97 protein-coding genes, 2 tRNA genes and 1 pseudogene (1 of these 100 running past the window's edge) are annotated in these 115,343 nt (G+C 43.7%); 52 read left to right on the top strand and 48 right to left on the bottom strand.

From position 1 onward, the window contains the following. The 3 genes in view from mfd to V7R35_RS12125 are tightly spaced (at most 14 nt apart) and all read left to right on the top strand, a layout consistent with a single transcriptional unit that may run on beyond the window. On the top strand, window positions 1-3,192 hold the 3' portion of the coding sequence (gene mfd / locus V7R35_RS12135) for a transcription-repair coupling factor (protein ID WP_334015122.1). The gene continues 312 nt to the left of window position 1, outside the view; only the last 3,192 of its 3,504 coding nucleotides appear in the window; its start codon lies beyond the left edge, outside the window; it ends in the stop codon at window positions 3,190-3,192. A 1-nt stretch (window position 3,193) separates the two neighbouring features. Beyond that, window positions 3,194-4,972 (top strand): CsiV family protein, encoded by a 1,779-nt coding sequence (locus V7R35_RS12130; RefSeq protein ID WP_334015121.1) that lies wholly within the window; start codon window positions 3,194-3,196, stop codon window positions 4,970-4,972. 14 nt (window positions 4,973-4,986) lie between these two features. Continuing rightward, entirely contained in the window at window positions 4,987-5,502 is a 516-nt protein-coding gene (locus V7R35_RS12125) for a cob(I)yrinic acid a,c-diamide adenosyltransferase (RefSeq protein ID WP_334015120.1), read from the top strand. Between the two features lie 103 nt (window positions 5,503-5,605). Here the strand turns inward: V7R35_RS12125 and nagZ are convergent, their stop codons facing one another. Beyond that, the gene (gene nagZ, locus V7R35_RS12120; RefSeq protein ID WP_438823474.1) at window positions 5,606-6,619 is read right to left on the bottom strand and encodes a beta-N-acetylhexosaminidase; all 1,014 of its coding nucleotides are present in this window, start codon (window positions 6,617-6,619) and stop codon (window positions 5,606-5,608) included. 98 nt (window positions 6,620-6,717) lie between these two features. On the opposite strand from nagZ, the gene V7R35_RS12115 reads away from it, so the two are divergent. Both V7R35_RS12115 and ybaK read left to right on the top strand, forming a co-directional pair. Continuing rightward, window positions 6,718-9,030: a penicillin acylase family protein gene (locus tag V7R35_RS12115; RefSeq protein ID WP_334015117.1), complete on the top strand. Its 2,313-nt coding sequence runs from the start codon at window positions 6,718-6,720 to the stop codon at window positions 9,028-9,030. Continuing rightward, window positions 9,027-9,494 carry a Cys-tRNA(Pro) deacylase gene (gene ybaK / locus V7R35_RS12110; protein ID WP_334015116.1) on the top strand — a complete coding sequence of 156 codons (468 nt, stop codon included), beginning with the start codon at window positions 9,027-9,029 and terminating at the stop codon, window positions 9,492-9,494. Before V7R35_RS12115 ends, ybaK begins: the two co-directional genes overlap by 4 nt. A 7-nt stretch (window positions 9,495-9,501) precedes the next feature. Here ybaK and V7R35_RS12105 read toward each other — a convergent pair whose 3' ends face one another. The 8 genes from V7R35_RS12105 to thrS form a co-directional block, all read right to left on the bottom strand. Then, the gene (locus tag V7R35_RS12105) at window positions 9,502-10,056 is read right to left on the bottom strand and encodes a hypothetical protein (RefSeq protein WP_334015115.1); all 555 of its coding nucleotides are present in this window, start codon (window positions 10,054-10,056) and stop codon (window positions 9,502-9,504) included. Window positions 10,057-10,164: 108 nt separating this feature from the next. Continuing rightward, window positions 10,165-10,464 (bottom strand): integration host factor subunit alpha, encoded by a 300-nt coding sequence (ihfA, locus tag V7R35_RS12100; protein WP_131094149.1) that lies wholly within the window; start codon window positions 10,462-10,464, stop codon window positions 10,165-10,167. 3 nt (window positions 10,465-10,467) lie between these two features. Further along, on the bottom strand, window positions 10,468-12,855 hold the full coding sequence (pheT, locus tag V7R35_RS12095) for a phenylalanine--tRNA ligase subunit beta (RefSeq protein ID WP_334015114.1): 2,388 nt from the start codon (window positions 12,853-12,855) through the stop codon (window positions 10,468-10,470). Window positions 12,856-12,869: 14 nt separating this feature from the next. Continuing rightward, window positions 12,870-13,850 carry a phenylalanine--tRNA ligase subunit alpha gene (pheS, locus tag V7R35_RS12090; protein WP_334015266.1) on the bottom strand — a complete coding sequence of 327 codons (981 nt, stop codon included), beginning with the start codon at window positions 13,848-13,850 and terminating at the stop codon, window positions 12,870-12,872. 270 nt (window positions 13,851-14,120) lie between these two features. Then, window positions 14,121-14,477 carry a 50S ribosomal protein L20 gene (gene rplT / locus V7R35_RS12085; RefSeq protein ID WP_070174515.1) on the bottom strand — a complete coding sequence of 119 codons (357 nt, stop codon included), beginning with the start codon at window positions 14,475-14,477 and terminating at the stop codon, window positions 14,121-14,123. 18 nt (window positions 14,478-14,495) lie between these two features. Beyond that, the gene (gene rpmI / locus V7R35_RS12080; protein ID WP_012518091.1) at window positions 14,496-14,693 is read right to left on the bottom strand and encodes a 50S ribosomal protein L35; all 198 of its coding nucleotides are present in this window, start codon (window positions 14,691-14,693) and stop codon (window positions 14,496-14,498) included. A gap of 118 nt (window positions 14,694-14,811) precedes the next feature. Further along, on the bottom strand, window positions 14,812-15,351 hold the full coding sequence (gene infC / locus V7R35_RS12075; protein ID WP_071814473.1) for a translation initiation factor IF-3: 540 nt from the start codon (window positions 15,349-15,351) through the stop codon (window positions 14,812-14,814). Between the two features lie 120 nt (window positions 15,352-15,471). Then, on the bottom strand, window positions 15,472-17,388 hold the full coding sequence (gene thrS / locus V7R35_RS12070) for a threonine--tRNA ligase (protein ID WP_334015113.1): 1,917 nt from the start codon (window positions 17,386-17,388) through the stop codon (window positions 15,472-15,474). Between the two features lie 501 nt (window positions 17,389-17,889). Here thrS and V7R35_RS12065 point away from each other — a divergent pair. The 3 genes from V7R35_RS12065 to V7R35_RS12055 all read left to right on the top strand — a co-directional run bounded on the left by V7R35_RS12065 (window position 17,890) and on the right by V7R35_RS12055 (window position 20,698). Then, window positions 17,890-18,777, top strand: a complete 888-nt coding sequence (locus V7R35_RS12065) for a fructosamine kinase family protein (RefSeq protein ID WP_334015112.1) — start codon at window positions 17,890-17,892, stop codon at window positions 18,775-18,777. Between the two features lie 77 nt (window positions 18,778-18,854). After that, window positions 18,855-19,604 (top strand): pteridine reductase, encoded by a 750-nt coding sequence (locus V7R35_RS12060; RefSeq protein WP_334015111.1) that lies wholly within the window; start codon window positions 18,855-18,857, stop codon window positions 19,602-19,604. A 32-nt stretch (window positions 19,605-19,636) separates the two neighbouring features. Next, window positions 19,637-20,698 carry a DUF3080 family protein gene (locus tag V7R35_RS12055; protein ID WP_334015110.1) on the top strand — a complete coding sequence of 354 codons (1,062 nt, stop codon included), beginning with the start codon at window positions 19,637-19,639 and terminating at the stop codon, window positions 20,696-20,698. Here the strand turns inward: V7R35_RS12055 and V7R35_RS12050 are convergent. Both V7R35_RS12050 and V7R35_RS12045 read right to left on the bottom strand, forming a co-directional pair. After that, window positions 20,695-21,878, bottom strand: a pseudogene (locus V7R35_RS12050) (mechanosensitive ion channel family protein). The gene V7R35_RS12055 and the pseudogene V7R35_RS12050 overlap by 4 nt on opposite strands. A gap of 143 nt (window positions 21,879-22,021) precedes the next feature. Beyond that, complete coding sequence (locus V7R35_RS12045; RefSeq protein WP_334015108.1) at window positions 22,022-22,648, bottom strand: CPBP family intramembrane glutamic endopeptidase; 627 nt, start codon at window positions 22,646-22,648, stop codon at window positions 22,022-22,024. Window positions 22,649-23,000: 352 nt separating this feature from the next. Here V7R35_RS12045 and V7R35_RS12040 point away from each other — a divergent pair, with 352 nt between their 5' ends. From V7R35_RS12040 to V7R35_RS12005, 8 genes are all read left to right on the top strand, one after another. Beyond that, window positions 23,001-23,834, top strand: coding sequence for a MurR/RpiR family transcriptional regulator (locus V7R35_RS12040; RefSeq protein WP_334015107.1), 834 nt, complete (start codon window positions 23,001-23,003; stop codon window positions 23,832-23,834). 163 nt (window positions 23,835-23,997) lie between these two features. Next, window positions 23,998-25,218, top strand: coding sequence for an amidase (locus V7R35_RS12035; RefSeq protein WP_334015106.1), 1,221 nt, complete (start codon window positions 23,998-24,000; stop codon window positions 25,216-25,218). Window positions 25,219-25,341: 123 nt separating this feature from the next. Further along, window positions 25,342-26,919 carry a gamma-glutamyltransferase family protein gene (locus V7R35_RS12030; RefSeq protein ID WP_334015104.1) on the top strand — a complete coding sequence of 526 codons (1,578 nt, stop codon included), beginning with the start codon at window positions 25,342-25,344 and terminating at the stop codon, window positions 26,917-26,919. Between the two features lie 48 nt (window positions 26,920-26,967). Beyond that, window positions 26,968-27,786 carry a sulfite exporter TauE/SafE family protein gene (locus V7R35_RS12025; protein WP_334015102.1) on the top strand — a complete coding sequence of 273 codons (819 nt, stop codon included), beginning with the start codon at window positions 26,968-26,970 and terminating at the stop codon, window positions 27,784-27,786. Between the two features lie 9 nt (window positions 27,787-27,795). Then, window positions 27,796-29,046 (top strand): pyridoxal-phosphate-dependent aminotransferase family protein, encoded by a 1,251-nt coding sequence (locus tag V7R35_RS12020; protein ID WP_334015101.1) that lies wholly within the window; start codon window positions 27,796-27,798, stop codon window positions 29,044-29,046. After that, on the top strand, window positions 29,039-30,274 hold the full coding sequence (locus tag V7R35_RS12015; protein WP_334015100.1) for an allantoate amidohydrolase: 1,236 nt from the start codon (window positions 29,039-29,041) through the stop codon (window positions 30,272-30,274). The genes V7R35_RS12020 and V7R35_RS12015 overlap by 8 nt, the downstream gene beginning before the upstream one ends. 111 nt (window positions 30,275-30,385) lie before the next feature. Continuing rightward, window positions 30,386-30,751, top strand: a complete 366-nt coding sequence (locus tag V7R35_RS12010; RefSeq protein WP_334015099.1) for a cupin domain-containing protein — start codon at window positions 30,386-30,388, stop codon at window positions 30,749-30,751. 553 nt (window positions 30,752-31,304) lie between these two features. After that, the gene (locus V7R35_RS12005) at window positions 31,305-33,728 is read left to right on the top strand and encodes a TonB-dependent siderophore receptor (protein WP_334015098.1); all 2,424 of its coding nucleotides are present in this window, start codon (window positions 31,305-31,307) and stop codon (window positions 33,726-33,728) included. A gap of 113 nt (window positions 33,729-33,841) precedes the next feature. Here V7R35_RS12005 and V7R35_RS12000 read toward each other — a convergent pair whose 3' ends face one another. From V7R35_RS12000 to V7R35_RS11990, 3 genes are all read right to left on the bottom strand, one after another. Beyond that, the gene (locus V7R35_RS12000; protein ID WP_334015097.1) at window positions 33,842-35,470 is read right to left on the bottom strand and encodes an ATP-binding protein; all 1,629 of its coding nucleotides are present in this window, start codon (window positions 35,468-35,470) and stop codon (window positions 33,842-33,844) included. A 122-nt stretch (window positions 35,471-35,592) separates the two neighbouring features. Further along, window positions 35,593-36,513: a diguanylate cyclase gene (locus V7R35_RS11995; RefSeq protein WP_334015096.1), complete on the bottom strand. Its 921-nt coding sequence runs from the start codon at window positions 36,511-36,513 to the stop codon at window positions 35,593-35,595. 301 nt (window positions 36,514-36,814) lie between these two features. Continuing rightward, the gene (locus tag V7R35_RS11990; protein ID WP_334015094.1) at window positions 36,815-38,920 is read right to left on the bottom strand and encodes a putative bifunctional diguanylate cyclase/phosphodiesterase; all 2,106 of its coding nucleotides are present in this window, start codon (window positions 38,918-38,920) and stop codon (window positions 36,815-36,817) included. Window positions 38,921-39,098: 178 nt separating this feature from the next. Between V7R35_RS11990 and V7R35_RS11985 the strand changes: the two genes are divergently transcribed. Further along, window positions 39,099-39,476, top strand: coding sequence for an Hpt domain-containing protein (locus tag V7R35_RS11985; protein WP_334015093.1), 378 nt, complete (start codon window positions 39,099-39,101; stop codon window positions 39,474-39,476). A gap of 49 nt (window positions 39,477-39,525) precedes the next feature. Here V7R35_RS11985 and V7R35_RS11980 read toward each other — a convergent pair whose 3' ends face one another. After that, window positions 39,526-40,524, bottom strand: coding sequence for an adenosine deaminase (locus tag V7R35_RS11980; RefSeq protein ID WP_334015092.1), 999 nt, complete (start codon window positions 40,522-40,524; stop codon window positions 39,526-39,528). A 315-nt stretch (window positions 40,525-40,839) separates the two neighbouring features. Here V7R35_RS11980 and V7R35_RS11975 point away from each other — a divergent pair, with 315 nt between their 5' ends. Beyond that, window positions 40,840-42,171, top strand: coding sequence for an NCS2 family permease (locus V7R35_RS11975; RefSeq protein WP_334015091.1), 1,332 nt, complete (start codon window positions 40,840-40,842; stop codon window positions 42,169-42,171). 80 nt (window positions 42,172-42,251) lie between these two features. Here V7R35_RS11975 and V7R35_RS11970 read toward each other — a convergent pair whose 3' ends face one another. The 3 genes from V7R35_RS11970 to V7R35_RS11960 are packed head-to-tail and all read right to left on the bottom strand — an operon-like array spanning window position 42,252 to window position 44,107. Then, window positions 42,252-42,509, bottom strand: coding sequence for a DUF3862 domain-containing protein (locus V7R35_RS11970; RefSeq protein ID WP_334015090.1), 258 nt, complete (start codon window positions 42,507-42,509; stop codon window positions 42,252-42,254). A gap of 34 nt (window positions 42,510-42,543) precedes the next feature. Then, complete coding sequence (puuE, locus tag V7R35_RS11965; protein ID WP_334015089.1) at window positions 42,544-43,461, bottom strand: allantoinase PuuE; 918 nt, start codon at window positions 43,459-43,461, stop codon at window positions 42,544-42,546. Then, window positions 43,451-44,107: a TetR/AcrR family transcriptional regulator gene (locus V7R35_RS11960; protein ID WP_334015087.1), complete on the bottom strand. Its 657-nt coding sequence runs from the start codon at window positions 44,105-44,107 to the stop codon at window positions 43,451-43,453. Before V7R35_RS11960 ends, puuE begins: the two co-directional genes overlap by 11 nt. Window positions 44,108-44,700: 593 nt before the next feature. Between V7R35_RS11960 and xdhA the strand changes: the two genes are divergently transcribed. From xdhA to V7R35_RS11920, 8 genes are all read left to right on the top strand, one after another. Then, a complete protein-coding gene (gene xdhA / locus V7R35_RS11955) occupies window positions 44,701-46,182 on the top strand; it encodes a xanthine dehydrogenase small subunit (RefSeq protein WP_334015086.1) in 1,482 nt (493 codons plus the stop codon). Beyond that, window positions 46,175-48,571, top strand: coding sequence for a xanthine dehydrogenase molybdopterin binding subunit (gene xdhB / locus V7R35_RS11950; protein WP_334015085.1), 2,397 nt, complete (start codon window positions 46,175-46,177; stop codon window positions 48,569-48,571). The genes xdhA and xdhB overlap by 8 nt, the downstream gene beginning before the upstream one ends. Before the next feature lie 9 nt (window positions 48,572-48,580). Beyond that, window positions 48,581-49,510, top strand: a complete 930-nt coding sequence (gene xdhC / locus V7R35_RS11945) for a xanthine dehydrogenase accessory protein XdhC (protein WP_334015084.1) — start codon at window positions 48,581-48,583, stop codon at window positions 49,508-49,510. Next, window positions 49,497-50,006 carry a 2-oxo-4-hydroxy-4-carboxy-5-ureidoimidazoline decarboxylase gene (gene uraD, locus V7R35_RS11940; protein ID WP_334015083.1) on the top strand — a complete coding sequence of 170 codons (510 nt, stop codon included), beginning with the start codon at window positions 49,497-49,499 and terminating at the stop codon, window positions 50,004-50,006. The genes xdhC and uraD overlap by 14 nt, the downstream gene beginning before the upstream one ends. A gap of 38 nt (window positions 50,007-50,044) precedes the next feature. Beyond that, window positions 50,045-50,377 carry a hydroxyisourate hydrolase gene (gene uraH / locus V7R35_RS11935; protein WP_334015082.1) on the top strand — a complete coding sequence of 111 codons (333 nt, stop codon included), beginning with the start codon at window positions 50,045-50,047 and terminating at the stop codon, window positions 50,375-50,377. A gap of 5 nt (window positions 50,378-50,382) precedes the next feature. Beyond that, entirely contained in the window at window positions 50,383-51,672 is a 1,290-nt protein-coding gene (guaD, locus tag V7R35_RS11930) for a guanine deaminase (protein ID WP_334015081.1), read from the top strand. Window positions 51,673-51,719: 47 nt separating this feature from the next. Continuing rightward, on the top strand, window positions 51,720-52,955 hold the full coding sequence (locus V7R35_RS11925; RefSeq protein ID WP_334015079.1) for a urate hydroxylase PuuD: 1,236 nt from the start codon (window positions 51,720-51,722) through the stop codon (window positions 52,953-52,955). 175 nt (window positions 52,956-53,130) lie between these two features. Beyond that, window positions 53,131-53,715 (top strand): NAD(P)H-dependent oxidoreductase, encoded by a 585-nt coding sequence (locus V7R35_RS11920; protein ID WP_334015078.1) that lies wholly within the window; start codon window positions 53,131-53,133, stop codon window positions 53,713-53,715. 101 nt (window positions 53,716-53,816) lie between these two features. On the opposite strand, the gene V7R35_RS11915 is transcribed toward V7R35_RS11920, so the two are convergent. Together V7R35_RS11915 and V7R35_RS11910 are read right to left on the bottom strand one after the other, a co-directional pair. Continuing rightward, window positions 53,817-54,173, bottom strand: a complete 357-nt coding sequence (locus tag V7R35_RS11915) for a winged helix-turn-helix transcriptional regulator (RefSeq protein WP_334015077.1) — start codon at window positions 54,171-54,173, stop codon at window positions 53,817-53,819. A 169-nt stretch (window positions 54,174-54,342) separates the two neighbouring features. Further along, a complete protein-coding gene (locus V7R35_RS11910; protein WP_334015075.1) occupies window positions 54,343-54,837 on the bottom strand; it encodes an acyloxyacyl hydrolase in 495 nt (164 codons plus the stop codon). A gap of 189 nt (window positions 54,838-55,026) precedes the next feature. Here V7R35_RS11910 and V7R35_RS11905 point away from each other — a divergent pair, with 189 nt between their 5' ends. The 4 genes from V7R35_RS11905 to V7R35_RS11890 all read left to right on the top strand — a co-directional run bounded on the left by V7R35_RS11905 (window position 55,027) and on the right by V7R35_RS11890 (window position 61,970). After that, window positions 55,027-55,653 (top strand): NAD(P)H-dependent oxidoreductase, encoded by a 627-nt coding sequence (locus tag V7R35_RS11905; RefSeq protein ID WP_334015074.1) that lies wholly within the window; start codon window positions 55,027-55,029, stop codon window positions 55,651-55,653. A gap of 1 nt (window position 55,654) precedes the next feature. Continuing rightward, window positions 55,655-57,592: a monovalent cation:proton antiporter-2 (CPA2) family protein gene (locus V7R35_RS11900; RefSeq protein WP_334015073.1), complete on the top strand. Its 1,938-nt coding sequence runs from the start codon at window positions 55,655-55,657 to the stop codon at window positions 57,590-57,592. A 194-nt stretch (window positions 57,593-57,786) separates the two neighbouring features. After that, window positions 57,787-58,914, top strand: coding sequence for an efflux RND transporter periplasmic adaptor subunit (locus tag V7R35_RS11895; protein ID WP_334015072.1), 1,128 nt, complete (start codon window positions 57,787-57,789; stop codon window positions 58,912-58,914). Window positions 58,915-58,916: 2 nt separating this feature from the next. Further along, complete coding sequence (locus V7R35_RS11890; RefSeq protein WP_334015071.1) at window positions 58,917-61,970, top strand: efflux RND transporter permease subunit; 3,054 nt, start codon at window positions 58,917-58,919, stop codon at window positions 61,968-61,970. A gap of 88 nt (window positions 61,971-62,058) precedes the next feature. Here V7R35_RS11890 and V7R35_RS11885 read toward each other — a convergent pair whose 3' ends face one another. Continuing rightward, window positions 62,059-62,592: a peroxiredoxin family protein gene (locus tag V7R35_RS11885; RefSeq protein ID WP_334015070.1), complete on the bottom strand. Its 534-nt coding sequence runs from the start codon at window positions 62,590-62,592 to the stop codon at window positions 62,059-62,061. A 378-nt stretch (window positions 62,593-62,970) separates the two neighbouring features. On the opposite strand from V7R35_RS11885, the gene V7R35_RS11880 reads away from it, so the two are divergent. Beyond that, window positions 62,971-64,062 (top strand): MBL fold metallo-hydrolase, encoded by a 1,092-nt coding sequence (locus V7R35_RS11880; RefSeq protein ID WP_334015069.1) that lies wholly within the window; start codon window positions 62,971-62,973, stop codon window positions 64,060-64,062. A gap of 91 nt (window positions 64,063-64,153) precedes the next feature. Here V7R35_RS11880 and V7R35_RS11875 read toward each other — a convergent pair. The 3 genes from V7R35_RS11875 to V7R35_RS11865 all read right to left on the bottom strand — a co-directional run bounded on the left by V7R35_RS11875 (window position 64,154) and on the right by V7R35_RS11865 (window position 66,026). Then, window positions 64,154-64,230, bottom strand: a tRNA-Val gene (locus V7R35_RS11875). Window positions 64,231-64,383: 153 nt separating this feature from the next. Next, on the bottom strand, window positions 64,384-65,460 hold the full coding sequence (locus tag V7R35_RS11870) for a patatin-like phospholipase family protein (RefSeq protein ID WP_334015068.1): 1,077 nt from the start codon (window positions 65,458-65,460) through the stop codon (window positions 64,384-64,386). Window positions 65,461-65,603: 143 nt separating this feature from the next. Next, a complete protein-coding gene (locus V7R35_RS11865) occupies window positions 65,604-66,026 on the bottom strand; it encodes a MarR family winged helix-turn-helix transcriptional regulator (RefSeq protein ID WP_334015067.1) in 423 nt (140 codons plus the stop codon). Between the two features lie 322 nt (window positions 66,027-66,348). Here V7R35_RS11865 and hmgA point away from each other — a divergent pair, with 322 nt between their 5' ends. Together hmgA and hppD are read left to right on the top strand one after the other, a co-directional pair. After that, complete coding sequence (gene hmgA, locus V7R35_RS11860; RefSeq protein ID WP_334015066.1) at window positions 66,349-67,644, top strand: homogentisate 1,2-dioxygenase; 1,296 nt, start codon at window positions 66,349-66,351, stop codon at window positions 67,642-67,644. 404 nt (window positions 67,645-68,048) lie between these two features. Further along, window positions 68,049-69,122, top strand: a complete 1,074-nt coding sequence (hppD, locus tag V7R35_RS11855; RefSeq protein WP_334015065.1) for a 4-hydroxyphenylpyruvate dioxygenase — start codon at window positions 68,049-68,051, stop codon at window positions 69,120-69,122. 24 nt (window positions 69,123-69,146) lie between these two features. Here hppD and V7R35_RS11850 read toward each other — a convergent pair whose 3' ends face one another. Continuing rightward, window positions 69,147-69,512, bottom strand: a complete 366-nt coding sequence (locus V7R35_RS11850; RefSeq protein WP_334015063.1) for a VOC family protein — start codon at window positions 69,510-69,512, stop codon at window positions 69,147-69,149. 402 nt (window positions 69,513-69,914) lie between these two features. On the opposite strand from V7R35_RS11850, the gene V7R35_RS11845 reads away from it, so the two are divergent. From V7R35_RS11845 to V7R35_RS11820, 6 genes are all read left to right on the top strand, one after another. Then, window positions 69,915-70,304, top strand: coding sequence for an ACT domain-containing protein (locus tag V7R35_RS11845; RefSeq protein ID WP_334015062.1), 390 nt, complete (start codon window positions 69,915-69,917; stop codon window positions 70,302-70,304). A gap of 5 nt (window positions 70,305-70,309) precedes the next feature. After that, window positions 70,310-70,807 (top strand): PTS sugar transporter subunit IIA, encoded by a 498-nt coding sequence (locus V7R35_RS11840; protein ID WP_334015061.1) that lies wholly within the window; start codon window positions 70,310-70,312, stop codon window positions 70,805-70,807. Between the two features lie 69 nt (window positions 70,808-70,876). Beyond that, complete coding sequence (locus V7R35_RS11835) at window positions 70,877-71,224, top strand: ArsC family reductase (protein ID WP_334015060.1); 348 nt, start codon at window positions 70,877-70,879, stop codon at window positions 71,222-71,224. Continuing rightward, window positions 71,218-72,354: a succinyl-diaminopimelate desuccinylase gene (gene dapE, locus V7R35_RS11830; RefSeq protein ID WP_334015059.1), complete on the top strand. Its 1,137-nt coding sequence runs from the start codon at window positions 71,218-71,220 to the stop codon at window positions 72,352-72,354. The genes V7R35_RS11835 and dapE overlap by 7 nt, the downstream gene beginning before the upstream one ends. Further along, window positions 72,354-73,040 (top strand): M15 family metallopeptidase, encoded by a 687-nt coding sequence (locus V7R35_RS11825; protein WP_334015057.1) that lies wholly within the window; start codon window positions 72,354-72,356, stop codon window positions 73,038-73,040. Before dapE ends, V7R35_RS11825 begins: the two co-directional genes overlap by 1 nt. Window positions 73,041-73,080: 40 nt before the next feature. Continuing rightward, window positions 73,081-73,311: a DUF2897 family protein gene (locus V7R35_RS11820; RefSeq protein WP_334015056.1), complete on the top strand. Its 231-nt coding sequence runs from the start codon at window positions 73,081-73,083 to the stop codon at window positions 73,309-73,311. A gap of 21 nt (window positions 73,312-73,332) precedes the next feature. On the opposite strand, the gene V7R35_RS11815 is transcribed toward V7R35_RS11820, so the two are convergent. The 9 genes from V7R35_RS11815 to seqA form a co-directional block, all read right to left on the bottom strand. Further along, window positions 73,333-73,779: a hypothetical protein gene (locus V7R35_RS11815; RefSeq protein WP_334015055.1), complete on the bottom strand. Its 447-nt coding sequence runs from the start codon at window positions 73,777-73,779 to the stop codon at window positions 73,333-73,335. Between the two features lie 134 nt (window positions 73,780-73,913). Beyond that, the gene (locus V7R35_RS11810) at window positions 73,914-76,328 is read right to left on the bottom strand and encodes a S9 family peptidase (protein ID WP_334015054.1); all 2,415 of its coding nucleotides are present in this window, start codon (window positions 76,326-76,328) and stop codon (window positions 73,914-73,916) included. 56 nt (window positions 76,329-76,384) lie between these two features. Beyond that, the gene (locus V7R35_RS11805; RefSeq protein ID WP_334015053.1) at window positions 76,385-76,711 is read right to left on the bottom strand and encodes a heavy metal-binding domain-containing protein; all 327 of its coding nucleotides are present in this window, start codon (window positions 76,709-76,711) and stop codon (window positions 76,385-76,387) included. A gap of 86 nt (window positions 76,712-76,797) precedes the next feature. After that, on the bottom strand, window positions 76,798-77,199 hold the full coding sequence (locus tag V7R35_RS11800; RefSeq protein ID WP_334015052.1) for an HIT family protein: 402 nt from the start codon (window positions 77,197-77,199) through the stop codon (window positions 76,798-76,800). Next, the gene (gene astE / locus V7R35_RS11795) at window positions 77,192-78,223 is read right to left on the bottom strand and encodes a succinylglutamate desuccinylase (protein WP_334015051.1); all 1,032 of its coding nucleotides are present in this window, start codon (window positions 78,221-78,223) and stop codon (window positions 77,192-77,194) included. The genes V7R35_RS11800 and astE overlap by 8 nt, the downstream gene beginning before the upstream one ends. 147 nt (window positions 78,224-78,370) lie before the next feature. Beyond that, on the bottom strand, window positions 78,371-79,678 hold the full coding sequence (locus V7R35_RS11790; protein ID WP_334015050.1) for a putative bifunctional diguanylate cyclase/phosphodiesterase: 1,308 nt from the start codon (window positions 79,676-79,678) through the stop codon (window positions 78,371-78,373). A 317-nt stretch (window positions 79,679-79,995) separates the two neighbouring features. Then, on the bottom strand, window positions 79,996-82,473 hold the full coding sequence (locus V7R35_RS11785) for a glycogen/starch/alpha-glucan phosphorylase (protein WP_334015049.1): 2,478 nt from the start codon (window positions 82,471-82,473) through the stop codon (window positions 79,996-79,998). A 221-nt stretch (window positions 82,474-82,694) separates the two neighbouring features. Then, window positions 82,695-84,347 carry a phosphoglucomutase (alpha-D-glucose-1,6-bisphosphate-dependent) gene (pgm, locus tag V7R35_RS11780; protein ID WP_334015048.1) on the bottom strand — a complete coding sequence of 551 codons (1,653 nt, stop codon included), beginning with the start codon at window positions 84,345-84,347 and terminating at the stop codon, window positions 82,695-82,697. Window positions 84,348-84,372: 25 nt separating this feature from the next. Then, the gene (gene seqA / locus V7R35_RS11775; RefSeq protein ID WP_334015046.1) at window positions 84,373-85,179 is read right to left on the bottom strand and encodes a replication initiation negative regulator SeqA; all 807 of its coding nucleotides are present in this window, start codon (window positions 85,177-85,179) and stop codon (window positions 84,373-84,375) included. A gap of 321 nt (window positions 85,180-85,500) precedes the next feature. Here seqA and V7R35_RS11770 point away from each other — a divergent pair, with 321 nt between their 5' ends. From V7R35_RS11770 to V7R35_RS11760, 3 genes are read left to right on the top strand one after another with little or no spacing between them, the layout of a single operon-like run. After that, window positions 85,501-86,448: an AAA family ATPase gene (locus tag V7R35_RS11770; protein WP_334015045.1), complete on the top strand. Its 948-nt coding sequence runs from the start codon at window positions 85,501-85,503 to the stop codon at window positions 86,446-86,448. A 25-nt stretch (window positions 86,449-86,473) separates the two neighbouring features. Beyond that, window positions 86,474-87,646, top strand: coding sequence for a hypothetical protein (locus V7R35_RS11765; protein WP_334015044.1), 1,173 nt, complete (start codon window positions 86,474-86,476; stop codon window positions 87,644-87,646). Continuing rightward, window positions 87,643-89,730 (top strand): transglutaminase family protein, encoded by a 2,088-nt coding sequence (locus V7R35_RS11760; protein ID WP_334015042.1) that lies wholly within the window; start codon window positions 87,643-87,645, stop codon window positions 89,728-89,730. Before V7R35_RS11765 ends, V7R35_RS11760 begins: the two co-directional genes overlap by 4 nt. A 45-nt stretch (window positions 89,731-89,775) precedes the next feature. On the opposite strand, the gene V7R35_RS11755 is transcribed toward V7R35_RS11760, so the two are convergent. The 6 genes from V7R35_RS11755 to V7R35_RS11730 form a co-directional block, all read right to left on the bottom strand. Next, entirely contained in the window at window positions 89,776-90,549 is a 774-nt protein-coding gene (locus V7R35_RS11755; RefSeq protein WP_334015041.1) for a transporter, read from the bottom strand. Between the two features lie 259 nt (window positions 90,550-90,808). Then, on the bottom strand, window positions 90,809-92,896 hold the full coding sequence (gene fusA, locus V7R35_RS11750) for an elongation factor G (protein ID WP_334015040.1): 2,088 nt from the start codon (window positions 92,894-92,896) through the stop codon (window positions 90,809-90,811). A 183-nt stretch (window positions 92,897-93,079) separates the two neighbouring features. Continuing rightward, window positions 93,080-94,174: a 23S rRNA (cytidine(2498)-2'-O)-methyltransferase RlmM gene (gene rlmM / locus V7R35_RS11745; RefSeq protein ID WP_334015039.1), complete on the bottom strand. Its 1,095-nt coding sequence runs from the start codon at window positions 94,172-94,174 to the stop codon at window positions 93,080-93,082. Continuing rightward, entirely contained in the window at window positions 94,164-94,580 is a 417-nt protein-coding gene (locus V7R35_RS11740) for a DUF423 domain-containing protein (protein ID WP_334015038.1), read from the bottom strand. Before V7R35_RS11740 ends, rlmM begins: the two co-directional genes overlap by 11 nt. A gap of 108 nt (window positions 94,581-94,688) precedes the next feature. Beyond that, the gene (locus V7R35_RS11735; protein WP_334015037.1) at window positions 94,689-95,321 is read right to left on the bottom strand and encodes an alpha/beta fold hydrolase; all 633 of its coding nucleotides are present in this window, start codon (window positions 95,319-95,321) and stop codon (window positions 94,689-94,691) included. Then, the gene (locus tag V7R35_RS11730; protein ID WP_334015036.1) at window positions 95,314-96,213 is read right to left on the bottom strand and encodes a transcriptional regulator GcvA; all 900 of its coding nucleotides are present in this window, start codon (window positions 96,211-96,213) and stop codon (window positions 95,314-95,316) included. Before V7R35_RS11730 ends, V7R35_RS11735 begins: the two co-directional genes overlap by 8 nt. A 540-nt stretch (window positions 96,214-96,753) precedes the next feature. On the opposite strand from V7R35_RS11730, the gene V7R35_RS11725 reads away from it, so the two are divergent. Beyond that, window positions 96,754-97,035, top strand: a complete 282-nt coding sequence (locus tag V7R35_RS11725; RefSeq protein ID WP_334015035.1) for a hypothetical protein — start codon at window positions 96,754-96,756, stop codon at window positions 97,033-97,035. A 95-nt stretch (window positions 97,036-97,130) separates the two neighbouring features. Here V7R35_RS11725 and kdsA read toward each other — a convergent pair whose 3' ends face one another. The 6 genes from kdsA to hemA form a co-directional block, all read right to left on the bottom strand. Beyond that, window positions 97,131-97,985 carry a 3-deoxy-8-phosphooctulonate synthase gene (gene kdsA / locus V7R35_RS11720; protein ID WP_334015034.1) on the bottom strand — a complete coding sequence of 285 codons (855 nt, stop codon included), beginning with the start codon at window positions 97,983-97,985 and terminating at the stop codon, window positions 97,131-97,133. A 19-nt stretch (window positions 97,986-98,004) separates the two neighbouring features. Next, window positions 98,005-98,376, bottom strand: coding sequence for a SirB2 family protein (locus V7R35_RS11715; RefSeq protein WP_334015033.1), 372 nt, complete (start codon window positions 98,374-98,376; stop codon window positions 98,005-98,007). Window positions 98,377-98,480: 104 nt separating this feature from the next. Then, the gene (locus V7R35_RS11710) at window positions 98,481-100,046 is read right to left on the bottom strand and encodes a DUF3369 domain-containing protein (protein ID WP_334015032.1); all 1,566 of its coding nucleotides are present in this window, start codon (window positions 100,044-100,046) and stop codon (window positions 98,481-98,483) included. 94 nt (window positions 100,047-100,140) lie between these two features. Then, the gene (gene prmC, locus V7R35_RS11705) at window positions 100,141-100,986 is read right to left on the bottom strand and encodes a peptide chain release factor N(5)-glutamine methyltransferase (RefSeq protein WP_334015031.1); all 846 of its coding nucleotides are present in this window, start codon (window positions 100,984-100,986) and stop codon (window positions 100,141-100,143) included. Between the two features lie 30 nt (window positions 100,987-101,016). Continuing rightward, on the bottom strand, window positions 101,017-102,102 hold the full coding sequence (gene prfA, locus V7R35_RS11700) for a peptide chain release factor 1 (protein ID WP_334015030.1): 1,086 nt from the start codon (window positions 102,100-102,102) through the stop codon (window positions 101,017-101,019). 15 nt (window positions 102,103-102,117) lie between these two features. After that, window positions 102,118-103,392, bottom strand: a complete 1,275-nt coding sequence (gene hemA / locus V7R35_RS11695) for a glutamyl-tRNA reductase (protein WP_334015029.1) — start codon at window positions 103,390-103,392, stop codon at window positions 102,118-102,120. A gap of 132 nt (window positions 103,393-103,524) precedes the next feature. On the opposite strand from hemA, the gene lolB reads away from it, so the two are divergent. From lolB to V7R35_RS11675, 4 genes are all read left to right on the top strand, one after another. Further along, complete coding sequence (gene lolB / locus V7R35_RS11690) at window positions 103,525-104,154, top strand: lipoprotein insertase outer membrane protein LolB (protein ID WP_334015028.1); 630 nt, start codon at window positions 103,525-103,527, stop codon at window positions 104,152-104,154. After that, window positions 104,139-105,014, top strand: a complete 876-nt coding sequence (ispE, locus tag V7R35_RS11685) for a 4-(cytidine 5'-diphospho)-2-C-methyl-D-erythritol kinase (RefSeq protein WP_438823471.1) — start codon at window positions 104,139-104,141, stop codon at window positions 105,012-105,014. Before lolB ends, ispE begins: the two co-directional genes overlap by 16 nt. Window positions 105,015-105,047: 33 nt before the next feature. Next, a tRNA-Gln gene (locus V7R35_RS11680) sits at window positions 105,048-105,123 on the top strand. Window positions 105,124-105,156: 33 nt separating this feature from the next. Continuing rightward, entirely contained in the window at window positions 105,157-106,104 is a 948-nt protein-coding gene (locus V7R35_RS11675) for a ribose-phosphate pyrophosphokinase (RefSeq protein ID WP_334015027.1), read from the top strand. Between the two features lie 70 nt (window positions 106,105-106,174). Here V7R35_RS11675 and V7R35_RS11670 read toward each other — a convergent pair whose 3' ends face one another. Continuing rightward, the gene (locus V7R35_RS11670) at window positions 106,175-107,188 is read right to left on the bottom strand and encodes a response regulator (RefSeq protein ID WP_334015026.1); all 1,014 of its coding nucleotides are present in this window, start codon (window positions 107,186-107,188) and stop codon (window positions 106,175-106,177) included. Further along, the gene (locus V7R35_RS11665; RefSeq protein WP_334015025.1) at window positions 107,185-110,187 is read right to left on the bottom strand and encodes an ATP-binding protein; all 3,003 of its coding nucleotides are present in this window, start codon (window positions 110,185-110,187) and stop codon (window positions 107,185-107,187) included. The genes V7R35_RS11670 and V7R35_RS11665 overlap by 4 nt, the downstream gene beginning before the upstream one ends. A gap of 235 nt (window positions 110,188-110,422) precedes the next feature. On the opposite strand from V7R35_RS11665, the gene V7R35_RS11660 reads away from it, so the two are divergent. The 5 genes from V7R35_RS11660 to ychF all read left to right on the top strand — a co-directional run bounded on the left by V7R35_RS11660 (window position 110,423) and on the right by ychF (window position 114,826). After that, complete coding sequence (locus V7R35_RS11660) at window positions 110,423-111,673, top strand: response regulator (protein ID WP_334015024.1); 1,251 nt, start codon at window positions 110,423-110,425, stop codon at window positions 111,671-111,673. 105 nt (window positions 111,674-111,778) lie between these two features. Then, window positions 111,779-112,252 carry a ribose-phosphate pyrophosphokinase gene (locus V7R35_RS11655; RefSeq protein ID WP_334015023.1) on the top strand — a complete coding sequence of 158 codons (474 nt, stop codon included), beginning with the start codon at window positions 111,779-111,781 and terminating at the stop codon, window positions 112,250-112,252. 222 nt (window positions 112,253-112,474) lie between these two features. After that, window positions 112,475-113,107: a 50S ribosomal protein L25/general stress protein Ctc gene (locus V7R35_RS11650; RefSeq protein WP_334015021.1), complete on the top strand. Its 633-nt coding sequence runs from the start codon at window positions 112,475-112,477 to the stop codon at window positions 113,105-113,107. Window positions 113,108-113,112: 5 nt separating this feature from the next. Beyond that, window positions 113,113-113,694: an aminoacyl-tRNA hydrolase gene (gene pth / locus V7R35_RS11645; protein WP_334015019.1), complete on the top strand. Its 582-nt coding sequence runs from the start codon at window positions 113,113-113,115 to the stop codon at window positions 113,692-113,694. A 40-nt stretch (window positions 113,695-113,734) separates the two neighbouring features. Next, window positions 113,735-114,826: a redox-regulated ATPase YchF gene (gene ychF / locus V7R35_RS11640; protein WP_071814375.1), complete on the top strand. Its 1,092-nt coding sequence runs from the start codon at window positions 113,735-113,737 to the stop codon at window positions 114,824-114,826. The last annotated feature ends 517 nt before the right edge of the window (window positions 114,827-115,343 follow it).

Below are 115,343 nucleotides of genomic sequence, written 5' to 3'. Positions count from 1 at the left end.
TTGGAAACGCTGTTCAGGTTTACGCAACAAGGCGAAGGCATTTTTATCGTGCCGGTCAATACGCTTATGCAGCGCCTTGCACCAACCGACTATCTAGCAAAATATTTGCTGATGCTAAACAAAGGCGACACATTAGACAGAGACCAGTTTCGTCGCAATTTAGAGCAGGCGGGCTATTTACATGTTAGCCAAGTAATGAGTCACAGCGAGTTTTCTGTACGCGGAAGTATTATCGATCTGTTTCCCATGGGCAGCGAGCAACCATTTCGTATCGATTTGTTCGATGATGAGATTGACTCTATTCGCTATTTCGATACCGAAACACAGCGCTCTGGTGAGGCCGTTAATGAAATTCGACTGCTACCCGCACGAGAGTTCCCCACCGATAAAGAGGCAATAACGCTATTTCGTCAGCAATTTCTTGCAAAGTTTGACGCTAATAACGCGTCTGAGAGCGTATTTTCACAGGTAAGCAAGGGTACGATGCCCAGCGGCGTAGAGTATTACTTACCACTTTTCTTTGAAAAAACCGCAACGCTGTTTGACTACCTTCATCCAAAAAGTCTGTTGTTGCTTCACGGCGACGTACAAGATGCCAGTGAGTTCTTTTGGGCCGATGTACAAGAACGTTATGAACAGTATCGCTACAATCTTGCGCGACCTTTACTTGCGCCTGACGAACTCTTTCTTCCCATTAATGAACTGTTCGGCGCCATAAAACAATGGCCTCGCGCTACGCTTACAGGCCGTGTTTTAGAAGATAAAGCGGGCTCGGTTAATTTACAGTGCGCCCTGCTTGACGACATTGCTATTAATGCGCAAAAAAAAGTCCCAGCAGAACGTCTTATTGCGACGGTCAAAGAAGCCACCGACAGAGGTGCGAAAATACTGTTTTGCTCTGAGACACAAGGGCGCAGAGAAGGCCTACTTACGGTTTTAGCCAAAGCGGGAATTAAGCCGACGTTAGCAGATTCATTTAACGGGTTTCTTTCAAGCCATGACAGCATTGGTATTACCGTGGGCATGGTGGAACACAGCTTCCGCTGGCACACAGATGAAGGCGAGCTGCTGTTTATTACTGAAACTGAGTTACTTGGTCATAAGGTAAGTCAGCGACGCCTGCGAGATAAACGCAGTGCAACAGACGAAAGCGCGATAATTCGCAACCTTGCCGAACTGTCTATTGGACAACCTGTTGTACATCTTGACCACGGTGTAGGTCGTTACCTAGGGCTGCAAACTCTAGACGCTGGCGGCGTAGCAACTGAATACCTTTGTATTGAATATGCAAAACAGTCGAAGCTGTATGTTCCCGTAGCGTCACTGCATCTAATATCACGCTATACAGGCGGCGATGCTGACAATGCGCCGGTTAATGCCCTTGGCTCTGATGCGTGGAGCAGAGCCAAACAGAAAGCCGCCGAAAAAGTACGCGATGTGGCGGCTGAATTATTAGACGTTTATGCGCGACGTGCGGCAAAGCCCGGTTTTGCTTACAAAATCAATTGGGACGACTACCAGTCATTCTCAGACAGTTTCCCTTTCGAGGAAACTCCCGACCAAGCACAGGCAATTGCTGCCGTTATGCATGATATGGGCAATCCGTCTGCAATGGATCGCCTGGTGTGCGGTGACGTTGGTTTTGGTAAAACTGAAGTAGCCATGCGAGCCGCGTTCCTGGCTGCCAATGCAGGTAAACAAGTGGCCATATTGGTGCCCACTACCCTGCTTGCTCAACAGCACTATGAAAACTTCAAAGACCGCTTTGCCGCATGGCCATTTGAAATAGAAGTAATGAGCCGTTTTGTTAGCGGAAAAGCGCAAAAAGCCGTGGTTGAACGCATTGGTGAAGGAAAAGTAGATATTGTAGTGGGCACCCACAAGCTACTTTCCAGCGATATTAAATACAAAGACTTAGGGCTTGTGATTATTGACGAAGAACACCGCTTTGGTGTGCGTCAAAAGGAAAAGCTTAAATCGTTACGTGCAGATGTAGACATTCTAACGCTTACCGCTACGCCAATTCCTAGAACGCTGAATATGGCACTATCAGGCATGCGCGATTTATCAATTATCGCAACCGCACCGGCCAGACGTTTATCAATAAAAACGTTCGTTCAACAACGCAACAAAGCCATTATTCGTGAAGCTATTATGCGTGAAATATTGCGTGGCGGCCAAGTGTACTTCCTGCATAACGAAGTAGACAGCATTGCGCGCACCGCAGAAGAAATAGCCGAAATTGTTCCTGAGGCACGTATTGCAGTGGGACACGGCCAAATGCGTGAGCGTGAACTTGAAGGCGTAATGAGCGACTTCTACCATCAGCGCTACAACGTGCTGGTATGTACCACCATTATTGAAACCGGTATTGATGTTCCAAGTGCAAATACCATTATTATGGACCGCGCCGACCATCTAGGTTTGGCGCAATTGCACCAGCTTCGTGGTCGTGTTGGACGTTCGCACCATCAAGCCTATGCCTATTTGCTAACGCCACACCCCAAGCGTATGACAAAAGATGCCGTTAAACGTCTTGATGCTATTTCACAATTAGAAGATTTAGGTGCAGGCTTTGCACTTGCTACTCACGATTTAGAAATTCGCGGTGCAGGCGAACTGTTAGGCGACGACCAATCGGGCCAAATTGCGAGTATTGGCTTTAGTCTATACATGGATATGCTTGATAAAGCCGTAAACGCTTTGAAAGAAGGTAGAGAGCCGTCACTCGATGATGCCATGTCAGGTCATACCGAAGTTGAACTGCGTATACCTGCGCTTCTACCTGAAGATTACATTGCCGACGTAAACACACGGCTTTCCCTTTATAAGCGATTAGCAAGCTGTGCTACCCAAGACGATATTGACGAGTTCCAGGTAGAGTGTATAGACCGCTTCGGACTGTTACCTGAGCCAGCCAAAAACTTAGTAGAAGTTGCTGAAATAAAAATAAAAGCCCAAGAAATAGGTGTGCTTAAAGTAGACTTGTCTGCACAAGGCGGTACCATAGAATTTAAAGAAACAACCAAGGTCGACCCTGGCTATATTATTAAGCTAGTTCAAACCAAGCCGAATACCTTCAAGTTTGAAGGTAGCCAGAAGCTGCGTTTAGTTAAGAAGACCGACACCGCTAAAGAGCGCATTGCGTTTATTAGCGATATCATTGCCGATTTTGCAAAGGAGTCGCGGTAGCATGAAGTTTTTTCGCTGGTGTTTTTTGCTTGCACCAATTTGTGCAGTGTTTACCAGCCATACTTACGCCAATGAGGACTGGTGGTTTGACGTTGAGGTTATTGCGTTTAAACGCAATGTATCGTTAAGCGAGCTTGAAGAGCAGTTTACGCTTGCATCAACACTTGAAGCACCAAGAGCGCAAGCTAATCTTATTGGCGCTATTATTACGCCCGATATTAGCTATTTAAAGCAAGGTTTGCCACTTTGTGACATTGATACCACTATTCCACTTCCCGTTAGTGAACTGCTTTATGTTCCCTCTAGCGACGTTGATTTTCTTGCTTTGCCTCCTCTTGAAGAGGCCAACAGCGAAGGTTCGGCGCTATTTACAGATGAGCATAATGCAATAGCGACTGGTGAAACTGGGTCATTGGGCGCTACTGAAGTCGAAACTACAGAAGTCGAATCTGATGCGGATATCGCTGTGTCTCTTGCAGACGAGGCAGAAGAAAATGTACCTGACGGTGAAGCCCTTAGCGAGCTAGAAACCCTGTCACTTGCGGATACCGAATTGGCAACACCGAATGACGTTATACAGGGTCCTTCGGCAACTGAAATAGCAAAATTATGGTTATCTTTCTTTGGTGTATCGAAGCCGTCAGATGAATTCTCAGATAGTGTTGAAAGTAATAGTCATTCATCACAAAACGCCAATATCACTGTGCCAGCATTCCGCTATTGCGAACAGGTTAAGCCATGGATGGAAGTCTCGGTTTTGAACGGGCAAAAGATAGTAAAAGTAAATAAGCCGGACAACCGCTTACCCTCACCTTCTCAACTTCCAATTATTGTAGAGGGGCATGACTGGCCGCGCGCATCCAAAGCACATTTACTGACGAGTAATGAACACGCCCTTACTTCAATTTCTAAACAAATCCGCAGCAATAGAGAGCTAGAACGCCTATTTCATGTTGCTTGGCGACAACCTGTTATGTTTGGTAAAGACAATGCGTTTGACGTGCGTTTATTTGGCGGTAAAAATTATGCTTCCTCATTTGCAATGTCAGGACAGCCCATTAAGCGCCCAGCTCACGAAAGTGCTGATGATACTGATACCAGCGTAATAGAGACGAATCCCCTGCTTGTAACACAAGGTGAAGACACCACTTCAGCAATGGCGCCAAATAAAGGCGAGCAAACGACGTCTGATTCAACAGGCGAATACGCAAGTAACGAATATGCAACTGGCGAAAACGATATCGGCGCATTAAATGATGGTGACGATACGAGTATTACTGCTGTTCGCGATATATTTGCCGATTTGGAAGACAAGCTAGCAACGCCAACGCCCATTGCGCTAAGTGCGTTTTCAGACCTTGATGCCTTGACTATGATCGACGCAGACAACGAGGAAAATGCAAACGCGCTTCGTAAGCCTATTTGGGAAATTGACGGCACAATGAAGGTATTTTTGAAGTACATTAATCGCGTGCCTTACCTTCATATTGATAGCGAGCTTTTGTATAGGCAGCCTGTTTCAGAGCGCTACTTTGCTGTAGAGCCATCCATACTAAACGCTGATGATTCGGTTAATGCCGCCATAGCAGAATCTGACCTTGTAAATAACAATAGTGACACATTAGCGTACACACCAATGCGACTGGTCGCCGTGCCACTTAAAGAGCAACGACGGGTAATTAGTACACAGTTGCACTATTTCGACCATCCATTATTTGGATTTGTTGTACAGATTCGCCGCTACAACAGGCCTGCCGTTGAAGTAAGTGAAGAAAATTAGCAAAGGGCTTTTCTATGAAAATTTACACGCGTACCGGCGATAAAGGCAGTACACAGATTTATGCCGATAAGGCAGTAAGGGTAGAAAAAGACGACTTGGTGGTAAAGAGCTACGGTGATATTGATGAGCTAAACAGCCATATCGGTTTATTAGCTGCCACAGTGGCAACACAGCATCGCCCCATGTTGCACGATATTCAACGAAATTTATTTCAGGCTGGTTTTGCTATTTCAGCAAGCTCTACCCTGACTGAAAAAAATATCGATGATTTAGAGTCGCTGATAGATAGCTTTACGGCAAAAATGCCGCCTAACACGTCTTTTGTTTTACCTGGCGGAAGCAAAGCGGCGGCGCAAGCCCATGTTTGCCGTGCAGTGTGCCGCAGAGCAGAACGTGCGGTCATCAGCTTGTCAAAACACTATGACGTGCCTGAAGTGGTGCACGCCTATTTGAATAGACTCAGCGATTTTCTATTTACGCTTGCGCGTTTTCTTAATGTTGAAGCAGGTTTCGAAGAGGTACCGGTATAACCGGCGCCTCCTTCTCACTTTTGTTCACAACACCAAGCCGACCTCACTGTTACACCTTTTTGTATTCAGTATCACTATTAACCCGTAGGGCTATAGATTAACGTTAGGCAGAAACATTTAGGCGCTGGATAAGTGCTACTGCGTCTTTGTACTGCTGTTGTAGCCCCAACGGCATGTTGCGACCATATAGCGCCATTACTCGCGCTTGCTTTTGCTTATCTTTTTCAGAGTTCAGCGCTACGCGAGACTCAAGCCCATCGAGAATAGACTCTGCACCTTTAACATTATTACACGCCAATACCATGTCACAGCCTGCGTTCAGCGCAAGTGTTGCGCGGTCAATATAATCTCCCGCCACGCTGGCGCCGTGCATCGACAAATCATCTGAAAAAACCGCGCCGTTGAAAGACAAGTTTTTTCTAAGTATCTGTTGTAACCAGTGTTCAGAGAAACCAGCGGGTTGAGAGCATACTTGTTTATAAATTACGTGAGCAGGCATTACACCGTCTAACAAACTCTGCCCAATCAGCTTTGCAAAGGCCACCATATCGGTTTGTTCAATATCACTGAAATCTCGTTCATCCACAGGAAGTGCAATATGTGAATCAGGGGCCACGCTGCCGTGTCCAGGAAAATGCTTTCCAATTGCTGGCATATTCACTAGCCTAAGGCCAGAAATGAGGGCGCTGGCAAGTTTAGCAACCTGAACAGCAGACTCTGAAAAAGCACGATCACCAATAACTTGCGACACGCCGTTGATATCAAGTACTGGCGCAAAGCTAAAATCGATATCGAGCGTTTTAAGCTCATAAGCAAGTGCTAGCCCACACGCTTTTGCATATGCTTCACTTTGCGCTGTGGTTGCAGACTGTTTCACTATTTTGCCCATAGCAGGAATGGCGGTAAAACCTTCTCTAAAGCGTTGTACTCTGCCGCCTTCGTGATCCACCGCAATCAGTAAGGGTTTATTTGCGTAACGACGAATGTCTTCAATCAACGCTTTCAGTTGGCGTTTATCGTAATAGTTTCGAGAGAATAAAATCACACCGCCGGTAACCGGATGTGCAAGTTTTTCTTTTTCTTCCGCTGTGAGCATCTCGGCTTCACAATCTAACATTAACGGGCCCACAACACCGCCTTTGCAACTGTCATAAATCATCACTTTTCATTTACAAATTCTGTGGTTAGGATAGAGAAAAAACAGGAGTATTACACGTGATAAATTGGATAAAGTGGTTACTTGTTGGCGTCACTGTACTTACAACAATTATTGCCTCAGGTTTGTATTTAACACTTTACTTAAGCCTGCCGTCATTGGACGCAAACAATTCAACTTATCATGTTAACTCGCCAACCGAGTTACAGCGCGATGCCCTAGGGCACGCAGTAATCCAAGCTGATGATATTTATGATGCTGCTTATGCGCTTGGCTTCGCACATGCACAAGACCGCTTTTTTCAAATGGACTTGCAGCGCAGAAGTGCATCGGGCAACCTTTCACAGTGGGTCGGCGACATTGCAATAGAGCGCGATAAATCTGCGCGATTCCATCAATTTAGTAAACGGGCACAAGCCGTATTTGACGCCCTACCTCAAAATCAAAAAACGCTACTTGTACAATATGCACACGGCGTAAATGAGGCATTGAAAGAATCAACGGTTGCGCCTTTTGAATACCTTGCTGCGGGTGTAGATATTCAACAGTGGAAACCAACCGACAGTATTCTTGTTGTGTATAGCATGTATTTAGATTTGCAGAGTAGTCAGGTTGATTTTGATCTGGCGCGTACAGCGTTGCTAAATACGTTTGGTGATGATCTTTACCAATTCATTACTCAGCCAAGTACCTTTCAGGCTGCCCTAGATGGCAGTGAAATTCCCTTGCTAGAAGCAGATATTCCGCCATTCCCTACAGAGCAAACGGAAATAGACAGCAACGAAGTTGCCTATACTGGCGTTGAGCTTCCAGACATCGGCAGTAACAACTGGGCTGTTACCGGTAATCTAACCGCTACAGGCGCAGGAATGTTAGCTAACGACATGCACCTAGGCCTTCGTGTACCGGTTATTTGGTACAGAGCGCAGCTTAACTATATGGTATCGGGTGAAGACGTTTCGGTAACAGGCGTATCACTGCCTGGCCTTCCTGGCATTGTGGTTGGTACAAACAATCACGTTGCTTGGGGTTTTACCAATTCCAATTTAGACAATGTGGACTGGGTAGAATTACAGCCCGGTACGCCAACCACCATGGTTACACAGTCAATTCCCTTACCACATGGCAAGCATGAGTTTGAACTAGAGGTAAGTGAATTCGGCCCAGTTAAACACATTAACGGTAAAAAGTTTGCGCTGAATTGGGTTGCCCATCATCCGTTTGCGGTGAACTTAAACATTGTTGACCTTGGCCCTACTAAAACACTTAACCAAGCAATGCGCGTAATAAAGCAAATTGCTATTCCCACGCAAAATGTGGTGTTAGTAGATGAAAATGGCGGCGCAGCGTGGCTTCCTGGCGGTGCAGTATTAGAACGTGAAAAAGCGTCTTTCACAGCTATTTCCGAAGCACAATATCGCGATAACCCGCCTAAGCGTATGGCGACCTTACCTAGTGTTGTTAATCCTGAGGCGAATAGGATATGGACAGCCAATGCTCGTGTAATTGGCGCATCAGATTTTGAGCAGCTTGGCGATGGTGGCTACGCCCTAGGCGCACGTGGCCAGCAAATTCGAGATAGAATGTTTGAAAAAGACCGCTTTAATGAAACAGATTTTTACGCCATTCAGCTTGATAATCACGCCCGGTTCTTAATGCCATGGCACGATTTATTGTATGGTTTACTGTCTACGCAAGACGTTGAATTTAAGCCTGACCTTGCATACCTCAACACGTGGGGCGCTTGTGCATGTGAAGACTCTGTTGGTTACACGTTAGTAAAGCATTTCAGACAAGAAGTGGTTCAAACATTGTTTGGCCGTATTTTAACGCAGCTTGATGCTCAAGACGTAAATAGTCGCACGTTATTACGAGGTATTGAGCCCGCCACATGGCAGCTTATTCACCAACAACCTGATAGCTGGCTTACGCAGGATACCAGTTCCTATGATGAATTATTGGTAGATGCGTATCGACGTGCTAAACACAAGCTTCTCGATAGATTCTCACCGGTGGAAGCTGATATGGAGCAATTACGTTGGGGCAACGTAAACATGCTTGCCGTCAATCACCCTTTTGCCTCGCAAATTCCAGTTGTAGGTAGCCTACTTAATATGGACGCCGTTGAAGGCTTTGGCGACACGTACATGCCTGCTGTGCAAGCTCCCCGCTTTGGCGCGTCAGAACGTTTCTTCGTTAGTCCAGGACATCTAGAAGATGCCATACTAACCTTACCTGGCGGTCAGTCTGGTCATCCGCTGTCAGACTTCTTTAACGCAGGCTTTGAAGACTATGCTACCCATGCAGCAACACCTTTGTTGCCAGGTGAAATTGTCCACAGCCGCACGTTTTACAAAAAAGACGAGCAATGACGCCAGCAATAACACTGCTTAAAAAGAAAAAAGTACATCATGAGGTGCTGAAGTATGCGCATGACGCAGACTCAGCATCTTATGGTCTTGAAGCTGTAGAAAAATTAGGACTAGACGCCCAATGCGTGTTTAAAACGCTTGTTGTAAGCACAGATTCAGACAAGCTAGCTGTAGCCATTGTTCCAGTGGCTACAAAGCTAAGTGAAAAGAAAATGGCTAAAGCACTTCGGGCAAAAAAAGTATCAATGGCGGCTAGTCAGCTTGTTGAGACATCAACCGGCTATGTGCTTGGTGGCGTTAGCCCTTTGGGCCAGCGAAAAAGCTTACCCACTGTTATACATGCGTCGGCGCAGCACTTCGAAACGGTTTATGTAAGTGCGGGAAAACGTGGTTTAGAAGTAGCACTTTCCCCTAAAGACCTAGCGACACTAACCCGGGCACACTATGAAGACATAGCGATGTAACCACCGCTTATGCTTCAGGTTTCTGCGCCCGCATTAACCACTGTTGACGAGCTTGTTCTAGCGCGTCTTCGCTTGGCGAGTCCTCGTTAGAAAGCGCAATAGCAATCTGCTTTATAATGGCATCTCGCTTTTCAATCAAGGCATCGGTTCGCGGGAACAAGTCCTTTGCTTCTGGGTATTGTGATTTCAAGCTTTCAACTTCTTTAAGCGAATAATAGCGCGCTTCAAACGCATCGTTATACAACTGGCGCTTTGCGTTGAACACAACATAATCTCGGGCGGCATCAGACGCTAAATAGTCCAAATCTTCTTTCGCTAAATTGGCTGCATTTCCAACTTGAAGTGCTTGATTAAGCCAATTATCAATAGCATCGGCGTCGTCGACTTTTACCGCAGCCTTAACGCCTTTCTGTAAATCACTGGCGTGCAGTATTTCCATAACGGTAACAAGAGGAACTTTTGAAGCTTCCACATCACGTTGGTCGGCATCATAAGACAAATAACCAAGCCATAATGCGACTACTACAATTATTGAAACCAAGGCAACGAGTGCTTTTTTCACACTGTCCTCCAACAACTCAAATAAAGAAACTTATGCGAATGCACAAAGATAAAGAAATACAAAAGAGCGAGTAAACTCGCTCTTTTAAGTATTGTAACGACCTAATGATTATTGGTCGATAGGTGCAGAGTTTTCAACTCGGCTTTTTAGTTTTTGACCTGGGCGGAATGTTACCACTCGGCGTGCTTTAATCGGAATGTCCTCACCCGTTTTAGGGTTACGACCAGGACGTTCATTCTTGTCACGCAGGTCAAAGTTGCCAAAACCTGACAGTTTTACTTGCTCACCAGATTCCAGAGCACTTTTAATTTCTTCAAAAAAAAGTTCTACCAGATCTTTAGCATCACGCTTGTTGATGCCCAATTTCTCGAATAGGTGTTCAGCCATCTCGGCTTTGGTCAATGCCATAGTTTACTCTCTTAACGCGGCCCCAAACTCAGATTCCAGACCTTTAACCACAGTATCTACAGCTTGCTGAATCTCAGCTTCTTCCAAGGTTTTATCTGGATCTTGCAAATGAAGTGACAAAGCAAGGCTCTTGTAACCAGGTTCAATTCCCTTGCCTTTGTACTCATCGAACAAGTTTAGAGCAACTAGTTGATTTACGCCAATTTTTTCTATGTAAGAAAGTACATTTCCTACACGCACTTCATCTTTAACCGTAATTGCGATGTCGCGACGGTTAGACGGGAAGCGCGATACCGGCACAGCCGACGGTAGTTTACGCTGAATAATTGCATCTACAATTAATTCGAAAACAAATACACGACCGTTAACACCAAGCAATTTTGTAAACTGCGGGTGTATAGCACCAATATAGCCAACTTCTTCATCATTAAGCAAAATTTTTGCAGTCATACCAGGGTGCAGTGCACTGTGCTCGGCAGTAACGAACTGGAATTCTCCAGAACGCCCTGTTAATGCAAGCAATGCTTCCACATCCGCTTTAGCATCGAAGAAATCTACTGGGCTGTCGCCCAAGTCCCAATGTTCTTCGTTACGACGCCCTGCTACTACACCACCAATTACTTGCTGTTGCAATACACCATTTGGCGCATCTTGTTGAGGAATAAAGCGTAATCCGGTTTCAAACATGCGGACGCGCTGCTGCTGACGCTTCTGATTGTACGCAGTAGCACCCACTAAACCTGGCCATAAGCTAACACGCATCACCGACATATCAGATGAGATTGGGTGTGGTAACACCATACCTTTTACGTCTGGGAATAACGCATTTTGAATTTTAGGGTCGACAAACGAATAAGTAATCGCTTCGTTATAACCACGACTTAACAACAATGACTTCATTGTATTAAGCGGAAGCTTCGCCTCTTGTGAAGGTAGCATCGCCAACGTTGCTTTCGGTGCAACATTTGGAATGTTGTTATAGCCGTAAACACGAGCAATTTCTTCAATCAAATCTTCTTCAATTGAAATATCGAAACGATAGCTTGGTGCAACCGCTTCCCAGCCTGCTTCAGTTTGCGTAACGTCTAAACCTAAGCGGTTAAGCATTTCTGTTACTTTTGCATCGTCGATGCTAATGCCCAGTACGCGTGTTAAACGCTCGCGACGAAGTGTAACAGTAGCCTGCTTTGGAAGCTTGTCTTCAGCAACGGCTTCTACAATCGGACCTGCCTCACCACCACAAATTTCAAGCACTAGTGCAGTAGCACGCTCCATTGCTTTACACTGAAGCTGCGGGTCTACGCCACGCTCGTAACGGTGCGATGCATCGGTATGTAAACCATACTGACGTGCACGGCCCATAATCGCATCACGGCTGAAGAAGGCACTCTCAAGCAAAATGTCTTGGGTATCAGTAGTAACGCCTGAATGTAGGCCACCAAAGATACCAGCCATTGCCAGCGCTTTGTTGTCATCTGCAATAACTAGCGTGTTGCTTTGCAATTTAGCTTCGGTTTCGTCAAGCAGCGTTAGCGTCTCACCTTCGTTCGCCATACGCACGTTAATGTGGCCTTCAATGCTGGCAAGGTTAAACGCGTGCATCGGTTGACCTAGTTCAAGCAATACAAAGTTTGTTACATCAACAATAGGGTCGATGCTGCGAATCCCGCAACGACGTAGCTTTTCAACTAACCACAGTGGCGATGCAGCTTTAACGTTAACGCCCTTAACCACACGGCCCAGATAACGTGGGCATGCGTCGTCAGCGCTTAACGTAATTGATAATTTATCATCAATAGTTGCGTCTACCGCAGCTACTTCAGGCTCGCATACGTCAAGATTATTTAGCACACCAACTTCACGGGCGATACCGCGAATGCCCAAGCAGTCTGCACGGTTAGGCGTTAAGTCTACTTCAATGGCGTTGTCATCAAGGCCAAGGTAATCGCGAATATCCGCGCCGATAGGTGCATCAGCTGGAAGCTCGATAATTCCATCGTGATCATCGCTAATGCCTAGCTCAGAAAAACTGCAAAGCATACCGAATGACGGCTCGCCGCGAAGTTTTGCCTTCTTAATTTTAAAATCGCCTGGCAGAACGGCACCAACAACAGCCACCGCTACCTTAATGCCCTGACGGCAGTTAGGCGCACCACAAACTATGTCTAATAGTTCGTCTTCACCCACATTAATTTTCGTTACGCGCAGTTTGTCGGCATTAGGGTGCTGACCGCACTCAACCACTTCCCCTACGAGCACGCCTTTGAAATCGCCTGCTACGGGTTCTACACCATCTACTTCCAGGCCAGCCATGCTCAACTGTTCAGACAACTCATGTGCCGACAGCGACGGGTTAACCCACTCTCTTAACCATTTTTCACTGAATTTCATGTGTACTTTCTGCCTTAGTTGAACTGCTTAAGGAAACGAAGATCGTTTTCAAAGAACGCGCGTAAATCGTTAACACCGTAACGAAGCATAGTTAAGCGTTCTACACCCATACCAAAGGCAAAACCAGTGTACTCTTCAGGGTCGATACCCACAGCTTTTAGTACATTTGGATGTACCATTCCACAGCCCAGTACTTCCAGCCACTGACCGTTTTTACCCATCACGTCAACCTCAGCTGAAGGCTCTGTGAATGGGAAATAAGAGGGACGGAAGCGAATCTCTAATGATTCTTCAAAGAAGTGGTGTAAGAAGTCGTGCAAAATACCTTTTAGATCGGTAAAGCTGACGTCTTTATCAACCATCAAACCTTCCACTTGGTGGAACATTGGCGTGTGGGTTTGGTCGTAATCGTTACGGTATACACGACCCGGAGAGATAATACGCAATGGTGGTTTCTCTGCTTCCATGGTACGAATTTGAACGCCAGAGGTTTGCGTGCGAAGCATCATATCTGGGTTGAAGTAAAACGTATCGTGGTCTGCTCGTGCAGGGTGATTTGCCGGAATATTCAGCGCATCAAAATTGTGGAAACCATCTTCAATTTCAGGGCCGGTTTTAACCGAAAACCCAAGTTCACCAAAGAACGATTCTATGCGAGCAATAGTGCGGCTAACCGGGTGCAGATTGCCTGGCTTTTCAGTACGCCCAGGCAACGTTACATCAACTGCTTCTTCAGCTAGCTTTTTATTAAGCTCGGCAGTGCGTAGAAGCTCGCCTTTTGCTGAGATAGCTTGTTGAATAACCTGCTTGGCCTGATTAATTTTTTGGCCTGCAGCTGGACGTTCTTCGTTAGATAACTTTCCAAGCCCTTTAAGTAAGTCGGTAAGTTTACCTTTCTTACCCATGAATTCGACCCTAACTTGGTCAAGTGTGGCTGCATCTTCAGCAGCGTCAATCTGGCTTTGTGCCTGATTGATAATAGCGTCAAGCTCCATGTTTTCCTCAATATACATGATGACTGCATGGCCAAAGCATTATCAGAGTTATTCTATGCGCAATGGCTTGCCTGAAATAAAAGCGATAGTTTACACGAGTGACAGATATAAGGGCTAGCCTAGATGGCTGATATTGACAAATTTTCTAGTAAAAATTGCGTTTTTGAGGTGAGTTTGTGTTTGCAATCTGGTTTTGAAGAAATAGAAAAGAAAAAGGCGAGCATCCTGCTCGCCTTTTCCCGAAAGAACTTAAACTTAATTAGTTAATAATTAAGCTAATGCGCCTTTAGCCGCGTCGACTAATGCGCTGAAAGCTGCTTTGTCATGTACTGCGATGTCGGCAAGGATCTTACGATCGATTTCAACAGACGCTTTCTTCAAACCGTTAATGAAACGGCTGTATGACATACCATTTTGACGTGCAGCAGCGTTAATACGTGCAATCCATAGTTGACGGAATTGACGCTTGCGCTGACGACGGTCACGGTAAGCATATTGACCAGCTTTAGTTACAGCTTGTACCGCTACGCGATATACACGTGAACGTGCGCCGTAATAACCTTTTGCCTGCTTGAGGACTTTTTTGTGACGAGCACGTGCGATAGTGCCGCGTTTTACTCTAGCCATTTATCAGTCTCCTAAGTCTTATACGTAAGGCAGCATGCGCTGAACCAATTTGGTATCAGAGTCATGAACCAGTTTTTTGCCACGAAGGTGACGTTTACGCTTAGAGCTCTTCTTAGTCAAAATGTGACGTAAGTGAGACTGTTTGCTTTTAAAGCGGCCAGAACCCGTTTTCTTAAAACGCTTGGCGGCACCGCTTACAGTTTTCATTTTAGGCATTGCTAAAACTCCGCATTGTTTAATATCGGTATTTGTTGTGTTGCAGTCACGTCATACCGGTTAATGTTTAGCAGCAAGGTGTTTAAGGGTGCAGATTCCTTAAAACTTTAGACCGTTACTACTTCTTATTTGGGGCTAGCACCATGATCATCTGACGGCCTTCCACACGACGTGGGAAAGACTCGCATGTAGCGATATCTTCTAAATCGGTTTTAACACGGTTTAGTAGATCGATACCGATGTCTTGGTGCGCCATTTCACGACCGCGGAAGCGGATCGTAACTTTGGCTTTATCACCACCTTCAAGAAAGCGACGCAGGTTGCGCAGTTTGACCTGGTAATCGCCTTCATCAGTGCCAGGGCGAAATTTAATCTCCTTGACCTGAATTTGCTTCTGTTTTTTCTTCTGCTCTTTCTGAGCTTTACTTTTTTCGAAGAGGAATTTGCCATAGTCCATAACTTTACAGACTGGCGGCTCGGCATTCGGACTGATTTCTACAAGATCTAGGCCCGCTTCTTCCGCGTTACGAGTAGCTTCTGCTAGAGAAACCACACCAACCTGTTCACCGTCTTTGCCAATTAATCTTACTTCTCTGGCTTTAATCTCATCGTTAATGCGGGCTTTATCGCCCTGAGCCTTGTTGTTAGCGCCTTTAATGTGCTATTCCTCCAAACATTTAATTCTTTTGTCTGCTTTTGGGAAGCAACCTATGTTAGTTGCCAGAAAGTAAAACCAAAAGCAGACACCTTAATTGTGCATTATACACAATTTGCTCAACTACTTAATTGTCTTTTCAGAAACTTCTTGTTGAGCCATGGCAATAAAGTCTTCCAGGCGCATTTTGCCTAGGTCGTCACCGCGTCGAGAGCGCACTGCTACTTCGCCAGCTTCCATTTCTTTATCACCCACCACCAGCATATATGGAATACGCTTTAATGTGTGCTCGCGGATTTTAAAGCCGATCTTCTCATTTCGCAAGTCAGACTTTGCTCTAAACCCTAAATTTTGCAGTTTTTTTACACAATCAGATGCGTAATCGGCTTGTTTGTCAGTAATGTTCATTACAACAACCTGCTGAGGTGCTAACCAAAGCGGGAAGAAACCTGCAAATTCTTCGGTCAATATACCAATAAAGCGTTCAAGCGACCCCAAAATAGCACGGTGGATCATAACCGGTACTTTGCGCTCACCATCTTCCGCTACATACGTAGAACCCAAACGGCCGGGCATTGAGAAGTCAAGCTGAACGGTACCGCACTGCCACGCTCGGTCTAGGCAATCGTGAAGCGTAAATTCAATTTTAGGTCCGTAGAACGCGCCTTCACCAGGCTGATAATCGAATTCGATGTTATTTGCTTTAAGCGCTTCTGCAAGCGCAGCTTCTGATTTGTCCCAAATCTCATCGGCTCCAACACGCTTTTCAGGGCGAGTAGACAGCTTCACTTTGATATCTTCAAAGCCAAACGCAGCGTATGTCTCATACACCATCTTGATACAGTTACTCACCTCTTCTAGGATCTGTTCTTCTGTACAGAAAATATGAGCATCGTCCTGCGTAAAGCCACGAACTCGCATTAAGCCGTGTAGTGCGCCCGATGGTTCGTTACGATGACAACAACCAAACTCCGCCATTTTTAGCGGTAGGTCGCGATACGATTTCAAACCTTGGTTGAAAATTTGAACGTGACCTGGACAGTTCATTGGCTTAACCGCGTACTCACGCTTTTCAGATTCCGTGGTAAACATGTTGTCAGCATACTTGTCCCAGTGACCTGACTTTTCCCACAAAGTGCGGTCCATCATTAATGGACCTTTTACTTCATCGTAGCCATATTCACGCAGCTTCTTACGAACAAAGCTTTCAAGCTCGGTGTATATTGACCAACCATCGTTGTGCCAAAACACCATGCCCGGCGCTTCTTCTTGCCAATGGAATAAGTTTAGCGCTTTACCAATTTTACGGTGATCGCGTTTTTCTGCTTCTTCTAAGCGCTGTAGGTAAGACTTAAGCTGTTTTTTGTCGGCCCAAGCAGTACCGTAAATACGTTGAAGCATTTTGTTGTCACTGTCACCGCGCCAGTAAGCACCTGCTACTTTCATTAGTTTGAAGTGGTGGCAGAACTTCATGTTTGGCACGTGAGGTCCACGACACATATCTGTGTATTCTTCATGGTGATAAAGTGCCGGGCGGTCGTCCTTGCTGATGTTCTCATCAAGGATTTCCATTTTGTAGCTTTCACCGCGTGCTTCAAAGGCATCACGGGCTTCTTGCCAGCTAACTTTGTTCTTAACCACGTTGTAATTCGTTTTCGCTAACTCAAGCATGCGCTTTTCTAGCTTGGCTAAATCTTCCTGAGTCAGGCTTTCTTCCATATCAACGTCGTAGTAAAAACCGTTGTCGATAACGGGGCCGATTGCCATTTTAGTGTTAGGCCAAAGTTGTTTGATAGCGTGGCCTAGTAAGTGCGCGCAGCTGTGACGAAGAATTTCTAAACCGTCATCATCTTTTGCGGTTATGATTTGAAGTTGCGCGTCCGCGTCAATCATATCAACGGCATCAACTAACTCACCGTTTACTTTTCCTGCAATAGTTGCTTTGGCTAAACCAGGGCCAATGTCGTTTGCAACGTCTAGTACAGAAACAGGATTATCGAAAGCGCGCTGGCTTCCATCAGGAAGGGTAATAACTGGCATTTTATGTCCTTTACAGTGGTGACGCCTACTCTGCGCCACTTGCATATTAAAAAATTAGCGTACGTTTTAAGAATAACTTAAAAGAACACGCGGTGTGTAACCTTCGGCATACACAAAACCGAATGCCGATGAATGCGTTACACGGCTAAATGAGCCAAGAATTATAACTACTCGAAGTACAACTGCAATGGGCAAAACATGATTGTTTACTTATTCCTTTACCTCATTGGTGTTTGCGGCCACTGAAACGCTAAATGTGACTATAAAATAAGCAGTTATATATGAGTTGCCCATGAAGTGTGCAAAACGCCAAATTTGCTCCATAATTTTATAGATAAACTTTTTTAACCAAAAGCCTGCCTTTGGCGAAGTGTAAGAATTCGCGTCTTGCTTTGCTAATTAAGGGAATGCGGTTTTATTTGGTTCTGTATATACAACTTTTTCGTTAGTTTTGCTTTGCTTTGCTTTCATTAAATGTGAAGCAACAACGGAGCACGTATTATGTGGCACTTTATAAGCGAACATATCTCCGATACCACAAACACGCTCTTTATTTGTCAGCGCGCTGATCCTGTAAGCGGCGGCGATACGCATGAGAGTTTTATCATTCGTGATAGCCAAAAGCGTTACTTTGTGAAAACGCGTTTGTACGACGACACACAACAATTGTCGTTAGAAGCGGAAGGCCTTCAGGCTATCATTGATACGAAAACCGTTATGACACCCAGCGTTATTTGTCATGGTATAACTCGTAACGAAAGTCCCAACACCGAATATTTAGTGCTCTCTCACATTCGTTTTAAAGAACCAACCACAAACGACTATTTTACCTTAGGGGAACAGCTTGCAGCGCTTCACGCTAGCGGTGAACATACAAGCTACGGCTGGCCTCACGATAACTACATAGGTGCAAACGTACAAACTAATGGTAGGTTAGCGTCGTGGGCTGACTTTTTCGCAGAGAAACGCATAGGAAGTATGCTTGAGCGTCTTTCAGCTCAAGGCCAGTGGCACAAAAGCGACGGCGATATAGACCACATTATTATGCTAACTCGGCAAATACTGAGCCTTCACCAACCTGCGCCGTCTTTACTGCATGGCGACCTGTGGGCTGGTAATGCGGGGTTTAATTCGAAGGGCCCTATATTATTCGACCCAGCAGTTTATATTGGCGATCGCGAGACTGATTTAGCGATGGCTGAACTGTTCGGTGGATTTCCAAATACTTTCTATGAAGGTTATCAGAGCGCTTACCCCATAGATAAAAGTTACGTTCAAAGAAAACCAATCTATCAGCTTTACCATATTTTAAATCACGGGTTATTATTCGGCGCTCATTACATTGCGCAAGCAAAAGCGATTATCGACGACATTGAAGTGGCAGTGTAACGTGTTAAAAACGGTGTAACGCACTAAAAACAATGCAACGCATTAAAAACTAAAATTAAAAAGAGATTGGCAAAACTATGGGAACAGCAGCTCCTGTTGCACTAATTACCGGTGCAGCAAAGCGTATTGGCGCGACAATCGCAACACAGTTACACCTTCAAGGGTATCGAGTAATTGTACATTACGGCAGTTCAGCCGACGAGGCACAAGCGTTGGTAGATAAATTAAATAGCCAACGTCCCTCTTCAGCGCAGTGTTTACAAGCCAACCTTTGCGAACCTGAAGACATAGACGCACTTGCCAAGAACGCAGCTGACATTTGGGGCCGCGTGGACGTTTTGGTAAATAATGCATCGAGTTTTTATCCAACGCCATTTGGAGAAATAAAAGAAAGTGACTGGTTATCACTTGTAGGCAGTAATGTAAAAGGCCCTTTATTTCTTACTCAAGCTCTAGCGCCTGAGCTTGCAAAAACGAAGGGGGTTGTCATCAATATGGTTGATATGCATATCGATAGACCGCTTCCACAGCACAGCGTTTATATTCTCGCAAAGTCTGGGCTTGCCTCATTAACCCGCAGTTTGGCCACTGAACTTGCACCTAACGTAAGAGTAAATGGTATTGGCCCTGGGGCAATATTATGGCCAGAACGCGCCATGGAAACAGCAGAAAAACAAAAGCTCATCGACACCATTCCACTTGGTGCGCTCGGCAGTCCACAAGACATCGCTAACGCGGTATTATTTTTAATTGATGCTTCTTACATCACTGGGCAGATCCTTTATGTAGATGGTGGCCGTAGTTTATATACAAGCGCTTCGGTATAGCGTTTATATCAACAAGGCTTAAAGGATAATTGATGCTGCAACCAACGCTCTATGAATATCGAACTCTCATTCTGTTGATGCTAAGTGCGTTAGTACTCGCAGGGTGTTTCAGCGAGCGTACAGTACAAGACAGTCTAGAAGACTACAGCGAACGGTTAGCTTACGTACTCGATACCGAGCTACCAGAGACATTACCACCGTCGCTGCCTCCTTTGGCGGCATCATCAGTGATTAAAAATGACATTCAAGAGCTCAATATTAACCTACGAGACTTTTATGCCTTGCAAGATTGCGAGCTTGGGCGCGTAGTGGCAGAGCGCAATACCTCACTGGGAAAGAGCCAACTCCCCTCTCAACGCTTGATATATGAAAGCAAGCTTTTATCGGTATTAGAAACATGCAAAAGAGCGCTTCAAGAGAGCAATGAAAACTTGGCAGCGATGATGGATGAATGGCAACACCAAAAGCGCATCGACTTTGTGAAAAGTTGGGCAAACTTAATCCAAACAAGTAAAGAAATCAGATTAGCACTGAATAACCCTGAACAGCTGCTATCAATGTCATCTGCCACTAATGCAAACACCAGTATTAACAGCTTTTTCTTTATCGACAGCGTTAAATACACAGCAGGAATTAATGAAGTACGCCCTATCGACAGCGCCGAGTTTGAAGCGCAACTGCAAATGATAACCTCAGTTAGACTACCCGCGTCTATGTGGCGAACCCAACTGCTATTGGCCGAACACTTAGATGCGCTGACCTTGTCACTAACGCCGAAGCTACAGGCCATTTCATGTCCTGATGGACGCCCTACTGATAAAGCGAAAATATTAAGAAATGTGTTTTATCTTTTTTTTATTGAAGAAGTTCAGCCTGTAGGAAGCCTTATCAATCAATACCACTACAAGCTTCAGCCGTTGTGGCAGGCATGGTTAGCCCACCCTGCCTTTCACGATGACTTTAAGCATTACATAGCTACCCAAAGCGACACCAATTTTAAGCGTTACAGTAAAGCAATACAAAGTCATGTGAGCCTATGGCAAGGTTTTTTGAAACGCTGCAATCTGTCGCCGGTGGCACCAACACGAGCTTAAAGAATATTCGTTCCAGCTTCAGGATCGCGTGAGCGGCGTGCCTGCTCTCGAATTTCATGCGCATCGGTGGCAACGTCATCGTCGCTGTGTTTATTTGTTTCAACTGTGTGAGCTTGACGGCGGTTGCTTGTACCTTCACTGGTTTCTGGCCTATCACTTTTTTGCTTATGACCATTTTGCCGAGCACTATCTGGTGTAGCTACAAAGCTACCGTCTTGCGTTGTAAGTGCAAGCCCTTGCGGAAAATACGTTCCCTTGCGTCGTCAGGCATACTTATATCCGCGGCTTCAAATGCAGCTATGATGTTTTTCATCAGCAACGACGCCATTTTTATTACACTGGTTTGCTCTACGTTTACCCAAAAATACACTTTAACGTTATAAGTTGACGCCCCCAAGTTATCAATAAGCACTTGAGGCTCAGGGTCATCTAATACCTGTTTTTGTTGTACAATAACGTGCCTGGCCACCTGCTGTGCGTTGTGAATATCAGCGTCATACCCAACGCCTACAACAAAGCTTCCACGCATTAACGGGTTAGCCGTTAAGTTTTTAATCACACCCTTGTAAATGGTCGCATTAGGAATTTGGATGTGGTTCCCGTCAAAATCAACAAGTGTTGTTGCCCTCGCCGTCACCTTTTGAATTATGCCGGTGAATTCATTGACTTGCACAATATCGCCTATTCGAAAAGGTCGCTGCACCGTAAGTAATAAGCTGGATATAAAGTTTTCAGCAATATCTCTAAAAGCGAAACCTAGAATAAGCCCTACAACGCCTGTTCCGCTAACAACGGCAATAGCAAAGCCGGTTAACCCTGCAAGAAAAAGAAATAGATAAATACCAAAAATAATAAATACAAGACTGATACTTCGCTGGATAACAGAGCGAATTAACGGTGATGTTGATGTTCTTAAAAGCGGCTTTACGAGTACATTCGATAACGGCTTTGCTAGAAATATAAATATCGCCATAGCGGCAATACCCACCGCAATTCCTGGCAGTCTATACATAAATGCTTGCCACAACTCAAAGAGAAGTGAATGGGCCTGATTTAAGCTACCAAACTCCCCTGCGTTATTCTGTGTTTGAACAAAAACGTTAAAAGGTATTGATGAAACGGCATTAACAGCGGCGTTATCTGCCAAAAGCCTCCAAACAGCGGTTACATAGTGGTTCATGCTCTCATTCCTTCAAAATAGCCAAGCTATCATTCCTTTAAATTCGCCAAGATAGCACCCAAAACGCTTGGCAAAGTATTAACTCAATTACCCCTTTCTCGTCACTGGTGCTGGGTACTTCTATATGGGTAATGAATTGATGGTTATTGAGTAACGACTAAGTACGAGCCAAGCCCAATAGTAAATAGAAAACTGCCCCAAATCGCATGTTCGATAACTACCACCGGAGTTGAGTTTGTTTGCATATAGCGGTAGCCGAATATCGCACCACCGAACCACGAGATAACAACAGCAATCCAATTGCCGTAAACCAGGTGAGCAAGCCCAAAAACGAACGTGCTAAGTGCCCAACGGGCATATTTAGATGGCAATATCTTTTTATATCGATGGAAGAAATATGTGCGGAATATTATTTCTTGAGGTATGACCGAAACCACAGGATAGATGAGCAGTGTGGCAACCCACATCCATGGTTCATTCAATGGCCAGTGTAAAAAAAGGGCTGGTTTTATCAAATACACAACAAGTGCTAATAAACTTGCCCATGGCAAAAAGAACCTTAGGGTACTTTTTAAATGTACTTTGTAGTCTGCCCAATGCCACAACTTAATGCGTTTAAATTGCTTATCTGCTAACAAGATGGCTAAACAGCACAAACCTGTTACACCCAATATCGGCATAAGATAGTCTGCAAAGTGTTTGATCCAGTAAAGCACTGCTATGGGAAGTGCAACAAAAAGTACGATCAGTTCAGACCATAACTTTGCCACGGCACACCTCATTTTTACTTGTTAATGACACTTTTATGAAAGTGTAGTGCCATTAATGAAAAATTGAGAACTTGTACGTATGCTACTTTCGCCTACTTTTTAAAAGTATCTTAAATTTCTAAAAAACGTCGCAACCAAAAAGTTACTTACAATATTGAATTAGTTAGCGTTTTTTATTTCACGCCCACGTTTATTTGAACTTGCAATTAGAAACACACGGCATTCAAATTAGTGTTTTTCTGAACATTTTCGCTCTTTGAAAACCATCAACGCTTGCTGTAAAGATTGTCGCGATTTGTATAATCAACAAAAGTCGTGAAATAATTGCACTACAACAACATAGGCAGTGTGTATGTCAGAAAATACTCCGAACGACGTTATCGAGCAGATTGAAAAGTATTATGATCATCTTTCGCCATCAAGCAAAAGCATTGCCCATTACCTTCAAAAAAATCCCATTGCAGTAATTAGCCAATCTACGTCTACCATTGCAGAGAAAACGAATACTTCTAAGGCTACAGTCAGTCGATTTTTCAGGCAGTTGGGGTTTGAATCTCACCAACAAGCTAAAGATGCAATTATCACACTACGCGAACAAGGCGTACCTGTGGTGCCGCCTTCAAGTAATGTTCAACAAGTTGAGAGTGAAATTAGTAACTTACGCCATACGTTTGATGGTACGTCACTTGAAAGTCTTAATGCAGTAGCAAAACTGCTTGCTAGTGCGAAACAGGTAACGCTAATCGGCTTTAGGAATGCGTATCCCATCGCCCTACATTTTAGACAACAGCTAAAACAAATAAGGTCGTCTGTAAGAGTACTTCCACAACCTGGACAAACATTAAGCGAAGACATCATTGATTTCACAGAAGACGATGTAGTGGTGTTGTTTGGTTTTCGAAGACGCACGCGACAATTTAAGTACATCTTAGAAAATATTAAACATTGCAAAATTGTATTAATTACCGATCCCACAGGCCAAATATATCGGCAGCACGTGGCGCATTTGCTGGTATCGCATATTGGCAGTGACGCACCCTTTGACAGTTATGCTGCCCCCATGAGCCTAGTAGCAACGCTGTGTAATCTTACCTACAACGAATTAGGTAGCAGTGCCGCACAGCGAGTAGACGCCATTACCGATATTTATCTGAAAATGGACGAGTTAGAAAGCAGTAATAAGTGAATCTCGCCTGCTGTAACTCCAAGCACGCCGCTAACAAGCAAGCGGCAGAATCAATGCGTAAGGGCAACTCACCAAAACGCAACAAACGTTTCCACTTGACTTTGTCATGAAACAGTTGTTTCATGATAAGACATATAGGGAAAATACAAGTCAATAACGCGCTTTGAGTAATCCATTTACACTACTTGCCAACAATGAAACACCGTTTGATACACATTTAAGCAGTAAATTTAACAGCAATCAGGCTTTAAACGGCTTACGACTTGCGGTGAAAGATTTGTTTCATGTGCGGGGCTTACCAACGTCTGCAGGAAATCCTGATTGGTTACGCACGCACAAAGTGCCCGACGACACTAACAGTACAGTAGAGGCTTTACTTAATGCTGGTGCAATGTTCGTAGGTAAAACCATTACCGATGAACTTGCCTACAGCTTACATGGGCAAAATAAGCACTATGACGCCCTTTTAAATCCTGCAGCGCCAGAACATATTCCAGGGGGGTCGTCTTCAGGTTCAGCGGTGGCAGTAACTGCAAACCTTGCGGATATTGGTTTAGGTACTGATACAGGTGGCTCAATTCGCGTTCCGGCAAGTTACCAAGGGCTTTGGGGGCTTCGCACCAGCCATGGGGCAGTACATTGCGACAATATGGTATCGCTTGCACCATCGTTTGATACCGTGGGTTGGATGACCCGCGATATCGATACCATGATAGCAGTGAGTGATATTGTCTTGGCAGCTACGGTAAATAGCAATGAAGTGCACGCTGCACAAAGAACGTTAGAAAACACAACTTTTGGTATAGCAAGTCAGTTATTTTGCAATGTTGCCCACAACGTGCAGTGTGAAACATGGCTTTCAAAACTTCACGCTACATTTCAGTGTAACGATATTGCTAATAACCAGCTTAGCGTAGATGCGATAGATAACGCTTCGGTTTTTCGCATATTGCAGGGTAGCGAAATTTGGCAAACACACGGCGCGTGGATTGAAGAAACTTCACCTGACATTGCCAATGACATTATGCTTCGTCTTAATTGGTGTAAAAGCATTACACAGCAAGATGTGATTGACGCAAAAGCAAAACAACAGCAGGTAACACAACACATAAACGCATTATTTAACAGTAATGATGTGCTTGTTATCCCTACTACACCTGGCATTGCCCCACGGATTGACGCCAGTGAAACAACATTGGCAAATGATAGAAACAGCCTGCTTACGCTTACATCCCTAGCTGGGTTAACGGGCTTACCGCAGCTACATTTGCCATTATTTACTCTACACAATGCCCCATGCGGTTTATCGCTAGTGGGCAGAAAAGGCAGCGATTTGGCCCTGCTTTCCATTGCGAAAGCACTTGTTACAACGCTCAACGAATAATCGTTTTATTAATAAAGCGCGTTTTTCAACAAAAGGCTTTAATTGGCAATTTTGCAAAAGCGTAACGGCCGTGAATTTACAATGGCCTGTGAGCATTGCTGCTAAAAACTATAAGGATTAAACATGACCGACAAACCTAATATCGCTTTTACCGCACCGCACTTTGCGGCATCTCAAGTGGGCTTGAACATACTTGAGAAAGGCGGTACCGCTATAGAAGCCATGGTAGCAGCGGCTGCATCTATTGCAGTTGAATACCCACATATGAACGGTCTAGGTGGCGATGGCTTTTGGCTTATCAGTGAACCAGGAAAAGCCCCTGTAGGTATTGATGCCTCTGGTGTTGCGGCCAATGGCGCAACACCAGATTTCTATAAAAATGCCGATGCCATTCCAAGTCGTGGGGGCAAGTCGGCGTTAACTATGGCAGGCGCCGTCGCGGGCTGGCAAAAGGCACTTGATATTAGCCATACATGGCAGCAAGGGCTTCCACTTCAAACCTTGCTTGATACCGCAATCAGTCAAGCCAATTGGGGTATAGAAGTAACGCAAAGCCTAGTTGATGCTAGTAATAAAACGTTTGATGAGCTTTCAAAAGACGATAATTTTTCGCAGTTCTTAATTAAAGGTAACGCGCTTAAAAAAGGTAAAATATTAAAACTCACCACGTTATCAAAAACGCTTCAACATTTAGCAGATAAAGGGCTAAACGACTTCTACAAAGGCGAACTGGCTGAAATGCTTGCTGCAGATTTAGAAGCGGCAGGCTCTCCAATACGTATTCAAGATTTTCACAACTATGAAGCAAAAACGGTTGAGCCGTTAACGGTAACCACCAGCAAAGGAAAGTTATACAACTTACCTGCCCCAACACAAGGTGTGGCTTCGCTAATTATTCTCGCGCTGTACGACAAGGTTCAACACCTTGGCAAAACTGATGCTGACATGGTTCACCTGCTTATAGAGTGCACAAAGCAAGCATTTATTGCGCGCAATAAAAACGTGACTGATCCGTCTCGAACACCTACGAATCTACAAGCCCTGCTTAGTGATGAAGTGCTTGACGAAATGGTGTCGCACATAAAAGTAGAGTCAGCGCAACCATGGCCTCATGTCGCTAAACCTGGCGACACCATTTGGATGGGCTGTTGTGACAGCGAAGGTCGTATGGTGAGCTACATTCAGTCGCTTTATTGGGAGTTTGGCTCTGGTGTAGTAAGTCCACAAACCGGCATTGTATGGAACAACCGCGGTACGTCATTCTCACTCGACCCACAGAGTAATCAATTCCTCGCACCGGGGTTAAAACCGTTTCATACCTTAAACCCGGCGTTTGTTGAACTTAGTGATGGTAGACGAATGAGTTACGGCACCATGGGCGGTGAGGGGCAGCCACAAACGCAAGCCGCTTTATTTGCTCGTCATGTTTACCATCAACAACCCATAGCAAAAGCTATTTCACTAGGTCGCTGGTTACTAGGTCGAACCTGGGGCGATGAAAGTCATAATTTAAAGGCAGAACGTGACCTTGTTGATTACGTTGGTGACAGCTTGTTGGCGCGAGGACACGATATGGTAACCGTTGCGCCGTGTAATGAATTAATGGGCCATGCTGGCGCTATTATTCGCGATACCGACGGTGTAGTTAGTGGCGCAAGCGACCCTAGAAGCGACGGCAAAGCATTCACTGGTCGCGTTTAACGGCGCATTCGCTTTTCAAAGCTACTAGATAAAGTTAAGAGATAAAACATGCAGTTTTTACTAGATAACGTTTCGACAATTGCTTCCTTAGTAGGTACCGGCATTTTCGCTGGGCTGCTAGCTGGCATGCTAGGAGTAGGTGGCGGCATAGTTATTGTGCCTGTACTTTTCTTTTTATTTCAAGCACTCGGCGTAAGTGCAGAGAGCGCAATGGTAATTGCTACCGCAACGTCACTTGCCACGATAGTGCCTACATCGGTCAGCTCTATCCGCGCTCACCATGCAAAAGGAAACGTAGATTTCACACTTTTAAAAGCATGGGCAGTGTTTATTCTTGCTGGCGTGCTACTCGGCAGCTATGCGGTAACCATAGTTAATCCCACATACCTCACACTGTTGTTTGGAGCTATCGCAACGCTTTCTGCGCTAAACATGTTGATTGGCCGTAAAGAAGCCTTGTTCAATGGACTACCTGGAAAAGGTGGTCAATCGGTTATGGCAACATGCATTGGTCTTTTCAGCTCAATGGTAGGTATAGGTGGAGGTACATTAACGGTACCTACCCTTACGTTCTGTAATTACCCTGCGCACAAAGCGGTTGGCACTGCGGCTGCCGTCGGACTTATCATTTCTTTACCAGCCGCTGTCACGTTACTTACGGTAGGCGAAACGCCAGCAGATGCACCGTTTGCCACTTATGGCTACGTAAATTTACTCGGGTTTGCGTGCATCGTACCTTTAACCGTTTTATTTGCGCCAGTGGGTGCCAATATCGCAAATAAACTCGATGCCGGTTTACTAAAGAAAATCTTTGCCGTCGTTCTTATCATCACCGGCCTGCGCATGCTTGCGCAAGTCATGCTTTAGGAGGTCAATATGCAATACTTTTCAGAGCTTTCTCCACCGCCTCGTTTGCTAATGGGCCCAGGCCCAATTAACTGCTACCCTCGCGTGTTATCTGCTATGGCAACGCAGCTGGTGGGCCAGTACGACCCTGTAATGACCACCTACATGAATGAAACCATGGCGCTGTATCGCGATGTTTTTAATACAAAAAATAAACAAACATTTTTGGTAAATGGTACTTCTCGCGCGGGTATTGAGGCCGTACTAGTTTCAGTCATAGAGCCTGGCGATAAAGTGCTTGTACCTATTTTTGGCCGCTTTGGTCATTTGCTAGCAGAAATAGCCGAACGTGCAGATGCTGAAGTACATACCATAGAGGTGCCATGGGGCGAAGTATTTACGCCCGAGCAAATTGAAAGTGCGGTTGAAAAAATCAAACCCAAACTGCTTGCAATAGTACAAGGTGATACCTCGACTACCATGCTTCAACCACTTGCTGGTATTGGTGAGATTTGCGAAAGGCATAACGTGCTTTTTTATTGCGATGCTACTGCATCTATTGGCGGTAACCCGCTTGAAGTCGATGCATGGAAACTGGATGCTGTATCAGTAGGGTTGCAGAAGTGTCTAGGTGGTCCCTCTGGCAGTGCACCAGTTACCTTAAGCGATAAATTTGTTAGCGTAGTGCGCCAGCGACAGCACGTAGAAGCAGGTATTCGCGATGCGCATCACGAGAATGCGCAAGGCCCAAAAATACGCTCAAACTACTTTGATCTTCCTATGATCATGGATTATTGGGGCGAAGAGCGTCTAAATCATCACACTGAAGCTGCCAGCATGCTTTACTGCGCCAGAGAATGCGCTCGAGTGCACCTTGAAGAAGGTCAAAAGCAGGTTATTGCTCGTCACAAAGCTGCAGGTGACGCTATGCTCGCTGGAATACAAGCCATGGGCCTAGAGCCATTTGGTAACCTTAAGCACAAAATGTATAACGTCGTTGGAGTACATATTCCTGATGGTGTTGAGGGAGAGGTGGTTCGCGAAACCCTGCTTCATCGCTTCAATATTGAAATTGGTACCAGCTTCGGGCCGCTGAAGGGAAAGATTTGGCGAATAGGTACCATGGGGTATAACGCTCGTGAGGATGCCGTTTTACATACGCTTCAGTCACTTGAAACTGTGCTAAGAATGCAAGGCTTTTCGGTACCCACAGGCAGTGGCGTTGATGCAGCAATTTCTGTTTACGATAAAGTAAGAAACACAGGCAGTGTTAATGAGTGAGTTCAAAGAGCTTGCTACGCAGGTGATGGCACGCTGTGAAACGTTAGGGGCATTAAGTCAGGATAAACATTGTTTAGATAGAAGATACCTTACCGAGCAACATAAGCTAGCAAATCAATTAGCCTCTGGATGGATGATAGAGGCAGGCATGACAACATGGCAAGATGCCGTGGGTAATGTATGGGGGCGCTATACATCTAGTGTACCAAACGCACCACGTCTTATTTTAGGAAGCCACTTAGACACAGTGCCAAATGGCGGAAAATATGATGGAATGTTGGGCGTGGTAAGTGCAATTTCCATTGTTACCATGTTTGACGGGCTAAACATTAAGTTTCCATTTCATATAGATATTGTTGGATTCTGTGATGAGGAAGGTACACGATTTGGCACCACACTGCTTGGCAGTCGCGCACTAACAGGTAAATGGCAAGAAAACTGGCGATATCTGAAAGACGAAAAAGGCATTAGCCTTGAACAAGCTTTGCAAAACTTCGGTTTGAATTTTGATGCCATAGCAAGTGCCAGCATTTCTCGCACAGATATTTTAGGCTACCTTGAGCTTCACATAGAGCAAGGTCCAGTGCTTGAACAACACAACCTTCCAGTGGGAGTGGTTAGTGCAATTGCAGGCGCACGGCGCTTTAACTTTAAGGTAGAAGGTATGGCAGGCCACGCAGGCACGGTGCCAATGTCTATGCGTCACGATGCGCTATGCGCTGCCGCCGAAATGATTTTAGCGGTTGAAAATGTGAGCGCCCAGAGCCACGGCGTGGTAGCTACTGTAGGTAAAATCGACAATGCGCCTAATGGTGTGAATGTAATTTCAGGTAGAACGCACTTCTCACTTGATATTCGTAGTGAAGACGATGATTTAAGAGACAATGCGCTACACGCAATAACAACACACCTAAACAACATCGCCAGAAATAGAAATGTGAAGTTAAGTATGGAACAAACGCATATTGCACCTGCTGTGCACTGTGATAAACAGCTAAAAGCTGCGTTAATTAAAGGCGTAGAAGAAAGCGGTTTACATACCCACATTCTTGCATCTGGTGCAGGACATGATGCCATGGCAATGGCAGAAATATGCCCAGTTGGAATGCTTTTCACACGCTGTAAAGGCGGCATTAGCCATCACCCTGCCGAGTCTGTTACTGAGGATGACGTAGAAGCCAGTCTGTCAGTGCTATTCAACACTATTAAGCATTTAACCCATAGCTAATACGGTATAGCCTTTTCGCCAAGGTCTTTTCGCCATAGCCTTGCCTTACACTTGCACCAGGCTAAATTTTTAAACATTTAGGTGCCTAGCACTAAACAACATGGAGCGATAATGAACGTAACCCGAATTTACAACGATGAGCATGGAAAGAGCCACTTTGGTGAAATTACCATTCCACTTAAAGACGGCGGCCCTATTGGTTTATTGTCTGAAAAGTTTGACGCAGATAAGATTATTTTTCGCGAAACCCCTGCCCATTATGATTTCAAATGGCATACCGCTCCGGCCAGGCAGCTTTTGTTCATTATAAAAGGTCGCGCGGAATTTACCGTATCAAACGGTGAACAGCGTGAGTTTGGTGCAGGAGATGTTCTGCTACTTGAAGATACTGAAGGCCAAGGCCATTGCTCGAAAGCGCTAAATAATGAAGTACGCCATTCTATTTTTGTTACCCTACCCGACGAGACAATTTTTTAGTGCTTTCACTTTGTGATAGCACGTCCTGATAGCATCACATATACATTAACCCCTTTCCTGTTTGCCGCTATTTCCCGCGATATCTACCAGCTATTCCTAGCCAGCCATGCCAAAAGAAGAACTAACCCCTTCGCATGGTGTTTTCACTTTTAATTTTGCATTGTGTTTACGTTTTTCAATAACTACAAACAATCTTGCACGTGGTTGATATTCCTAAGCACCTGAGGGTCTCTTCGTTTACCAATAAAAGTTATTCACCAGTAAACGTTGTTCACCAATAACTATTGCACACGCCGTTTTAACATCACCAAAGTAGTGCATTGCTGTCTTGAAAAATAGCGTAAAAGCAGCAAACAAAAGTCGTTCACATAAAAATAACAATATTAGAACAACATAATATTTTAAAATCCATATAATTCAGCCACTTAGAAGTAGGTTAAAAGCTGACCAGCTGGACAAGAAGTTGGCATCCATTCTGCTTCTAGCAAGGCGTAAGCGCGTATTGCACAAAAAAAGCTCACACATAATGAGCACTAAAAATAACGAGGAAACAATGAAAAACACTACATTCACACTTTCTCCCTTGGCTAAAGCTATAGCAATTAGCTCGGTATTTGCCCTGTCGGCAAACGTTTTAGCACAAGAGGAAAAAACAAAAGACGCTGACGTTGAGAAAATTGAAGTTAAAGGCTCTTTAGGAAGCCTACCTGGCCAAGACGTTGAGTCTGTATTTGGTTTTGGTAAATCAATTCTTGAAACACCGCGTTCGGCATCAACCATTTCACAAGCACAGATGGAACGTTTTAATGTTACTGATATCGACGAGCTAGTTGCGTTTGCACCGGGTACGTTTACGCAGTCTTTCTTTGGCGTAGCGGGCTCGCTAGATGTGCGTGGTACGCCTGGCGAAACCTACTTTAGAGGTGTAAGACGACTAGATAACCCGGGTAACTACCCTACTCCTATCGGCGCTTCAAGCCGAATTGACATTGTACGTGGTCCAGCATCTCCTATTTATGGCCCTTCAAAAATTGGCGGCTATCTAAACTTTAACCCTAAATCGGCACGTGCTTCATCGGGTCAATATTTAGAGACAGCAACCGGTGCCCTTTCTTATACAGCAGGCTCGTGGGACAAAAGCATCCTTACCGCGGAAGTTGGTGGTCCGGCTGAAATGGGTGGTAAAGAAATGGGTTACTACTTGTATGGTGAACTAGAGAACTCTGATAGCTATTACGAGAACACACAAACCGACCAAACGGTTTTACAAGCATCTTTCAACATTGATATTACCGATAACCTACGCTTCGAGTTTGGCGGTATGTATCACGACTACGATGGAAACCAGGTTGCAGGTTGGAACCGCTTAACACAGGAACTTGTTGACAACGGTACCTATATTACAGGTACAGCACTACCTTTAGATACCGACGGTGACGGACAGATCAGCCATGAAGAATATGGTGCAGTAAACATAGCGGGTAATAGCTTCTTTTACGTACCTGCATCTGCATTCACCGACGATGAAGCCACTGAGCTAATGCAGCTTCAGAATGTTGGTACAACTACACTTCGAGGCGATCAAGTATTGGTTGCGCCAGACGACCAGCTTGGCAATGAAGCCATTACATTGTACTTCGACACTATTTACTATTCTGATAATTGGGAAATTCGTAACCAATTCTTCTACGACGCTTATGAAAACATTAATGAAAACGCCTATGGTTTTTCACAGTTTCACGATAGCTGGGTAATAGAAGATAAAGTTATTTTTGCTACGGAATATGAGAACGATAGCTTGCTAGCGCAATTTCAATTCTCGCCTTCTTTACGTTATACCGACTTTAAACACGGCGATGATTTCACTTACGAATATTTTAACCGCCGTGACCTAACTATGCCTTCATCAGCATTAGACCGTCGTTTGCTGTCTACTCGTTCAGGAAAGAACTTTGACAACTACGACGTGGGTAACTATCTGAATTTAGGTGTGGCAGCAATGACTGACCTAACGTGGGACTGGGGCCTAAACCTAGTATTGGGTCTTCGCTACGACACCATTGATATAGAAAGTACTTCTCGCACAGATTTATTGCTTGGCGCAACCGGTGACGAAACACCAGAATATGCAGAAGAAACCGTTAACGGCTGGTCTTGGAATACCAGTATTTCCTACGAGTTTGAAAATGGTCTAATTCCTTACATCACACTTGCCGAACAAGCTACATTGGTTGCCGGTCAAGGTGCTGAAATTGGTGTTGGCCAGCTAAATCAAGAAGGCGGCTCTGGTGCTTTTGATACGTCGGATCTTATTGAATACGGTATTAAAGGCTCTTTGTTAGATGACACGCTATATTTCGCGCTATCGTCATTTGAACAAGAACGAACCGACTTTAACACGCAAAATACAGTAACAAACAATACAACGAACAACAAAGGTACTGAGTTTGAGCTTCGTTGGGTTGTGAACGACAACCTTGTTGTGTCGGCCGGTTACACCAACATAAAGGTTATCAACTTAACAGCCAGAGAAAACGGCAATCAATTTGGTTTCTTGGGCGCTGAAGACCTTGTAAACCTTACCGATCCATCATTGGTATTCGGCGGAAACGTTATTGGGCTCAACCTAATTGGTGAAGGCTTCGCTAACACTGATGGTAGAAAGGCAGGTATACCTGAAAACATTTATACGCTAACTGCAACCTATGATTTCCAAAATGGTTATGCGGCGAACGTCAGTGTAATTGATGTAGAGGAAGTAGCATCAGGCTTCTCAGCGTCGGTGATGCTACCTGCTTACACCTTGGTGAATGCTGGTGTATCTTACCAAGCAGAAGACTGGACATTTAACTTAACCGTTAAGAACTTAACTGATGAACGTTATTTCCGTTCAAACTTCCCTGACCTGTTTGGTAGTCAAATTGTACTGCCTGAACTTCCTCGTCACTGGAACGCAAGGTTCACATACAAGTTCTAATTCAGCTTGTGGTTAACGCTCTTTACTATAAAGAGCGTTAACGCTTTATTGTACTTTATTTGTTTTTTAACTTAAGGCTTAGTGCGCAGCATCTGTCCTTTTGCTGCCAAGTACTAGGCTATTGTCGACTTCTTAAGCAACATATTTTTGAGTTGTTGCGCCACATCTTTACCGGTAATAGGTTTTGCAAGAAAATCTAACATACCAGCATTCAAACAGATTGTTTTGTCGTCTTCACTTGTATTGGCGGTAACCGCAATTATGGCGCCATTACGCCCTAGAAGCTGCTCTTGCAGTATTACGTGCGTTGCGCCAACACCATCAAGTAGAGGCATGGCATAGTCCATAAACACAAGGTCATACTGCTTTTCCCTTGCCCGTTGTACCGCAACCTCGCCATTTTCTGCCTCATCGGGTACATAACCATATTTTTCAAGCATCGACCCAAGCACTAAGCGATTAATGTCGTTGTCGTCTACTACTAAAATATTTAACGGTAGACCAAGTAAATCAGAAGAGATAGAAACAGCGTTATCTTGCTCTACTTCAGCGTCAGCAACCTCTACCGGCAAGGTAACATCAAAGCAGCTTCCTTTCCCAGGCGTTGAGCGTACGTCTAATTCACCGTTCATTCGCTCAACCAACTGATTAATAATAGAAAGGCCTAAACCATTACCGTTTAAGTCTTCAGACGCATTTAGCCTGTCATTCTCAAACGGTCTAAACATATTTGTTAATTCTGATTCCCCCATTCCAACACCGGAGTCTTCAACCGATACTAACAGTACATGGTTACCGCTTCGCTGTTTAAGTGATACATGTATCGACACAAACCCTGTGTCGGTAAATTTGACGGCATTCGATAACAAATGAGTAATAACCTGGCTTATGCGCGCAGCATCACCGTGGATGTAGGTAAGGTCGTCAAAAGAGAGCGCTGCGAATAAACGAATGCCTTTGTCTTTACACGTACTTTTGTGTGCGTCAACGATATCTTCAACAAGCGAGCGAATACAAAAATCACTGTACTTCAACGTAAGTTCACCGTTGATAATAGCGGTATAGTCCAGTACGTCATTTATAAGCGAGAGCAAACGGTCGGCACTGTGCAGCGCGAGATCTGCTTTTTTTTGCCTTATACCATCTCTAGCTTCAAATTTAATGGCTTGAAGCATGCCAGTTATCCCGTTTAGAGGCGTTTTGAGTTCATGGCTAATGCGAGAAAGCAACATACCACGCTGGCGCGAAGCCCGTTGTGCTTCCCTTTTTTCATGCTCTAGTTCAAGGCGCAGTTTTACCGAGTTGTCTACATTTTGAAATGTACCAAACAACCTAACGCACTTGCCATTACGCATTTCCACCATGCCATGGGTTTCAATCCAAACCGAATTTCCCTTGGCAGTTACCAGTTGAAGTGTGGCATTCCAGGGCTCTCCCGTTTTTATTGCATGTGAAACGATACGAGTGATCTCGTTGCGATCGTAGCCTTCTTTGTAAAAACTGATAGCAGTTTCCAAGGATGGCACGTAATTAGAGGGAACTTCGTGAATTGCTTTTGTTTGTGAGGACCAGCTAATTTCACTGTTTTCGAGGTCTACTGCCCAAGTACCAATATTGGCAACGCTCTGTAGCTTCTCATACAGCGTATTATGCGAGCAGTCTTTTGTTATACCCTCTAAATCGTCGGAAATCGAACGCTCAGGCGTATTATGTCTACTCGACTGTTCATCAAAATTATCCATATTTGACGTCCACACGCTTAAAGAGGTTGAAGGAAAAAGAGTACGGTACTCCTTTTTTAACTATAAGCCTCTAGGTGGCGTGAGGATATTAAACAATAGGCTAGTTTTTATATCCGTTACCACTAACCTCGAGCTTGATTTCGACCACATTCCTTTGCCTCAAACAGTAAAACGTCAGCCTTTTCAAGCAATGGCGCTATGTTGCCGTTTTCAAGGTCTTTAGCAGCTGTAACACTATAACCTACACTTATTGACGCAGTACCTTCAATACCTTTTTCGTGCGTAATCTCGGCAGCTCTTACCGCGTCAACAAGTTGCTCGGCTACATACTTTACGCCGCATCTATCAGTGTATGGCAGTAACACAAGAAACTCCTCACCACCAAAACGAATAATTGTATCTTTAGGGCGCTTAACTGTTTGTCGAATGATATTAGCAACCCGTTTTAGACAGGTATCACCTTCGAGATGCCCATAAGTGTCGTTAAAGCGTTTGAAATAATCGATATCGATCATTAATGTACCAATTTCAGCGTCGTCTCTGGCGATTTGCTTCACCGTTAACGGTACTTCATTGGTGAGGTACATTCTGTTGTAAAGACCCGTTAACTGATCGTGAAATGTCATTCTTTCCAGGAAATCAGTGCGAAGCTTATTCTGAACATGGGTTTTTATTCTGTGAATAAGCGTTGTCGCATTCACTGGCTTTACAACGAAGTCAGACGCCCCTACTTCCCAACATGTGTTTTCACTACTTTCATCTAATGTCGCTGTTACAAAAATAACGGGAATGTGTTGAGTTCTCGAGTCGTTGCGCAGTGCTGTGCACACTGCGGGGCCGTCGAAATCAGGCATATTCATGTCAAGCAACACTAAATCCACATCGTGCTGTTGGCAATGTGCTAGTGCCTCGTAGCCAGAAGTCACAGAATCACACAGAAAATAGGGCTCAAGGATGGTTTCCAACACGGCACAACTCATTTGCTCATCATCAACAATAAGCACGTTGCACTGTGAAAAAGGCTTTATTTCATTTTGATTCATGTAAAGAAAAACTTCGATGGCTAAGAAACGAACAATTACCATCGACGCCTAATAAAGCGCAGGGGCTCTACGGAGGCGACTAGGCACTGGTGTTACGATGAGGCTTTTATGAAGCCATAAGGCGAAAATACAGCGTCTTGACTTTCGGTATACATTACAAGCGTAATCACGCTATGTCTACAACTTTAGTCTAGTAAGCAGCAAGTTTCAGAAGAAGTAGTGTAAATGTTTATTAAACCCTATATCTAGGTGTGTGATGCTGTGATAAATACAGAACGTTTGTTAGAGGCTAAATATAAGTTCAAGCTACTGCGCTTTTTACTATATATTTTTCAAAAAAAGAATCTAACGTAATGGGTTTACACATATAGTACCCTTGCCCATAATGACAACCCAACTCTTGCAGTGAGTCATAGTGAGCCTTCGTTTCTATCCCTTCAGCAACAATTGAAAGGTCTAAGCTCAACGCCAGTTGTACAATAGCGGTTACGATATCGTACGCTTGCTGCTCTTTATCCATATCAATAACAAACGAGCGGTCAATTTTCAGAACATTGAGAGGAAACTGTCTGAGGTATGAAAGACTAGAGTAGCCTGTACCAAAATCGTCCAGCGCTATTGTAACTCCCAACGATGCAAGTGAATTTAAAATAGTGCGTGTTTGTTCAAAGTCGTGCATTAAAGCCGATTCTGTTACTTCTAACTCTATCGACGACGGAAAAATACCTGCCTCATCAATTATTTGCTTAACTTCTGTTGCAAAACCAGGATCGGCTAGTTGTTTAGCAGCTACATTCACCGCCACTTTCAAATCGACACCTTTTGTATTGCATTTAGCAACAAACTCACAACTTTTCCGTAATACTTGTTTACCCAACAAATGAATTAAGCCGGTTTCCTCAGCAAGAGGTATAAATGCATCTGGCCCAATTACATTTCCGTTTTCATCAAATAGTCTTACCAAAGCTTCAGCGCTTATTACGTCGTTACAACTAAACTTGTATTTTGGCTGTAAGTACACCGCTAGCAAGTCATTGTCGAGCGCATTACGCAAACAAATCTCTGTCTCAACTCTATGGTGCATGGCGTGCTGTAAGTCGTGTGAAAAAAAGCTAAATGTATCTTTACCCTTCGACTTCGAACGATACATCGCGGTGTCTGCATGACGCATCATTTCTTCGGCATTAGCAGCGTCTTGTGGGTACAGGCTTATGCCAATACTAAGACTAAGTTGATGTGACTTACCGTCAATTTCAATGGGTTCACGACCTTTTTGCAGGCACTTCATCGCAATACTGTCCGCACTAAAACCCATACCGTTATCTGTTAAGAGGCAGGCAAACTCGTCACCACCTACTCTGGCAAGTGTTGCATTATCACCCATCGCTGCACTTAAACGCTTCGCCACGGAAGCTATAATAAAGTCGCCTACTTGATGCCCAAGACTGTCATTTAAATACTTAAAATTATCAATATCAATCAGCATCAGTGCCACGCTTTGTTTCGCGTTGAAACTACGTGTAATAGCCTGCATCACACGGTCGTGAAGCAACACGCGATTCGGTAAACCGGTTAGCTGATCGTGATTGGTAAGGTGGGTCATTTTAACAGCCATTTCTACTGCCTCAGACACATCTTGGAAAACAATAACAGCACCCAACAAGTTGCCTTGATCATCTATTATTGGTGATGCGGTATCTTCTACTCGAAATATCTGATTATGCCTGCTTACTAAAGTAGCGTTGTATGCCATTGCTACAGGCCGACGGACCTCAAGTGCATAAATTGCGGGGTTCAGCATTACGCTATTCGTTGTCGCATCCCTCAAGTTCATAACTACGTTGATAGGTTGCCCTAGTGCTTCGGCCTCAGAATACCCACTAAGGCGCTGTGCAACTGGGTTTATAAAAGTTATATCACCAGAAGCATCGGTTGAAATTACGCCATCAGCAATAGACCGAAGCGTAACATCAAGCTGCTTTTTTTCTGCTTCCAACTTGCCATTCATAGTAGAAAGCATGTCGCTTTGCGCCTGAATAGTTAGATGATTTTTAACCCGCATACGGCAAAGCGTGACATCAATCGGTTTTGAAATGAAATCTATGGCACCTAATGCAAGGGCTGTTGTTTCGTGCTCAGAGTCACTGTGCGAGGTGATAAAAATGACAGGAATTGACGCAGTGTTGGCATAGGACTTAAGCTGTTCGCATACATCGAAACCTGATAGTCCAGGCATACTGACATCTAAAAGAACAAGTGCAGGCTGCGTTTTCGCTACTACAGAGAATGCTTCAGCACTATCAGAAACAGTAATAACATGCGCCAGCGCTTCAATAGCACTTTCTAACATAAGTAGCGTTGTTGGCTCGTCATCAATGACGACGACAGTTTGTTTCTCAAAATCCATGAGCGCTATCTTAAAAACAATACTTCATTTAAGTATTAGCGATGATCTTCGAAAGCGAATTATACTTTAGTATAAAATAATTTATAAATTATTAAAGAAGGCTAAACTTATGGTGTTCAAAGTATCTATCGTGTTTACTAAAAGAATGAACGACTAATTTCAGTAAGGGAAGCGTTGAATGAGTTTAAGCGAACTGACAGAAGAATATAGTAAAGACAAGCTATGGAACAAAAAAGCAGCTCTCGCACGACTGGCGGGAAACGAAACGCTACTAAATCGTATCGTGGGTATGTTTTTAGAACAAATAAACAGTAAGCAGGATGCACTTAACGACGCTATCGCGAGCAAAGATATTGAAGCTATTCGATTTACTAGCCACGCGATGAAAGGCGTATCGGGCGATGTTGGGGCAGACTTAGTAAGAGAACAAGCGGCGTTTATCGAACAGAAAGCAAAGCAAGGCGACATTGATAACGCAACTGAAGACAACAAAAAACTCGCTGAGCTCATAGATGAAACCACGTCACTGATGCGCGCTGAAACCAACATCGGCTAAATCAAATACCTGACTCGAAAACCACGTAGCTTGTGGTTTTCTTCAGACTTCATATATCGTCTATCTGCGCAATAAACGTTTGTTTCACTTCTTCGGGTAGAAAGCTTGCCGTAAAGCTGTTTTTCGCTAATGTTTTAATGTCTTCGCCTGTGATTGGCAGTGCCTCACAAAGCGCGTGATAATTGTCATTTAAGAAACCGCCAAAATAAGTGGGGTCATCTGAATTTACTGTAACCAAAAGCCCATAGCGCAGAAGCGTGAGAATATTATGCTGCTTCATGTTATCTATAACGCATAGCTTAAGGTTACTTAGCGGGCATACGGTAAGCGGAACTTGTTTGTCTTTCAAATAACGCATTAGCGATTCGTCTTCCTGACATCTCACGCCATGGTCAATGCGGTCCACTTCAAGTAGTTTTATTGCTTCCCATATGTATTCGGCAGGCCCCTCTTCTCCAGCATGCGCAACAATTTTAAAGCCCATCGATTTCGCTTTTTTAAATACACGCTCGAATTTAGAAGGAGGATGACCCAGTTCAGAGCTGTCCAAGCCCACCGCTTGAATGTTTGCATAATATGGCGCCGCAGCTTCAAGCGTTTCAAAGGCGTTTTCTTCAGAAAGATGGCGCAGAAATGACATGATTAAATAGCTTGATGTGCCAAACTCATCTTGGGCCTTTTTCATTGCACGTAAAAAACCGGGCATAAAAATGTCGAAGCCAATGCCTCGCTCTGTATGCGTTTGCGGGTCGAACATAATTTCGGTATGAACTATGTTTTCCTCGTGGCATTTAACCAAATACGCCCACATTAGCGAGAAAAAGTCATCTTCGTCTTTAAGCACGCCTGCACCCGCGTAATAAAGGTCGAGAAAACTCTGTAAGTCTTTGAAGTTATACGCTGCTGCTATTTCTTCCACGCTTGCGTAAGGTAGTGTTACACTGTGCTTTTCTGCTAGGCGCCACATTAATTCAGGCGTTAAGCTGCCTTCAATATGAAGGTGCAGTTCAGTCTTCGGTATGTTTTTAATTATTGAAGAAAGTGACATGGTTCCCCGCATTTTTTATGCACCACGTTAATGCACGTGTTCGTTCTTGGTGCTAAGTAGTTTATCTTTATTGCGCGCCGTTGACGAGTATTCAAAGTTTGTTAACAGTATTTACTGCGTTACTGGCGCAGCTTGTCACACCGCACGTATTATTGTGTGTTGTCTAGCTAAGTAAAGTTATTTTAAGTTAGCACAAAACAAGCCAAAAAGCTGACTACATGGTCAATTTCTTGCTACAAAAAATATAACCAACTAAAAAGCTAGAAAACTAGCTAAAAACAAAACGCACATAACCATTACAAAAGAGACTTTTCGATGTCCACAACTATTCTTGAACGAGTTTTTAAGCTCGAACGGCACGGCACAACAATAAAAACAGAAGTGTTGGCAGGCCTTACTACCTTTGCTGCAATGTCTTACATCCTTGTTGTTAACCCCGGCATTCTTGGGCTTAGCGGCATGCCAACTGAAGGCCTTATAACCGTTACTGCTATTGCCGCTTGTTTGGGTACATTGGTTATGGCGCTTATGACAAATTACCCGGTTGCACTTGCCCCAGGTATGGGTTTAAACGCCTTCTTTGCTTTCACCATATGTTTAGGAAGAGAAGTACCTTGGGAAGCGGCCCTAGGCATTGTATTTTGGAACGGTATTTTATTTTTAATTCTTTCATTAACGGGTGTAAGAACCAAAATTGCTGAATCTATCCCTGCATCACTCAAAATTGGCGTGCAATGTGGTATAGGGTTGTTTATTGCGTTTATTGGCTTAAAAAATGCCGAGCTCATTGTTGATAACCCGGCTACATTTGTTCAATTAGGCGACCTATCGAACCCTGCCGTATTACTCGCGCTTGCCGGAATTATTTTCACTGTAGTGCTTATGGTTAAACAGGTTGCGGGGGCAATTCTAATTTCTATTGTAGCGCTGACAGTGATTGGCGCTTTTATTCCAACAGAAAACGGCATGCTGACTGCTGCGCCAAACGCCGTTGTAGGAATGCCTGAATCAATCTCCAATACGTTTATGGCCATGGACTTTTGGTATCCAATCGATCACTTCGCTGAAACCTGGGATTTAATTTTCGCACTTATGTTCGTAAACATGTTTGACACTATCGGTACGCTAATTGGGGTTTCTAGAAAGGCAAACCTTTTAGACGAAACAGGGAAACTACCTAAAATGGGCGCCGCTATGACTGCAGATGCATCTGCAAGTGTTGTAGGTGCTGTAGTAGGCACATCACCTGTTACAAGTTACGTCGAATCGGCAACGGGTGTCTCTACTGGCGGACGCACAGGCTTAACCGCGCTTGTTGTTTCGGCCTGCTTTTTACTGTCGTTGTTTCTCACCCCGCTTATGAAAGTTATTCCGCTTATGGCAACCACGCCTGCGCTGGTAATGGTGGGCATTTTAATGATGGAGTCTATAAGGCAAGTAGACTTTGATGACTTGGGCGCGCTTGCCACTGCATCCGTTGCACTTCTTGCTATGCCACTTACGTTCAGTATCAGCGAGGGCATTGCACTTGGTTTTATTACTTATGTAGGTGTAAAGGTAGGTACAGGTAAATTTAAAGAGGTTACTCCATTAACTTATATTCTTGCCGCCGTGTTCTTGGCACGCTATATACTTGATTTGAAGTAACACGTATATCGCTGTTCAAATGAAAAAGGTGGCCTGTATGGACCACCTTTTTTTGTGTTTAAACTTATGCACTACAGCGATTATTTTAACCCGTCGTAGGTAAAGGTAACCGCCTTATCAGCCATGAAAACGACTTTCACGTGCTTTGCTTCTTCATTACCCCATACACAGGCCAATGTACCAAGGGTTTTGCCGCAATTGTCAGCTGAACCCAATATCGATTCCACCTCTTCCTGTGTCATACCCATTTCAAGCATGTCGTAGTTTTCTTTAGTTAGCTTTGAACAGCCTGTAAGTGCTAGTGCACCTAATAAAACCATGGCTAAATTACGTTTCATAACTATTTCCTTTATTGCAATGCCTACTAAAAGGCTACGTATTTTTATTAATTGGATGGTGCACCAGCCAATGTTTTGCAATGTCTTCGCGCGTTGCAATCCATACTTTGTCGTGTGATTTAATATACTCAATAAAACGCTTTAACGCAGCTATACGTGCGGGTCGACCGATAATGCGGTTATGCAGTCCAATAGACAGCATTTTAGGTGCATTTTCGCCTTCTTCATAAAGCACATCGAAAGCGTCTTTAAGATAAGTAAAAAACTGTTCACCACTATTAAACCCTTGCGCAGTAGCAAAGCGCATATCATTGGTATCAAGCGTATACGGCACCATTAAAAGTGGTTTAGCATAATGACAATCGTAATAAGGCAAATCGTCGGCGTAGGAATCGGCACAATATAAAATATCGTCTCGCTCCGCTATGAGCTTCAACGTGTTAGGGCTTGTTCTACCCGTGTACCAACCGCGCGGCTTTTGCCCTGTAAGTTGTTCGTGCAAAAGAATTGCATCGTCAATTTGTTTGCGCTCTTCATCCTCTTGCATGTCTTGATAGTGTATCCAGCGCATGGCATGGCTAGCAATTTCCCATTTGGCATCAAGCATTGCCTGTATCGCTTCAGGGTGGCGCTGCATTGCCATTGTTACGCCAAACACCGTAACAGGAATTTCATAGTCACACAGCAACCTATGAAGACGCCAAAAGCCTGCTCGGCTGCCGTATTCATAAATTGACTCCATACTTAAATGGCGGTCTTTAAAAGCTTGTGCACCTATTATTTCAGACAAAAACACTTCGGAGGTGTCATCGCCATGCAAAACGCAGTTTTCACCACCCTCTTCGTAATTTAATACGAATTGCACGGCGATTTGCGCGTTATTAGGCCATTTTGCATGAGGAACATGCTGCCCATAGCCCTTTAAATCTCTTGGATAAATTTTATCCACCATGTTTGCCACGGTAAGCTTCTGGCACAGTTAGGCCGCAGCCGCCTAGTATAATTTGTACGACTTGGTTGGTCGCTTGTTCAAAGTCGGCCTTTGTCATCTTTTTGCCTCGAAGGCGCGTGATTTGAGCTGAGAAATCAGCGTAGTGCTGGGTACTAGCCCAAATGGTATAAAGCAGGTACTCCCCTTCCACTGAAGGCAGTTTACCGGCGCGAACCCAAGCATCGATTACGGCTAAACGGCCTTTCATCCATAAGCCGTGCTCTTCATCGAAATAACCACTTAAATTCTGTGCGCCATTAATAATTTCCATCGCAAAAATCTTTGATGCCAATGGATGAGTTCGCGACACTTCCATTTTCTCAGCAATGTAGGTTGCAAGCACCTCTGCTGGGTCGTCATCTACCGTTGCCTTATCGAAATGTGAATTCCATAGCGACAGTGTCTCTTCAAGTACTGCTACGTATAACTCTTGTTTGGTTTTAAAATAATACAGTACATTGGTTTTAGGTAAGCCTGCTTCATCTGCAATTTTTTGCACAGCAGTGCCTTTGAACCCAAATTGAGCAAAACATTTTTCAGCAGCTTGCAGTATTTTTCTTCTATTCATAGCGCCGACGCCAGCGTCGGTACTCTTTACCTTTATCATTCTGTTTTTAATTCCTTTGCAACGCTTTTAGTACCCAAGCAAGGCAGCTTAATGTTATATCAATAACTCATCATTTAAAAAGTATACATGTCTTGTGGGTTCAAGCCTATTGCTACAATAGTTTGAAACGTTACTAGAGCGTTTTGGCCTTTTCGGTACACTTTGTGTTCATTTCAAGCGAGTTTCAGTCAATGAACGAGTTGCGTGGTTTGGTTATTCCAAATTAACAACGTGAAAAGCAGCATGAGGCTCGCTTGGATGAACCTTTAGCAACATGCAAGTTTGCATATTCCTATTCAAACTCTGTGTTTCCGAACTCTTTCTACGCTTGCCCTCTGCTCACATTCTCTGCGCTATTCTTTTTCGCTATTGCGACACTGTCTGTACTTCAAGGCTAAATATACTTTTTTAAAATGAGCGAATAAGTAGCACGATAATTGCTTGACCAAATGGTCAATAAAACTATATATCAAAGTTGGCCATCACCATGCTAACTGTTTTAAAGCAATTATTTGACCATATGGTCTACTTTTATGGTAAAAATACCGCTATATTTATGAGAATACAAATTACAATAACAGGAAGGTGTGAGCATGATTCGCTTTCTTATTAATCAAGACATTGTTGAAATTGATGAAGCAAGAGCCGATCTCACTCTTCTACAGTTTATCAGAGAACATCGCAGTCAAACCGGTACAAAAGAAGGATGTGCTGCAGGAGACTGCGGTGCATGCACAGTGGTACTTGCCGAACCAGCGCCAAACAAAAATGGAGCACTGCACTATCGAACAGTGAATAGCTGTATTACGTTAATGAGCGCCGTTCATGGCAAGCAGCTTTTGTTCGTTGAACATCTCAGTGACAAGAGCGCTAGAGGAGAAATAGGTCAGCTTCACCCTGTACAGCAAGCACTCGTCGACCATCATGGGTCTCAATGCGGGTTTTGCACGCCTGGCTTTATCATGTCTATGTTTGCACTTTACCACAACGGTGCACAGCCTGATTCAAACGAACATGTAGCGCCTACCAGAGACGATGTGTTAAACGCATTGTCGGGAAATTTGTGCAGATGCACAGGCTACAGACCTATTATCGACGCAGCACTCTCTGCATGCCAGCAGGCACCAAACGACAAGTTCTCTAGCGCGACAACACAAACCCTCGCTACGCTTTCGTCTTTGAAATCTACTGCGCTGGGTACAGGCAATATTCTTATGCCCACCTGTAGGGAAACGCTACGAAACGCTATAGAAATCCACCCCACAGCACAGCTTGTTGCTGGCAGCACCGATTTAAGTCTTCAGTTTACGCAACAGCTTAAAAACGTTGAAACACTGATCAGTGTGTCAAACGTTGATTCATTGCTCCATTGCACCAAAACAGAACATTCTTTGCTTATTGGTGCAGCAATGCCCATAAATGATGTTGTTTCGCCGTTACTTAACCATTTTCCACAAGCAGCAGAACTTATTACCCGTTTTGCCTCGCTGCCAATACGAAATCAGGCCACTATCGGTGGAAATGTGGCCAACGCGTCACCTATTGGTGATTTACCGCCATTGCTTTTGGCATTAGGTGCGGTAATACACATAGACGATGGAGAAAACGAAAGAACCGTACCTATTTCTGCGTTTTTTACTGGTTACCGCCAAACAACACTTGAGCAAGGTGAATGGATAAGCGCCATTGAACTGCCTTTGCCAAACCATAACCAGCATTTAGCAGCATACAAAATATCGAAGCGGTTTGAGGATGATATCTCAGCAGTATGCGCCGTTTTTAATGTGACATTAGACAACGACATTATTGTTGCGTTAGAAGCCGGTTTTGGTGGTGTGGCAGCAACACCAATGCAGTGTGAAGCACTGTCGAATACATTAAAAGGAAGACGCTTTTCAAGTAGCGAGTGCTTGAGTTTAGGAAAACAGATCCTTGAAACTGCGTTTGCTCCAATAGACGACGTGCGCGCTAGTGCCAATTATCGCAAAACCATACTATCCAACTTATGGCATCGTTTTTGGCTAGAAAACCAGGCAAACAATGAGATAGCAACTCGGGTGGTGCAGCATGCGTAAGTTAATTGAAGCGACTACTTCTGAACACTCATCAACAATCGTGGTTCACGTAACAAAGAAGCATGAAAGTGCAGTTAGACAGGTGCAAGGCACGGCTAATTATGTGGATGATTTAACCGAGCCTCAGGGCACGCTATATGCCGCTGTTGGGCTTAGTCATGTTGCCAAAGGCACACTTGTATCGGTAGCACTTGATGATGTGCGCAACAGTGAAGGTGTTGTTGATGTGATCACCATAGATGACGTTCCAGGTCACAAAGACATCGGCCCTGTTTTTGAAGGCGACCCTTTGCTGGCGAACAAAGAAATTAAGTTTTACGGGCAGCCTGTTTTTGCCGTTTTGGCAACTTCTGTACAACTAGCGCGCAAAGCCGCGATGAAAGGCAAGGTTGAAGTACAAGAAGCAATACCTAACCTTACAGCGCACCAAGCGCACCAAGCTAAAACCTTTGTGCGCCCCATGCACCGTTTCGGACTAAATGCTGACAAAGTAAAGCAAACGCTAGCGTCTTGCAGTAATTCAGTTTCTGGTTCGCTTAGTATTGGCGGGCAAGAGCATATGTACCTTGAAGGACAAGTTAGCTTAGCAGTGCCGGATGAAGAAGACAGGATGAAAATCTATACGTCTAGCCAACATCCCAGCGAAGTACAAAAGCTGGTTGCTGAAGTACTAGATGTAAAACTTCACCGTGTAATGGTTGATATGCGACGCATGGGCGGCGGTTTTGGAGGAAAAGAAACACAGGCAGCACAATGGGCCTGTATTGCCGCTTTGCTTGCGAAAAGAAATCGACGTGCAGTAAAGCTGCGACTCCCTCGCTTCACCGACATGCACGTTACCGGCAAACGCCATCCTTTCGAAAACGCGTTCAATGTTGCATTCGATAACACGGGCAAAATAGAAGCCGCTCAAATAGATATCAACGGCATATGTGGTCATAGCCCTGATTTATCTGATGCAATCGTCGATAGAGCGATGTTCCATGCTGATAACGCCTACTTTTATGGCTGCAGCGATATTGTAGGTCATCGCTTGCAAACCAATATGGTTTCTCATACCGCCTATCGAGGATTTGGCGGACCGCAAGGCATGATCATGGCCGAGGCAATAGTAGATAAAATAGCGCGCAAGCTTGGCGTCGACCCACTGTCGGTGAGAAAACGTAATTTGTATGGCTCTGCCACAGGTACCACTACACCCTACGGTATGGATGTAGATGTGCAAAGCAATCTGTTACCTGAAATGATCTCGAAATTAGAACATGACGGTGATTACTGGGCGCGAAGAGAAGCCATAAACGAATTTAATAGAACAAGCCCTGTTATTAAAAAAGGGTTAGCGCTTACGCCAGTTAAATTCGGAATATCTTTTACTGCAAAGCACCTTAATCAAGCTGGCGCACTTGTGCACATATACACCGACGGCAGCATACAAGTTAATCACGGCGGCACTGAAATGGGCCAAGGTCTACATACCAAGATAGCGCAAATTGCGGCAAACGAGTTTGGTGTAGGTTTGGATATGATTGAGGTTACCTCTACACGCACCGACAAAGTGCCAAATACGTCGCCTACTGCCGCCTCAAGTGGCACCGATTTGAATGGTAAAGCAGTACAAAATGCCTGCCAAACGATAAAAACGCGCTTAGCGGATTGTTACGCTTCGTCTTTCGGATGTCCCGATGAAGCAGCCAATGTCTGTTTTGAAAATGGTGATGTGACGTTAAACGGGCAATCTTTGGCGTTTTCAGACCTTGTACAGAAAGCGTATTTTGAGCGCGTTTCACTATCATCAAGTGGCTTCTATCAAACACCAAAATTGCAATATAACCGAGAAAAAGGTGAAGGACGGCCGTTCTTTTATTTCGCCTACGGCGTTTCCATGAGCGAAGTTTCAATTGATACCTTAACTGGTGAGTATTGTGTTGACCGTGTAGACGTTATTCACGATGTTGGAAACAGCTTAAACCCTGCTATAGATATTGGCCAAATAGAGGGCGCTTTTATTCAAGGAATGGGCTGGCTAACAACAGAAGACCTAAAGTGGAATAAGGACGGTAAGTTGATAAGCGAAAACATGGCAACCTATAAAATCCCTGCCATTGGAGACACGCCCAAGATTTTTAACGTATCACTGTTTTGTAAAGAAAACACTGAGGATAGCATTTACCATTCTAAAGCGGTGGGTGAACCACCGTTTATGCTGGCTATCTCAGTATGGTGTGCCATTAAAGACGCCATTTCAAGCTTATCTGGCTACACCTGCGATCCGCAGCTTGACACACCTGCCACACCTGAACGCGTGCTTGATGCTGTACTTAAAACGCAATTAGCCATGTCTGCCACGGCCGCTGTTGGTCAAACAGATAGGTGTGAGGAAAGCGAGTGAGTTTTTCATATGAGTAACAATAACATGCGCCCTCAACGTTGGTATGAGGGCATTGAGCAATGTCAGCAGTGTAATGAAGCGTACGTGCTAGTTACGGTGGTAGGTGCTGCAGGCTCCACGCCAAGAGAAACCGGAAGCAAAATGGTGGTTACGGCTGGCGACTGCATTGATACCATTGGCGGTGGGCATTTAGAATTCGATGCGATAAAACGCGCAAGAGCGCTTCTTGCTGAGGGAAAACCTTGTACGTTACTTCACAGCTACCCGCTAAGTAGCTCACTGGGTCAGTGTTGTGGCGGCGCTATGAAAGTACTTTTTGACGTGTGTAATGTTCATCAACAACATATTGCGATTTTCGGCGCAGGTCACGTAGCCAAAGCACTGGTTCCTATTTTAGCCCAGTTGCCGTTACGGATATCTTGGATTGATAACCGCGAAGCTATATTTCCCGAAAATATACCAAGCAATGTTACGGTTATTGTTGAAGATGAACCAGAGAGTGAAGTGGCCCACCTTGATGACAATAGCTGGCTGATAATTCTTACTCACGACCATCAGCTTGATTATCGCATAGCCGAAAAGGCGCTGTCTTACCCATCCCTTCCATTTGTTGGCCTTATCGGCTCTCAAACCAAGGCAAAGCGTTTTGTGACTAAGTTACAGCAACGTGGGTTTGATACTGAAGCACTCTCTCGGCTGCATTCTCCCATTGGAGATACAAACATTCCGGGCAAGCGCCCTATTGAAGTAGCTGTATCAATCGCTGCACAAATTATTACGCGGCTTCATGCTTCGGTAAACGAATTGGTGGAAGAAGCGGTTGGAAATGCGGTTGAAAGAAAGGTAGACAGCACTTCTGAAAACCACCGAGTGAACACCAACGTAACAAATCAGCTACCCGCAGCCGCAAATAAGGATGAATCTGTTGACACTAAATGAGTTAAACACATTAGATAATACAAGTGCTTACGCGTGGTTTGAGCAATGCTGCGCAGCGCCACTATGGATACAACAAATGGTAGCAGCGAGGCCGTATTATACGCTTGTTGAACTTCGCGCTGCGGCAGAACTGGCATGGAGCAAGTGTTCTGAAGGTGACTTCATAGAGGCGTTCAAGGCGCATCCAATGATTGGCGATGTAGACTCATTGCGAGAAAAGTTCGCAAATACTAAAACCATTGCAGCAGGTGAACAATCGGGCACTGCCGCAGCCTCAGAAGAGGTTTTACAGCAATTAAAAAGCGCTAATCACGCGTATTTAAATAAGCACGGATTCATTTTTATTATCTGTGCTAGTGGATTAAGCGCTGAACAAATGCTTACTGAGCTGGAAAAGCGACTACCTAACACCACTGAGCAAGAGATCCAAAATGCTGGTGCAGAACAAATAAAAATTACGCTTTTGCGCCTGAATAAGGCTCTGGCAATTAACTAATGCGAACTATTAACTAATTAGGGCGTTAAGAGATAATCATGAATACACTTTCAAGCCATGTACTAGATACTACCTTGGGCAAACCTGCACAAGGCATTGCACTTACACTTACTTGTCCTGACGGTAATCAACTAAAAGGTATTACCAATGCAGATGGCCGTTTTAACGACTGGTTTTCAGGCGAGAAAGCAACATTTCCTGCCGGTGTTTATACGCTGCGCTTCCACTGTACCCCCTATTTAGAAGCGCGACATGGAAAGTGTTTTTACCCGCATATCGATATTACTTTTGAGCTAGAAGAAAACGGTGGTCACTATCACGTACCATTGCTCATTTCACCATTTGGCTTTAGTAGCTACAGAGGCAGCTAATAAACATGCAGCTATTTCGCGCAAGCATTGCGCACTTTCCTACACAAACCAGCAATTTTGAAAAAGACATTGTTATCTTCAAAGACGGCGGGTTATTAGTAGACAATAAACATATTGTGGATATTGGCGAATTCAGCCAACTTTCATCGCGTTATCCAGCCGTAGAGGTTGTTGATTTCTCTGGTAAGTGGATTTTACCCGGACTTATCGACAGCCATTTGCATTATCCACAAACACAAAGCATTGCGCATTATGGTGAGCAGCTTCTAAGTTGGCTAGAGAATTACACGTTTCCCACTGAAATGCAGTTTGCCGATGAAGCCCACGCTAATACCATTGCAGGCATATTCTTAAACCAGCTTCTGAAAAACGGTACGACAACAGGTTTGGTATTTACCACCGTACACAAAGAAAGCTGCAATGCCTTATTTAGCGCCGCAAGTCAACTAGATATGGCAATGATTGCTGGCAAAGTGTGCATGGACAGAAATTGCCCTTCTCCTTTACAAGACACTGCACAAAGCGCTCAGCAAGACTGTGCAAACCTGATTAAAACATGGCACAACAAAGGCAGAAACCGATATGCCTTAACACCGCGGTTTGCACCAACCAGTACCCCAGAACAGTTGGCAGCGCTTGGTGAGCTTGCACAACAATATAAAGATGTCTTTATTCAAACGCACTTGTCAGAAAACCTTGATGAAATAGCCTGGGTTAAACAACTGTTTCCCAACGCTGCCGGTTATCTTGATGTATATGACCAGTTTAACCTTGTGCGCGAGCGAGCAGTCTTTGGCCACGGTATTCATTTAAATGAAGATGAATGGGCCCGCCTGGGTGAATCTAATGCAAGCATTGCGTTTTGTCCTACTTCAAATTTGTTTTTAGGCAGTGGCCTATTTGATATGGCATCGGCTAAAGCCAATGACGTTCATGTTGCACTAGCAACCGATGTTGGTGCAGGCACTACGTTTAATATGTTTAAAACCTATGGTGACGCATACAAAGTAAGCCAGCTTCGTCACGCGCCTATTTGCCCATTAGAAGGTTTCTATTTAATGACGCAAGGCGCGGCCAAGGCTCACGCGCTTGACCACGAAATTGGTAACTTAAATGCAGGCACCGTTGCCGACTTCATCGTTGTTGAACCGCGATTTGACGAGCTTACAGCGCTTCGTATAGATCAAAACGCTGAGTTTGATGACGTATTTTTTGCACTTAGCATTTTGGGTGATGACCGTGCAATAGCACAAACTTGGGTAAGTGGACGATGCAGTTATAAGAAACCGGTGTAACAACTGTGTTGATGGTTAGACTGCTGCTGTAAATAAGGAGAATAATAATGCCGTGGCTAGATTGGTTGAATTTGTTTGTTCGTTGGTTCCATGTAATAGCTGGTGTGGCATGGATTGGGGCGTCTTTTTATTTTATCTGGTTAGACAATAACTTACGTACACCACCAAAATGGAAGCAAGACAAAGGCATTAAAGGCGATTTGTGGGCCATTCACGGCGGTGGTTTTTACGAAGTAGCCAAATATGCTTATGGCCCTGAAAAAATGCCTGAAACCCTTCACTGGTTTAAATGGGAAGCTTATACAACATGGCTGTCGGGCTTTGCACTACTTATTATTGTGTACTACTTTGGCGCATCGGCGTATTTAATAGACCCATCAGTGAACGCAATATCGCCATCTACTGCCATTATTCTAGGGCTTGGGCTTATTTTTGGAGGCTTAGCGCTATATGAGGTAGCCTGTCGCAGTCCTCTAGCAAAGTTTCCCATAGCATTTGGAATAGGTTTAGTCGCGCTAATCTGTGCTGCGAGTTACTTTTCAACACAGTGGTTTAGCGGAAGAGGTGCCTACATTCACGTTGGTGCACTTATCGGCACTATTATGGCTGGGAATGTATTTTTCAACATCATGCCGAATCAACGTAAGATGGTAGCGGCAGTAGCGCAAAAAAAAGATATCGCCCCTTCTTGGGGAGCCAGTGCAAAGTTGCGCTCTGTGCACAATAACTATTTCACGCTTCCACTGCTGTTCATCATGATTTCCAATCATTACCCGATGACGTATCAGCATGAGCAAAGCTGGCTTGTACTTATTGCCATAATGGCCGCAGCGGCATGGATTAGGCACTTTTTTAATCTTAAGCACACAGGTAAAACCAAGCCCAGCATTTTAGTGTCTGGTGCAGTTGCTATGCTAGCCATTACCTTTTGGGTTTCAATGCCTCAAGGTGAAAACATCACTGAACCCATGCAGACAGAAGCATTGCCAAGCGAGGGCACTTCACAAACTGCTAGCCTACAACAAACGGTCTCTCAAGAAATCATAACAAGTACTATAAATACGCATTGCGTTAGTTGCCACTCTAGAACCCCTACCGATGATATTTTCAAAGTAGCCCCCATGGGCGTTGTGTTAGATTCTTGGGGCGACATTGAGCGTTTTGCGCCACAGATTGTGCGCAGAACAGCGATTACCAAAGATATGCCGTTTATGAATAAAACCAAAATGACTGAAGAAGAAAGGCAGTTAATTGCGCTTTGGTTTAGGCAGAACTATGAGTAACCGTTTGAACAGCGATACTCACTAAATTCAAAATTAAGTATTAATGCATCTTATTGTTTTGGGGGCATAAAATAAGAATTGCATTATTCTTTTTGGGTAGTTACTTTTTTTCCACTAATTGATAATAAAAACTAAGTTACTAAAATATACCCACTATTAAGTTGAGGAGAATTTTATGTCTAACGTTTTAATTATAAACGCCCACCAATATTACGCGTTTTCAAAAGGAGAATTGAACCGAACGCTAACCAACAATGCAGCAGCAATGCTTAAAGAAAAAGGCTATGACACGCGTATTGTTACTATGGAAGACAATATTGATGTTGAAGAGCAGCTTGGTTTACATCAATGGGCTGATATAGTGTTGTTGCAAACGCCTATTAATTGGATGGGCGTGCCATGGTCATTCAAGAAATACATGGATGAAGTTTACACTGCCGGCATGGGTGGCGCGCTGTGTAATGGTGACGGTAGAAGCGCAGATGCACCAGAGAAAAACTACGGAACCGGCGGCACGTTAAAGGGCAAAAAATATATGATGTCGGTCACCTTTAATGCGCCCAAAGGGTCTTTTAATGATGAAAGTGAATACCTGTTCAAAGGTAAAAGCGTGGATGATTTACTTTTCCCGATGCACGCAAACTTCAGATTTTTTGGCTTAGAAGCATTACCTACTTTTGCTGCGTTTGATGTAATGAAAAATGCTGACATTGAAAATGATTTGACGCGCTTTGCAGATCACATTAATACACATTTCTAAGATTTTGTGCGTACTTTAATCTTCAAACATGTTTAAAACAAAAAGAAGTGGGGCAAAAATGCCCCACTTCTTTTACATCACTTAAAACTGACCCATTCACATTAGCCACTGTGACTTTCAGACCAGACCCTTAATCGCTCAAGTATATCAAGTGCAGAGCGGCCAAATTCAGTTAAGCTATACTCAACCGCAATGGGGCGAGTATCGATGACTTCTCGGTGCACCATGCCATTATTCTCAAGCTCTTTCAGTCGTTGGTCGACCATTTTTCGACTAGCTCCGCCAAGCATACGGCACAAATCGTTGAATCGCACCGGATCATCTTTCAAATGATAGATAATAGAACCTGTCCATTTACCGCCAATTAAGCGCATGCCGCGTTCAATAGCACATGGCTCAGTACACGTATTTAGCACTGTTTTTCTGCCACTTGCGTCGGTATTTATTTCACTGTTCATTTTGGCCTCATGGAACGCTGCGAGTTGTTTAAAGGAAAGTAGTCACTAAAAGTATACTAATTGCTTTGTTAAACAAGGTAACTAAAATATATCACACATTGAAATACAGCTAAAAGCCTGTCGCATCTTATGCAGCTATATTATATGGCTATACTCCATTGGTGTTTGATTAAAAGTGATAATGAATACTGGTAACAAACGATTCCGAGCCAGGATTAATATCACCTAAGCCGCCGTTGGAAATGTGCCCTACCTCGGCTTCGAGAGACACCCGTTGGTTCAGTCGATACATTGCAGACAATGAAGAGTAAAACTCAATGGAATCACCTAAGTCTTCAGACTCATCAACGATACCAGCGTGAAACGCCACGCGTACGGAGAAATCGCCATACGCATAAACATCTTTTGCTGCGCCAACAGCAAAATAATGCTGGCCTTCATCGGCAGTAATTAACATTACGGTTGGACGTATGCCGTAGTAGTCTTCTAAAGGTTTATGAATGTAGGCGGTATGTAAGGCATGGCGGTCTGCATTGTCAAAGAGATTCCACACGGCTGCACCTACTTTTAGTTCACTGCCGCTAGGTAGAGCGAAGGCTGAAAAAGAGAGAAGCGAAGAAAGAGCAATAAATACAGTAGCAAGTGTTTTAAGGTATGTTTTCATGGTAATAATGTTCTTAATAAAAGCGTTAAATAACGGTCCGTTTGATCTGTGTTTTTGTCCTTGAAAGAAAAATAGTTATTAAGTTACTTTTTTCAACCTGATAAACTTTAGTAACCTTATAACGATGAAGAAATAGAAATTCGAAATTGATTTAAATGGCTGTAAGTGAAGCAAGGAATAAAAGTAGCTATGACGATTGAAGAAAATAAAAATGCGGCAAAAGTGCTGGTTCTGTTTGCTCATCCAGCACAAGCGCGCTCAGAAGTTAATATTCCTCTATTTGCTGACGCAAAGAAAAATAAACACGTTACTGCTGTAGATTTGTATGCAGAATATCCCGACTTCAATATAGATATTGAGCGAGAACAGCAACGGCTAATAGACCACGATGTTATCGTTTTTTTATACCCTTTGTACTGGTACTCAACGCCATCTATTTTGAAAGAATGGCAAGATTTGGTGCTTGAATATGGTTTCGCCTATGGGCAAGGTGGCACAGCATTAAAAAACAAAGTTTTTTTATGTGCCATAACAGCAGGCGGAAAAGAAGAAGCGTATCAGTCAGATGGCTTTAATCACTTCACCATTCGCCAGTTATTGCAACCCCTTGAACAAATGGCCAGCATAACCAACATGACCTATCTTGCCCCCTTTGCCCTGTTTGGTTCTCGCACCGCACAAGAAGAACATCGCATTAATACGCACCGCCAGAAGTGGAGAACGCTTCTAGAGAAACTGGTCACCAGCTCGCTCGATATGGACAAAGCAACCACCATCGAAAACCTTGCCGATTTGTGCACACAAAAAGGAGAATAGAATGACCGGCTACTTTTTATATGCATTTATCTATTTAGTGGCAGCGGTCATAGCCGTGCCTGTGGCAAAGCGTTTGGGTCTTGGCTCTGTATTGGGCTACTTAATTGCGGGCCTAATAATTGGCCCTGTTTTCGGACTTGTTGGCGATGAAACTACCACCATTCAGCATTTTGCTGAATTTGGTGTAGTGATGATGTTGTTTTTGGTTGGGCTCGAATTAGAGCCTAGGTCGCTATGGGCTATGAAATCAAAATTACTGGGCCTTGGTGGGTTGCAGTTGGGCTTAACCACTGCCCTTATCACCGGTGCCGCCATTGCGTTTGGTCAGCCGTTTAGCATATCACTTACCATTGGATTAATATTCGCATTATCATCTACCGCCATTGTGCTTCAAACATTTCAAGAAAAGGGATTACAACAAACTGAAGGGGGCAAAAGCGCGTTTTCTGTTTTGCTTTTTCAAGACATTGCCGTCATCCCAATGCTTGCGCTTATCCCGCTTCTTGCTATTCCAGAGCTTGTTTCAAGCGTTGCTGAACACGGTGGACAGGAGCATGGCGGAGGGCATGACAGCTTAAGTTTAGTAGATGGTTTACCACCATGGGCGTATGCCTTAGTCATTATTGCGTCTGTTGCGTTTGTTACCGCAGGCGGTCATTTCTTAAGCCGCCCTTTGTTTAAATTTGTTGCCGCGTCCAACTTAAGGGAAATATTCACCGCTACTGCGCTTATGCTTATTATCGGTATAGCAGCACTTATGGGGTTGGTTGGACTATCACCTGCACTTGGTGCCTTTTTGGCCGGCGTAGTGCTTGCTAACAGTGAATTCAGGCATGAACTTGAAGCGAATATAGAACCGTTTAAAGGGTTATTGCTAGGGCTGTTTTTCATTACCGTAGGCGCGGGCATTAATTTTAGCGTTCTGTCAGAAAATGTTGGCCTGATTACTGGGCTCACCTTAGCCGTTATGCTGGTTAAGGCAATAGTGCTTTACGTGATTGCTGTAGTTTTCAAACTACGTAATAGCAATAAATGGCTATTTACACTTAGCCTCGCGCAAGCCGGCGAATTCGGTTTCGTTTTACTCAGTTTCGCTTCACAAAACTATGTATTACCCAGCGATATTATTGCCGTGCTGTCTTTGGTTGTCGCTATTTCTATGTTCTTAACACCAGGGCTGTTTATTCTATTTGATAAAGCCATAATGCCGCGCTACCAGGGCGGCCAGAACCAACGTGAAGAAGATACAATTGAAGAGCAAGGCTCAGTGGTTATTGCAGGCATTGGCCGTTTTGGTCAAATTATTAACCGTTTACTGGTTGCCAATGACGTAAAAACCGTGGTGCTTGATATTCGTTCTGAGCAAATTGACTTAATTAGACGAATTGGTACAAAAGCGTACTTTGGTGACGCGTCTAAACCCGATATTTTGCATACCGCAGGGGCTCATGAGGCTTCGCTACTAATCATTGCGATAGATGATAGAGACACCGCCGCAGAAATGGTGAAATACGCAAAGCATGCCTACCCCAATGTTAAAGTGTTAGCGCGGGCTTTTGACCGTGGTCATGGCTATCGCCTTCGACAGCTTGGCGCCGATTATGTGGTGTCAGAAACCTACCATTCAGCACTCGAGATGGGAGCTGAAGCCTTAAGGTCGTTGAACACGCATCCATTTCATGTTGAGCGCCAAAAAATGGCCTACAAGAACATTGAAGATCAGCAAAACGACGTGCTTTATCACGCATGGATTGACGATGCCAGCGGCGAACGCGTTGATAACAACTATTTAAAACTGTTTGTTGAGCTTGAGTCACTCATTGAAAAAGCGTTAAAAACCGATTTACATGATAAACACTCAAAAATGCGCGGATGGACGCCACCGCCTAAGGGCTACGCTGAAAAGCTGGCGCACGATGAAAAACCTGATGAAGAGTAAACTTATCTTTTAATTACTGTTTTATCGCTAAAAAGCTGATCGAAACCTACAATAAACCCTATAACAGATAACACAGCTCGTTTTTTGCAACGTTTTGGACACTTTTTGCGACGTTATGGACATTTTTTACAGCGTCATAGACATCACGTTTACCTGAAGCAAAAAACACCTACGCATTAATACGGAGAGTTACCATGTTCTTTTTAAAGGGTATTCGTAAAAACAACGCCATAGTTGTTGTGATTGTCGCGCTTCTCGGTTTATCCGCTTGTGAAGACAAGCCTAATGCCCCCAAAGCCGTAGATTACACGCCCGTTACCCTCTACGAAGTGCAGCACTCAGACGAGACCATTGCTAAGTTTCCAGGCCAAGTAGAAGCCGCCGAGTACTCTAACTTATCGTTTCGCGTGGGCGGAAAGTTACAAGAATTGTTAGTTAAAGCCGGTGAAGAGGTGTCTGAAAACCAGTTGATTGCGCGCCTTGACGACAGAGATGCCAAGGCACAACTTGCCAATGCACAGTCACAATTCGACGTTACTTCCGCCATGTTTGAACGTATGCAGGCATCTGTGGAAAAGGGCGCAGTCAGTCGTTCAGCGTTTGATGAAGCAAAAGCCAACTTCTTATCGGCAAAGGCAAGTTTAACCAACGCGCAAGATCAGCTTAGTTACACCGAACTACGAGCCCCTTTTGCGGGTTTAATTGCGTCTGTTCCCGTTGAAAATTATCAAGTCATTGTTCCTCAGCAAACTATCGCCGAGCTTCATTTGCCGGGCGCTATAGACGTTACCTTTCAATTACCAGAACAAAAAATGCGTATAATCGACCGCTCACGCGCAAGAGAAAATCGTAGTTCAGATATTGCATGGGTTACCTTTTCGGGCATGCCTGAAAAGCGCTACTCGGCCATGTACAAAGATCACGAGAGTACGACTCGTCAGGGCGAACTAAGTTATGACGTCACTATCACCCTACCCGACCCTAGCGACATCAACATACTGGCGGGCATGAGTGCAACGGTTTTGTTAGATATGTCGAAGTTAATCGAGTCAGACGCGAAATTATGGCTTGTGCCTTTTGGCGCAGTCGTTACCGATAATGCAGAGCCTAACAAGGCCATTGTATGGCGCTTTAAAGCCGACACCAATGACAATAAAAAAGGCACTGTTGAGCCTGTTAACTTGTTTATTGCGCGCGGTATTTCTAACGGCTTATTGGTTGAAGGCCCTCTTAGTGATGACGACAGGATTGTTGCAGCGGGGGCGCACTTAGTAAAAGACGGCCAACGAGTAACGGAGTGGACGAAAGAAGGAGGCCTATAATTATGGTCGAGTATTTCTTTCGCCAGAAAGTCATTAGCTGGATGGTTGCCATTATCTTGGGCGTTGGTGGCATAGTGACATTTCTTGGGCTAGGGCAACTAGAGTTTCCCGAGTTTACCATTCGAAATGCGCTAGTCATAACCCAATACCCAGGCGCCACGCCAGAGCAAGTAGAAGAAGAAGTTACCCTACAGCTTGAAAAAGCCATACAGCGCATTCCCAATGTAAAACGAATAAGCTCGGTGAACATGGTAGGTTTATCGCAGATAACCGTAGAGCTTAAAAGTAGTGTTCAATCTAAAGACCTAGAACAATATTGGGACAACTTGCGGCGCAAAATTGGCGACACACAAGGAAAGTTACCCCCAGGCACCAGTACATCTATCGTTAACGACGACTTTGGTGATGTGTTTGGGTTATTAATGACCCTTAAAAGCGAAAGCTACACATTGAAGCAGCTTGAAGATTTCGCCGACTTGATGCAGCGGGAAATCCAGCTTGTTGAGGGCGTAAAAAAGGTATCTATTGCTGGCACTGTGAACGAACAAATTATCGTGTCACTCGACCACGATAAAATGAAGACACTGAATGTATCAACTGAAGCCATCGCGGGGCTTCTTACTGCGCAAAATGTGGTGGGTAATGCAGGCGCCATTAAGGTGCAAGGTAAACGCTTATCTATTCAACCCACCGGCGAGTTCAATAATTTAGACGCGTTAGGTCAAGTGGTAATTGGCTCTCCAGCAAGCGGTCTTATTCGCTTAAACGACATTGCCACTATTGAACGAACGCTTAACGACACCCCGTCTATTTTGTACCACAGTACGGGAACCCATGCACTTTCCATAGGTGTATCGTTTGCGTCTTCGGTAAATGTGGTAGACGTAGGTAAACGGCTTGATAAGAAAATAGCTGAGCTTGAGTCTCGCATGCCTTTGGGAATGCAGCTTAATACCGTGTATAACCAGCCTACTGTGGTAGACAGCTCGGTATCGGGATTTTTAATCAACCTTGTTGAAGCCGTTGCCATCGTGATTTTTGTGCTGCTACTTTTCATGGGCTGGCGCAGCGGAGTGCTAATGGGGCTTATATTAGTACTCACTATTCTTGGCACCTTCATCATGATGTCGATAAAGGGCATTCAGCTACAAAAAATATCACTAGGCGCATTAATCATCGCCCTAGGTATGTTGGTAGACAATGCCATTGTAGTTACAGAAGGTATGCTAATTGGCGTGCGCAAAGGGCAATCTAAGCTACAAGCAGCTAAAGATGTGGTGGCACAAAACGGACTTCCTTTGTTGGGCGCTACGGTAATTGCAATAACTGCTTTTGCACCTATTGGACTGTCGCCAGATGCCACCGGTGAATTTGTGGGCTCATTATTTTGGGTTTTATGTTTTTCACTATTTCTAAGCTGGCTCACCGCGCTAACCATTACCCCCTTCTTTTTTGATTTATTATTTAAAACCGAAAAAGAACAAAGCAAAGACGATAACGAAGACCCTTACAAAGGCATTGTTTTTACGGTATACAAGCGTTTCTTAACCGCTGCCATTAACGGCCGATACGTGACTATTGTCGTGGTTTTACTTGCGCTTGTGGGTGGTGTTAGCTCAAGCAAATTTGTTAAAAATGCGTTTTTCCCAGACTCTTCTACGCCCCTTTTCTTTGTTGATTTATGGCTTCCAGAGGGCAGCGATGTACTAACCACAGAGCAAGCCATTCGACGATTAGAAGACCGTGTTATGGCGATGGACGATATTGCCAATGTGACGAGTGTTATTGGCGGTGGTGCCCAGCGATTAACGCTCACCTATGCGCCTGAAGACAGATACGCAAGCTATGGCCAACTTATTGTAGAAACCAACACCGTTGATTCTCGAAACGCCAGAATGCGAGAAATCATAGAGTTAGTGAGGCAAGACTTTCCTAACGTGCAATATAAAGTGAAAGCCCTGCAGGTTGGCCCCTCTGCGAAAGCAGCCATAGAAGCGCGAATTTATGGGCCAGACCCCGATGTATTAAGAGAAATTAGTAGCGATATTGAAGCCATATTCCATGCAGAAAAAACCATGGACAGCGTACGCCTCTCTTGGAGTAACAAAGTACCTTTCATACAACCTGTTTTTCTAGAAGAACAAGCACGTAGAATAGGCGTAACACGAGATGCTGTGCATACCGCGTTTTTATTGAATAACGAAGGGCAAACAGTAGGGCTATACCGCGAGGGAAGTAACCTTATTCCAATTGTAATGCGTAACGACCCTAATCAGCGATACGATATCGATAACCTTGCTTCGTTAAATGTGTGGAGTCAGGAGCAAGGCAAGTATATCAGCATGGCTGATGTAACCAGTAACGTAGATGTCACGCTTGACAACCCCATCATCAAGCGTAGAAACCGTGTAAGAATGCTAGCCGTTTATGCCGAACCACTGCCATTATCAGGTGAAACTGCGGCCAGCGTTCAGGCTAAAGTACAGCCACAAGTTGAAGCGCTAACCTTACCGGAAGGCTACCGCATTGAATGGGGTGGCGAATATGAAACGTCACGAGATGCACAAAAAGCGCTGTTTGCGAGTATGCCAATAGGCATTCTGGGCATGTTTATTATAACGGTATTATTATTCGGCAAATTGCGCCAAGCGTTAGCTATTTGGGGCGTCATTCCGCTTACAACAATAGGCATCATCGGCGGCTTAGTGCTAGTGGGAGCGCCATTTACCTTTATGGCCCTTTTAGGAAGTTTAAGTCTAATTGGTATGGTGCTTAAAAATGGCATTGTATTGATGGAAGAGATAAACGTGCAGTCACGTGACAATAGTGATGAATTCACTACAGTGATCAATGCATCTGTATCTCGAGTAAGGCCCGTCTCAATGGCAGCTATAACCACGATTTTAGGCATGATCCCACTCTTTTCAGATGCCTTCTTCTCTTCGATGGCGGTGGTGATTGTGTTCGGCTTAACCGTAGCAACGGTGCTTACTTTGCTAATTCTACCTGTGCTGCATTGTACCTTTCACGGTATAAAGCAAGAACAGAAGCAATAGCGTAAATACATTGATTCGCCAGTCTAGAAACCAGCGCCATTAACTTGTAGCGGCGCTGGTTTGTTTATTCTGGTAGCACCCAGCCGTTTTAATAGGCAAGCGTACCGCGTATAGGATAGTTATTCTTAGGGTCTCGGATCCAATTAAGGCCATTTGCTAGCGCACCAAGCTCTGGTCGTACAAACGGATTGTTTGATATATCCACTACGTGAAGCTTACCTTCTTCATTCACTACAAAAAGGCCTGGTTCAGCAAAGTTATGATCGGTCTCCTGTTCAGAACGAGGGATGGATACATAAACACCCAATGTTTTCATTTGCTCTTCTGTTAACCCGTAGGCGATTGGGAAGTTAATTGAGATCTCTTGTAGCTGCTCTTTCATTTGTGATTCTGAATCTGCCGAGACCGCTATGATGTCAACGCCCGCTTGCTTAAACTGCTCTTTGTAATTAGCAAGGTCGTTCAAATAACGTGTGCACAGAGGGCAATGACGCCCGCGATATACAAAAACCGCTTGCCAAGAAAAACCTTCTCTTGGCTGACCGAGTGTTACTGTGTCTCCATCACTGTTGGTAACGTTAATGGTTGGAAATGTATCACCTGCATTTAGTTTAACTGACATTACTCTCTCCATTTAATTGAGCTGTAAGTGTGTTTATGTGAATAACTACAATCAGGTTCATTAACACGAAAAACAATCAGTATATTTTTAGTTACCCCTACCCTAATAATCCTAAGTCACTGTATTAATTTACATTTTAATTCTACTTTTCTTTCTTGTTAATCTTAAAACGCCACGGCTCGTTCACATTTTTATCAGCGTTAGATAATTTAAAGTGCATAAAAAAGTCCACATTAAAAGCTCTATTTTTCAATGTAATGGCTTACTTTGAGGCTTATACAGCGACAAAACTACACTGAACAGTTTACTTTTTTAAATCAATGCTCCACAATAAAAGTACACTACACAGTGTACTTTCAAACAAACTATGGTGACCATATGCCCAAATTAGTCAGTCGAGGCTTTTTGGCTGGAGCTTTATTTATGACATGTTTCTGTGCAAATACCGCTGTAAATGCATCAAATACGGCAACAATTTCCGAGTCGCATAAACGCGCTCTACCGGAGAAATTTACTAACACTCACATAAATTATAAAACATCGCTCAGCGATATGTGGAAAGTAACAAAAGCTTACTTCAGTGATAATAGAGAAACAGCAGCGCCAACATTTAACATTCCCGTCGTTCAATTAAGCACCTCCTCGCTTGATGCTATTAATGAAGACAGTATCGTAAAATTAGGGCACTCAACCACATTACTAAAAATGGATGGTAAATACGTTCTCATAGACCCCGTATTCAGTGAACGCGCCTCTCCTGTTCAATGGGTGGGTCCTAAGCGCTTTCATGCAACGCCAATCTCTATTGAAGCGCTGCCAAAGCTTTCTGTGGTGATAATAAGCCACGATCATTATGACCATTTAGACAAAGCCAGTGTAGAGATGCTCGAGTCAAAAACTGAGCAATTCATTGTGCCTTTAAAGGTAGGTAATCACCTTCGCGACTGGGGTATTGCGCAGGATAAAATTACTGAGCTTGATTGGTGGCAATCTACTGTACAAGGCGGTATCGAGATTACCGCAACACCTTCACAGCACTTTTCCGGACGCGGCTTGTTTGATAGAGATGAAACGCTGTGGGCAAGTTGGGTAATTCGAAGTGTTTCCACAAACGTATTCTATAGCGGTGACTCGGGTTATTTTGACGGCTTTAAAGAGATAGGTGAACGATTTGGACCTTTTGATTTGTCGCTTATCGAGACTGGCGCATATAACGAACTGTGGTCTGATATTCACATGCTTCCGCATCAGAGTCTTAAAGCCCATATCGACGTTAATGCAAAGGTTATGATGCCTGTACATAACAGCACCTTTGATTTGGCATTACATGATTGGAATGAACCAATTAATAAAATTACAGCGCTAGCCAACGAGAATAATGTGCCAATTTGCGTGCCCATATTCGGCGAAATACTGCCCATCAAGCAGGCTGCTGCGGCACCCAATAAACGTTGGTGGGTAGAAGGGTGATTTAACGTGTAAAGCTGCCACTTTATGAAAAAGTAAATGAAGTAGGCTTACGCAGCAGATAATATGGAAATTCAAAAAAAGAAAAAATAGATGGTGCGTCTACCCTGATTCGAACAGGGGACCTCTACCATGTCAAGGTAGCGCTCTAACCAACTGAGCTATAGACGCATATTTTTATGTTGAATGCCTTGTAGATATAAATTGGCGCGGCAAATACCTATCAACGCCGCGTATAATACTGAGCCTACTGCAGCCCTGCAAGCAAAAGTTACCTACAATAGCGTTAAGTGCCTAATTTGTCGGCAGTGTTCATCTTATTAGCTACTTTTGACTAAACGGTAACGGCTTAATACTATTTATCAATGAGCCATCGTGTACGGCGTTCATGAAATACTCACCAAGCCTGTCTGTTTCCTTTAATACTGTTTGCCAATACTTAATGCGCGTACTCGCATCTAACACTTCAAAATCTTTTCTGTCTGGAATTTTACTGTATGGCAAGTTAGCAACAAACGATGCTGACGGCACTAGCATAACAACATTGTCATAAGATGAGCGATGCGGCACTCTGCCCTTCAACCCTTTATCAAACCAGCCTGGAATGGGCTTGTTGTAAAAATGCGGGTATAGCACAAGGCCGTTATCTGGCCCAAAAGACAAGTCAAAGTGATAATCGATGATGCCACCGTCGCGATACATGCCTGCAGGCGCACCTTCTATATCGGTAACACCTTCTATAACAACCGGAATTGATCCCGATGCCAATAATGCGCTGTGGATATTATTTTGAGTTAGCGCATGATAATGCGTAGGCAAGTTATAAGGATCGTTTACAGAAAAATCAGTATTTGGCGTTGAAAATACGTATCGCTGATACAGGCGTTTTAAGTTTTTACGGCTCACTGTATTAACCGCTGCACTCATCGCAAGCCCAGATAACTGCCTTACTTTACTTTCGAACCGTGTGGCGCCCAAGCACTTGGCAACAATAAGGTGCGCTTTAAATCGTGAGTTAGCCAAAACTTGCTGTTTGCCTTCGTCATTAACCATGTATTTCAGCAAGTCTTCGGCTTTTTGTGTTATTTCTCTTGGTGTAGGCTTATTACTGCTGTAAGTGGTTGTTGAATACGACTCAGCTAACCTGTTTATGGCGGCCAGTGGGTCGTCTTGTACCGCACAAATGGTTCTGAAGGCACCAGCAGACGACCCGATCACATGAATTTGATGATTTACATTGGCGAACCACTCTGGAAACAAAACGCGATCTAAACCTGCTAACGAAAACCATTTGGGTCCACCTGAAGCACCTAGAAAATAACTAAAAATGTCTGGTGAAAAACCCTGCTTTTGAATGGTCTTAATGGCGTTAGCCCCTGCGTAAACTTCAAGTGGTGCCACTACATTTCCTTTTAAAGCGAATAATTAAATTGCGACATTTGTCTATTTCGATGGAATTTATCAGCTAAAGCGGTAAAAGTAACTAACTAGCATGGCAACCCGTTGCTTGTCAGACCAGAGAAATCATGGGTTCAATAGGCTATTCAAGCGCTGAAGTTCTCTATCACTTTTAAAAATATTTCATACTCACTATCGGTGATATTCTTGAGTTTGCTTTGTTGCCACAGCCTTATTTTAGGAATGATCTCATTGTACATCGCCTCGCCTCGTGGACTAAGAGCCACATCAAAAAATCGCCCGTCATTTTTCGACAGCGTTTTGCAAATTAAGCCATTATGTTCCATGCGTTTCAACGCTCTAGACACACTCACTTTGTCAAGCCGTGTGGCCTGTGACAATGCTTTTGCAGACATTACTTTACTGTCTGGCGAAAAATGTCCTAATGTGGCCATAATTCTCCATTCTGGCATAACTAGACCGTAGCTTGCGTATACGTTATACAAAGATTCGCTTATATCACTGGCAGCCATTGCCATTTTGTAAGCTAGCATGTCCTCTAATTTCATTGCCCGTTACCTTTTTCGTTTTTCTTTTTTAAGCGTTACTGTTTCGTTGTTTTAATTAGTGACACCAATTCAGTGGAAGTGCTAGACACTGGCAAAGCTAAGTACTTAAAAGATTAAGCGCTTGAGAGGGCCATGCTGTAAAGTTATTACAACGTAAAAGGCCGTCCTTCTACAGCATAAATACGTGCTATGCATTGATTTAACATCTAATTCCCACTAGCCTAAATCAAATAGTTTCATTTGTAACTAATTTATAAACGATAAATGCCAACAGAAAACTTATGGTCTACTGTTGGTAATAACAACTGAACATGGACAGCTTATGGAAAACCTAACTTACCTTACAGGCTTTAATAACGAGCACGAAACCGAAGCACTACCCGATGCGCTTCCTAAAGGGCAATTTAGCCCGCAAAAGGTTAACTATAAGCTTTATGCCGAACAATTTAGTTCTACCGCATTTACTGCACCCCGCGCAGAAAATAGAAGAACATGGACATATCGTTTACGACCATCCATTGCTATGGGTGACTTCACACAAATAGACAATGGTTTAATTAGAACTGCGCCTGAAACAGCCATACCTTGCCCACCTAACGTTTTAAGATGGGATCCTGTAGCGCTGCCTGAAGCACCTACGGATTTTGTAGAAGGGCTTGTGACCATTGCATCAAATGGCGATACAAAAACACAAATTGGTATGGGTATCCACTGCTACACAGCAAATAAATGCATGGATAGCAAGGTGTTTTACTCGTCTGACGGCGAAATGCTGTTTGTACCGCAATTGGGTACTATGTTGGTACGTACAGAGTTAGGTAAACTTGAAGTTTCAAAAGGCGAGATACTGGTAATTCCTCGCGGCATCCGGTTCTCTATTACGCCCATGGATGGGCCTATACGTGGATACATATGCGAAAACTATGGTCATCCATTTGTACTGCCAGAGCGCGGTCCTGTTGGTGCCAACGGTTATGCAAACCAGCGAGATTTCCAATACCCTACAGCTTGGTTTGAAGAAAACGACACTCCACATACAGTAATTAACAAATATTGTGGCAATTTATTCGAAGCCCCGCTGTCACACTCACCTTTCGACGTTGTTGCATGGGTTGGAAACTCTGCCCCTTATAAGTATGACCTTAGTCGCTTCAACGTTATAAATACCGTGAGTTTCGACCACCCAGACCCTTCTATTTTTACTGTGCTTACCTCGCCGTCAGAACTTGAAGGCACAGCGAACGTAGATTTCGTTATTTTCCCACCTCGCTGGATGGTGGCAGAGCAGACGTTCCGCCCGCCATACTACCATCGCAACATTATGAGTGAATTTATGGGTTTAATTGAGGGAACGTACGACGCAAAAGAGCATGGTTTTGTGCCTGGCGGAATGAGTTTGCATAATTGTATGACCCCACACGGTCCGGAAGCCGAAGTCTTTGAAAAAGCGTCTAATGCAGACCTTTCACCACAGCGGTACGAGAACACGTTGGCATTCATGTTTGAATCTCGTTACCCCATTGCTCCTAGCGAATTTGCAATGAATTCAGACATTAGACAACGCGATTATCTTGCCTGCTGGGATGGGCTTAAAAAATACTACGACGGTAAAAAGTAAGCCATTAACCCGCTAGGCCGACACATGACGCCTTTATTAGCACATGGCCAGGCGCTTATTTGCATGCTTACTTAGGCACTGGCTGGGGCACGTATCTTAGTCACTTAAATCAACACTAACGTGGGCGTGTAGTAGCGCCCACGTTAGTGTTGAACATGGCATGTGTACTGTTATCTGCACACTAAAACAACGCCGCATAAATTATACTTTTCATTAATATTCATAAACTTAAACAATAGCACCTCTTCAACTTTCTAACCTCACGCCAAGGTGAAAAGATTTCGTTACACCTAGGCTTTCCAACAGGTTTACACTTCATTCAGCCATGCTATTGCGCGAGAATTTACCCCCCCATTACAATCGGCTCACAATTACTTTAAAAGTTTCACGTTGAGGAAGTACCCATGGCTGATTTATTCGACAACCCAATTGGATTAGACGGGTTTGAATTTTTAGAATTCACTGCACCTGAGAAAGGTATCTTAGAGCCAATCTTTGAAGCAATGGGCTTTACTTTAGTAGCAAGACACAAATCAAAAGACGTTGAGTTGTGGCGCCAAGGCGACATCAATTTATTAAGTAACTACGACAAGAACTGTCATGCCGATTATTACTCTGAAGAGCATGGCCCGTCAGCATGTGGTATGGCATTTCGTGTAAAAGACGCACAAAAAGCCTACAAAGAAGTACTAGCACGCGGCGCACAGCCAATGGACACCCAAACCGGTCCAATGGAACTAAGACTTCCAGCTATTAAAGGAATTGGCGGTGCTCGTCTTTATCTTATCGACCGCTACGAAGGCGAAAATACAATTTATGATATCGACTTCAACTGGATTGAAGGCGTAGACAGAAATCCTAAGGGCTGTGGTTTCCATACGCTTGATCACCTTACGCACAACGTATATCGCGGTCGTATGGACTACTGGGCAGGTTTCTACGAGAAACTATTTAACTTCCGCGAAATTCGCTACTTCGATATTAAGGGCGAATATACAGGTCTGTTATCTAAAGCAATGACGGCACCAGATGGAAAAATTCGTATTCCGTTAAACGAAGAGGCTGTTGGCGGTGGTGGCCAAATAGAAGAGTTCCTAATGAAGTATAACGGTGAAGGTATTCAACATATTGCCTTTGCCTGCGACGACCTAATTGCATGTTTAGACAAGCTAAAAGCGCGCGGCATGAAGTTTATGACGCCTCCACCGAACACATATTACGATATGCTTGAAGAGCGTCTTCCTGGTCATGGTGAAAATGTAGATGAACTGCAAAAACGCGGCATTTTACTAGACGGTACAACAGAGAACGGCGAACCAAGACTGTTATTGCAGATATTCTCTGAAACCGTATTTGGCCCAGTGTTCTTTGAATTTATTCAGCGTAAGCAAGACGAAGGGTTTGGTGAAGGTAACTTTAAGGCGTTGTTCGAGTCTATCGAGCGTGACCAAGTAAACCGTGGCGTATTAAATAAATAACCACACACCGATTGAAAAGGCAGCTTAATCGCTGCCTTTTTCATAAAGCGCACAAGGTGCCCCAGTTGGGTCAAAAATTACACAAAAGCTGTCCTTGCCGTGGTGTCTTACATCGCCCACTCTCTTGCCGCCAAGCGACTCTACATGTTCGAGCGAGTTTGATAAGTTTGCTACCGTAAAATAGTTTATCCACCCACCTGGTAGTGTTTCATTCACGCCTTTTTTATGGCAAATGCCGCCTACTGGCGTACCGTCGGGTTTCATCATTACGTAATCGCTATATCCTCCCATATCCACAGGCTCTTTTTTCCAACCCATCACTTTCTCGTAAAACTCAGCCAACGCTTCAGCATTTTCAGTTGTAATATCGCACCACGACGCTTCAGACATTCCCGCTCCTTTTTTGATGTTTTCTAACCTTGTTAACACAATGTAGAACATCAGTGAGATGACGTATACCCTCAGGGCTGTTTCTATGTAGCAACTGCATTGTCTGAATTAAGAAACGCGATAATTACACTGCATTGTCAAGATAAGAAATTGCAAAATTAATAAACATTTTGCAATTTCATGGTAGACAACGCCTGTGGAAAATGCTTGCAATTTGGATAATGTTATCCACTGAACATTGTTTGTACAGTTTATTTTTCCATTTAATATCATGCACTTAAATTAAAGCCCCAAACTACTCAACAAACTTATCCACAGATTAAGTGGATAACACGTAGCACTTAATCACAGTTAGTGGTTTAATAAACGTATCTTCGATGTTTTCTTTTTTTTCGTTATCGCATGCCAAAACAAACACTATTAGTCCGTGACGACTTATTTACAATTCACAGTCTGGACCCAGAAAGCGACATCCCTTCCTCTGTGTTGAAAAGCCCACTTTTTTTCTTGGGTAAAACAGAAGAAGAGTTATCTATTGTGGTTCCCAATTCCGTTGAAGTCGATTCACTTGATTGTGACGAAGGCTGGAAAGCACTTGAGTTATTAGGACCTTTGCATCTTTCTTTGATAGGAATAATGGCGCAGATAGGTCAAGTACTTGCTGCGGCTAAGGTACCTATTTTTGTTGTCTCTACCTTCGACACAGACTTTTTCTTAGTGAAAGGCAACAAACTTAAAGACGCCGTAAGTGCGTTAAAAAAAGCAGGGTACACCGTTAACGAGGATGCATAGCGGTGATGGATAAATTGTTAACTTGCCAACCCGACGAGTTTAAAAAACAGTTTTCAATAACCAGTCCTTTGTCTGGCCAAGTCATTGAGCTTCAAAACATAAACGATAAGCTTTTACGTAACGGGTTCATGGGCCCCGGCGCAGCCATAAGCTCTACTGCAAGTGTTATCAAAGCGCCCTTCGACGGTATTGTATTAAATGTATCGCCCCTCGATTACGCCATCGAAATAAAATCGTCGGTAGGCTTAAAATGTCGAATCAAATACGGCGAAGAAACTCATCACTTAATGGGTGAAAAATTTACCTGTGCATTAAATAGGGGCGCGCGTTTCGCGAAGAACGACACATTATTTACGGTTAATACTGGATGGTTGAAGCAGAAAGGTGTGTCGAATGTTTGTATAATGACAGTAGTGAACGTCAAAGCGCTTATTGGCGTTCTACCTACAACCGCAAAATACGTTGAGGCGGGCGAAGATGCATTGCTTTCGCTTTATCTATAATTGCGTTATCTCGCACTCAGCGAAAACCGATAATGATTAACTAACAACAAGTAGTATGGATAATATTCAATGAGTACAGTCCTGTATGGAATCCCTAACTGCGACACCATCAAAAAAGCAAAAAAATGGTTAGCAGATAACAACGTCACTTTTACGTTTCACGATTATAGGAAAGACGGCATTAGTGCCGACTTTTTAAAGCAAGCTGAAGCTGAGCTTGGATGGGAAGTTATGCTAAATAAACGTGGAACGACGTTTAGACAGCTAGACGAGGCAGAGAAAGCATCAATAGATAAAAACAAAGCGCTAGCACTTCTTGAGCTTCACCCCGCCATGGTTAAACGCCCCATACTGCATCACGACAATGCGTTTCACATCGGTTTTAAGCCCGCTCAGTATGAGGAAATATTTTGTTAAACGACTCGGTTATTGATATTGCAAAAAACTTGATGAATCGCCGCTCGGTTACCCCTGAAGATGCTGGCTGCCAAGACGCTATGAAGGACTTTTTAGGTAGTCTAGGTTTCAACAACGAGACCATGGTATTTGAAGATACGACTAACCTATGGTCAAGACGTGGTAGCCAAGGCCCTCTTTTCTGTTTCGCAGGACACACTGATGTAGTACCGAGTGGACCTGAAGACGCATGGCAGACGCCACCATTTGTAGCTACCGAAAAAGATGGCTACCTGCATGGGCGTGGCGCAGCTGATATGAAAGGTAGCCTTGCAGCTATGCTTGTTGCAACCCGAGAGTTTGTGACTAAGTATCCCGACCATAAAGGCAGCATTGCGTATTTGATCACCAGTGATGAGGAAGGTCCATTCATTAACGGCACTACCCGCGTTATCGACACACTTGAAGCGCGTAATGAAAAAATAGACTGGTGTGTGGTGGGTGAACCGTCATCCACAGACGAAGTGGGCGACATTGTAAAGAATGGACGCAGAGGCTCATTAACAGGTGATTTAGTGGTAAAAGGTGTTCAAGGTCACGTAGCCTACCCTCACCTTGCTAAAAATCCTGTGCACCTTGCGGCGGCTGCCTTAGACGAACTTGCAAAGTCGCATTGGGATAACGGTAACGACTTTTTCCCACCTACCAGTTTCCAAATATCTAATATTCACGGCGGCACGGGAGCAGGTAACGTTATTCCCGGTGAATTGCACGTTTGTTTTAACTTCCGTTTTTCAACCGAAGTTACCGACCAAATACTCATAGACCGTGTACTCGCTATTTTAGATAAGCACGGCCTAGACTATGACATAAAGTGGACTTTTAACGGACAGCCATTTCTAACCGATACTGGTGCATTACTTGAAGCAACGCAAGGCGCAATTGAAGCGGTAAAAGGAAAGCCAACGGTGCTTTCTACTGCCGGCGGCACCTCTGATGGACGTTTTATAGCGCCTACTGGAGCACAAGTTATAGAATTAGGGCCTGTAAATGCCACCATTCACAAAATTGACGAGTGCGTAAAAATGGCTGACTTAGAACAGCTTGCAGATATGTACTTCGGCATTTTAGAGCGCCTGCTGGCAAACTAATGAGTCGTATTAAAGACGCCCAATGGTTAGGCCAGCACAATGACTACCTTGTTGATGCTGGCATCAATCATAAACTGCATCCTGATGTATTTGAACGCTTCAAGGCGATGCAACAAGCAGCAAAACGTGACGGGATAGATCTGCAGCTTGTAAGTAGCTACCGCAACTTTGACCGCCAGCTAGCAATTTTTAATAGAAAATGGCGCGGAGAAGCCCCTATTCTTGATGAAAATAGCCAACCACTGGTTTCTAGCGCGCTAAGCAATACTGACAAACTACATGCTATCTTAATGTGGTCTGCCCTCCCTGGAGGCAGTCGTCATCATTGGGGGACAGATTTCGATGTGTATGATAAATCGTCGGTTGAACAGTGGGGTGGTCACTTTAATTTGGTGGAAAATGAATACGAAGAAGGCGGGCCATGCTATTCCCTTGCTTCTTGGCTTGAGGAAAACATGGCAATTTTTGGTTTTTTTCGCCCTTTCAGTAAACATAACGGCGGCGTGGCACGTGAGCCTTGGCATTTAAGTCATGCTGATACCGCTATACAGTTTGAAGACGCTAGAAACGTTACCGCGTTGGAAAACACGCTAACGCAAAGCGATATAGAAGGTAAAACCACTATTCTTTCACTACTTGAAGTTTTGTACCCACGTTACGTGTTAAATAATGGCAACGATAAATAAGCTAACAATAACGTCGTTAAGTCCATAGAGGAAAAGAGTAATGGATGTAACCTGGACAGTAGTTATTATCTTATTGGTACTTGGTGTGATAGTTGGCAATATTACACTGCTTAAATATAGTGCCAAATTTAAATTTCCTACGCCTTCTAAATCGGCTGATGATAATGGGAAAGTTGAAGGAGATAACGCGAGTAAAAGCCATGTTGACGTAAATAACGCCAACAATTCAGAGAAGAAGAAAAACGGTTTCGATGACGAAGACGATTGGTAGCAAGTGCGTGTTTAAAGCAGGTTATGCTAAGCGCCCTGCTTTCGTCGTTTGCTCACAACTATTAATATGCTGTTGAAGCCACGCTAATGCATCTTCTTTGTTTGAGAAAAAAGAGAAGGGTAACGATGAGCCCGTATAAAGCCGTGTCCAAAATTTCTTTTGAAGTTCAAGCCCTTCGGTTTCGTTAAGAATAATAGCTGTAGCTACCAACCCTTTTATTTCTGCCTTATCTACAATATCGTGAGCACTTGTTGTAGCAGCCATAGGCGCAAGGCCTAAGCCATTTACATTAACTAGGCTTGCCCAGCATGGAGATTCTATTTTAGCCCTTTGAGCACCTACTACAGTTTCGTATCTACTCATAAACTCCAAGTTGAATGGGCCGATAAGATCAATAAAGAGGATGTTTTGACGAGGGTCGAAAGAAGCCTTTACCTCACCGTGTGCGCCAAACTTACTTGTTTCCATGTTACTACCTTCCAAACACACAATGTACGTTAAAGTATAGGGTTCTATGTGTGGTATGTCGATAATTTAAGCATATGAAAAAGGAAGCTTACGCTTCCTTTTTATTCTATTTAGACAGTGTATGCATTCTGCTTTTAATCAGCTTTAACGGCTTTATTCTTCACGTACTTTTCAAGCCACTGATCTTGCTCCCAAAGTGTGTGAAGCACACTTTCTTTTGCACGATAGCCATGGCTCTCTTTTGGCAGCATCACTAGCCTTGTGACCGCGCCTAAGCCTTTAAGTGCATTGAAATAACGCTCGCTTTGCATGGGATATGTACCTGAATTATTGTCAGCTTCGCCATGAATTAATAACAATGGCGTTTTCATTTTGTCAGCATGCATAAACGGCGACATGGTGTAGTACACCTCAGGTGCGTCCCAATAATGACGCTCTTCAGACTGAAAGCCAAATGGTGTAAGGGTGCGGTTATATGCCCCTGAGCGCGCTATACCTGCCGCGAATAAATCAGAATGCGACAACAAATTAGCCACCATAAACGCACCATAGCTATGACCACCTACGGCGACGCGCTCCCTATCAATCAGCTTTCTTGCGTCCAGTGCGTCAATAGCAGCCTTAGCATTAGCGACAAGTTGTGTTCTAAATGTATCATTGGGCTCCTCATCACCCTCACCCACAATAGGAAAAGACGCATCATCCAATACAACATAACCCTTAGTTACCCAATAAATAGGAGAGCCATACCACGGATAAGTAAAACTATTTGGGTTTTGCGTATTCTGCCCAGCGCTAGATTTATCTTTAAATTCTCTTGGATACGCCCACAAAATCATTGGGTAACGTTCACCTTCTACGTAATTTGTAGGTAAGTACAAAGTACCGGTTAAATCCAAGCCGTCGTCGCGCTTATAGCTAATAACCTCTTTCTTCACGTTTTGAATACTTTCAAACGGATTAGCAAATTCGGTTAACTGCGTTAACGATTTATCATCTAGGTTTCTAAAATAATAGTTTGGATAATCGCGCTTCGATTCAATTCGCACAAGAAGACGGTTTTCTTCTAAATTAAACTCGCGTAAATCTTCATATTTACCTTCAAGTTCTGACGTGTATAAACGTGTAGTTTCCAGTGAATCTAAATTGAGCTTATCCAAAAATGGAAATTGCCCCTCTGGTGTGAACCCATCACCCAGTAGGAAAACACTGTTGTCTTTTACTACAAGCTCATCTTTAAAAAATGCATTCTTCTTCGTTACGAAACTACCAGGGTCGCTGTAACGGTCTTGATAACTACGGTCTGAAATTATGCGCGCCGCACTGCTTTGGTTAGGACTAAATACATAGGTTTTTGTATTTCGCGTATTCCACCAATAATCTCGTGCAATAGCTAGGCTGTCGTCTTTCCAAATAAATTGATAAAAGCGGTCTTCTGTTTTCAGTAATTCTTTTGCGTCACCGCTAAATGGTGCTGAAAGCTGCATTAATTTGTCGCGATGCGCCACTTTTGTCTCTGGATCACCACCATCTAAGGCTTCTGCATAAACGATAGTGTTAGGCTTATCGTTTCGCCATTGTACATCTCTTGGACCTGTTCTAACGGCCATAAAACCTTGTGGTAAATCTTCAATTAAAGGCACTGAAACAATCGTTTTGGCAAGTTTCGCGTCTTTGTTGTACACATTAACGGTGTGTCCGAAACGGCGATACGTCACAAGGTAAGAAAACGGTCGCTGATACTCTTGCACCATCACATAATCGCCGCTTGGTGAAACACTTACTTCACCGTACATACCCGCTTTACGCCACAGCGCTGCTTTACCATCAAGGGTAACGCGATACATTTCAGCGCGTGCTAACTGCTCGAAATTAGCCTCGTCGTTTTTATTCTTAAGTAAATCTTGGTATGTTCTATTTTGTGCTTTTTTGCCATCACTCACTGAAATGGTTGGCCCTGTTGGTACTGCTATACTGGTATCAATTAATGGCCTTCTGTCGCCTGGTACTACTTTTACCAGCAGCGATTTACCGTCGGCATCCCAACTTATTGCATCACCCATATTGGCATTGATTGGCTTGCTAAATAAGCGTTTTGCCGAGGCTTTTTCAATACTTAACACCCACAATTCTACTTGCTGTTTAGTGGTGTGTGTAAATGCAATAAAGCGTTGATCGGGTGACCATTTGAAGTTTGCTAACTTAGGTGCCGATGGTAAGCCTTTCACCACACTGCTTTTTTGCTCACCAACGCGTTTTACTTCAAGCTTGTTGTAATAGGTAACACGACTACCAATGTTGGTAACGGGGTCAATGCGAAGGCCTGCGAGACGCAGTTCCTCTTTTGACAAGTCATCAATAGACTTATAGTTATCGCGAAAGATGAGCACCATGTTCTCTTGTGCATCATCTAACAACGTGGCGGGAGCCAGTGTTACGTCTACAAGGTTGAGAATTTCTTCAGAGGGTTTTTGATATTGAAGTGCATCTTGCGCTTGAAGCGGCCCAATGCACAGCACGCACAAAAGCGCTAGCCATTTTCCTGGCATGGTAAGTCCTTATGTTTTTGAGATGGTTTATCTAAAGCAAACGCGTTTTTAGCGAATTACAAAGGCGTGGTTTTTACTGCAGTACCGCTAATACTCACCATCAACATACTGCCTTTATCACCGATAACTTGGTAGTCTAAGTCGATGCCCACAACTGCATTCGCTCCCATGCTACGCGCTTCATGCTCTAACTCGGTAAACGCAAGCTTTCTCGCGCGGGTCAACTCTTCCTCATACGACCCCGAACGACCGCCAACAATATCGCGAATTGATGCAAACAAATCTTTAAACACGTTTGCGCCCATCACTGCCTCGCCTACCACTATGCCGTAGTACGCTTCAATTTTATGCCCTTCTAACGTGGGTGTTGTTGACACTATCATGGATAACTCCTTTTATTCTATTCGTCTTTTATACACGAGCTATTGCACGTCTATTAAAACGCCCAAGTAAACACGTATTTGTCTTATTACAATAACGCATCGCGAAGCTGTTTAAGCAGCACTTGCACTTTTTCTTCTGAGTATGGCAACGGGGGCTGGTTACCCCAAACAGGCTTAGGCCATGCTACATCGTCTTCAAATCGCGCGACATGGTGCACATGAAGTTGACGTACCACATTGCCAATAGCAGCCACATTCAGTTTATACGGTGAAAACTGAGCTTTCATCGCCTTTGATACATGGGCAGACTCTTCCAACAACATACGCTGTTCTTCTTCAGACAAGTCTATAATATCTGCCATATCAGCTTTCATAGGCACTAAAATGAGCCAAGGGAATTGACTATCATTCATTAACAGTACACGACATAGACTTAAATCGCAGACAAAATGTGTATCGTTTTGTAAACGATCATCAAGCTTAAACATCTAAATCTTCCAATGTTGTAGGCACTACCGTTAGCAGAGCACGCTGACCAATGGCAACTTTTGCGTTAGGGAATACAATCGCTTCACCATCTTGCTGCGCTACATATTCAGCGCCCGTTTCACTGGCCAGTATCGTACCTTTGGCGTAATCCATAAAGTTTGGTGTATCGTCGTCGAAATGCAGCTGAAAATCTTCTTCGTGTCTATTAATGACCTGATTAACGCGGTATATATCTAATGTTTCTATGTCTATTTCAGGTGCAAAATTATCTAGTGAAATTAAAGACGTAATGGCTTTTTTCGCGTCGGCAAAACGGCTCATATCGTTTTCACCAAACGGGCGCACTTTACCAAGTTCAACCGTAAACGCGTGAGCATTGTGCTGATAAGATGAGTAGTAGCTGAACGTTGTGGTGGCACTTTCTGAAAGTAAGATGGTTTTCACACCACAGGCCGCCAAAAAGGCAAGCTGCCCCTTGCTGTGCTTTCTATCGTGAAGGAAAGGATATACGGCAAACTTCTCATTTTTCGAAGCACGAATGGCAGTGTGTAGGTCATAATGGTATCGCGTGCCTTCGCTTCTTGCATAAAAACCGGCTACCGCATCTTCAAGCTGCTTCGCACGTACTCGCTCTTGGTTAATAAGGCCCTCCCCCTGTGAATGTGCACCACTAAACAATCTGTTCATGTTTTCTTCTACGAAACGCTCTGCAATATCCATAGCGGGAAGATTACCAAACAAGAACAGCACATTATGTGCAAGAACTAACTCCCCCTTAAGAATTTTTTGAACGAGCTCGTCACAAATCTCAATTGGCGCAGTTTCGTTACCGTGAACGCCACAAGACAAAACTATCTGCTTAACCTTGTCGGCATTGCGCTTAGGGAAAAAGCTAATAATGCCTGGTGCAGATATTTCAACGTGAGTGCCGTTATCTAACGTAAACTGAGTGCTATTTGAAAATGTCTCTGGTGAACGGCGAGATAAAGAGAGAAAGTTGCCATTTTCGATAAGTGCTTGCATGAATAAACCATATTGAACAAAAGTGCTTATAGTTTATCGACTGCAGTTTACAAAATCATCTTGATTGGAAAATTTAGAAGAATAAAGGAGGTATAAGTCGTGGTACGAAATTTACATTTACTCGAGCTACGTGCTCGGCTTTAAAGATTACGCTTTCTGTCTTCTAGGTGAATGGCCAATAATAATATCTTGCTGCGTTAGCATCACAAAGTCGTTTAGCGGCACTGCGCGTGAGAACAAATACCCCTGCCCTTGCGACACGCCTACTTCTCGCAATATATGTAGTTGATCGATTGTTTCTATGCCCTCTGCAACAACACTACAACCTTTTGCCTGCCCGATAATCCTAGCAGCCTCTATGATTGCGCGGTTTACAGGATGTTGCTCAAGCTCCATAACAAATGACTTATCAATCTTCAGCGAGTCTAAATCTAAGTCACGTATATACGCTAAGTTTGAGTACCCCTTTCCAAAGTCGTCTACCGAGATTGAAACGCCTAAATACCGTAACTGGTCTAGTTGTTTTTTCACCATTAAGCTATTTGATAACGCAACATCTTCCGTTAGCTCTAACTCTATACGAGACAACGGCATGTTGTAGTGGCTACTCAGTGACTTTAGCGTTGGTACCAGCTGATTGTCGTACAGCTGTGTAGGAGAAATGTTTACTGCCAGTGTAATGTCTAAGCGGTGAGAATCGAAGTTAGCCAAGGCTTTGAAAGCTTGCTCAAGCGTCCAATACCCCAATTCATTCATCATGTTATACGATTCAGCCGCCTCAATAAGAGGTCCCGGGAACAACACACCATCAAGTGGATGATTCCAACGTAATAAACACTCTGCCCCCACAATTTGAAGGGTGGATAAATCAACCTTTGGTTGGAAGTATAGCTCTAACTCGCCGTTGGCTAGCGCTCGTTTTAGGTCTGCTTTTAGCGCAAGACTTCGACCTGTATCCATTTTGTCTTTTGTTGAAAGCGCAAAATAATTGTCGTATTTATTTTCTTTGGCTTGTTTTAATGCAGTTTCAGCTCGGGATACAAACGTAGTTATGTCAAAACCTGTACGCTGAGCGCTAACCACACCCACATTGAAATCGGCAATAAACGCGTTATTTTCATGGTGCATGGGGGTTTTGAAATGCTCAACGAGTCTCTCAAACATTCGACGCATAATCACGTCATTGCTTTCGTTTGGAAAAACAATACCAAACACGTCGCCACTGATGCGACCTACAGATGCACTACTTCCGAAAAGAGATTGAATTCGGTTAGCGATTTCTAACAGAAATCGGTCGCCAATATGAATACCAAGGCTGGTTGTTACGTCAGAAAACCTCACCACATCTACTAGCATCAAAGACAGTGAAGTACAGCGAGACGCTTGTCTCGAGACACTGTCTATAAATGCAAAACGATTAGGGATCGTTGCCAGCGATGTATGAACTTGGCTCATGCATGTTTTCCTTACGCAAACTGCGCTTAGGTACTAAAAACAACTTCGTATATCAGACCATGGTGCATATAAAGGTGCAACGACGGTAACGTATGAATATATATACGGCTTTATAGTTTATTACACCCAACTAAGTGTGGTGTGTGTTGTCGCGTATATGAAGCGCCAATTTATCGGGTTTTAGGACGCAAATCAAAACTAAACAGCCCGTATTTACTACAAATTGACGAATTTTATACTTACGTCTAATAAGGTAATTGAAATAAAAAAGCCCAGCGCATATCTCATCGCTGGGCTCTTGTTCAAAAGGTATAATATTAACTTTCTACTTTGCATGCAGATAGTTTCCAAACGCGCTCTACATAATCTTTAATCGAGCGGTCGGATGTAAATTTACCCATTCTCGCAGTATTCACGATGGCCATTTCTGCCCAGCGCTCTTTGTCACGATACGCAGCATCAACAGCGATTTGGGCGTCTGAGTAAGCACGGAAATCTGCCAACACCATGTACGGGTCGCCATTATCAAGAAGGCTTTGCTTGATAGATACTAACGCACCTGGCTTACCTGGTGTGAAGTAGTCAGTCTCTAGCCAATCTAGTACTGCTTTAATTTCAGCGTCTTGATAGTAGTAGTCGTATGGGTTGTAGCCGTTTGCTTTCAACTCATTTACTTCTTCAACCGTTAAACCGAAGATAAAGATGTTGTCGTCGCCAACTTCTTCGGCAATTTCAACGTTTGCACCATCTAGTGTACCGATGGTAACCGCTCCATTTAGCGCAAGCTTCATGTTACCGGTACCCGACGCTTCCTTACCTGCCGTACTGATTTGCTCAGATACGTCAGCAGCAGGAATCATCTTTTCAGCTAGCGATACGCGGTAGTTTGGCAAGAAAGCCACTTTAATTTTGTTGTTGACGCGAGGATCGTTGTTGATCTTCTCAGCAACCTTGTTGATTGCATAAATAATGTCTTTAGCAAGCTTGTAGCCTGGCGCCGCTTTTGCACCGAAAATAAACACACGTGGATGCATATCGTAGTCTGGGTTTTCTAGAATACGACGGTAAAGTGCCATAATGTGCAGTAATGCAAGGTGCTGACGCTTGTACTCGTGAAGACGCTTAATTTGAACATCAAAAATGGCGTTTACATCTACTTCTAAATCAAGTGACTTGCGAATCTCTTCTGCTAGCAGCTCTTTGTTCTCCAGCTTCACTTTCATAAACTGCTTTTGGAACGTTTTGTTGCCCGCAAATTTCGCTAGGCCCTGAAGTTTATCCAGATCGCGTGGCCAGTCATCACCAATTTTCTTATCAATGAGTTTAGACAACGCTGGGTTACATGCTTTCAACCAACGACGTGGTGTAATACCGTTTGTCACGTTAGTAAGCTTACCAGGGTAAAGCTCGTCAAACTCTGGGAACAACGATGACTTAACCAAACGAGAGTGCATTTCTGCCACACCGTTTACCGCAAATGAACCGATAACTGATAGGTGGCCCATACGAACCATTTTCTCGTTACCTTCTTCAATGATAGAAAGTTTTGCCTTCATAGCATTGTCGCCAGGCCATTTCTTATCAACTTCTGCCATAAAGCGGTGATTAATTTCATAAATGATTTCTAGGTGACGCGGCAAGATTTTTTCGATCATACGCGCAGGCCACTTTTCTAGCGCTTCAGGCAGAAGAGTATGGTTTGTGTAAGCAAATACTTTTGTAGAAATTGCCCACGCTTCATCCCAACCTAGCTCTGCTCGGTCAACAAGAATACGCATAAGCTCTGGAACAGCAATAGCAGGGTGAGTATCGTTAAGCTGAATAACGACTTGGTCTGCAAAACGGCTCCAATCGTCACCATGAGCACGCTTGTAACGGCGGATAATATCTTTCAGTGAACAAGAGCAGAAGAAGTACTGCTGAATAAGACGAAGTTCTTTACCTGCTTCAGTTTCGTCATTCGGGTAAAGCACTTTTGAAATAGTTTCTGCCGACACATTTTCACGCTGAGCATCTACATAACCGCCCGCATTGAATACGTCCCAGTTAAAGTAATCTGATGCTTCAGACTGCCATAAACGCAGTACGTTTACGGTTTTACCCTCATAACCAACTACAGGGATATCCCATGGAACACCTTTAACGATAGAACCAGGGTGCCATTCTTTAAGAACGCGACCGTTTTCACCGTATTTAGTTTCTACGTAACCGTACAACGACACTTCTTGAATTGATTCTGGACGGCAAATTTCCCAAGGGTTGCCGTAGTCACGCCAGCTATCTGGGCGCTCAATCTGCGCACCGCTCTTAATTTCTTGGCGGAAAAGACCATGCTCGTAGTGAATACCGTAACCAATTGCTGGTAATTCCATGGTGGCTAGTGAGTCAATAAAACATGCAGCAAGACGACCCAGACCACCGTTACCAAGTGCCATATCAGGCTCTTCTTCAAGTACGTCTGAGATTTCAACGCCTAGCTCTTTTAGTGCATCACTTGCTACGTCAAACAAACCAAAGTTTTGTAGGTTGTTAGACAACAAACGGCCCATAAGGAATTCAGCTGAGAAGTAGTGCACTGCTCGAGTGTCGTTTACATAGTGGCTTTTTTGCGTTTTGCGTAAGCCTTCCAGTACTTGTTCTTGAATAGCAGCACACGTTGCTTTCCACCAGGCATGGTTGTTTGCTTTATTTTCATCAGTGCCTAGCGTGCAGTGTAGATGTTTAACAACGGCTGCTTTAAAAGCCGCTTTATCGATAACGGGAGAATTTTGCGTCTTGGTCGCTTTAGCGTTCATTTTGCTTCTCACTCTTAGTGAATAAAAAAGTGGTAACCACCACAATGTGTAATTTAATTACATAATATCTTAAGAATATGACAGCAATATAGCAGTGCAAAACCGATAATGTTGTAAAAATTTTGTTAAAATTACAAAAAAAACGCATGAATTCGTATGTATTCATGCACTTTTTAACATTCTATTTACAAAAAGGATTGCAAGGTGAGTATTTTTTGAGCTTATTTGATTATTTTTCCTACTAACGCCTCGGCCTCAGAGATTAATTCTTGTAAGTGATTTTCACCTTTGAAGCTTTCGGCATAAATTTTATAGATTTGTTCAGTGCCTGACGGGCGAGCCGCAAACCAGCCATTTTCAGTTGATACCTTTACACCACCAATAGCAGCGTTATTACCGGGCGCATGAGTTTGCACAGCCGTAATGGGCTCTCCTGCTAGTGTGTCGCTAGTTACAACAGATGCGTCCATTGCAGACAATTTCTGTTTTTGTTCTAACGTTGCCGCTACATCTACACGATTGTAGACCGGCGCAGAAAACTTTTGCGTTAACGCCTGATAGTGCTCGCCAGGATCTTTCCCTGTTACCGCCAAAATTTCTGCAGCAAGCAAACATAAAATAAAACCATCTTTATCAGTTGCCCACGTGCTGCCGTCTCGCTCAAGGAAAATACCACCAGCACTTTCTTCGCCAGCAAAACCAATATCACTGTTGGACAACCCATCAACAAACCACTTAAAACCGACAGGCATTTCAGCTAATGGCTTTCCTAGGCTATTAGCCACGCGGTCTATCATACTGCTAGAAACGAGTGTTTTACCTATTCGCAGCGTTTCAGGCCATTGCGGGCGATGGGTGTAAAGATAATTTATTGCCACCGCTAGGTAATGATTTGGATTCATTAACCCTGCGCTTTTACATACAATACCGTGACGGTCAAAATCTGGGTCGTTACCCCACGCCAAGTCGAAGTTATCTTTAAGCTCAATTAAGCCTGCCATTGCGTAAGCTGACGAACAATCCATTCGCAGTTTGCCGTCTTTATCTCGGCGCATAAAACCAAACTGAGGGTCAACTTTATCGTTAACTACGGTAATGCTGAGGCCATATTTTTCAGCAATACGCGCCCAATAGCCAACGCCTGCGCCACCAAGAGGATCTGTACCAAGTTTTAAATTCGCTTTCGCTATAGCGTCCATATCAATAACCTTCGCGAGGTCATCAATGTATGGCTCCATAAAGTCGTCTTCGCGATACAGTTTTTTCTGGGTAGCGCTTCGAATATCGATGCGTTTAACGTCCACATTCCCATCGGCAATTAATGCGTTTGCGCGTTCTTGGATTTGTTTGGTAACGTCGCTATCGGCAGGGCCACCGTGTGGAGGGTTGTATTTAAAGCCGCCGTCTGAAGGCGGATTGTGTGAAGGCGTTATTACAATACCATCGGCACGCTGTTCGCTACTCTGGCGGTTATAACGTACGATAGTTCGAGAGATAACCGGCGTTGGTGTGTAACCCATGCTGTCGTTATCACTTCGCTGGATTACCACTTCAACACCATTTGCACATAGCACTTCAATTGCGGTTATCATGGCAGGCTCAGACAATGCGTGTGTGTCCTTACCAATAAACAATGGCCCAGTAATACTCTCCTGTTCCCGATATTCCACCAGCGCCTGGCAAATTGCACTAATATGGGTATCGGTGAAAGTATAATTTGATGCAGTTCCGCGGTGACCAGACGTACCAAATGATACTGCCTCACCAGGCTCGCTTACATTGGGTTTAAAGCTGTAATACTCACTGACCAATTGCGCCACGTTAATAAGCTGCGCACTTGACGCAGCCTTACCCGCTTCTGGGTGTAATGCCATGAAAAAATCCTTATTTAAATTCGACCTACTTGCCTTCAGATGAAAAACGCGCGACTACGCTTTCAATAACATCTGCTTGATAACCAAGGTTACGCAAGACTTGTTCCAGCATGTTGGTCTTTTTCGCAGTATTGTTATTGGTTACCACCCAAAACGGGCTATCGGGAATGGCTTTAGGATTGGTGCTGCTACCATTTTCAAGTAACGCTTCTTTGCTTGTCGCAAAATAAGTACGGTTTTTACCTTTGATACTCTCAACGCTAGAGAAGTTTTCAGCATTGAGTTTATGAGCAGCACTTAATATGAATAAGAATTGATCAACGCGTTTGGTAAAAGTAGACAGAGCATCTTTTGAAACGGCATCAAGAATATCGCGTTTGTCGTGAGAAGCAGTAACGTCTGGGGCTGCCGATTTTGCTGTAGCTTTTTTAATTGGCGCCTTCTTGACTGGCGCTTTTGCTACCGGCTTTTTAACTGGCGTTTTTTTGTTATCTGTTTTTGTTGTAGCGTTGGCTTTAGCGCTAACGTTTTGCATTGTCGCGCTAGCAGCAGTTGCTTCCTCGGCCGAGCTATTTTTCACAGATTCCGACGGTTCTACTGGCTCAGGCTTTGATTCAGTATGAGTTTCGGCTTTTTTTATTTCGTTTGTTTTTGTTTCTTTTATTATTGAAGCACCGTTTTCTGTCGAATGCTCAGACTCTGAGTTATTCGACGCTGCACCGTCTTCCGGTAATAATAAACGTCTTAAAATCTGTGATGCACTCTCACCAATATGCTTAGTTTGGCTGGCGATGAAGGCATATAAATCGTCATCTATTTCAATGCTTTTCATAACTACTTCCTTTTTAAGAGCGCCCATTATAGACAACACAGAAAAACTACGCAGCACTTAATCCTGCCTTTTACTGAAAAACATCAGTAATTACGCTGCATACCTTTGTATAAAAGTGCGTTAGAACCACAACCCGCGCAATTGCTAGTATTAAAAGAAATAAAGCGTAAAACGAAGACGCTACGTACTAACCTGAACAGGTAATCTACACTATACGTATAGTGAGTGTTTGATCTATTAAGCACGGCTGTTAAATAGAAGCCACTTATTAAATACCCGTATCAAGCACCCTTTTTCTTTTTCAACCTTAAGCGGAAAGTAATGCGCAAAGACATCATCGAAATTCAAAACGCACTTAGCGAAAAGATTATTGGAAAAGCTCATCAATTAAAACTTGCCATAACTTGCTTGCTGGCTAACGGCCACCTTCTTATTGAAGACCTTCCGGGCATGGGCAAAACGACGTTGTCTCATGCGCTTTCACAAGTATTTGGCTTACAGTACTCGCGAATACAGTTTACCTCTGATCTTTTACCCTCCGATATGTTGGGCGTAAACATTTTCCACAGCGGCGAAACCGATATAGATAAACAGTTTTCGTTTCGCCACGGGCCCATATTTAGCCAGGTCGTATTAGCTGACGAGTTAAACCGCGCCAGTCCAAAAACGCAAAGCGCCCTGCTTGAAGCAATGGAAGAAAGGCAAGTCAGTGTGGATGGCGTTACCCACGCCCTGCCATCACCATTTTTTGTTATTGCAACACAGAACCCAAGCTATCAGTCGGGCACTTATCCTTTACCTGAGTCTCAGCTGGACCGATTTTTCATGCGAATTTCTTTGGGTTATCCCGCATGGGAAGCAGAGAAAGCTATGTTACTGCAACAAGATACTACCGCGCCGCTTAACCACATTCGTAATGAGCAAGATTTAACTAATATGCAAAGACAAGTATCTGCCGTGCATACCAGCGATGCCATTATTCATTACATCCTTCGACTTGTAAGTGAAAGTCGCGAAAGTAATGACTACCCTAACCCGCTTTCACCAAGGGCAAGTCGCGCATTGTTACAAGGGGCTAAAGCGTGGGCGTATGTCGATGGAAAAGACTACGTAACACCTGAAGATGTGCAGGCCGTGTTTATCGCTATAACGGCACATAGACTATCGCTTTCGTCACACCAACTCAGCCACTCTCAACAGTCTGGCTTGTTTGATGGTGATAAGCTTAGTCAGAAACTCCTTGATAGCGTTGACCCCCTTGCCGCATAACAATATCAAAGCGAGCCGGTTAAAAGTGAATTGGTCGCCACACCAGTATTTCCGACACCGTTTCTTCAAATGGTTAAATAAGCGTATACCTGCAGCAAACGAACACCACCTAAACCTTAATAGTATTTTCATTTTACCCACTGGGTTTGGTTGGTCTTTTATTTTGCTGTCGTTGTGTTTGTTTCTGCTTGGCACTAATTATCAAAACAACCTAATGCTGTTATTAAGCTACCTTTGTTTAAGCATTATGTTGCTTACCTTGTTTTATACTCATCAAAACTTCGCCCGACTAGCGTTAAAAGCCTTACCCGTTAAGCCGTTTCATGCCGATAAAGAAGGCCAGCTGCACTTACGTATTGTTTCTCACGAAAATGGTTCTACAACGCCTTGTTTTGGTGAGCTGCAGTGCGCTTGGCTTGATAGTGAACACGCTTATAAATCAGGTGCGAAGCTTATAAGAAAAGAAAACAAAGCAAGGCTATCGAGCTTTCGTGTTGCTCTAGGGGAAGAAAAGTCTAGCGCCTTAGAAGAAGGTAAATTTGCAAGCCAAGATAAAAACAAAGGTCCGTTGCAATCCTTTAGTATTCCAATACATATGCCTAAACGCGGGCGCTTCGGGCTTGGCCGGTTAACCATTTCATGCGACTTCCCACTTGGGCTTTATAAATGCTGGACTCATATAGACTTCTCTCAGCAGGTCACCGTTTACGCCACGGCACAAGAAGGCCCTGTTACCGTTGATAAAGTTGCCGCTGGCAACGTGGCTACAAGCACAATGCAGAATAAAAACGCGACGAGTAATGAAGACTTTTACGCGCTATATGATTACGAGGTTGGCCAGCCACTAAATAGAGTGTCATGGAAGCATGTGGCTAAAAATGGAAACTGGGTGTCTAAGTCGTTTACCTCATTAAGCCCAAATTCTCATGTACTGTCTTATTCAGACAGCCTAGATACAGAAGTGGCAATTTCGGCGTTAACCCATGCTGTAATTCATTGGACGCAATCCGATCGCACTTTCGGCTTACGCTTCAAAACCATCAATATTTTGCCTAATCAGGGCGCTAAGCATATGCATGAATGCTTGGAAGCGCTGGCCTGCTTTGATAAATCGATGGAAATACCGTTTGGCGCTTCAAGCAACACAGTATCAATTACAACGTCGAAAAAACAACGTACTTCAAGAGCAGCGAAATGAGCGAAGTATCTATGGATATGTTTCGTATCGCGGCAATCAAAAACACGCTGTCTACACCTCGTGCAATGGCTGTGTTTTTGCTTTGCATAGCCTTTTCATTTTTAATTTCTACGCTTACCGCGCCACTCATGACGTGGGTAATTGTACTTTCTGGCTGTGCAGTTGTTGTAAGGTTGGCAGGGTTGCAACCGTCTTATAATTTACCTACCTCCCGTACGGTAAACCTTTTGGCTATTTTAGCGGTCTTCGCGCTTACCTGGTTTGGCTTTTCCATTGGTTTGCTCGACAGCATGATTAACTTGTTAACGGTGGCATGTGCTCTTAAAGTAATGTTGGTAGATGAAAAGCGGGACTTTCACTTGTTAATTTGCGCCAGCCTTTTTCTGATTGGCTGTGGCTTTATTTCGTCGCTAAGTGTATTCGCTTGGTTCGGCTACACTGCTCTTGTTGCATTGTTATTGTGCTCAACTGCTATCTATCACGGTGCAATGCTGTCTATCAAAACTAGCATAACGTTTGTTGCCGTTCTTATTTTACAGTCACTGCCTATTGCTTTGTTGCTATTCTTACTACTACCGCAACTTCCTCCGCTTTGGCAAATGCCGACGTCTAAGTCTACAGAAACTGGGCTTTCAGACACCGTGACGCCGGGAGACATCGCCTCTTTGGCCACATCTTCAGAGCTGGCCTTTAGCGCAACATTTGAAGATACTGCAAAGGTTCCTGTTGCAGCAGTTCGATATTGGCGTGCACTAACCTTGGAACATTTCGATGGGAAAACATGGTCGGTAAGTGCAAAACGAAAACAAGCCGAAAATCAACTTGCGGTTATGGATAAGCCAACACCGCTTATGGTTGCTGCTAACCGCTATGCTGACGCAACGATACCTTACCAGCTTATTGTAGAGCCAACGCAACAACCGTGGTTGTTCACCCTTGCGCCGTCACTACCCGATAACACGCTAAACAGCATCAGTGTTAAAAGCCTTTTTGATTACACGCTGCGCGCTAGCAGGCCCGTAAGTAGCAAAAAAGCATTTTATTTTCGATACCTTCCTACGGCTAGCATTAGCAATGGAATCGGAAATTTTGAAAAACAGCTTAATCTTCAGCTGTCTACAAACGGCAATGTGAAAACCCGAGAGTGGGCGCAATCGCTTGCAGCGAAGTACAACAATGAACGAGCCATTGCCCAAGCAGTTATGCGCGAGTTTAGCAATAAAGGCTTTAGATATACGTTGTCACCAAATGCGATGCCGACCGATCCAATAGATAGTTTTTTATTTGAAGAGCGTGCGGGGTTTTGTGCACATTATGCGGGGGCAATGGTGTACGCGCTTCGTGCTGCTGGCGTGCCCGCAAGAATGGTAACAGGCTACCAAGGCGGCAGTGAACTCAGCGACAATGTGCTGCAAATAAGGCAGTACGATGCCCATGCGTGGGTCGAGGTATTAATTGAGGACAAATGGGAAAGGTATGACCCCACAAGCATGGTTGCACCATCTAGGCTAACCTATGGTCTTGAGACAGCACTTGAAGAATTTGGCGAATCTCGCGAAATTAGCATTTTAGGTGAGTTTGGAAATACCGCGCTTTTTACTACGTTACAGACATGGTTTCAGCAGCTTGATTACTCTTGGAGCAAATGGGTATTGGGTTTTGATAATGCTGCTCAAACCAACATGCTAGAAGATATTGTTGGCGCCCTTACGCCTGATAAACTGCGCATTGTTTATTTAACGGCTATCGGAATCGTTGTTGTTGTATTAACGCTTTATTTTTTACCCAATCGCAACAAACCACGTTTGTCTCCTTCCCACCGAATTCTATTTAACGCAATCGCGCTTATTGAAAAACAAACGGGCAATAAAAGAGAGAAAAAAAGCCTAGTCACTTATCAAAGTGAAATAGCACCTCGCCTACCGTTAGAAGCGGCTTCTGCGTTTAAAGAGATATATTCTCGCTTCGAGAAAATTCATTATACTGCCCAGAGCGACAACACAAAAGCCCAGGGCGAGAACAAACGTGAAGTACAGTTGATGAAGCAACAGTTATTACTACTTCGAAAGTCGCTAAAGCGCTAGAGCGCTAATAGCGACGGATAGTTAAAGAAGGATAAAAGCAGTAAATCAGAAAAGCCAGGCTACACCTGCACCAACAAAATGATCGCTATCGTTATTAAGCGCAACGCCTGCACTAAAATCTAGCTGGACCCTGTTTTCTAACAAATAGGTAAGCCCTGCATCAAATACCGCTGTTGAAGGGTCATCACCATAAGGCTTCGATGCAAACAGTTCTACAAAACTTCCAAGCTTTTCACTGTGAGAAAAGTTCAAACCCAATGCAAACTGCACATCATGAATTCGCCCCTCGTCAGCTTCGAATGACGACATATTTACATTACCAAATGCTGAAATACTGTCGTTTATATTCGCATCCCATAGCAAACCGATTAAAGGGTCTACATTATCAGACGTCGTACCTTTTGTGCCCACCGGTAGCGACACTAACGCAAGCGCACTTAAATTCCAGTTATCAGTCTCCACTATACTGTATTTGCCACCTACAGAAACATCACTGAACGACCATTGTGCCTGTTCCCCATCTGCATCTGAAAGTACTGCGCCGTTTGAAATAATGTCCCATTCCAACTTATCAGTAATACCGCCTCTTAACGTCAGTTGTGGGACAGCCAAGGCGTTTGGCTTGTTGCCATCGCGTCTAAAATTAGATTGAACGCCCATTTCTAGTATGTATTGTCCGGGGTTTACCGTGTATGTGCCTGTAGCAATACCTGGTCTATCTGGCTGAATGATTTCATTTGCCATTAGCGGTGAACAAAAGAAAATACTAGAACTACAGATTATGCCTAGTAAAAGGGCGCGTGTTGACGTAAAAACCATACAGGTTTCCTTTATTAAATCTTCAATTGGCATGCAAAGCAAAAGCGCAATGCGTGTTCGATGCTGAAAAGTAACAATAAAAATAATGCTCAGCATCTATTTTTACTCAAATTTTACCGCTAAACACCTTCATCGCGCAGCGCTTCAAAATAGCTATTCTTCGATGTGAGAAAACAAAAAAGCCGGTCATAAGACCGGCTTTTTAGTGTTCTTTGAAGCGTTAGCCAACGTTTTGTTAGCTAACGTTCGTAAAGGCTAATTACTTAGCGTCTTTACGTGCTTTCGCTTCTTCAATTACTTTATCAGCTACGTTCTGAGGACATGCTGAGTAGTGGCTGAATTCCATAGAGAACTGACCACGACCAGATGTAATGGTACGTAGGTGACCGATGTAACCAAACATCTCAGATAGAGGTACGTCAGCCTTGATGCGAACGCCAGTAGCGCCAGCTTCTTGGTCCTTGATCATACCACGACGACGGTTAAGGTCACCGATTACGTCACCAACGTTATCTTCTGGGCTGAATACGTCAACTTTCATCACAGGCTCAAGAATTTGAGGGCCTGCTTTTGGCATTGACTGACGGAATGCACCTTTCGCTGCAATTTCGAACGCGATTGCTGATGAGTCAACTGCGTGGAAACCACCGTCGTATAGCTCAACTTCAACGTCTAGTACTGGGTATCCCGCTAAAGGACCTACTTCCATCATGCTCTTGAAGCCTTTTTCAATCGCAGGGAAGAATTCTTTAGGTACGTTACCGCCCACAACAGTAGAAGCGAATGTGAAGCCAGAGTTAGTTTCGCCTGGCTTAATGCGGTAATCAATCTTACCGAACTGACCAGAACCACCAGACTGCTTCTTGTGCGTGTAGCTGTCTTCAACAGGTAGCGTGATAGTTTCACGGTATGCAACCTGAGGCTGACCAACTTCTAGCTCAACGCCGTAAGTACGCTTCAAGATATCAACTTTGATGTCTAGGTGAAGCTCACCCATACCTTTAAGGATGGTTTCGCCTGAATCTTCGTCAGTTTCAACTTGGAAAGATGGATCTTCTGCTACTAGTTTACCGATAGCGATAGACATCTTTTCGTTAGCGCCTTTGTCTTTTGGCTTAACAGCAATCGAGATTACTGGCTCAGGGAAGATCATTGGCTCTAGTGTACAAGGGTTCTTCGGATCACAAAGTGTGTGACCAGTTTGAACGTTCTTCATACCAACAACAGCTAGGATGTCACCAGCTTGTGCTGAAGTAAGTTCAGTACGTTCGTCAGCGTGCATCTCAACCATACGGCCGATACGCTCAGTCTTACCAGTTGCACTGTTAAGAATAGTGTCGCCTTTGTTTAGCTTACCAGAGTAGATACGGATAAACGTAAGGGCACCGAAACGGTCGTCCATGATTTTGAACGCAAGCGCACGGAACGGCTCGTCAACAGATACTGTTGCTACTTCGCCAGTAGGCTCACCAGTTTCTTCATCAGTTAGATCTTGTGGATCAACTTCTGTTGGAGAAGGTAGGAAGTCAACAACTGCGTCAAGAACTAGCTGGATACCTTTGTTCTTAAATGCAGAACCACAGTAAGTTGGGAAGAACGCTAGGTCACGAGTACCCTTACGGATACAACGCTTGATGTCTTCTAGAGACGGCTCTTCGCCATCCATGTAAGCCATCATAAGGTCGTCGTCTTGCTCAACAGCAGTTTCGATTAATTGCTCACGGTACTCGTTCGCTTTATCAACCATGTCTGCTGGGATGTCTACAACTTCGTAGTTCTCAGGAAGACCTGAATCGTCCCAGATGTACGCTTTCATGTCTAGAAGGTTAACAACACCTGTAAACTCGTCTTCGATACCGATTGGAAGCGTCATTACTAGTGGGTTAGCAGCAAGTACTTTCTTAACTTGGCCAACAACACGGTAGAAGTCTGCACCCATACGGTCTAGCTTGTTAACGAAAATACAGCGAGCAACGCCAGATTCGTTAGCATAACGCCAGTTAGTTTCTGACTGAGGCTCAACACCACCAGAACCACAGAATACACCGATGCCGCCGTCTAGTACTTTCAGTGAACGATATACTTCAACTGTAAAGTCAACGTGTCCCGGAGTATCGATGATGTTCATGCGGTGATCTTTCCAGAAACAGGTTGTTGCAGCTGACTGGATAGTAATACCACGCTCAGCTTCCTGCTCCATGAAGTCAGTAGTTGATTCACCATCGTGAACCTCACCAGTTTTATGGATTTTACCAGTAAGCTTCAAGATACGTTCTGTTGTGGTAGTTTTACCCGCGTCTACGTGGGCGAAAATACCAATGTTTCTGTAATGAGATAGTTCTGACATTAGTTCACTTTCATTGGTTCAGAGTAAAAAAACGGCCGGATTATAAAGGATTTCTGTACTAGATTTACACCTTTTTTAGCATAAACCTTAAATTCGTTTACTAAAATCCGCACCACCATCAATTCTTTTCTATAAGTATCAACAACTTAACTTGTTATGACACTTTTTTGAAATATAACAAAATCACACCTCATCTTTTGAAGTGCGAACAATTGTTACTGTAACTTCATCTCTGTCGTGGTAGAGATGTCTCACCTTCACCGCAAATGCATCTTCTAGTGCATTTAACCGGTCCATAAGCAACGTCATCGCCGAAACTACCGTCTCATAACGCTGCTTCATAGGTAGCTTTAAATTAAAAATTGCGTGCGTTGACCAGTGTTTAACTAACCAATCGCCCATTAACTTCGCTACTCTATCGGGTTGTTCTATCATATCACAAACAAGTAAATCTACACGACCAAATTGTGGTCTATAGGTAAACCCATCTGCAGCGTGATGTTCAACTAACCCTGTGCTCATTAAGCTGTCGTCAACCAGTCCGTTGTCAATAGCTTCAACATACATTCCGCGCTTTACCAGTTGGTATGTCCAACCGCCAGGGCATGCTCCCAAATCTACAGCGCGCCCACCAGTTCGAAGTACTTTTTCCTGCTGCTGCGCGCTCAGCATATTCACTAATGCATCTTCGAGTTTAAGGGTAGATCGGCTTGGCGCATCGCTTGGAAATTTCAAGCGGCATATCCCAAGGTGATCACTGCTTGCGTAATTGGGTAACGTATAGCCAATATGACACACTTCAAACGACTCAAAGAAAATATGCAGCTTTGGCTTTCCAGTGTTTTCTTTGGCTGTCAACCAATTAGCCTTTCTCAACGCTTGTCGAAGCGGCACCGTAAACTTACGACAGAACTTCGCCAAGGTTTTTCCATCTTCGGTGTCAGGGTATTCAACATCTATGGCGCCAAAAATTGAGTGTGGTTTTTCAACGTCTTTGAGGGCATCGAGTACTTGCCCTACGCGGTCTTCTTTTTCGATATCACTCATACTGGTAAACACGGCAACCAGCTGTCGAGGGAAAATAGATTCATGCACAGCAAACTGTGTAAGTGTGCTGTCTAATTGTGATGCATCGTAAAGGTGATAATGTACAAACCCACTGTTTTTGGTTGAGACCGGATATCCGAAATAACCGGCTTCACCGTAACGCGTTGTTAACTCATTGGCGGTGTCGTTTTCATATCCCGGTCTACAATACGCTAAAATACTACTTGTCATTGTCTGCCTTTTTAACTTGTGGACTGCGAAGCAACGCAAACGCAAGCATGCCCCACCCAGCAATAAAAAATATGCCACCTATTGGCGTAATAGGGCCGAGCCATTTAAAGCCGGTTATCGCAAGTGCGTATAAACTGCCCGAGAACAATACACACCCCGTAATAAATGCTATTGCAACGCGTTTAAGCCATGCCACTTGTACATAACCTGAAAGCGCAGGTAGTACTAAAACACCCAGTGCATGATACATCTGATAACGCACACCAATTTCAAATGTGTTCAAGCTAGCGACTGACAGCACATTCTTTAAACCGTGGGCACCAAAAGCACCAAGTATAACGCTGGTAGCGGCTAGTAAGGCGCCAAGGAACAACAACACAGGTGCTAATGCCTTATTTTTATTCATCGATGCTCTCATCTGTTCACTCTTGTACATATCTTAAATACCGTTTTAGACAGACGGTATTGGCATATTATTTTAGGTTTTTTTAGGTGTTTGTTTCGGATATTTGTTTTAAGTGTTTTGCACAAAAAAGGCATGTATTAATTTCGCAGCACTTTCCAAATGCTGCTGATGAGTTAGCCCACTGGCCTTGCGCGGTTTCAAGCTGTGATCTCCATCAGCGAGAAACTCGCACTGAATTGTGTTTGCCAGTGAATATTCACGCACCTCTGTTCGAGTGCCAAACGTGTCTCTTTCGCCTTGAACTATGAGCATGGGCTTCTCCATGCTTTCAAGGTGTGCGGTGCGAGTTTTTTCAGGTTTGCCCGGCGGATGAAACGGATAACCCAATGCAACGCAGCCATTAACATGTTCATTGCTATCAACAAGCATACTTGCCATACGGCCGCCCATTGATTTGCCGCCTACGAACGTTGGAAGCGCATCAGATTTAGACACTACATGGTCTAAAACGCTTTCAAAATGTGCCAGTAACTTATCGGCTTTATCTGGCGGCCTACGCTTTCCTGTTTCATTTATTGTTTGCATGTATGGAAAATTGAAAAGCACCACGTCAATATGCTGGGCATTTAACAACGTTGCCATTGATTGCATAAAGTCATGCTCTTTACCGGCGCCTGCACCATGCGCTAATAAAAGTCGTGCTATGGGCGCTGTAGCTTTGTGTGTTTCAATATCAAACATCGTCTTGCTCTTCTTCTACTAGTGCTAGGATCCATTCTCTAAATGCTGCAATTTTGCCTAATTCAGCTTGCGACTCTTCACACACAAGATAGAAAGCGTCTCTACTTTCAACGCGCTCTTCAAAGGGCATGACTAATCGCCCAGCTTCAATTTCGGGTCGCGCAAGTACCGTATTACCAAGGGCAATACCCTGCCCTAATGCTGCAGCTTGCAACACCAACATAGAATGGCTAAACACTGGCCCTTGGTTTACGTTAACGCCTAATACATTGACTGCCTTCAACCAGTTTTTCCATGCTGCACGGCTTAAATCATGTAGCAAAACATGATGACGTAAATCAGCAAGGCTTGATAACGGCTTAGGGCCTTGAAACAAAAGTGGCGAACAAAGTGGTGTTAGAAACTCTCTGTGAAGCTGGTCGGCTTGAAGCCCAGCCCAGCGACCTTTACCGTAATATATTGCTACATCAACGTCGTCTTCTAAGAACCCTTCGTCAAAATCTACTGCCTTGATTCGCACATCAATATCAGGATGCGCCAAACTAAACTTGTGAATGCGTGGCACTAACCATTGGCTGGCGAAACTAGGAGGCATGGCAACGGTGATGGCTCCTTTACTGCCTTTTGCTAATAGCTTTTCGGTGGCCTCTTGAAGATGTTTAAAGATATCTTTCAATTCTAAAAAGTACGCCTGACCTTCTTCCGTTAATAACAACGTTCTGTTTCGACGCAGAAACAGTTTCATTGAAAGATAATCTTCAAGGGCTTTTATCTGATGGCTAACTGCCGCTTGGGTTACAAAAAGCTCATCTGCTGCTTTAGTAAAACTTAAGTGGCGAGCAGCGGCCTCAAAGGCTTTTAACGCATTCAGAGGAGGTAAACGTCGATGCATGTAGCGAACCTAGTTGGCATGATTAAAGGAATCAATGTGGTTTTTATTATTGCGCGCAAAAGTATAACACGAGCAATACTTAATAAAATTTCATTCTCAATAAATTTGCTTATCCATGAGTAGATGTTGTCAAACAAACTAAGATGCGCTGAATATTTATGTATTAATAGTTTTCACAATACGCGCTATTCATCTGAGCCACTGCATATGTACACCTCTAAATAAAATGCATCTTAGCTAATTTAATCAATAAGTTAGAAAGTCAAGTGACGCATTTCAATGTGCTGAAAAACGTATAATTAAAAGTTAAGTGATACTCCGTTTTATGACTGCCTTCTGAATTGTTACACATTCGCTAAACATTAATTAGTTTTTCTAATATATGTCGATACTTTAATTCGTTGTAATTTTAACCTCCAAATGGCTACTATTTATTCGAAGCAGAAAAACACCATTATTTTTCATTGCTTTACAGAAAACAATTGTTAACCAATTTAACAATTGAAAACATATTTTTAATTATTTTTATTAGGTGTGAAAATGAGAAAATTACTTTTAGCTAGCGTTTCTGTTATGGCATTCGCAAGTGCAGCTGCAAACGCAGATACTCAATCTACAAAAATCGACTTTCAGTCATTAATTAACACTGCAATGACGAACGTAAAAATGGCGGAAGAACTGCCAACAAACGATGCACATATCATCGTTAAAAAACAAGCTCGCGCGATTTTAGATGAACAAGTGCAAATAAAGCTTCACAAGAATCTACTTGTAATGGCTGAGGAACAAGAACGTATGCGTGCGGAGGCTGAAGCCGAATAAGAATTAGTCACACCTGATACGCATGCCGGTGCACGCACCGGCATACGCCATCAATACTTCATTCCTATCGAAGTAAAACCTTCAGAAAGAAAAGTTTAGGTATTGCTGGTATCTAACGCGTCAAAACCTTTTACAAGTTCGTCTAGCGCTTTCATCTGTTGAAGATACGGTTCAAGCTTTGCTAAAGGCAACGCACAAGGGCCATCGCACTTCGCTTCATCTGGATTTGGGTGAGCTTCAATGAACAAGCCTGCTAGTCCCAAAGCCATACCACTTCTTGCTAGCTGTGCAGCTTGTGCGCGACGTCCATCTGCTGACGTAGCACGCCCACCAGGCATTTGTAACGCATGCGTAGCATCGAAGATAACAGGGGCATATTCCTTCATTGCATCCATACCAAGCATATCAACCACAAGGTTGTTGTAGCCAAAACAGCTCCCACGCTCACACAAAATTACGTTGTCGTTACCTGCTTCGCTAAGCTTACCCATAATGTGACGCATTTCATGTGGCGCTAGAAACTGAGGTTTCTTCACGTTAATGACGTTACCTGTTTTTGCCATCGCAACTACAAGATCGGTTTGGCGTGCTAGAAATGCAGGAAGCTGAATAACGTCTACTACTTCTGCCACAGGCGCAGCTTGATGGGGCTCGTGTACATCAGTAATAAGTGGCACGTTGAACGTATATTTTATCTCTTCAAATATGCGCAGCCCTTCTTCCATACCGGGCCCGCGATATGATGTCACTGAAGAGCGATTTGCTTTGTCAAAAGAGGCTTTGAATACATAAGGAATATTAAGCTTTTGCGTTACTTCAACGTAGTGCTCAGCAATACGCATTGCTAGATCTCTTGACTCCAGCACGTTCATACCGCCGAATAATACAAACGGCAGGTGATTGGCAACTTCTACGTCACCAACGCGAATAATCTGTTGTGATTCAGACATTAATTAATTCCACTAACTATTAAAAAAGAGGCTGTTTAGTTACCGCTACCATAGCTGTTGCCATAAGTACGGCAATTGCAGCTACAAAGAACGCCCAGCGACCTACTGCCGTCTTAGCTTTCTTAAGTGCAAATAAGCCAAAAACAATGTAAAGCACGACGCCGATAACTTTGAACGTTAACCATGCATTTACAAGAGGATATTGCGACAAAATAATACACAGCCAAATTGCGCTGGCCAGTAAAACAGTATCAATAATATGAGGGGCAATTTTAACCCATTTCTTCGACAGAGCATTAGCGTCGAACTGAGACCAGATAAAGCGAAAGATAAAAAACAAAATGCTGAGTGCCACTGCAGTTAAGTGCAAGTGTTTAGCCATCATATACATAAAACGTGTCCTGTTATTATTGATTTGGTTTTATTTTATTTAAAAACAACACAGGTGCTTTATAGCACCTGTGTAAACATTATTTTTATACCAGACAAGCTGCGCTACACATTGTCGGGGTAAAGCGTCTGAATTGCCATAAATTCAGAGAGGTTCTCAAGCAGATAGTCTACCAGATTGGGGTCGAAATGTTTGCCGCTCTCTTCTTTTAATACACTTTCTACTTTTTCAATACTCCACGCGGGTTTGTAGGGGCGCTTGTTTAGTAATGCGTCAAATACATCCACCAGTGTTGCAATTCGGCTTTGTACTAAAATATTGGTTCTAGCTAGGCCATCGGGATAGCCCTTGCCATCCCATCTTTCATGATGCTGGCGCGCAAGCGTAGCCGCTAGTTGGATAGTAGGCCGTGTTGAACTTTTCAAAATCTGATAGCCAAATTCGGCATGCTTTTGAATTTCAAACACTTCGTCTTCAGTTAACGGTGTCGTTTTTTGTAGTATCGATTTAGGTACAATTGAAGTACCTATATCATGCAACGGCATCGCCAGTTTGAGCTCATGAATTTCAGCTTCACTCAAACCCGCTTTTTGCGCCAGAAGCGCAGCCATTTCTACCATACGAGTATTGTGGCTCAATGCATCAGTTCGATGCTCAAGTGCTTGACCTAGCCTGTCTATGATCTCTCGTTGCGTTTCCTCTACATCAACGGTTTTCAGAACATTATCAAACGCAAGTTGTACGCTATCTGAAAAGCGCTTTACAAGGTGTCTGTCGCTCTCACCTATCCTTCTTGGTAAACCCGACAAATACAGCAACGCTCCGTTGTGCGATTTACTATTACAGTAGGCTACGACATGATCTTCTGCGTACACTATTTGTTTATCGCGCATTGCCTGTACGCATAAGGCATATTCTGTGGAACTAATGGCATCTTTAAGCAGTACCCCTTCTTTACTGGCATACTCGCCATTGCCGGCGAACACATAAAGCTCATCATCGCCAGCCCCATTGCTTTTGTTGTTCATCGTTCTAGAGGTAGTGGCCACAGCAGTTGTAATATATGCGGCGTCTTTTGAACACCCTAAAATAGACGCTAACTGCTGAATAATGCCCTGCATGAATTTTTCGAGCGAACGAGAAGAAAACAAGTCTACCGACGCATCAATGATTTTTTCCAAGCCACGACGGTTTTCTTCAATAACAATGATGTCGCGATAGGAGCGCAGTGCGGCAATAATAACCGTAAACAATTTTTGTGCGGTTAGCTCGGTTTTAGATTTGTAATCGTTGATGTCGTAATTAATGATGACATCTTTTTCGGGTGCTTGGCCTGGCTGGCCAGTGCGAAGGATGATGCGGGTGAAGTGATTATCTAATTCATTTCTGATGTATTCTGCAACGCGTAAACCTGCATCATCGGTTTCCATTACCACATCCAGCAACACCACGGCTATGTCGTCGTGCTCTCTGAAGCATTTCCGAGCTTCTTCACCACTGTGCGCGCTGATAAACTCAAGGGTTTTACCGTTTAAGCTTAAATCGCTTAACGCAAGCTTGGTAACGGCGTGAACCTCGGGCTCATCGTCGACAACTAATATTTTCCAACTGCCAAGGTCTTCAAGCTCAATATCGTCTTCATCATCAGCAAATAGAAAGTCTTCATTCATTCGATACATCCTGTACTATCAAGACTGATAAAGCGGTCTTTGTTGTTCTTGTTGTATAAACAAGATACTAATGCATCGACAAATTTTAGCAAGCTTACAATGTAGCTAGCGTAACTCGGTCATTACCGCCATAGTCTTTACGGGTGCTCGGGTTGCTAAAGCCAGCACTGCTTAATAATGCTCGTACTGCAGCGCCTTGGTTAAAACCGTGTTCGAAGGCAATTAAACCACCCTCTTTTAAATACGCTGGTGCTGCATTAATAATACGCTTTATATCGTCTAACCCATCTTCGCCTGATGTTAATGCACTCTTGGGTTCAAACCGCACATCCCCTTCATTAAGGTGCGGGTCGGCAAGCTCAATATACGGCGGGTTAGACACAATGGCATCGAACACCTTTCCTTCAAGCGCCGAAAACCAATCGCTTTGAATGAACGACGCATTACTAATATTGTTGGTTTGCGCGTTGCGTTTAGCCAGTGCAACGGCTTCTTCAAGAAAATCTACGCCTATAACATCACTTTTTGGCAGCTCGGAGGCAAGCGATAGTGCAATAGCACCTGTTCCAGTACCCAAGTCGCAGAGTGATACTGGCGCAGTAACATGGGCTGTGCGCGCGTGTGCCCATGAAAGAACGTGTTCAACCAACACTTCGGTATCGGGACGTGGAATGAGTGTGTGTGGTGAGGTAGCCAGTGTTAATGACCAGAAATCTCGACTACCTGTAATGTAGGCTACCGGCTCTCCCTTTTTACGACGCAAAACCATGGCTTTGTAGTCATTCAACTGCGATTCATTTATAAGCTTATCAGGCCAAGTAAAAAGGTAGGTTTGAGATTGGTTTAATACGCTGGACAGCAGTACTTTCGGATCAATAGAGGGCGATTCGCCGCCCTCTAGTTCGTTGCTGGCCCACGCTAGCGCAGCATCAATTCGCATGACTATTCATCTTGCTGTTATTTCTGGCCGTTATTCGTCAGACAGTGACGCTAACAAGTCTGCTTGATGCTCTTGCAGAATAGGGTCGACCAATTGTTTCAAATCACCCTCTACCACTTCGTCTAAACGGTAGATAGTAAGGTTGATACGGTGGTCGGTAACACGGCCCTGAGGGAAGTTGTACGTTCTAATTCGCTCAGAACGATCGCCACTGCCCACTAGGCTCTTACGCGTAGACGCTTCTTCAGCCGCACGCTTTTCTTCTTCAATTTGATTCAAACGCGCTTGCAATACCGACATCGCTTTTGCTCTGTTCTTATGCTGAGAACGCTCGTCCTGACACTCTACCACCAAGCCGGTTGGTAGGTGAGTAATACGAATAGCAGAGTCGGTTTTGTTAACGTGCTGACCACCAGCACCTGATGCACGGAAGGTATCAACACGAAGCTCCGCAGGGTTAATCTCAATGGCTTCTGACTCTGGAATTTCAGGAAGCACGGCAACCGTACAAGCCGATGTGTGAATTCGACCTTGTGACTCGGTTTCAGGAACGCGCTGTACACGGTGCCCGCCCGACTCAAATTTCAATACGCCATACACACCATCGCCACTGACATTAGCGATAACTTCTTTGTAACCGCCGTGCTCGCCCTCGTTGGCAGTCACAAGCTCTACACGCCATCCGCGGCTCTCCGCGTAGCGGCTGTACATGCGGAATAAATCACCAGCAAATATCGCTGCTTCATCACCACCTGCTCCGGCACGAATTTCTAGGAAGCAGTTATTGTCATCATTCGGATCTTTTGGCAGCAACAGTACTTGAAGCTCGGTTTCAAGGCGCTCGATGTCAGCCTTAGCCTCTTTCATTTCCTCTTGCGCCATTTCGCGCATTTCGGCGTCATCTTCATTTAACATTTCTTGCGCCGACGCTAAGTTCTCTTGCGCCTGCTGATAAGCGTTAAAACCCGCTACTACGTCTTCTAGTTGGCTAAACTCTTTTGATAAGTTTCTAAACTTATCTTGATCGCCGATAACTTCAGGGTCGCCTAACAGCGCCTGAACTTCTTCGAAACGCTCTACAAGATGTTCGAGCTTTCTTACTACCGACTCTTTCATATGCTTTTTATTACCTTATTTATTCTCATCTGACGAAAAGTCAGACAATGCTAATGCTTGCCCCATCCAACGGCTTAACGCAGGGTCGTCGTGCATGGCTGCTTCGCGCAGCGCTAGGGTTGTTGGGTGCAGTAGCGCATTAGTTAGTTTATACGCCATCTCTTCTAACACCGCATCGGCATCTTTGCCTTCCGCTAATTGCGCTTTTGCTTTTTCAACAATATCGTCTCGCTGTGCCATGCCCTTTTGACGATATTGCCTTACCAAATCTATCGATTGCTGCGACTGTTTCCATGTCATGTAGTCGCCAGCTTGTTTTTCAATAAGCTTTTCAGCTTCCTGTGCGGCTTGCTCTCTGTTCTCTAGGTTCTTTTGAACAATGTGCTGCAAGTCATCAACAGTATATAAATATGCGTCGCCTAACTCGTTGACTTCCGATTCGATATCTCGCGGCACTGCAAGGTCAACAAGGAACATAGGCATGTTTTTACGCTGCTTAAGCGCTTTCTCTACCATGCCCTTACCTATTAAAGGTAGCTGGCTTGCCGTAGAACTAATAACAATATCGAAATCTTTTAGATGTTCGGGCACCTGAGACAGCGTGTAAACACTTGCGCCCAGTGTTTCAGCAAGCGCTTCTGCGCGTGCAACAGTTCTATTAGCCACTGCTAACTTATTAACGCCCTGCTCTTTTAAGTGCTGAGCAACAAGCTCAATAGTCTCTCCCGCTCCAACAAGCAATACTGAACGCTTTGGCAGCTCAGCAAAAATATGTTTTGCAAGTTGAACGGCCGCATAAGCAACGCTTACCGCGTTTGCGCCAATTTCCGTTTCGCTTCTAACGCGCTTTGCCACAGAAAAGGTATGCTGAAACAGCTTATCGAATTCGCTGTTGATCATGCCAGAATGCTTAGCATCACCATAGGCTTGTTTCACTTGCCCAAGAATTTGAGGCTCACCTAAAATTAACGAATCTAATCCACTTGCTACGCGCATAATGTGCTTTACCGCATCATCTTGCGACAAAACGTAACTGTTATTCGCTATTTCATTGATATCAAGACGGTGAAAATCGCTTAACCACTTAAGTAGCTTTTGCCCGCTTTCATCGTTAGCGTTTACGTATAGCTCGGTGCGGTTGCAGGTAGACACAATAACTGACTCGTCAACACCATCTAACTTTTTCAAGCTCGCAAGCGCCTCCACCAAGGAGTCTGGTGTAAAAGCCACTTTTTCACGTAGTGCTACGGGCGCTGTTTTATGGTTAATACCAAGGGCGAGTAAAGTCATTAAAATCTGTGCTGGCAACGTCGGAGCGGCATTGTACGAAAAAGCCAAAATGATTGAAAGTGTTGGTGAATCTGTGTTCCCATATTGTTTCAACAATTTACCGTTTAAATTTTACTGGGCGCGTAACCTCTCATGATACGAAAAATACTCTTTTTTGGGCTGCTTTTAGTGTTAGTAAGCGCATGTACTACTGTGCCCAAAGGCCCTAAAAAAGCGGTAAACCTTACTGCACAGCTTAAAAAAGTGGCCGACGTTAACCAATGGCAGATGCGCGGAAAAATTGCTTTTCGCCAAGGAAAAGAAGGCGCTAGCGTTAACTTAAATTGGAAAAACGATTCGGGCGATTTTGATTTTCGATTAACCAATTTTTTAGGCGTAACGTTGGTCGACCTAAAGGTTGATAACGAACAATCAATATTAGAAGCCGATGGTGAAACCTATAAAGATGCTGAGCCCGAGCCATTGATATACCAAGTAACCGGTATGATTATTCCCGTAGACTCATTGTTGTCGTGGGTAAAAGGCTTACCGCTTGCAGGCGACAAGTACACGTTAACAGACAAAGGCCTGGTAAATACGCTTGAAAGCGAATGTAATTACTGCAGGAATTGGCAAGTGAGTTATGACAATTACGGCAGCGTTGAAACCATTAACGCTGAACAAGTTTGGCTACCTCACTCCATTACGTTAACTCAGCTAGAAACCGAAAACTCGCCCAAAACACAATTGAAAATAAAGATTTATCAGTGGACGCTCAATTGAAAACCCAAGCATCTCAGCCACTCGATTGGTGGCCTTCTCCGGCAAAACTAAATTTGTTCCTGCATATATTAGGCAGATACGAAAATGGCTATCATCAACTACAAAGCCTTTTTCAAATGCTAGATTATGGCGACAGGCTAGCCTTTACAGTAGTACAAAATTCCACCATAGAAATGGCAACGCCACTTGAGGGTGTGCCAGACGATGAAAATTTAATTATTAAAGCGGCGCGACTTCTGGCAAAAGAAACAGGCTATAAAGGTGGGGTAAGTATAAGCCTAGATAAACGCTTACCAATGGGCGGCGGTATAGGTGGCGGCTCTTCCAATGCAGCTACCACACTGGTTGCGCTTAATCACCTGTGGGGCACGGGTTTACAGGAAGATGCGCTTGCTGAACTTGGCCTATCTCTAGGTGCAGATGTACCTATTTTTGTGCGTGGTCTTACCGCCTTTGCGGGCGGCGTAGGTGAAGAGATTACCGCAGCACCACAAGAAGAGAAATACTACTTAGTGGCAAATCCTAATGTGCATGTAAGTACCGCCGATGTGTTTACGTCGCCAGATTTGCCTAGAAACACACCTGCAATGAAATGGGAAGACTATAAATTTGAAAATACCCACAATGATTGTCAGCAATTAGTCGCGAATTGCCATCCTGAAGTTGCAAAATTATTACAGTGGTTGGTACACTACGCACCGTCGCGAATGACGGGCACAGGTGCATGTGTATTTGCCGCTTTTTCTGACTACACTTTAGCTGAACAAGTTAAGGCTGAAATGCCTGACACTTGGCAAAGTTTTGTTGCAAAAGGTGTGAATCGCTCACCACTATTAGACAAATTAGAAGAACAAAAATAGCGTGAACGCCACATCGGACAAGAACTTAAAAATTGGGGTATAGCCAAGTTGGTAAGGCAGCGGGTTTTGATCCCGCCATTCGTAGGTTCGAGTCCTGCTACCCCAGCCAAACCTCTTTTATCAACGCACTGAGGAACCACTTGTGCCAGATATGAAGCTCTTTGCAGGTAATGCCGTACCAGAACTTGCCCAGAAAGTTGCCGATCGCCTCTACACCAAACTTGGAAATGCCAAAGTTGGCCGTTTCAGTGACGGTGAAATTAGCGTAGAAATTCATGAAAACGTCCGTGGCTCGGACGTTTTTATTATCCAATCTACGTGCGCACCTACTAACGATAACCTTATGGAACTTATTGTGATGATCGACGCATTGCGCCGAGCATCAGCGGGTCGTATTACGGCTGTAATTCCTTATTTTGGTTATGCACGTCAAGACCGTCGTGTTCGTTCAGCTAGGGTACCAATTACTGCGAAAGTTGTGGCTGACTTCCTTTCTAACGTAGGTGTTGACCGCGTTCTAACTATCGACCTTCACGCCGAGCAAATTCAAGGGTTCTTCGATGTTCCTGTTGATAACGCATTCGGTACGCCAATTCTGCTTGCAGATATGGAACGACGTGACTTTGTGTCGCCTGTTGTTGTATCGCCAGATATTGGTGGTGTTGTTCGTGCTCGCGCAACAGCAAAACTGCTTAACGATACCGACCTTGCCATTATCGACAAACGCCGTCCTAAGGCGAATGTTGCTCAGGTAATGAACATCATCGGTGACGTTAAAGACAGAGACTGCATTATTGTAGATGACATGATCGACACTGGTGGCACACTAGCAAAAGCAGCCGAAGCGTTAAAAGCACACGGCGCGCGTAAAGTGTATGCTTACGCAACTCACGCCATCTTCTCAGGCAATGCAGTAAATAACCTGAAAGAGTCTGTAATTGACGAGATTGTTGTTACCGATTCAATTCCACTAAGCAGCGAAATGAAAAAGATGGGTAAGGTTAAACAACTTACACTATCTGAAATGCTTGCAGAAACGATTCGTCGTATCAGCAACGAAGAATCTATTTCTGCCATGTTTGAATACTAAGCATCGAGCTTAAATACAAACATGCTTATTCCAAAAGGCGAGCCTAGTGCTCGTTTTTTTTGTTCAAACATCAGTTTGCTATGCAAATTGGTTTCACTTCACTTACAGCTAATTTTACATTCCACCGCATCCTTTCTTTATCAAAAACCTCTATGTTTTTTAAAAAGACCGAAAGGATACTTGGGTCGAAATGCTGGCCACTCTGTGACTCCATATATTCAACAATCTTTTGCTGTGGCCAGGGTTTTTTGTAAGGCCTCTCCATAGAGAGGGCATCATACACATCACATATCGCCACAATCCGCGCAGACGCAGGAATAGCATCTCCGGCTAAACCTTCAGGGTATCCTGAACCGTCCCATTTCTCATGATGATAACGTGCAATCTCTGAAGCTAATTGAAATATTGACTCTTGGCTTTCACTTAAAATCTCTGCGCCTATGACTGAGTGTTGTCGCATAATAGCCCATTCATCTTGATCTAATTTTCCAGGTTTCTTCAAGATTTCGGCTGGAATTCCTATTTTTCCAGTATCGTGCATTGGCGCAGCATGCTTTAACAGTTCGGCTTGATCGGCGGACCATCCAACGAACTCTGCCAGTATTTTACAAAATGAAGCCATACGCCATATGTGAACACCTGTATCATTATCATTGAAATGCCCCGCTTTGCCTAACATAGAAATTGCATCTTTGCATACTCTTTCAAGTCGACTTACTTTTACAAGAGAAAGATGCGTTTCTATACGAGCTTTTAATATGGGTATTGAAATTGGCTTACTAACATAATCCACTGCTCCCGCATGTAAACCAGCTTCTTCATCAACAACATCATTTAAATGTGTGACAAATATAATTGGTATTTCAGCAAGCTGTGGATTGCTTTTCATATCTACGCAGGTTTGTATTCCTGATCTATCAGGTAAATTAACATCTAAAAGGATTAAATCTGGGCGATGCTTTATTGCTGCCTCGATGGAAGCTTGTGATGTTTTAGCAAAGCACAGTTTATAGTTGCTACTTAATACTTGGTTCATAAGAGCTAAATTAGAGGATTCATCGTCAACTACGAGTAACGTTTTCATACATTTACCTCACTGCAAACTACTTTGAGTTTGGATGTGCAACTACGTGCAGCTTCAAATTCAAAGTCTTCTATGTATGCTTTAATTTCATCTATTTCTTTTTCATAATCAGGATGGTAAACATCAGAAACGGCGTGCAGAGCTGAGTTGATATTGTCTTCGTTTAACGACGTGAGTAAAACGTCAAGTTGCGTTTCGAATGCGTTGCTTAGCGTTTTATCAGCGACTGGACCTTGCTCATGCTCTATCCATGTCTTCGATACTTCTTGATAGGTATCTGTGGCGATTTCGTTTAGCTCTGTGAGCACGTCTGAAGAAATTGACACACCATCAGATTCAAGTGAATAGCAATATTCACTTAGTCTATTGAAACCAAGCGAGCCAGCACCACCAGCGGCCTTGTGTAGAATCGAGCAAAATGTCGTTTCAGTACTTTGTTTCTTCAAGTGCTCTATCGTGAGAAAGAATGCGTACTCTTCAAAAAATTTACGAGTAAACGACCGATAAGCCGAACTGTCTCCCCAATTTTCGCTAACCATTTCCATGCAAACAAGAGGGGACAACTTACCTACCTCTACTCCATGACTTTTAACATTTTGGTTATCAACAGGAGTACCATTTAGTATTTGATTCAGCTGTCCTACCATATCGGAGGCTAAAAATGGCTTTGATATGAAGTGCTTCATGCCTGCTTTTAGTGCTTTACTTTTATCGTGTAAAAAAGCACCGGCAGTTAACGCTACGATAGGAAGCCCGACGTTTCGCTCATCTGACAGAATTATGGAGGAGGCTTCTACGCCATCCATAATCGGCATTTGGATGTCCATAAGTACTAAGTCAAAATCATGCTCTTTGCACAGATCAACAGCCATTTGACCATTACCAGCTAACGAGCAAGACGCTCCTGCCAGAGTTAATATTTTTTCCGCAACGTGACGATTAACGCGATTATCGTCAACAATAAGTATGTGTCTGCCCGCAAGCTGATTTACGAGCTCGTTAGGAACACCAGCGTCTTGACTATCAACAGTTAATGCTCCATTTACATCAACTAAATCTTGAATGGCATCATAAAGCGAAGAGCTAGTGTAAGGTTTGTTAAGAATCGTATACTTATGATTTTTCAACCAATCAGGAAAGTTTATCCGTAAGTTATCAGCTCGGCTGATTAAAATAAGCTTCAAATTTGGGTAGTTTTTATTAACGTGTGCGAAATATTCTGTGTTTGCAAATAATGAGTCGACATCAATTATCGCAATTTCAAAACCACTCAGGTCACTTTCAGATGTTTTGTTGGAGAGATAGATTACACGAGACGAAAGGCCTAGGCTTGCAATAACTTCGCTACAGTAGTCCCCCTCTGATGCATCTAGATTTATTAATGCAATACTTTGCCCCTTTATATAAACCGCTCTTTGTCCCTGAGTTTTATCCAACTTTAGTGTCATTTCTAATATGAACTCACTTCCTTTTCCTAACGTACTGTTTGCGCTTAATACGCCTCCCATAGCATCACTCAACATTTGACAAATAGACAGCCCAAGCCCTGTTCCACCATATTCTCGCGAGTTTGATTTATCTGCTTGCTCAAAGGGAGCAAATATTTTCTTTAACTTACTCTTTTCAATACCAATTCCGGTATCTCTTACTTTGAATTGAATGTACACAAATTCGCCCTCTCGCTTTAGTGGCGCAACATTTATGTCTACATTTCCAGAATCAGTGTATTTAATAGCATTACTGATCAAATTAATCAGAATTTGAGAGATTCGATGAGGATCACCCACTAAGAATTCAATTTCTTCATCGTGAGGATGAAATTGAACATTGATATGTTTTGATTTGATAAGACCTTGTGCCGTTCCTGCTATGGTCCTGATCATTTTGCTTAATGAAAATGGAATATCTTCAACAGAAATGGCACTAGATTGAAGTTTCGATAAATCAAGGACATCATTGATGATCCTAAGCAATGAATCAGCAGACGTACTAATTTCATTAATCATAGACGCTGCACTTTTCGAAACTTTCTCATATTTAAGGAGGTAGCATATACCAATAATCGAATTCATAGGGGTTCGTATTTCATGACTCATATTGGCCAAAAATTCGCCTTTTGCTTTTGCTCCAGCTTCAGCTTTTTTTAGTGCTTTGTTTAATTCCCTCGTCTTCTCATTCACCATTTGCTCTAACGTCTTGTTTTGACGGAGCATCATATCTTCGGCATTTTTCTCTGCTGTCACATCCCAATTTAAACCAACTAATTTGATAGGATCTCCATTAGCGTTGTGTTCTAAAGAACCCACAGCACGCAACCAAACTTGGTCTCCATTGGGTTTCAGCACTCTAAAAACAGAAGAATACTCGCCCTCACCTGCCAAGCAAGCTTTTACAGATGACTCTGCTCCATCAATATCATCTGCATGGACGTGATTGCGCCAAAACTCATAATCCATCTCAGTTTCGACCACATTTGTTTTTACACCATATAACTCCATCATACGGTCGTCCCAAATAATTCGGTTGTCGGTCAAGTCCCACCACCAAAGGCCAATATCTGCAGATTTTAAGGCAAGCTTAAATCGTACAAGCGCAGCAGATAACTCTATTTCAAGATGTTTTTTATCCTCATTACTCTCAACAAATACCTTAAAAAACGTTTGGCCGTTGCACTCCATATTCGAAATAGTAAGCTTGATATAAATTGTCTCGTCGTTGATAGTTTGGAACGAAGTTTCAACAAACTCTTCACCACCTCTGATGCACTTTTGCAATATGAGCAAAAAACGTTCAGCAATTTCTGGAAGGTTACTAAGATTACCCACTTTTTTTTGGAAAGCTGTATTCCAAGTAACTAATTCGAGGCGCTCGTTTAAAAGAACACATGCAATCGGGTCTTCTTGCCCAATACTGAAACGCGGGTCGTTGAAATCACGAAGGAGTAAAAATATTGACGAAACTGCGATAACGAATTGTATTGCCGCTAACAGTTGTTGCATCGATCTACTAGAAGTTAGCAAAGAACTAATGAGTAAAAGTGTTAAAACAACCAGAATAGAAAGGATTAGGCGCTTTTTCTGTATAAAAAACTGACCGTAACATATCGACATAAAGCCCCCTTCACGCCTAAATGTTAATTTTTTTTAATAGTTATTTATGAAGATAGTCTACTCTTAAACAAAAGTATAAAAAAACACCAAGGTAGCTCTAACTATATGATGGGTTTTATAAAATATGAACTGCGCACAACATAATATCGTATTTTTCGACCAAGGCTTACCAACTTCACCTTCACTCAAGGTGCTGGCAGAGCGTGATATTAGGGCAGTTAGAGTTACTAAACCCGTTGAAATATTTAAACGGTTGCAAGAGCTTTCACCAAAAGTATTTTTTATCTGTGCTGAAAACTTAGAGCTTGTTCTAGACGTTTTTTACAAGAGCTATTTTGCGGCAAGAAACTTTGAGATATGTAACTACAAGCTCGTTGCAATTATCCCGCGAAAGTTTGAAGAAGAAGCGAACAAAGCGTGTGTAGCAGGAATAATTGACGACTATGTAATTGACCGCCCGCTGTACGAAAAATTTCGTATCATTAACATCTGTAGGCATCTGTTGCTCGAAATAGGTGTTAAGCCGAATAACTCATTATTATCTACTGTCGGCTTTGAGGATGCGGTGAATGGTTTTGGTATTAAAACACAATCGGCGGTACTTGAATCTTTAAGAACTAAGAACGAAAGAGCAAAAGAGCTAGAGAATACCATTGCGATAATGGAAGAAGAGCTTAGCTTAAAGCTTACTCATGATAAACAGACCCTCCAATTCGACCGTGCAAGTTTTAGCAAACTACAAACATTACTGTCTTGTATACAGTTCGATGATGTAAAACCAGAGTTGATCAATTTGCAGCACAAAGCATTAGCTATTTTGGAAAAAGCGCTTAACATAACAAATTCAGAGGACGCAGCAGTCAAAACTGGGGAAGAGCTAGGCGGTAAGTCTTTATCTATTGAGCAACGTCATACCAGAGTATTTAATCAGCTTTTTAACAATACCATTGACCCAGACGAAATTATTGAAAGATGCAGGTCCAAGCGTATTGTTCTACTTGTTGAAGATGACCTTATTAGTGTTGAGCTAACCACGAGACTTCTTAAGAAAAACAATCTGAACGTTGAAGTGGCGACTTCAGGAAAAAAAGCTTTTTCTCTAATGAGAGAGAAAGAATTTGACCTAATATTAATGGACATAAGTTTGCCTGATAGCAATGGACTTTTTATCGTAGACAAAGTAACGAGTACGCAAGGTCCTAATATGAATACGGCGATTATTATGCTTTCGGGGAATCGGCAAAAAAACGTAGTTCAAAAAGCTATTGAAAATGGTGCAAAAGATTATTTACTAAAACCACTACGGGCCAAGAGTCTCTCAATGGTTGTGGAAAAGTATTTGTCGGTTAACAATTCGAAAGTCTCTCCTGTTTAGTTTAAATAACTTACAACAATGCTTCCTTTAACAATAATTCTACCTTAAATTGTTACAGTGAAAGAAAAATGAAAATGAACTCATTTAAATATTTAAGGAATGAGAATGAAATTTAAAGAGTTATATTGTGTTGCGGCACTAGCCTCTTTTTTAGCACTCACAGCATGCTCAGGTGAAGAGGAGTCAGGAGAGAATTTAATGGCTGAGAAATCTAGTAACGCAATGCCAGAAAAAGCACCTCAACCGGCAAGCAAAGAGTTACCTACCACGCTTACCGCAAAACCAACCCCAGAGCCTATAGCAAAAGATGTGTCAGTTGAAGACGAAGTAACCCTGACAGGCAGCATCATTTTCAAAGAGCTTGAAGGTGGATTTTACGCATTCATTGCCGAAAGCGGTGACAGATATACCCTTCATAACTTAGAAGAACAGTTTCAACAAAATGGCCTAATAGCAAAAGTTACCGGTGTTCCTAAGCCTAAAATGATGACATTTACGCAGTTTGGAACAGTACTACAAGTTACCAGCGTTGAAATTATAGATAGCAGCAAAGTAACTAATAAAATAGCGATTGAATAAGCACCCTAGAAATCACATATCAAAGCGCCGCTTAAGGCGCTTTTTTATTGGCTTTAGAATTGTATGTTGCTGTATGTGGTGTTAGAATTCGCCGCCCTTGAAATTCAGGGCAGTGTTTTATTGTGCGTTTTGTTGTTAAAACACGTTCATTACAACACGCTTTAACAGTAGGTTTTGGTCGCAAAAACCTACACCATTAGACTTTATAATTGGAGACAGACAATGTCTGAAGCAATTTTTAACCTAGACGCATCTGTTCGTTCAGACCTAGGGAAAGGTGCGAGCCGCCGCCTACGTCGCGAAGATAAGCTTCCAGGTATCATTTACGGTGGTGAAGAAGCGCCAGTTTCTATCACTCTTGCTCACAACAAAGTATTCCAAGCTTCTGAATTTGAAGCGTTCTACTCTCACGTTCTTACTTTGAATGTAGATGGTAAAGCAACTGAAGTACTTGTAAAAGACATGCAGCGCCACCCGTACAAGCCAAAGATCATGCACATTGACTTCCAACGTGTTGTTGCTGGCCAAGACGTACACACTAACGTGCCAATTCACTTCGTAAACGAAGAGAAATCTGCAGCTGTTAAAGCTGGCGGTATTGCTGAGCACCACGTAACTGAAATCGAAGTTACTTGTCTACCTAAGGACCTTCCAGAGTTCATCGAAGTAGACATGGCTGGTGTTGAAATGGATCAAACGCTACACCTTTCTGACCTAACTCTTCCAGCTGGCGTTGCTTCAGTTGAACTTGCGAAGAACGACGAAGCACACGACCTAGCGGTTGTAACTGTTAAGCCTGCTCCTAAAGCGGCTGAAGCAGAAGAAGACGGCGAAGAAGCAGCTTCTGAGGAATAATCCTCTTGGCTGATATACGCCTTATCGTGGGTCTGGGTAATCCAGGCCCCGAATATGAAAATACCCGACACAATGCCGGTGAATGGTTTCTAAACCAACTTGCCGACACCTATAACGCCCCGCTAAAACCAGAAACCAAATTCTTCGGTAAGACTGCACGTATCACGATTGCAGGCAAAGATATTCGTTTGCTCTACCCTACTACTTTCATGAATAAAAGTGGTCAAGCGGTTGCAGCACTTGCTAACTTCTACCGAATTGAACCAGAACAAATACTAGTAGCGTTTGACGAGCTAGATTTACCACCCGGCGTAGCAAAATACAAAGTGGGCGGTAGCTCTAGTCAAAATGGCGTGCGTGACATTGTGGCAAAAATGGGTAACAACAAGAATTTTTTACGTTTGCGTATAGGCATTGGTCATCCAGGGCACAAAAGCCGAGTTACTGGCCACGTGTTAGGTAAGCCACCAGCAGATGAAAAAGCAGCAATTGAAAGCGCCATTGATGAGGCGGTTCGCTGTACAGAAATTCTGCTTAAAGAAGACTTAAAGCAAGCGCAAAACAGGTTACACTCGCATAAAGCGTAGCCTACATCAGTGATTACTTTTCCAGACAAGGATCCATACCATGGGTTTTAAATGCGGTATTGTTGGCCTACCAAACGTAGGTAAATCAACACTTTTCAATGCATTAACAAAAGCGGGTATTGAAGCGGCGAACTTCCCCTTCTGTACTATCGAGCCAAACACTGGTGTAGTACCTGTACCAGACCTTCGTTTGGACAAGCTAGCTGAGATTGTAAACCCTCAGCGCGTAATACCAACAACAATGGAATTCGTAGACATTGCTGGCTTGGTTGAAGGTGCATCAAAAGGTGAAGGTCTTGGTAACAAGTTCTTAGCAAACATCCGCGAGACAGACGCTATTGGTCACGTAGTTCGCTGCTTTGACGATGAAAACATTGTTCACGTTGCCGGTCGCGTTAGCCCGAAAGATGACATTGACGTTATTAACACTGAGCTTGCACTTGCCGACCTTGAAACAACTGAAAAAGCACTCCACCGTGTAGCGAAACGTGCTAAAGGCGGTGACGCCGATGCCAAGTACGAAATGAAAGTACTTGAAAAAATTAAGCCTCACCTTGATGAAGGCTTATTATTACGTTCACTTGAGCTTTCAAAAGAAGAGCTTGCTGCCATTAGCTACATGAACATGCTTACGCTTAAGCCTACCATGTACGTAGCGAACGTTAACGAAGACGGTTTTGAAAATAACCCTTATCTTGACCAAGTACGTGAAATTGCTGCTGGCGAAAACGCAACGGTAGTTGCAGTATGTGCCGCTATTGAAGCTGACATTGCCGAGCTTGAAGATGACGAGCGTGAAGAATTCATGCAAGACATGGGCTTAGAAGAGCCAGGTCTTAACCGCGTTATCCGCGCTGGCTACAGCCTACTTACACTGCAAACTTACTTCACCGCTGGTGTTAAAGAAGTACGTGCGTGGACGTTCCCTGAAGGTTCAACTGCGCCTCAGGCAGCAGGTAAAATTCACACCGACTTCGAAAAAGGCTTTATTCGCGCCGAAATCGTAAGCTACGACCACTACGTTGAGTTTAACGGTGAACAAGGTGCTAAAGATGCAGGCAAATGGCGTCTAGAAGGTAAAGACTACATCGTTAAAGACGGTGACGTTATTCACTTCCGCTTTAACGTTTAGCACACCTTTGTTAGTTGCCAAGATGGCTTTATTACAGCCGTCTTGGCCTCTCACCGTCAACTGATAACATCACTCAATAAACCTCTTGAATTCCCCCCGCCCCCACTGTTACATAAAGAAATTCAACTTCATTTAGTTATTGCATCAAGCCATTTTTATTTTGTCCAAAAATCTAACTTCCTTTTAGTTATTGATTGCCTGAATACTTTTCCCAAAGAGATAGCTGGTCTGTGTAGTTAACTATGGTGGTTTACCCCTATAGAGCCAATACACCTTTTTGTTGATTCTGTCTGTGTAAAAAGCGAGCGCATTTTAATTACACGCTGTGTAGATAAAACCGTTCGTACTCACGTTTGAAGGAATTAATAATGAAAAAAAGAAGCCTTGTTTGTGCTGCTGTTGCGGCTGCACTGCCACTATTAGTGGGTGCAACCCAGCATATCCATGCCCCTCTGGATACATCAGACCACAGAATTGGAAACATTTCACTGGTTGACAATTACAGTAAATCTGCAGC

Source organism: Alteromonas sp. S167, from assembly GCF_036864375.1.
In the GTDB taxonomy this organism is placed as follows: domain Bacteria; phylum Pseudomonadota; class Gammaproteobacteria; order Enterobacterales; family Alteromonadaceae; genus Alteromonas.
This window is presented reverse-complemented; position numbering and strand designations above follow the sequence as displayed.

Coding starts and splice junctions, on each gene's coding strand:
- V7R35_RS12130 (WP_334015121.1), top strand. CDS start 3,194: ATGAAGTTTTTTCGCTGGTGTTTTTTGCTTGCACCAATTTGTGCAGTG.
- V7R35_RS12125 (WP_334015120.1), top strand. CDS start 4,987: ATGAAAATTTACACGCGTACCGGCGATAAAGGCAGTACACAGATTTAT.
- nagZ (WP_438823474.1), bottom strand. CDS start 6,619: ATGTTAGATTGTGAAGCCGAGATGCTCACAGCGGAAGAAAAAGAAAAA.
- ybaK (WP_334015116.1), top strand. CDS start 9,027: ATGACGCCAGCAATAACACTGCTTAAAAAGAAAAAAGTACATCATGAG.
- ihfA (WP_131094149.1), bottom strand. CDS start 10,464: ATGGCATTGACCAAAGCCGAGATGGCTGAACACCTATTCGAGAAATTG.
- pheT (WP_334015114.1), bottom strand. CDS start 12,855: ATGAAATTCAGTGAAAAATGGTTAAGAGAGTGGGTTAACCCGTCGCTG.
- pheS (WP_334015266.1), bottom strand. CDS start 13,850: ATGGAGCTTGACGCTATTATCAATCAGGCACAAAGCCAGATTGACGCT.
- rplT (WP_070174515.1), bottom strand. CDS start 14,477: ATGGCTAGAGTAAAACGCGGCACTATCGCACGTGCTCGTCACAAAAAA.
- rpmI (WP_012518091.1), bottom strand. CDS start 14,693: ATGCCTAAAATGAAAACTGTAAGCGGTGCCGCCAAGCGTTTTAAGAAA.
- thrS (WP_334015113.1), bottom strand. CDS start 17,388: ATGCCAGTTATTACCCTTCCTGATGGAAGCCAGCGCGCTTTCGATAAT.
- V7R35_RS12065 (WP_334015112.1), top strand. CDS start 17,890: ATGTGGCACTTTATAAGCGAACATATCTCCGATACCACAAACACGCTC.
- V7R35_RS12060 (WP_334015111.1), top strand. CDS start 18,855: ATGGGAACAGCAGCTCCTGTTGCACTAATTACCGGTGCAGCAAAGCGT.
- V7R35_RS12055 (WP_334015110.1), top strand. CDS start 19,637: ATGCTGCAACCAACGCTCTATGAATATCGAACTCTCATTCTGTTGATG.
- V7R35_RS12040 (WP_334015107.1), top strand. CDS start 23,001: ATGTCAGAAAATACTCCGAACGACGTTATCGAGCAGATTGAAAAGTAT.
- V7R35_RS12030 (WP_334015104.1), top strand. CDS start 25,342: ATGACCGACAAACCTAATATCGCTTTTACCGCACCGCACTTTGCGGCA.
- V7R35_RS12025 (WP_334015102.1), top strand. CDS start 26,968: ATGCAGTTTTTACTAGATAACGTTTCGACAATTGCTTCCTTAGTAGGT.
- V7R35_RS12020 (WP_334015101.1), top strand. CDS start 27,796: ATGCAATACTTTTCAGAGCTTTCTCCACCGCCTCGTTTGCTAATGGGC.
- V7R35_RS12015 (WP_334015100.1), top strand. CDS start 29,039: ATGAGTGAGTTCAAAGAGCTTGCTACGCAGGTGATGGCACGCTGTGAA.
- V7R35_RS12010 (WP_334015099.1), top strand. CDS start 30,386: ATGAACGTAACCCGAATTTACAACGATGAGCATGGAAAGAGCCACTTT.
- V7R35_RS12005 (WP_334015098.1), top strand. CDS start 31,305: ATGAAAAACACTACATTCACACTTTCTCCCTTGGCTAAAGCTATAGCA.
- V7R35_RS12000 (WP_334015097.1), bottom strand. CDS start 35,470: ATGGATAATTTTGATGAACAGTCGAGTAGACATAATACGCCTGAGCGT.
- V7R35_RS11995 (WP_334015096.1), bottom strand. CDS start 36,513: ATGAATCAAAATGAAATAAAGCCTTTTTCACAGTGCAACGTGCTTATT.
- V7R35_RS11990 (WP_334015094.1), bottom strand. CDS start 38,920: ATGGATTTTGAGAAACAAACTGTCGTCGTCATTGATGACGAGCCAACA.
- V7R35_RS11985 (WP_334015093.1), top strand. CDS start 39,099: ATGAGTTTAAGCGAACTGACAGAAGAATATAGTAAAGACAAGCTATGG.
- V7R35_RS11980 (WP_334015092.1), bottom strand. CDS start 40,524: ATGTCACTTTCTTCAATAATTAAAAACATACCGAAGACTGAACTGCAC.
- V7R35_RS11975 (WP_334015091.1), top strand. CDS start 40,840: ATGTCCACAACTATTCTTGAACGAGTTTTTAAGCTCGAACGGCACGGC.
- V7R35_RS11970 (WP_334015090.1), bottom strand. CDS start 42,509: ATGAAACGTAATTTAGCCATGGTTTTATTAGGTGCACTAGCACTTACA.
- puuE (WP_334015089.1), bottom strand. CDS start 43,461: ATGGTGGATAAAATTTATCCAAGAGATTTAAAGGGCTATGGGCAGCAT.
- V7R35_RS11960 (WP_334015087.1), bottom strand. CDS start 44,107: ATGATAAAGGTAAAGAGTACCGACGCTGGCGTCGGCGCTATGAATAGA.
- xdhA (WP_334015086.1), top strand. CDS start 44,701: ATGATTCGCTTTCTTATTAATCAAGACATTGTTGAAATTGATGAAGCA.
- xdhB (WP_334015085.1), top strand. CDS start 46,175: ATGCGTAAGTTAATTGAAGCGACTACTTCTGAACACTCATCAACAATC.
- xdhC (WP_334015084.1), top strand. CDS start 48,581: ATGAGTAACAATAACATGCGCCCTCAACGTTGGTATGAGGGCATTGAG.
- uraH (WP_334015082.1), top strand. CDS start 50,045: ATGAATACACTTTCAAGCCATGTACTAGATACTACCTTGGGCAAACCT.
- guaD (WP_334015081.1), top strand. CDS start 50,383: ATGCAGCTATTTCGCGCAAGCATTGCGCACTTTCCTACACAAACCAGC.
- V7R35_RS11925 (WP_334015079.1), top strand. CDS start 51,720: ATGCCGTGGCTAGATTGGTTGAATTTGTTTGTTCGTTGGTTCCATGTA.
- V7R35_RS11920 (WP_334015078.1), top strand. CDS start 53,131: ATGTCTAACGTTTTAATTATAAACGCCCACCAATATTACGCGTTTTCA.
- V7R35_RS11915 (WP_334015077.1), bottom strand. CDS start 54,173: ATGAACAGTGAAATAAATACCGACGCAAGTGGCAGAAAAACAGTGCTA.
- V7R35_RS11910 (WP_334015075.1), bottom strand. CDS start 54,837: ATGAAAACATACCTTAAAACACTTGCTACTGTATTTATTGCTCTTTCT.
- V7R35_RS11905 (WP_334015074.1), top strand. CDS start 55,027: ATGACGATTGAAGAAAATAAAAATGCGGCAAAAGTGCTGGTTCTGTTT.
- V7R35_RS11900 (WP_334015073.1), top strand. CDS start 55,655: ATGACCGGCTACTTTTTATATGCATTTATCTATTTAGTGGCAGCGGTC.
- V7R35_RS11895 (WP_334015072.1), top strand. CDS start 57,787: ATGTTCTTTTTAAAGGGTATTCGTAAAAACAACGCCATAGTTGTTGTG.
- V7R35_RS11890 (WP_334015071.1), top strand. CDS start 58,917: ATGGTCGAGTATTTCTTTCGCCAGAAAGTCATTAGCTGGATGGTTGCC.
- V7R35_RS11885 (WP_334015070.1), bottom strand. CDS start 62,592: ATGTCAGTTAAACTAAATGCAGGTGATACATTTCCAACCATTAACGTT.
- V7R35_RS11880 (WP_334015069.1), top strand. CDS start 62,971: ATGCCCAAATTAGTCAGTCGAGGCTTTTTGGCTGGAGCTTTATTTATG.
- V7R35_RS11865 (WP_334015067.1), bottom strand. CDS start 66,026: ATGAAATTAGAGGACATGCTAGCTTACAAAATGGCAATGGCTGCCAGT.
- hmgA (WP_334015066.1), top strand. CDS start 66,349: ATGGAAAACCTAACTTACCTTACAGGCTTTAATAACGAGCACGAAACC.
- hppD (WP_334015065.1), top strand. CDS start 68,049: ATGGCTGATTTATTCGACAACCCAATTGGATTAGACGGGTTTGAATTT.
- V7R35_RS11850 (WP_334015063.1), bottom strand. CDS start 69,512: ATGTCTGAAGCGTCGTGGTGCGATATTACAACTGAAAATGCTGAAGCG.
- V7R35_RS11845 (WP_334015062.1), top strand. CDS start 69,915: ATGCCAAAACAAACACTATTAGTCCGTGACGACTTATTTACAATTCAC.
- V7R35_RS11840 (WP_334015061.1), top strand. CDS start 70,310: ATGGATAAATTGTTAACTTGCCAACCCGACGAGTTTAAAAAACAGTTT.
- V7R35_RS11835 (WP_334015060.1), top strand. CDS start 70,877: ATGAGTACAGTCCTGTATGGAATCCCTAACTGCGACACCATCAAAAAA.
- V7R35_RS11825 (WP_334015057.1), top strand. CDS start 72,354: ATGAGTCGTATTAAAGACGCCCAATGGTTAGGCCAGCACAATGACTAC.
- V7R35_RS11820 (WP_334015056.1), top strand. CDS start 73,081: ATGGATGTAACCTGGACAGTAGTTATTATCTTATTGGTACTTGGTGTG.
- V7R35_RS11815 (WP_334015055.1), bottom strand. CDS start 73,779: ATGGAAACAAGTAAGTTTGGCGCACACGGTGAGGTAAAGGCTTCTTTC.
- V7R35_RS11810 (WP_334015054.1), bottom strand. CDS start 76,328: ATGCCAGGAAAATGGCTAGCGCTTTTGTGCGTGCTGTGCATTGGGCCG.
- V7R35_RS11805 (WP_334015053.1), bottom strand. CDS start 76,711: ATGATAGTGTCAACAACACCCACGTTAGAAGGGCATAAAATTGAAGCG.
- V7R35_RS11800 (WP_334015052.1), bottom strand. CDS start 77,199: ATGTTTAAGCTTGATGATCGTTTACAAAACGATACACATTTTGTCTGC.
- astE (WP_334015051.1), bottom strand. CDS start 78,223: ATGCAAGCACTTATCGAAAATGGCAACTTTCTCTCTTTATCTCGCCGT.
- V7R35_RS11790 (WP_334015050.1), bottom strand. CDS start 79,678: ATGAGCCAAGTTCATACATCGCTGGCAACGATCCCTAATCGTTTTGCA.
- V7R35_RS11785 (WP_334015049.1), bottom strand. CDS start 82,473: ATGAACGCTAAAGCGACCAAGACGCAAAATTCTCCCGTTATCGATAAA.
- pgm (WP_334015048.1), bottom strand. CDS start 84,347: ATGGCATTACACCCAGAAGCGGGTAAGGCTGCGTCAAGTGCGCAGCTT.
- seqA (WP_334015046.1), bottom strand. CDS start 85,179: ATGAAAAGCATTGAAATAGATGACGATTTATATGCCTTCATCGCCAGC.
- V7R35_RS11770 (WP_334015045.1), top strand. CDS start 85,501: ATGCGCAAAGACATCATCGAAATTCAAAACGCACTTAGCGAAAAGATT.
- V7R35_RS11760 (WP_334015042.1), top strand. CDS start 87,643: ATGAGCGAAGTATCTATGGATATGTTTCGTATCGCGGCAATCAAAAAC.
- V7R35_RS11755 (WP_334015041.1), bottom strand. CDS start 90,549: ATGGTTTTTACGTCAACACGCGCCCTTTTACTAGGCATAATCTGTAGT.
- fusA (WP_334015040.1), bottom strand. CDS start 92,896: ATGTCAGAACTATCTCATTACAGAAACATTGGTATTTTCGCCCACGTA.
- rlmM (WP_334015039.1), bottom strand. CDS start 94,174: ATGACAAGTAGTATTTTAGCGTATTGTAGACCGGGATATGAAAACGAC.
- V7R35_RS11740 (WP_334015038.1), bottom strand. CDS start 94,580: ATGAATAAAAATAAGGCATTAGCACCTGTGTTGTTGTTCCTTGGCGCC.
- V7R35_RS11735 (WP_334015037.1), bottom strand. CDS start 95,321: ATGTTTGATATTGAAACACACAAAGCTACAGCGCCCATAGCACGACTT.
- V7R35_RS11730 (WP_334015036.1), bottom strand. CDS start 96,213: ATGCATCGACGTTTACCTCCTCTGAATGCGTTAAAAGCCTTTGAGGCC.
- V7R35_RS11725 (WP_334015035.1), top strand. CDS start 96,754: ATGAGAAAATTACTTTTAGCTAGCGTTTCTGTTATGGCATTCGCAAGT.
- kdsA (WP_334015034.1), bottom strand. CDS start 97,985: ATGTCTGAATCACAACAGATTATTCGCGTTGGTGACGTAGAAGTTGCC.
- V7R35_RS11715 (WP_334015033.1), bottom strand. CDS start 98,376: ATGTATATGATGGCTAAACACTTGCACTTAACTGCAGTGGCACTCAGC.
- V7R35_RS11710 (WP_334015032.1), bottom strand. CDS start 100,046: ATGAATGAAGACTTTCTATTTGCTGATGATGAAGACGATATTGAGCTT.
- prmC (WP_334015031.1), bottom strand. CDS start 100,986: ATGCGAATTGATGCTGCGCTAGCGTGGGCCAGCAACGAACTAGAGGGC.
- prfA (WP_334015030.1), bottom strand. CDS start 102,102: ATGAAAGAGTCGGTAGTAAGAAAGCTCGAACATCTTGTAGAGCGTTTC.
- hemA (WP_334015029.1), bottom strand. CDS start 103,392: ATGACTTTACTCGCCCTTGGTATTAACCATAAAACAGCGCCCGTAGCA.
- lolB (WP_334015028.1), top strand. CDS start 103,525: ATGATACGAAAAATACTCTTTTTTGGGCTGCTTTTAGTGTTAGTAAGC.
- V7R35_RS11670 (WP_334015026.1), bottom strand. CDS start 107,188: ATGAAAACGTTACTCGTAGTTGACGATGAATCCTCTAATTTAGCTCTT.
- V7R35_RS11665 (WP_334015025.1), bottom strand. CDS start 110,187: ATGCAACAACTGTTAGCGGCAATACAATTCGTTATCGCAGTTTCGTCA.
- V7R35_RS11660 (WP_334015024.1), top strand. CDS start 110,423: ATGAACTGCGCACAACATAATATCGTATTTTTCGACCAAGGCTTACCA.
- V7R35_RS11655 (WP_334015023.1), top strand. CDS start 111,779: ATGAAATTTAAAGAGTTATATTGTGTTGCGGCACTAGCCTCTTTTTTA.
- V7R35_RS11650 (WP_334015021.1), top strand. CDS start 112,475: ATGTCTGAAGCAATTTTTAACCTAGACGCATCTGTTCGTTCAGACCTA.
- ychF (WP_071814375.1), top strand. CDS start 113,735: ATGGGTTTTAAATGCGGTATTGTTGGCCTACCAAACGTAGGTAAATCA.